Consider the following 115,343-nt stretch of genomic DNA (forward strand, 5'->3'; position numbering starts at 1 on the left):
CTTGTTGCGGATTATCTTCATCGCTTCATAACCATCCATGATAGGCATCATGATGTCCATAAGGATGAGATCAATATCCCGCTCCTCCTCCAACAGCTCCAAGCCTTCCTTACCATTGCTGGCAACCTTTACAGTCATGCCTTCGTTCTCAAGTGCTATCGTGAGAGCAAATACGTTCCGGATATCATCGTCAACGAGCAGTACTTTTTTCCCCTTAAATAGAACAGGCTCAGAGGATGCCTTCAGCTTCTCCGGAATTGAGACCTTCTCATGGAAAGACTCACTTGACGGACTCCATGAAGAGTTTGTGATCGCAATTTCCTTTTCTGCCGACTCTATTGCACCTTTTTTCATAGAAGGCAAATACAAAGTGAAGGTGCTGCCTTTGTTAATTTGGCTCGATAATTCGATAATACCGCCCAAAAGCCTGGAAAACTCACGACATATGGATAAACCAAGCCCTGTTCCACCATAGCGGCGGTTCGTCGTGCCATCAACCTGCTGAAATGCCTCGAAAATCAAGTTTTGTTTATCCTGAGGTATGCCAATGCCTGTATCCTCAACAGAAATAGCAAGCACATAATCACTAGAGCGGGATGGGAATAATCGGTTGACTGTCGCTTGATCAGCCTTTTGAATTTGCAGGGTTACATTGCCCCGTTCCGTAAATTTAAATGCGTTGGACAGCAGATTTTTGAGAATTTGCTGTAAACGCCGGGAATCGGTATGAATCGTATCAGGTACTCCGCTTCCTAAAATAAATTCAAAGCTGATGCCCTTCTTCTCTGCAATTTGTATAAAATTATAGCTAAGCATTTGCGGCAGCTCGGAAATATTCACTTCATCCACTACAATATCAATCTTACCTGCTTCAACCTTGGATAAATCAAGAATATCATCGATCAAAGCCAATAAATCATGACCAGCAGCATAAATAACGCGCGAATACTCTTCTTCTTCGGGACTCAGGGTTCCTCTTTTGTTCTCATAAAGCATCTGGGATAAAATAATCACGCTATTCAGAGGGGTTCTCAGCTCATGCGACATATTAGCCAAAAACTCAGATTTAAAAGCTGAATTTTTTTGCAGCTCCTCTGCAAAAATTTCGAGCTCCTTCTTTGTACCCTCGAGTTCATGCGCCTTTTGCAGCGCATATTGATTTTGCTCCTCCAATTGTTCATTGGATGTCCGCAGCTCTTCCTGCTGAACCTGTAATTCTTCGGCTTGTGCCTGCAATTCCTCGGTTTGAGCTTGCAGCTCTTCCGTTTGAGCCTGCAGCTCCTCGGACTGAGTTTGCAGTTTTTCTGTGAGTTCTTGTGATTCTTTCAGCAGCCTCTCTACTTCCATACGGCTGGTAACATTGTTGATAGCAATACCAAAAGAGTCAATTGTATTTTGCAGCAGCTTACGATGTGCCAGCGTGAACAACTCAAAAGATGCCAGTTCAATAACAGCCTCAACTGTTCCATCATATTGAATGGGTGCAATTACAATGCTTTTAGGTGATGCTTCTCCCAAGCCTGAAGTTATCTTCACATAATCCTGAGGTACTGAGTCTAAATAAATCATCCGTTTCTCCAGCGCAGCTTGTCCTACAAGCCCCTGCCCGATAAGAAAGCTTGAATTGCCTCTAGCTTCCCCATCAGCAGCAAACGATGCCGCCCGAACCAGCTTCTGCTGCTCACCTGTGCCAACACGCAGATAAAATGCACCGTAGCTGCTATTCAGCATGGAGGCAAACTTGGATATAAACAATTGAGCTAACTCTTTGACATCATTAACTCCATGCGAAGTCACAGCCATTTCAGCAATTCGGGATTGCAGCCAAAACTGCTCTTCATGATTATCCAGTAATTCATTGGCAGCATCGGAAAGATCCTTAATTTCATCATTTGAAGTTACCTGGATTCGCTCGGCATTTGCCCCGGATGAAGATGCAATGCCTTTGATGGTTTTAATGACTTGAGAGATGGTTCGAACGATACTTCCCGAAATAAATTGAGCCGCGACGATAGCAAGCAGCGAAATAACCAATAAAATAATAAATAATTGCAGTTTTAAAACATTATTCTTGCTAGCAAGCAGAGCTGCACGGTCATTTGTCAACTGCTTCTCAATGGTACGAAAGGATTCAAACTCAGCACGCATTTGATCCATATTTTCTTTACCAACGTCTGTCTTGAAGTAATTTAAGATTTCTTCTGTTTTGCCGTCTCTTTTCCACTCAATCGTAGGCTCTCCTGCAGTACTGATCCAGCGTTCGATAATGACTTTAATATCACCCAGCTTTTGCAGCTGACTTTGGTTATCTGTTAAAAGACCGACAAGTCTATTAAAGTCCTGCACCCACTCATTTCTTCCACTGTTATACGGTTCTAAGTATTTACTATCCCCAGTTATCAGATAGCCTCGCTGCCCAGTCTCCATATCCAATAGGTGCTTTTCAATTCGGTTGGTCAAATTATGAACTTCCAAATCATGACTCGTAATGAAATCAATTTCCTTTTGCATATCAGAAATTCTCTGTGTTACAAGTAGAACAGAAACTCCTAGACAAATAATGATAATAATATACCCTAGCATAATCTTGGTGCGTATGTTAAATCTCGTATTTTTGAGCATTCTGACAAAACTCCTTTAGTAGAAATGCTTCAGCTTCTGACAATATCTTAAATATTATCACAGTACGAGTGTTTGCTCCAGTCCAATGCCATTTTCCCAAAATTGAAAAAGCTTACCTCCTGGGAAGCGAGCTTTCTAAATCAGGAATGGGCTCTTGGATGAGCCTGATTATACACTTCTTTCATTTTCAATTTGCTAGCTTGTGCATAGATTTGTGTAGCGGCTATATCAGCATGTCCGAGCATTTCCTGCAATGTCCTTAGGTCTGCCCCATTCTCAAGCAAATGCGCTGCGAACGAATGCCTTAAGGTATGCGGGGTAATAGGCTTGTTAATATTTATATCCTGGGCATAACGTTTCAGAATTTTCCAAAATCCCTGCCTGGTCATCCGTGTTCCCAAATGTCCTACAAACAGCGCTTCTAGCGGGTCAGACGTTTTAATAAGCTGTGCTCTAGCATCTTGCATATAAGCTTCCAAGCTGCGAATAGCCATATTGCCAATCGGAATCATTCTTTCCTTACTGCCCGTACCGATGCACCTTATATACCCCATTTGCAAATTTATATCATCCAGATCTAATGAGATAAGTTCAGAAACCCTTATTCCGGTTGCATACAATAGCTCAAGCATCGCCTTGTCGCGAACACCATAGGCATGATTCGTAGCGGGTGCTTCCAAAAGAAGCTCAACCTCTTGAATGGTAATGACGGAGGGCGGTTTTTTCTCCAGCTTTGGATTTGCCATGCCTTGCGAAGGATCTGCCTCCAGAATATGTGTTTGGACCAAATATTGATACAAGGCCCGGATAGATACCATCACTCTGGAAAGGGTAGCAGCTGCACAGCCGCTCTGCTTTTTTTTATTTATAAATAAAGTAATCTGTGATTTACCTGATTCCTTCCACGTAGATATTCCCTGCTGCTTGAGAAAAGCGATATATTGCTCAAGGTCGCGCTCATACGCTTCCGTAGTACTTTGTGCAAGCCCTCGTTCTATAGTTAAAAAGCGGAGGAAGGATTGCAAATTAGTCAGCATCTTGGTTAAGCTCCTTCATTATCAAGTTATTCCTGTTCATGAAGCATTCCACACGTGACTATGAATATCCTTTTTTCAATTATTCCCCATACCAATAGAAGAAGCGTAAACGATCCGCAAGTGTACCAGAATTAGGCTCATAGGCACGCTGATGAAACACCTTTTCCGCTCTGCCTCCAGGTGTTTTGTATTTCTCTACAGGCTGGGTCCATTGCGTCATTAGCAGCAAAAGATGGTAAAGCATAAAGGTTAGAACCATAAACAAAACAATAAACCGAAGCCTGGCCATCCATTTATGATAGGAAAAGATCATAGTCGTCCCTCCATTCTTAAGGACAGAATATGATCCCGGCATTTTTTTTATGACAAGTCGCTATGACAAATTCACCAGATTCGTATAAGGAACTCCCAAAGCTTCTGCAACAGCGGGATGCGTCACCCAGCCTTTAAAGGTATTGATTCCCGGGGAAAGTGTGTTATTCTCGGCTACCGCGCGGGTTAACCCCTTATTCGCAAGCTCAAGCGCATACGAGATCGTAACATTCGTTAGAGCAAGTGTCGAAGTTCTAGGAACAGCACCCGGCATATTGGCCACTGCATAGTGAAGTACATCATGCTTCAAATAAACAGGATCGTCATGAGTAGTAACACGGTCAATCGTTTCAATTGTTCCGCCCTGATCAACCGCCACATCCACAATGACACTTCCCGCCTTCATCTGTTTGACCATTTCTTCGGTAACCAGCTTAGGCGCTCTTGCTCCCGGGATCAGGACAGCACCGATTAATAAATCCGCTTTCTGCACGGCATGGGCGATGTTGTATGGATTAGACATCAGTGTCCGCAAGCGACCTTGAAAAATATCATCTAATTGCCTCATGCGCTCTACGTTTCTTTCAATGATGACGACATCCGCACCTAAACCTAAGGCCATCTTGGCCGCATTCGTTCCTACAATGCCTCCTCCAAGTATAATCACATTCCCAGGAGGCACACCCGGTACGCCCCCAAGCAAAACACCCCTGCCACCAAAAGACTTTTCGAGAAAATGAGCACCGATCTGTACAGACATTCTGCCTGCTACCTCACTCATTGGCGATAGCAGTGGCAAGCTGCCGCTGACCGTTTGAATGGTCTCATAGGCAATGCCTGTAACTTGCTTGTGTATTAAGTGCTGAAGCAAATCACGGGCAGCAGCAAGGTGCAAATAGGTAAATATAATCAGGTTCTCTCGAAAATATTCGTACTCCCCTGGCAGCGGCTCCTTCACTTTCATAATCATTTCACTTCTCTTCCAAACCTCAGCTGCTTCAGGAAGCATGCTTGCTCCAGCTATCCTGTATTCTTCGTCAGTAAACCCGCTGCCTTCTCCAGCACCTGCTTCAATAATTACCGCATGCCCCGCTGCATGAAGCATTCCTACCCCAGCGGGTGTTACTGCAACGCGGTTCTCATTACTTTTAATTTCTTTGGGTATACCAATAATCATAGTATGTCCTCCATGGGAATGATTTCTTCCTTTTTCAGTTAGTGTGCCTTAACAACGTCTGAATATGTGTTCTCAAGTTTGATTCAAAAAACGGCTTTTACGGTTATTCACTTATATAGGTTATACATTTTATATAATCGTACAAATTAGGTAAGGAGTGTTGCCATATGTTAAACCTGCTGATTACGATCATCATGGCAATTGTCATTGGATCAATTGGGCATGCTATTATAGGCAGCAGTATAGCTGGAGGCATTATAGGCTCGATGATAACCGGTTTTGTGGGAGCATGGCTTGGTTATATCTTATTGGGAGCATGGGGGCCTGTTATTTTCGGTTTTGCAGTAGTACCTGCCATCATCGGAGCAGCATTGTTCGTGTTTTTACTTGGGCTTCTTTCGAAGATAATGAGAAAACCCATCACTTAGTGGTATAATGATATTAAACCTATTAAAGGAGTTGTTTTCATGTCGAACGATAATAACAGTGGAGTTTTAATTGCAGCTATTGTAGGAGGTGCCGCGGGGGCTATCGCAGCCCTCCTGTTGGCCCCTAAATCAGGAAGAGAATTAAGAAGCGATGTATACCAGACAGCCTTGGATTTACAAGAAAAAGGAGAAAGGCTGTTTAAAAATGCAATGAAAAAATCAGAGCTTGCCGTTGAAGAGACAGCTGACCTTCTTGACCGGGCGCACGCCTTGTACGGAGAAGCGATGGAATCCTCTGCCCGGCTGATGGAGCAAATTAAAAATTCCAAAACAGCGGACAAGCTTACCACTTCGCTCAGCGAAGACGTACTCTCTGATGATCAGTCCAAAAAGGAAGCTTCCACAGAAGCTCATGATGAGAGCAAAGATGAAAGCAGCAATGAGAAAACCCAATAATTTACTAATTCACTAATTCAAAAGACAGACCTGACCAGCAGATGGTTGGGTCTTTTTTTGCTTCGCATCCTGCAGTCTGCAAAATAGCAAAGAACCGCCAGAATAATTCTTGACGGTTCTTAGATTCTTCTATTTTTATTTTAAAAAGTCTATTTAAAAGTCCGGTGATTGACCCTTTTCGGCAAAATAAGAACGCAGTTTATCCAGTGCTCTCCGCTGCATTCGAGATACACTCATTTGCGATACATTTAACTCATCTGCAATCGCTCTCTGGGAATGGCCCTGAACATAAGCCAGCTCTAATACCTTTCTTTCGTCATCCTTAATAATCGTTAGGGCTTCCTGCAAATCCAGCTTACTATCCACTTTGCGGTACTCATCCAACGATGTAGCTAGAATATCCCCAATCGTTGCGCCATTTTCCTCTTCAGATAACGGTGTATCCAAGGAAACATAATGATAACATTCGCGGCCAGCCAATATTTCTATCGTCTCTTCCTCAGTTAAACCTACTTCTTCAGCTATTTCTTCCACCTTGGGAGAACGTTCCAGTCTGGCGGTCAGGTTATCGATAGCATTTTGAAGTTGAAAGCCTTTTTCCTTGATACGTCTGGGCACTTGAATATACCAGGACTTATCTCGCAAAAAGTTTTTCATATGACCTATAATACTTTTCATCATGTAAGGCTCAAATTGTACACCTAATGTGACATCATATTGTTTAAATAGCCGCAGCAGCGACATATGACCAACTTGAACTAAATCCTCATAAAGATCGGGCCGGCTTCTTGAAATCTTTCCGGCTGCCATTTTGACCATGGGCTCGTATTTCACAAGCAAGGTAGTAGCAATTTCATTACATTCTGTCTGCTGGTATTCCATAATTAATTCATATACAGATGGAACTTCTCGCGGTTCAGAGTTTATACTCATACCATTTCCTCGCTTTTAATTAGCATCTTTGTTAATATGACCTCGGTTCCGCAGTTAGATTTCACCTCCACTTCATCCATGAGTGCCTGCATTAAATATAGACCTAACCCTCCCACTTGCGTGTCGTCTAGGGTTTTATCATGCATGGATGTTGAAGCCTGCAGTTTACCAGTATCAAAGCTGGTACCTTCATCCTTAACAAAGATGCGCAAGCCTTCTGCAGAAGGCTCAAAACGAATGGCAATTAAGCCGGAGCTGCCTGGTTCATACGCATGAATCACAACGTTGTTGCAGGCTTCTGATACAGCCACCTTCATGTCTTCTGTTTCTTCATAAGAGAAACCCAAACGTGTAGCGATCCCATAAAGCGTGAATCGCACTAAATCCAGATATTCCGCTTCTGCGGGCAAAGTCATACTAACGGGTCGGTTAGGGAGTTTCATAAGTGGTCTCTTTCCTTTCTACTCAGGGCGTGTATGTTATCAAGCTGTTAAGAAGGGGCTCAGGCCCGTAATATCGAATAACCGCTGAATTTTAGCAGGAATGGCTTCTACTTGAAAAGGTGCTTTCAGGGCATCTCTTGCTTTCAAGATGGATACGATAACACCAATTCCAGTACTGTCAATATAGCTCAGGTCACGTAAGTTAAGTACAAGCTTTTTTCCGGCTTCCGCAACCAAAGGGTCAATAGCGGAACGCATGTCTGCCGCTTGCGATAAATCCAAATCCCCTTTTAAAAATAAAATATTGCTGCTTTCCGTAACTTCCTTTGTAAGCTGAAATTTAGGTTCAATCATTGTTTATGCCTCCATCTAAATGTTAAGGTGATTTTCTTAGCTTACGAAAAAGCTCTAAAAAAACAGGAATGACTTTAATAATTTCCGCTGTACGATCTACAGCCGTATTTTGCTTTACTGGCTTCTCAAGCCTTTCAGGCTTCTTGGCACGGATAAAATCCGCAACAGCGCTTGAAACCTGTCGTACAGAAGTGGTCACTTCCTTGGCTGCTTCACCAGATTGCTTAAAGGAAGCGAACGCTGAATTCATTGCTTGAAGCTTCCCTTGTACGTCTACCACAATTTCTTTCGTATGCTGCAGCAGTTCACTCGTGTCGGTAGTTAAGGCTCCGACTTGCTTCTCCACATTACTGAGAGTTTGGCTTGTGTTTTGAATCATTGCGCTTAATGAACGCAGCGTTATAATCAAATACACTACCAATACCACAAAAGCAAGAGCGATTACTGCTACACTCCATTCAATAATCATCTGACCACTCCTTTAATGCTTTTTACATACTTACCCCATTGTGCTGGAATTGAATCATGGCGTCAACAAGTTTACGAAAAATAGGGATCCCAACCTGAGAGTCTAAAGATTTGTTCCTTTGAATGGTCTTCACTTTCTTATATATCAAAATAAAAGAAACCTCCCTTCGCTTAATGGATGCTCTTACGCTTCCACTGCATAAGGTTGGTTTCTTTTTTGGCTAAGTATATTTCATAAGAAGCAGGATTCATTATTAATGAACCAAATCTTCATGACAAACAGCAACCACTATTCGACCATTCTCCAGCTCATGCTCATAGTAATGAACAGTCGTAGGAGACCAGCCAAATGACATCAGCTTAGAACGCAGCTCACAGCCTGTAGAACGAAATAAATCAGATTGCATTTGATTCATCGTCATGGTAGCCATCCCGATACGGCTAACACATTGCTGAGCAAGCAGTTCCTTATTTTGTTCATTATCGTAGGCAAGCACATGAATTTGATGCGGCTTGAAACCAGCTTCCTTGAACTGCAGGATTGCCTTTTTTACATCCTTTTCAAAATCTGCCACTACAATAGAATAACTCATTATTTACTCCTCCTATGCGTTTGTTAATGGTTGCTTACCTGTTATTACGAGGGTGAACTGATCCATCTCATCCAATCTGTAGAAAAAAAACGAGCGGCCGGCTTGTCCATTTTGGTCACTATGGTTTCCTTCTCGCCTATTACAGCAATATCATTTCTCCCCGTACCTTGAATGATCACCTCATCTCCCACATAAGTGCCTTCTCCGATAATCGCCTTTTTAATTACCGCGTTCCTTCCGATCGTAACACCCGGCATAATCACACTATCCTCAATCATACTGCCTTCTCCGATCTGCACTCCGAATGAAATCACAGAACGCTCTACCTTGCCCCTGACAGCACATCTGTCACTTACAACAGAACGTTTGACCCTAGGACTCGATTGGATGTATTTAGGAGCCTGGTCGGTGCAAGCGGTGTATACCTTAGCCTGCTGGTCCTGCCAAGGTAATAGCTCTGAATTAAGCAGCATATCCATATTGGCTTGCCATAAGCTTTCAATCGTACCAACATCTCTCCAGTAGCCTTTAAACGAGTATGCATATATGTTAGCTCCTTGCTCAATAATTGCGGGAAGTAAATCCTTACCGAAATCATGACTTGAGTCCGCAGCGTTTTTATCCTTTATCAATAAAGATTCTAGATATTTCCAATTAAAAATATAAATACCCATCGATGCCAAATTACTTTCCGGTTCAGCCGGCTTCTCACAAAAACGGCTTATACGTCCTTCTTCATCCGTACTTAATATTCCAAACCGGGAGGCTTCCTCCCATTTCACAGGGGTAACCGCGACTGTCACATCTGCTTTGTTTCGTTTATGCTGCTCCAGCATCGCTTGATAATCCATCCGATAAATATGGTCAGCCGAAAGGATTAGGACATATTCAGGATCATGCCGGTTAATAAAAGTTCTATTCTGGTAAATAGCATCTGCTGTACCAGCATACACATTATCTTTATCAGCGGGATGCAGCAGCGCCACCTCACCTTTAGAACTGCGATTCACCCAGGAGGAGCCTCTTCCAATATGTTTGTGCAGGGCGTCAGGCTTATACTGTGTTACTACACCAATAGTATGAATACCTGAATTCGAGCAATTACTTAAGGCAAAATCTATCATGCGGTAGGAACCGCCAAAATGAACCGCAGGCTTAGCGGTATGGAGGGTTAACGGATGCAATCGTCGTCCTTCGCCTCCTGCCAGAAGCATGGCCATACATTCCTTTTTACTCATTATTTTCACCCAATTCCTTCCTGTTTTGTTCTTAATTATTCGCTTTTTTCCACCTTTCCGGGGGAGCATCATAAGTAATATTTAAACGCCTATAGTAGATTTGAAACATAAATTAGCTAGAATTGGCAAAAAAATAAAGCCCCTGACTGTTAAGTTCAGTGAGCTTTATAGAGTAATACAGTGAAAATGAAAGAAGTCCCTGGCCCATCATTTCGCTTGACACCAATCGTTCCACTCATTAATTCAACCAAACTTTTACTTATAGCTAATCCCAGGCCCGTTCCGCCAAACTTGCGTGTCGTCGACGAATCTGATTGTGAAAAGGGTTGGAATAACCTATTAATAAAAATTTCATCAATGCCAATCCCCGTATCCCTGACTGTAAATTCTACTTCCAGACTATTTCCCTTGGTCTCTTTCAAACGAACGAAAACATCAATCCGGCCTGACTCGGTAAATTTCACAGCATTTCCTACAAGGTTAAGGAGAATTTGTCTTAAACGAACTACGTCCCCTAACAGATTTTCCGGAATCTTAGGATCAATATTATAAATCAGATCAAGCGATTTTTTACGGCAATCCAGGCTGAACAAATCGAGTGTTTCCCCGATACAATCACTGAGATCGAAAGGTTCCTCAAATAGCTCCATCTTGCCTGACTCCATCTTCGATAAATCCAGAATATCATTAATAATCAGCAATAATGCATTTCCGCTCTTATGAATCGTTTCCGCATAATCCCTTTGGTCCTGGGTAAGCTCCGTTTCCAGCAGCAAATCCGCCATTGCAATAACACCATTCATAGGTGTGCGGATTTCATGGCTCATAATCGCCAGAAATTCAGATTTCGCCTTCGCCGCGGCCTCCGCAGCTTCTTTGGCGACCTGCATTTCTTCGGTCTGCTGATTGAGCAGCTCGGTCTGCAGCTGCAGCTTCTTTTGAATTTTGTGCATCTGCACAAAGCCTTCAATCTTGCTTTTCAAAATGGTAGGCGAGAATGGTTTAACCATAAAATCAATAGCACCGACGGAATAGGCCGTAAACGCAAACTCCTCTTCCCTGGTCGAGGCAGTTATGAAAATAATGGGGATTGCCTTCGTTTTTTCTCTTGATTTAATCCACTGGGCGGTTTCGAATCCATCCATTCCGGGCATCTGAACATCTAGAACGATAACCGCAAAATCCCGCTTCAGTAAACACCGGAGTGCCTCTACTCCTGAATTGGCTTTTACTAGATTGTAACCGCTGCAATCAAGCACGGATTCAAGGGCTAGCAAGTTTTCCGGTTGATCATCTACCAGCAATATGTCGACAGATTCATTCCAAATCAGTTTGAACGCCTCTTTTCTACACATTCTCACTTTCTTAAAGCTTAACGAATTTTGCGATATATTCTAGCGGATGGGTCCAACTGCTCATAGCTGGCTTGATGCTTGGAAAATGAAATGGATTCGTTCTGCCCAAGGATGAGAAAACCGTTTTTGCCTAAGCTGTTATAAAACAGATGATGTACCCGATCCTGCAACTCATTATTAAAATATATTAGCACATTACGGCAAAATATAACATGAAACTCGTTAAATGAGCCGTCCGTAACCAGATTATGTTCAGCAAATATAATATTATCCTTGAGAAAATCATGAAAGGTAACATGATCCTTGCCTGCTTTGTAGTATTGAGAGAATGCATTGATTCCACCGGATTGCTGGTAATTCTTCGTGTAGATCTGCATGTTTTTCAACGGATACGTGGCACTCTCCGCGATTTGAAGCGCTTCTTCATGAATATCCGTGGCGTAAATTCGTGTCTTCTCATACAAGCCTTCTTCATGCAGCAGCATCGCGATCGAATATACTTCTTCACCTGTTGAGCAGCCTGCGTGCCAAATCCGAATAGCAGGAAGTGTCCGCAGCCAGGGAACAAGCTTACTGCGAAATAATGCGAAAACATCCGGATCACGATACATTTCCGTAACCGAAATGACCATATTAGACAATAGTCTTTTCAGACAGTCATGATCGTGAAGTACCTTATTCTGAAGAGCGGAAATCGTATCCAGTTGTTCGGCATTCATACGAAGAAGAATGCGGCGGCGGATAGAAGCGTAATTATAATTGCGGTAATCATATCCATACAAACGATAAATGCCTTCGAGAAGCAGCTTGATTTCAATCATCTCTAATTCATCATTTTTTTCCAAGGCGGAAGCGATCTGATTCCTATCATTAAAATTCGCACACACCGCGTCCACTCTCCCTCCTTTATTTCTTACATAACCATACTTGAACTAAAGACAACAGCTGCTCCGCCTGAACCGGCTTGGTCACATAATCGGATGCCCCGGCCTGTATGCATTTCTCTTTGTCTTCTCTCATTGCCTTGGCAGTTAGCGCAATAATAGGTATCTTCGCCAGTTCAGGCAGGCCACGAATTTGCCGCATCGCTTCATACCCGTCCATTTCTGGCATCATCACATCCATAATAATTAAATCAAGGTTAGGATTCTTCCGCAGCAATTCAATAGCCTGCACACCCGTCTCAGCATGAGTGATGATCATCCCGAAGCTCTCCAGCAAGTTCGTTAGGGAATATAAATTCCGGATGTCATCATCCACCAGCAGCAGTCTTTTTCCGGCCAGATCGAGTGAGTTCTCCATAGAGGATCTCTCCCAACGCATGGGCAAGATCTTTTTATATTCCCTAGTTACTTCAGATTGAAGACTTGCTGCCGACTCCTTCAGACCCGAAGAAGGAAGGCCTAGCTGCTCCTCTGGAAGAAACAGTGTAAAGCGGCTTCCCCGTCCTTCCTCGCTCTCAAGCTGAATCTCCCCGCCCAAGAGCTGCGCGAATTCACGGCTGATCGAAAGACCTAAACCTGTGCCCCCATATTTACGTCCGGTTGTCCCGTCTGCTTGACGGAAGGCTTCGAAAATCATTTCCTGTTTATCCACAGGTATACCGATTCCCGTATCCTCGACACTGAACGTTACCATAGAGGAGTGGCGCCAATCGCGGTAAAAATTGATTTTCACTTCACCTTTATTCGTAAATTTGATCGCATTGGAGAGCAGATTCCTCAGAATTTGCATCAATCTTTGACGGTCTGTCATTAACTGCTCCGGGAAATCCGGACTAACTTGAATCGCAAATTTCAACCCCTTCTGTTCAGCTAATGGCTGAAAGGCTCTAAGAATAGATTGGGCAATTTCCTGGATACTAACGGATTCTTGCTGCAGATCCAACTTGCCCGACTCAATTTTCGATAAATCAAGCACATCATCAATCAATTTTAATAATTCCTGCCCTGAAGTATGAATCGTTTCCGCATATTCAATCTGCTTATCTGTCAAGTTGCCTTCCTTATTGTGTGCTAGCAATTGGGATAAAATTAACAAGCTGTTCAGAGGTGTTCTGAGCTCATGGGACATATTCGCCAGAAACTCCGATTTATATTTGGAAGCCACGGATAGCTCTATGGCTTGATGCTCCAGCTTATCATACGAGCTTTTGAGCTCATCCTTCTGCGACATCAATTCCTCCGATTGCCGTTGGAGTTCTTCGGTCAAAGCCTGAGAAATCCGCAGCAGTTCCTCTACCTTCATCCGTCCACGAATGTTATTGAGAAGAATGCCCAAGCTGTCAGACAGCTGCTCCGACAGTTCAAGCTTGAGGTCTGTAAAGCTCTTCAGCGAAGAAATCTCAAAAACGGCAACAACCTCCTCTTCAAAAAAAACAGGACTAATCAGCAGTGATAAAGGATCGATATCACCGAACGCAGAGCTAATATTTACATAATCGGCCGGAACCTCGTTTAGAAATATAGTTTTCTTATCCAGTGCGCTTTGTCCGATCAGGCCTTGGCCTAGCTGAATTTTTTCAGCAGCTGTTAAGCCCCGGCTTCCGTTACGGGCATATGTAGCATAGAGCTTCAGAAACTTCTTCCCATCCTGTTTTTCAAGAATATAAAAAGCCCCATAGCTGGAACTCGTCATACGGCACACTTCTCCAATAAAGGTTTGGGCGAGCCCATACAAATCCTCAAAACCTTGAAGAAGTGTTGTCATTTGCACAAGATTGGTTTTAAGCAGCGCTTGCTCTCTATTGGATTTACTGAGCAAACGCTCGCTTTCTGCTGTTTCCTCAAGCTCCATCGTCATCTTGTTAAAGATTCTGCCAAGCTCTCCGAACTCGTCGTTAGATACGACTTGGATACGATGTGTGCGATGATTATTAGAGCGTTCCACGTTCATAATCATGCCAGACACCATGTTGAGACCTTTGGTTAAGCTGACTACAATCCAAATCATGACACCTCCGCCTAATAACAAGCTCGTCAGTGTCAGAAGCCCGGTATAGGCAATCGTCTCAGAATTCGTTTGTTTGGCTTCCATAAGAGCGGTATTCATCGCTTCTTCTTGATAGCTCGTCATATTATCTATGGATACCAGAAGGGTTTCTTGCAGCTTCGCTCCCTCATTTGCCCGCAAATCTCGGCCTGTTTCCTGATTCCCGTTTACAACCTGTGTAATAATTTCATCCTTAAGGTCTAAATATTTATTGCCATTTTCGATGATGTTATTAGCGATTTGACGCTCAACCTCACCGTTATATTCGCTACTTACCCGTTTCAGCATTTCCGTTACTTTATCGCTAGAGGTAAAAATCGCCAATTGGTTTTTGGAGAGATCCTCGTTGCTTTCGCTTAGTATTAGATTAGCGATGTTTTTGCCGAGCCGGCTCACATCCACTCGAAGATTAGCCGCAAGCCGCAGCTTCTCATACTGGTTGTCGTACATTTCATCCAAGCTTCGGTCAATACTCGTCATCCGGTTTAGTCCAGTGCCTGCGAGTGCGAACATAAGCAGTAGTAAAATACCAAAGCCGAGAAACAGCTTTGTTCTCATTTTCAATGTAGCTCACCCTCTCAGAAAAGCTCTTTTCCGATGCTGTCAAGGCACTGTAATCCTGACAATACAAATATCGTCAGACTGTATATCTAGCACTTCAGGGGGAAGCAGATTATCGATGATGCACGAAAGGTCCAGGCCTGTACAGCGCGTCAGTTCCTCCGTCAATCTGTGGAGAGGCTCTTGTTCAGGCTCCTCCAAAGCTTCGAGCAGCCCATCGGTATACATAACAATTTCAATGGAATTCTCGAACTTCAATATCGCCTTCTGAATGTCCATTTGCCCAAAAAAACCGACAGCACAAGACCCTTGATTGAGTTCAGCCTTAACGACTCCATTCTCAAGGATCAAACCTGGCGGATGTCCTGCATTGACATATTCGATCGTTCTGTTCTTAACATCAATGAGCAGATAGATAGCCGTGAAGTAATAATTGATCTGTTGATTGCGGCTGTTCAATTGGTTCATATAGCGATTTAATTCAGCAATCACAATCTCCGGGGAGACATACTTCGTTATCGTATCCTGCATGACGGAGGAGATAAACATACAAACGAGTGATGATGAAATGCCATGGCCCATAATGTCCAGCAAAATAACCCCGTATCGATCTTCATCAATTTGATACCAGGCATAATAATCCCCAGCTAGCTCAGAAGACGGGTGGTATACTGCTTTAATTTCAATTTGTTCATTCTGAAGTGGCAGACTGAGCACATTGCTCTGAACCTGCTTCGCCAGTTCTAGCTCATGACGAATTCGCTGCTCATTTTCCTTATGCCAATCTTTCTCATACTTAAGCCTTAAAGCAACCCGGATGCGAGCAATAAGCTCAATTTTATTTATTGGCTTTATCACATAATCAATCGCCCCTGCTTCAAGAGCTTCTGCAAGCTTAAGAGAATCTCCCAATGCGGTAACCATAATGATCGGAATGTCTCTCAAGCGCTCTACGCGTTGAATTTGCCGGCAGGCCTCAATCCCATCCATGATAGGCATCATGATGTCCATGAGGATCAAATCTACAGGATTATAGTTCGTTTCTATGGAATCATTTTTCAAATAGTCAAAAAGCTCCATGGCCGACGTCATCGCTGTATAATCCATGTATCCTGCACTCTTTAATATTTTCTCAATGACAATGAGATTAACCGGATTATCATCTACAATTAGAATATGCATGATTCATTCACCTATTAATTCCTTTGTTTATTTTGTTGAATGCACTATATTCATTTATTGACATTTCTCTTTATAAGTAACCTTTAAACTGACAATTGAATCTTACAAAAAATCTCGTTCCAGATCAAATAAACCCCTTGTTTCACAGCAAACCTTACAGGTTAAATAGTTAGCATAAATAAGAAAACCAGGAGGGACTAACATGGATTACAAAGTGGACATCGTTAATGATGAAGAGCAAGCCTTACGGCACATACTAACGCTTCAGAAAGAAAGCTATCCGCTGAGTCAAATATACGTATTAACTATGGATGCCCAAAAAGCGGAAGAGTTAGCAGAAATATCGGGTACACAGCGAGCGGCTGCAGCAGACGAGGGGTTAAGCGACTCATTAGCCAACTTATATCTCTCACAGGGCGAGCGGCTGCTGGAAGAAATGGAAGCTATCGGTCTTTCAGAGTATGAAGCACAGCAGTATGAACAAGCCCTTGAATTCGGGGGATATATGATAGTAGCAAAATTAAAATTGGAATCGGCTCCATACATGTCCGCAGAGCAAGTCCATCCAAATGAAATTTGGAACCCGCAAAGTGGCTATAATGAGTAGGCGCTTCCTCAGCAAATAATGCCGATATCCGTGCTTGCGGAATATCGGCATTATTTGCTTATTTTATACATATCGCCCCTCAACTATTGAGGGCACCGTGGTTTAAGAAATTAGTCGGTTGACTCTGGCTTGCTTGTCCCCTTGCAGCGGAAGCAAATTCCTTGAAAATCAAGTCGATGATCGAGAACTTCGAAATTAAACTCTTGTTCCAGTCGTTCCTCCAATGGAGTTAGCCAGTCTTCCATAATCTCATCTACAGCACCACATTGTGTACATATCAAATGATGATGGTGATGATGCGTGCTGTCGTCCCGAAGATCGTAACGGGCAACTCCGTCTCCGAAATTCATTTTCTCCAGCACATGGAGCTCGCTTAACAGTTCAAGTGTTCTATATACGGTTGCCAAACCTATCTCCGGAGCTTTATCCTTGACGAGCATATACACGTCTTCAGCACTGAGATGATCGGCCTCATTCTCTAGCAATACCCGCACCGTCGCTTCCCGCTGAGGGGTCAGCTTATACCCTTCGGTTTGCAGCTGCTGTTTAATCTTATCAATTCTTGCTTCCATGCTACTCCCCCTCAAAACGGCTAAAGGCTCTTCATATAAGACGCCACTTTCTTCATTATAGGGGGAGCAAGCCAACAAAGTCAAACATTTGCTAAATGTCTTAAACTCGAGTATATCCCGTTTTTCAATTGATACCTGCGAGCATTGGCGTAACCCACTTGATCACATCCAGGGAGACATATCCTTCCCAGAGAGCAGCAGCAAACAGAAAAACACCCATTAACAGGGTAATCGAGACATACCTCATAAAAGGATGATAAATAGCTCCTCGCCTTTGTATGAAACGATTCTTAATTATATAAATAGAAAAGGCCATGGCCGATACACTGCAAATGAGCAAAGCGGGGATGACAATCAGGTTTTGCGGAGCTACAGATACTAGCGCAAAAAGCATGCCCTTCCAAGAAAATTGAGCCACTAAATAACCGACAGTGAAGCCTATAAGTACACCCTTGAGGAAATCAAGAATTAGAACAAGCGGCAGTCCGATAACAGAAAGTCCGAAGAGCCAGATTAGCAATATCCATTTCATATGCATGCCAAAGGCTTGCTGAAACGATTGCCCTCCCTCAATTTGCATACCACCATTAACCTCTTGAAAAAAACTGCCGAGATAGCGGCTCATCTCCTGCTTTTGCTCCAGCGACAATGCATTCACCATCACAGCTCCAAATACAACACCAATTACAAACAGCACTGAGACAAACACATACAAGGATAGATTCTCTTTCATAAATTGCTTCATCGTCAGCTTCCCGTTCATCATGCCGCCCCTTTCCCGCACTAGACATCCTACAAAGACAAGGATATGCGGCAAAGAGTGAATCTATGAATATGATTCTTCTAATTCTTCCGTAAAATCCTCCCATAGCGCCCGCCGCCGCCTACTTCCAAATCTAGCCTGCCTTCTCTCGCCTGGACAATATAATCAGCCAGCTCAATACCGAGCACTGCAGCCAGCTGCTCAAAGCCGACACTGTGCAAAATATTCATTTCGGTGCCGAACCTAGCGAGAAGCAGATCTATTTTTTTAGGCCCAAGTCCTGGAATAAACTCCAATGGAACCTGAAAATGATAGGGTGGACGGTAGGAAGGAAAAAACGGCTCTTCGCGGTCGGACAGGGACTGGATTCGGTCCATAACGCCTTTGATGATTTTGCTGCTGCCGCAGTACAGACAGCGCTCGATACTCGTCTCACGCTCATCTACTATGGACTCACACTGTCCGCAATAGGTACGATGATATTTGCCCAAACGGGGATTGAGGCCGTAGTTGGCTGAAACCATTCTGCCTTCCTTGCGCTGCAGCGCTTTTACAAGCTCCGCGAAATTAGCCTCCGCCAGTGTCATTATATTGTATTCACGGCCGATTTTACCTAAGGAATGAGCATCTGAGTTCGTCACAAAGGTGTAACGGTCAAGCTCTGAGATTGTTCCGGCCATCTCAGAATCTGAGCTAAGACCGAGCTCTACCGCGGCAATGCCATCCAGGTTCAGCAAATGCTCCATCCGATCCGTGCTGCCGTACACACTTTTGTGCGGGGTAAATATATGCGCTGGGATCAGGATGCCCCCTCTGCCCAGCACTTCCTCCTGCAGAGCACTTGCCGGCACATAGATTCGCTGTGAGCTGAGCTCCACATTTTTCATATGCTTGGTCATCCAGCATGTGAAATCCTGCATCGTTTTGAGATCTGGCATATAGGCTAGTAAATGAGCAGGGCCCATTCCCGGATCTCTCACCTCGATCTCACTGCCCAGCAAAATGGTCGTATTGTGGTAGCGGATTCCCCCTCCCTCCAGCTCGACCATATCTCCCCGATCGAGATAGTGCATAATCTCTTCCTGAACCGACGGAGAATGACAGTCAATGATGCCAATCATCTCAATCCCTTTGCGTTCAGAAGCCTCCTTGGCAATATTGAAAAAGGTGAGATTGCTGGCGGCACTAATTTTCACCGCATTTCCCCGTTCTGTACGGCCAATGTGTATATGAAGATCCACATAATAGGGATTCAGTGGATTTAATGGATTTAATGGATTTAATGGATTTAATGGATTTAACGAATTCAAAGGATTCATCCGATTTGTCCTGTGAGTTGATAAATTTGCCATGCATATACGGCCATTATCGTTTTGGCATCACTGATTCTTTGTTCTTGCATATATTGCTTGGCCTCATCCAGTGTGATTGCCTCACATTCGAGAAATTCATCCTCATCAGGAGCTGCCTCACCCTTTATCAGGTTTTCTGCAAGATACATATGAATAATTTCATCGGCAAATCCGGGTGATGTAGAGAAGGAGGAAATCAATTTCAGGGAACCTGCACGGTAGCCCGTCTCTTCTGCCAATTCACGCAGAGCGGCTTCAAGTGGAGCCTCGCCCGGATCCAGCTTGCCTGCCGGAATTTCCACCTGACTTCTCTCCAGCGGTTTGCGGTATTGCTCAACGACCAGCATTTTATTATCCACAAGTGCTAATACAGCTACAGCACCCGGATGTCTGATAATTTCTCTGGATGCGATTTGCCCATTTGGCAACTGTACCTGGTCTACCTGAAGCGTTATGATCTTCCCTTGAAATACCTCTTGCGTGCTGATTGTAGTTTCTTCGAATTTTTTGCTGGATTTATAATGCATTCCTTTGCCTCCTAGTTAGGTTAGAAAAAAGTTTGGGTAATAAAAAGTACGTATATCTTGTCCTACTTACGCATATCGTTCATTATAACAAATTTGCCGAACAAAATTACAAATCTTCGGATAAATGAGGGATTCATAATGAAAAGCTATGTAGCAGAACAAAACTTTCGTCTAGTAGGAAAAGTATGGGAAATCAAGCAGCACCTCAAAAAAATGGCCCAAGGGGAAGTCAGGGATATGAAGTTGGCGGATTATTTAGTTGTTCAGCAGAAGCCTTCAGCGCCAGTCTATATGCCCAATCCGCGGCGGAAAAGACAGCTAAAAAAAACGACGGGTCCTCACGCCATCCTCTTCCCATCGAAGTAATCAGCTTTGGATAAAGCCGCAGAGCGGCTTCTGCATCAGCAATCTTAACCTCCGAAGTTGAGAAAATACGATGCTTATGCGAGTTGCCTTTTTTCAGCAGCTGCTCTTCAATAAGGCTAGTGAATTCCTCATGGAGCATCGGAAGCGGTACATCAGCTCCAGTCAGAGCTGCAATATGTAAACAGGTTAAGGTATGATGACTGATTCCCCGATGACGCTCTCTCGGATCGGCGAAGCTAATACGGGGAATAATAATGGGTGAACCACCCAATAGATTAACTGCATTTACCAGCTCTCCTACCTCCACGCCTGTGTGCCCATATGGAGTCGCTGTTCCGGTAATGCCTGGTCCCATAGTAACAATGGCTAAATCTGCGGCCGCTGCATGCTTGGCGGCTAATAAGGCGCTAAATTTATTAACCGCTTCAAGCCTGCCTCCATATGCCTGACCATATGTGATGGTCATATCGAGCCAGCCAAGCTTTTCAAGTGCTGCTGCATGCTCGCTAAAAGCCAGAGGAAGCGCCGCCCCATCGGTCATTATATAGGCAATTTTGATTGGTTTATTTCGTTTCGACTGTGAATTTAAATTCACGGCTTTTTCCTGCTCTTGCCGGTACCGAATCCAACATAAGGCGATAGGAAGCATACTATGCAGCTCCCCAATTAATACTGGCATCCCTTCCAATTGAAGAGCCTCTTGAAATTGGGCATGGTAGGGACTGGCTTCCTCTTCCACGGTAAGAACGGATCTTTGCATCGCCGTATATGGCAGCTTCATGATATGCCCGCGGGAACGTGCTTTTTGTTTTTCCGTGAGAGCCTGTGTACCACTTGCTTTATCTCCAGCTTTATCTCCAGCTTTATCTCCATCCTTATCCTCAGCTTCTCCCTCGATCTCGATCTCGATCTCAATCTCATCCTCAACCTCACATTCAATGTTAGAATCCAATAAAGCTACAACGAAATGATACCCGCCTGAACCTAGGCCAAGGTTCTCCGCCGTAGTGTTCAACAGCACTTTATCTCCTGGCTTGAGCAAGTCGCGATTGACTGCCTCATAGATAGCTTTTTCAATTTGATCATTGCGAAGCCTCACACCGACAATTTGCAAGTTGCCGCGGACTTCAAGCTGTCCCGTCACCTTGCCTACTTCCCAATTCATCATTCTCTCTCCCCCTGTGCCGCTATATTTTTGACCAAATGGCCATCAATTCGCTTGGTTCAATGGATTTCCCAACAAAAAAAGAAACCCTTTCTCAAGGATTTCTAATGTACATATGTATGCTGCAATGATGGTATATTATTCGCCTTTAGCCGCTTCTTTAACGATTGCCAGGACCAGCTCCGCTGTTTGTACCAGATCACTTACAGCTATGTGTTCTTGCGTTGTGTGAATTTCCTTGTAGCCAACAGCCAGGTTAACCGTAGGAAGGCCCATTCCGTTGAAAATGTTGGCATCGCTTCCTCCGCCTGAATGGAAGGTTTTCGCGGTGAGGCCCATATTCTGCATCGCCCTTGCCGCTAAAGCAACGACAGGAGCTTCATCCTCATGCATATAGGAGGCATATACGATTTCCGAAATAAAATCGCACGTTGTGCCTGCTTCCAGCGCCGCAGCCTCACAGGCTTGGCGCATCGAATGTACTTGTGCCTCCAGCTTGACCTGGTCAATACTGCGCGCTTCCGCTTCCAGCTTGACACGATCACAGACCACATTCAACGGACCTATCCCGGAAAAACTGCCAATGTTGGCTGTTGTTTCACTATCGATCCGGCCCAGCTTCATTCTGGCAACGGCTTTACTCGCCACTTGAATGGCACTGATGCCATCTTCCGGGTTAACCCCTGCATGAGCGGATTTCCCTTGAAAAATAATGGTGATTTCGGCCCGTCCTGGAGCAGCGGTAGCAATATCGCCAATACTTCCGTTGGAATCGAGCGCATAGCCATAAGCAGCCTTGATCCATTTCGGATCCATAGCCCGTGAGCCTTTCAAGCCAGATTCTTCACCGGCAGTAATAATGAACTGCAAAGGTCCATGAGGGATTCCTTGCTCCTTTAGCACTTTAATCGCCTCTAACATAGCGGCAATACCCGCCTTGTCATCGCTCCCAAGAATGGTTGTTCCATCACTGCGGATAATGCCATCTGTCCCAATCTGTGGCCGAATCCCCTGGCCTGGCGCTACTGTGTCCATATGTGAGGTGAACAGCAGCGTCGGAACTGAGGCTGCTGCAGCGTTATCCAAAGCGGCCGCTTCCAAGGTACAAATTAAATTGCCCGCTCCATGCCCGCTTCGATCTGCCGAGTCATCTTCTTCCACCGTTAGGCCCGCTGCTTTAAATTTTTGCTTAAGCACTTCGGAAATTTGCTGCTCGAACCTTGTTTCGCTGTCCACCTGCACCAAGGAAATAAATTCCTGGATCAAACGATTTTGCTGGATCATGCACTTTCCTCCGATACCACGTTTAGGTTACAATAGAACTTATACAAGCCGTTTCACAAAAAGGAGTGAATATTCATGTATAACAACAAGCTATGGTTTAAAATTGTCATTTATGTGATGTTAATCTCAATTACATTGTCTGGCATTCTTTTAACAGCGAGTGCTTTGTTCTAAGCCTGGCCGATTGCAAGACAGATCTTATTGTTATTAGCTTAGTATAGTTTTGTTTCCAAATTATATCCTTCCATGTTTTCCTTGACGCGCTGCAGAAATCTGCCGCAGATAACACCATCAAGAATCCGGTGATCCAGCGATAGGCATAAATTCACCATGGAACGAACCGCAATCATATCTTGAATGACGACAGGCTTCTTCACAATCGATTCGAAGGTCAATATGGCCGCCTGAGGATAGTTGATAATCGGGTAAGAGAGAATCGATCCGAAGGAGCCTGTATTGTTGATCGTAAAAGTACCGCCCTGCATATCGGAAAGCGTCAATTTGCCTGTTCTTGCTTTTTTGGTCAGCACATCAATTTCTCTGGCCAGTCCGGCAATATTTTTCTGATCAGCCATTTTAATGACAGGTGTTACTACAGAATCTTCAGTTCCGACGGCCAGGGATAAATTAATATCGCGTTTGACGATAATTTTGTCGACGGCCCATACAGAGTTCATGATAGGGTAGTCCTTGATCGCTCCAACAACAGCTTTCAACAGAAAGGCCAGGTAAGTCAAGTTGACCCCTTCCTGACGAGTAAACTCCTCCTTCACCTTATTCCGCAAGGTAACCAGATTCGTAACATCAACCTCAATAGTTGTCCAGGCATGCGGGATTTCCGCTACACTCTGACGCATATGGCTGGCTATAGCATTACGCATTGGCGTTATATCAATAAAATGCTCTCCGCGCGTGTCACTGGCATGGCTTTCAACCTCTATGAAAGGTGTCTGAGGATTAGCCGAAAGATGGATACCCGTGCTTCTAACAGGCTCCTTTGCAGGTTTGATATCTCCATTTGCTTGTATCCCATTGTTAGCGGCGGTTTGCCCATTGGAAGGCTTTGGTGACAAGTTCGCTGCTGCAGTGGACACGCTTTGAGCTGCTGGATGTGAACTAGTGCCTGCAGCTATTGCCAGCTCGATGTCTTTGCGGGTAATTCTTCCGCCTAAGCCAGTTCCTGCTACTTGCTGCAAGTCAATATGGTTATCCAACGCCATCCGGTGCACAGCAGGGGAGAATCTGTTTCTCATGCTAAGATCGGCACTGTTCGTTTCTGCAACCTCTTCAGCTGCCTGATTCCCATTATTGGACCCACTTGCTCCCTGAGCCGCAGAAGCGGGTACCTCGATCAAGCAAATCGCTTCACCAACCGCTGCAGTAACCCCTTCGCGGCATATAATTTCAACCAATTTCCCCTCAATTGGAGAAGGCATCTCTGTGTTCACTTTCTCCGTAAAAAGCTCACAAATTACATCATATTGTTCAATATAATCTCCAGGCTGCTTAAGCCATTTGCCTATTGTTGCAGATACAAGGCTTTCTGCCAGATGAGGAACCGTGACCTCAACTATCCGTTCATTTGCCATGTTCGTGCACCTCCATTCCAAAAATTGAAAAAACCATCGGTCGCACTTGCTGCGAACAGGTTCAAAATATCAGCTTCCTAGTTCCTATTAAAACAGTGCCAATTTGCGCATGGCTTCCTTGAGTTTATCAGTATTAAGCAGAAAAAATTTCTCCATCGGCGGATTGTTGCCAACAGCCGGGGCATCCGGCCCGCAAAGGCGGCTTATCGGAGCATCGAGATCAAAAAGCATCTCCTCAGCAATGATCGCTGAAACTTCCGCACCTACACCACCGGTCTTATTATCCTCATGAACGATCAGTACCTTGCCCGTCTTCGCCGCAGCTTCAAGGATGGCCTCCTCGTCCAGCGGCTGAATGGTGCGAAGGTCTAGCACGTGTGCGCTGATCCCTTCCTTAGCCAGCTCTTCCGCTGCCTGCAGCGCATAATTCACAGTGATCCCATATGAAATCACCGTAATGTCGCTTCCTTGACGCTTTACTTCCGCTTTGCCAATAGGCACGATGTAATCTTCATCAGGTACGTTCCCCGTTATCGAAAGATAGCATTTCTTATGTTCAAAATAAAGGACAGGATCAGCGTCACGAATCGCCGCCTTCATCAAACCTTTGGCATCATAGGGGTTGGATGGTGCAACGATCTTGATGCCTGGTGTACCAAAAAATACGGATTCCGGGCACTGCGAATGGTACAAAGCGCCTGAGCTGGTCGCTCCGTATGGTGCACGAATAACAATCGGACAATTCCAGTCATTATTGGAGCGATAACGGATTTTGGCCGCTTCACTGATGATTTGGTTAGTAGCAGGAAAAATAAAATCGGCAAACTGAATTTCCGCGATCGGCTTCATGCCATACATGGCCGCTCCGATAGCTACACCGACAATGGCCGATTCGGCTAGAGGAGTATCGAGCACGCGGTCTTCACCATAGAGATCACGCAGTCCCTTAGTGGCATTCAGCACTCCGCCTTTACCCACATCTTCTCCAAGCACAAACACATTATCGTCCTGCTGCATTTCCTCCTGCATCGCTGAACGAATCGCTTCTAAATAGTTGATAACAGCCATAATTTATTGTCCATCTCCTTCCGCATACACGTGCAGGAGGGTGTCCTCCGGCTTCGGATAAGGCGCTGCTTCTGCGTACTGAGTCGCTTCATGGACTTCCTTCTTGTGCTTCTCTTGAAGCTCCAGGTCCTGCTCTTCACTCCAAATGCCGCAGTCTTCTAAGTATTGCTTGTATTTTAAGATACCGTCATTCTGGCGGTTAAAAGCAACTTCTTCCTTCGTTCTGTACAGCATGTCATCATCTGAGGTGGAATGTGGTGATATGCGATACGTAACAATCTCGATCAGTGTAGGGCCTTCACCCTCGATAGCCCGGGCTCTGGCTTCCTTCATAAGACGGTATACCTCCAGCGCATCCGTTCCGTCAACTTGATAGCCTGGAAAGCCATATCCGATAGCTCTGTCCGCAATCTTGCCTGATATTTGCTTGTGCAAAGGCACGGAAATCGCATATTGATTATTCTCACAAACAAAAATAACAGGCAGCTTATGCACACCAGCAAAATTACAACCCTCGTGAAAATCCCCCTGATTACTGGAGCCTTCCCCAAAAGTAGCTATGCTTACAAATTCCTGCTTTTTCATCTTCGCTGCGAGAGCAAAGCCTACTGCATGAGGAACTTGGGTTGTTACAGGCGACGAGCCAGTAACGATGTTAAGCTTCTTATCTCCGAAGTGGCCCGGCATTTGCCGTCCGCCGCTGCTCGGATCCTCCGCTTTGGAAAAGAGGGCAAGCATAAGATCCCTCACAGTCACACCAATCGAGAGCACAAAAGCATAATCGCGATAATAAGGAAGAAAATAGTCCTTGCGGGGCTGCATGGCAAAAGCCATGCCTACCTGTCCTGCTTCCTGTCCAATACCGGAAACATGAAATGGCACCTTGCCCGCTCGCTGCAGCATAAATGCACGTTCGTCATATTTTCGCGCCAAATTCATATATGTGTACATCTGGATAGCCTGTTCATCCGACAAACCTAAGCTTTGATGCTTTGATAATTGGCCGATTGACATAGATTCCGCCTCCTTGTGGTATAATCACTCATTTTAACAGACAAACGAAAGCCCTTCATTTTTATAGAACAGCCTGTTTCCTGATTTTTTGATACCTGGTCCTAAGACTTGGCTCTACATCATTATAAACGCAATTTGCACCGAATACAATTCCTTTGTTTCGCCTAGCTGCCAATAGCCCGACCATCAACAGCCAGCATGGCTTCGCCAATCGCCTCCGATAACGTAGGGTGTGGATGGATGGTTTGTCCAACTTCCCAAGGCGTTGCATTTAGCACTTGGGCCAGAGCTGCCTCACTAATATAATCAGTTACATGCGGACCAATCATATGGACTCCCAGAATGTCGTTCGTATCCGCATCTGCCACTACTTTGACAAAGCCGTCCGACTCACCGTACACTAGCGCCTTGCCAATGGCTTTGAAGCTAAACTTGCCAACCTTAACCTTACGGCCTTGTTCCACAGCCTGTTTCTCCGTCCATCCTACATTTGCAATTTCAGGACGTGTGTATGTACACTTTGGAACCATATGGTCTTCCATCGGATGAGGTTCAAGCCCGCAGATATGCTCAACCGCTGCGATACCTTCATGACCAGCTACATGCGCAAGCTGCAGCCCTCCAATCACATCACCAATGGCATAAATATGTGACTCTGCCGTTTGCAAATGGCGATTTACCCTTATAACGCCCTTCTCAGTCTTGATATCAGTGCTTTCAAGGCCTATTCCCGTCACATTCGCTTCCCGTCCTACGGACAGCAGTATTTTATCTGCTTTAAGCTCAATAATTTCTCCCTGCTTGTCCGCTTGAATAGTTACTTGATTATCCACGATCTGCATCGTATCCGTCATAACCTTAGCACTGGTAATCAGGTTAATACGGCGCTTTTTGAAAAGACGCTCAAGCTCTCTGGATATATCCTGATCCTCCAGGCTGGCAATTCGCTGCTCAGCCTCAACGATCGTAACCTCAACACCGAAATCACTTAACATAGATGCCCATTCAACTCCGATAACACCTCCGCCTATAATCAGGATAGACTTGGGCAGCTCCTCCATGTTTAAGGCTTCCTCGCTCGTCATCACATAGTGGCCGTCAACCTCAAGTCCAGGCAAGCTCCTCGGCTTCGATCCGCTGGCAATGATCAAATTTTGCGATAAGAGCACGTCAATCTCGCCATCTGCCTTTTCTACAGAGACAGCCCCACTGCGCGGTGAAAAAATGGAAGGTCCCACAATACGGCCATTCCCATAATATACATCGACTTTATTTTTCTTCATCAGAAACTGCACACCTTGGTGCAGTTGGTCAACGATCCGCTGCTTCCGGCTCATAACTCCTGCTACATTCAATTCTATGGATGATGCCGTAATTCCGTAATCCTCACTATGCTTCATAGTCGAATACACTTCGGCGCTTCTTAATAATGCTTTACTCGGGATACATCCGCGATGCAGACAGGTTCCTCCCAGCTTGTCCTTCTCCACAACTGCAACCGTTTTCCCCAGCTGGGCAGCACGTATGGCCGCGATATACCCACCCGTTCCTCCGCCAAGTACAACGATATCATATCTGTTTTCACTCATATCCTCATTCCTCCCAAAAAGCTTCGCTATGGCTGAGCTTTTTTATTTATAGCATAGGCCCTATTGTCTCTTACTATATTACCCTTTTTTGCAAGAGTAAATATAGTCTAAATTATGAATTAGACACGAAAAGCGATTCGCGGTATGATGGATTTAATATGATCAAGCAAGGAGCTAGTATGAAATCACCCTTTTACCGCTTTGTTGCCATTCTCCTTTTAGTCATACCCGGAATCATGGCCACATATGGATTTTTGGCTATGAAAGATGCTATATTTGCGCAGTTTGCAGAAGAAAATGGGCACGTGCTTTGGGGCAAATTTTCACTCGGCTTCGTACTGTTTGGACTTGGCGTCGCCTTTATTGGCGGATGGACCTTCTTCCGGGACCGTAAACGGAACTATGTGGCTACCCGCTTTAAAGCCAAAAGAAAAAAACAGTAGAACAGGTCTCCTCTGAAGGCATGCTGGTTTGAAAGATGACTTTGACAATAAAAACCGCGACCCCGAATAAACGGTCCGCGGTTTTTATTATTCTATACACTCCTGCATCCAACTTGCTGGCATGTGTTCCACTTATGCCCTTCCCCACCTGTCGATCCAGTGAAGCACCCTGTTCCGCTCAATCAGCCTGCTAACCGAGCTTACTTCAGCAAGCACATGCAAAATGAGCAGGAGCAGGAGCACGACTAGCTCAAGCCATATGGGTGCTCCCATAATGAGCCAGCAGCCAAGTGAGAAGCCAAGCAAATTTGCGCCTGTATCCCCAAGCATATGTTTGCCTTGAATGTCTCCTGGAAATATCAGCACCACACCTATTAGAACCGGAAGCATGACAGGCAGAAGAAAGTGCAGCACCTCACTCGGAAGCCCTTTTAACCCGATAAACAAAACAATAGCAAGCAGGATATAAGCTTTTAAGGCTCTTCCCGGCCGGACATCGAGCAAATTGTAGCCATTGGTTATCAGGATAAGCAAAGCAGTTTTGATGATGAAATGCCATAAAGGAATTACGTTAAAAAAAGGGATCTGAAGCACAAACCATACAGAAACGGCTCCCACTCCAAAAACTTTAACAAGTCCCGTCGTCACAGTCCCTTCCTCGCTCCATTTTCGCCAATGCCCGCGGAATCCCTTCACAGCTTTGTAGCCCAAAATATCATCAGTCCAACCAATTATAAAAATGATTGTAATAGCTGTAGTATAGATTACATGAAACGATATTTGCTGCATAACACCCTGTATTTCAGGAACAGGAAGTCGGGCAACGACCGTGTAAAGCATCTCCTGGAATGCTGCCAGGAGCCAAATAAATACCCCCGTTCCGGTTGGAATGAAGGCTTTAAGATAATTGCTTTCCAGCCGGTTGTGAGCAACCAGAAACCGCAAGCAAACAGGGAGCAGCCATCGGCCCGCGGCGAAAAGTATAACCAGGTTCAACAACAAACCTATTTCCAGCATGCCAGCTCAGTACTCCCTCCATTTTCGGAATAGCGTTGACCCCACAGAAGCAAGCTGGTACCCGCGGTGATACAACCCCTGCCAATCCTGGCCGCTTTCGCGGTGACGGAAAGGTACATCGATTTCTGCTATACGGCAGCCTAGCCTGGCCACATCAATCGTAAGCCCGACCTCGAAGCCAAAGCCTCTAGCCAGCTTCCCCACTTGATCCAGCAGACTTGCCCTTATCGCCCTTTGTCCCGATAGCGGAGCAGACGGTTTGTAGCCACTGAGCCTGTAAATGCCCTTACTTGCCAATCTTTTGACGAACCCGAAGCCCGCGGGCTTCCAAGGAGCAGGCAGCTTCGCAATAACCATATCAGCATCCTGATTAAGAAGCGGGTTTAGCAGTAAAGGGGCATACCTGGCCGTATCCTGCAGATCGGCATCCAGAAATATGAGAAACTCACCCTTAGCCTCTGCAATACCTGTGGATAAAGCTGCCCCCTTGCCTCGCCTTTTTGTGTGTCTGATTATCCTGTCAGCCCATGGCCACGCTTCCTGGTAAGTTTGATCACCGCTTCCGTCGTCCACCACAATAATTTCATGCCGGGATATGCCTTCATGAGCAGGTATACAATGCTGCAGTGCTCTAAGGGTGTCGGATATTCTTAACTCCTCATTCCAGGCAGGTATAATGATCGTTACAAAAGGGGTCAAAGGGGTCAAGCTTGCCGCCTCCTTATTGTCTTCTACAAACGTGTCTTATAAAATAAATTCAAGCCTTTAATATCTATAAGCTTTGCCCCGATCTTCATTCGAACCAGCAGTGTGCTACCCATTCCTTTTCTGCCCTTTTCCAAAAAATCAATCATATGGGCATGTGCACCTACGGCCACAATCAGCTCACTGCGTTTCTCAAAAGCCATAAGCAGCGCAACATCCTCGCTTGTTCCCGGGCATGGCAGCAAATGCGCCTCAAGTCCCAGCTTGCTTATCCGATTCCATCCTGGTGCGTAGCCATCTTTATAAGCATGAACGACCAGCTCGCTGCCGCCAAGCAGCGCACTATCTGTTACACTATCCATATCCCCAATGATTAAATCTGGCTTATATCCAAGGTCTAATAAAGCATCGGCGCCTCCATCTACTGCAATCAGAACCGGAGAGTAGTCGCAAATATAAGCTTTTGCCGCTGCCAAATCTCGTTTATAGCAGCCCCCCCTGGATACGACCAGTACGTGCCGGCCTTCCATTTCCGTCCTTAATGGCAAGTTCGGAAACGGCTCAATAACGAAGCTCTTCTCCAGCTGTGCATGATACAAAGTATTTTCAATGAAGCTCTCCAGCATATATCCGCTGCATAGCTGAGCAAGCTGAAATTGCGTTAGCCACTCTTTTTTGGAGAAAGCTTTCAAAGGTATTATGCTGCCTTCTGTTACAGCGATGTTCTCATAAATACTTACCGTGGATTCATCCTGAAACAAAGCAAAGCAGCCCGGTTCCGCCTCCCAAATAGGTATATCATGCTGCAGCAGCAGCAGCGGACCTTGGGCAGGATAGCTTCCTGTCATCGTGGAGGCGCAGTTCAGGACCGCTTTCACTTCACGGTCAATTAGTTCCTGGGCGACAACCTCATCTAAATCCTGATGCTTCAGAACGACAATTTGATTCGGGGACAACTGGGTCAGCAGCTGTTTAGTAATGCTTCCTGTCCGCACGGTTCCTTTACAGAGCGGTGAAGACTTTGGCGATACGAGTGAGAAAGAAAAACCCTTCATAAAGGCCACCCGCTTCCGGCTTTGATGCTTTATTTTGTCCCCTTCCTTATTATTCTATGTATGAAAAAACCGATTAGGATGAAAACCCAATCGGTGTTTGTTGCATGATTCTATTGCTCCTCCATAACTTCCCACTCAATTTGCAAATTTTTATCAACCCAGGTGCGGATATTAACTTCAATGGCCCTCTCAATTTCCTCATCGCTTAAATCTCCTAGCTTTTGTTCTTTAATTTCAAGAATCTCCTCCTTAACGGTCTGTCCGCCAAAAGACAGCTGCACTTTGTATTTCATGCCTATCACCTCAAACTTTCTCTTGTCAGATGTCATATATTAGTCTTACAATATAGAAGCAGGATACAATACTGAAGGAGGAACTACCCATGTCCATGACCTCAGCCAAAAAGAAACGGAGCAAGCTGGCCCGAGAAGGCAAACGCAACCCTGAGCAGCAGCGCCTGACCTGGAACGGCCTGAACCCGGTAGCTAAGACAACGCCAACTCTTAAGGAAAGAGTGATCCGCGAAACGCGCAAGCATAAGCATAAATGGAATCCGAACCGAATTCACGGGGACGATTCCATTTCTATTTTTACAGACTTTCGTGGATCTGAATATCGTCCTCTGCCAAGCTTAGCTGCAGTGCCTGCTTCTCTTCAGGCTTGAAAGTGTACTTGCAGTCAACTCCGTTATACAGCAGTTTCCACTCCTTCACTGTTCCGTCATCTCCTGCCGTAATGCTTACAACATATAAGGAATCTGGCTCATCCTCGAACTGAATACCTATATAAATGAGCAGCTCATCGCCGTTTCGCTCCACTTCATGATAATCAATAATCACTTCATTGACACCTCCTATTGAATAACGCGGACTTTATTTATATAATATACTAATGCATGGTTGATAATAAAGATACGCTCATTCTAGCTTGTGCTTATGCTTCCAAAGAAAACTTTCTTAGAGAAAGCCAAGCAGCGCTACGAGGAAAGCTTTCTTACAGAAAGCTCTAGGAGGAATTCATATGGCTTACGATCCGCAAGTTGTAGATGCCAAGATTGTTAGTGACAACAAGAAAAACGGTTTATTCGAGGTAGTGGTCTCCTTGAAAGATCGCAATCAGTGTCGTCTGATTTTTGAAAGAGATCCGCAAACAGGTGTTGGTGCTGTCACAAATATCAATAGATTAATGAAGGAGCCTTGCCCTATTTGCCGAAAGGATTACCTTTGCGACTGTCTGGACAGCTACATGGAAGGAATTGCTGATCAATCCTTGAAGTTCATCAAGCCCTAGGTACAAGCTTCTTCATCCGAGCCTTCCCATATTTATATGGGGAGGTTTTTTTTGGCCAAATGCAGGAACCCCCTTTGACTGTTCAAATGTATGGACAGATCTTTAGTTCGGAGGAGCTTTGTATTATAATAGATGTATAGCAAGCGCTTGCAAATTATTTTGAATACTTACCACTTCGATTATCCAGGTTCTTATCCAGATGCTTAAGCAGATACTTAACCAGAGGAGGAATTCAGTATGGACGGTTCAATGGAAGCAGGGGTAGTCTTCGTGTTTACAGGCACTAGCGGCTCTGGGCGCAAGACAATTGCTCAGCAAATTTCCAAGGAATTAGGTATCACTTCCATAGTTTCCTACACCACAAGAGCCCCAAGACCGCAAGAAACTGATGGCAGCGATTATCATTTTATAGCAAGAAGTGATTTTATCGAAGCTGATATACGTGGTGAATTTTTTCAAACAGCCGAGATTGACGGAAATTTTTATGGCCTCAAACGTGAAGATATAAATGCTGCTTTAAGACAGCACGGGCATGTTTATGTTGTTGTAAACCGCTATGCGGCCAACAAATTCAAGTATGAATTCAGGGATCGGGCGGTGCGTTTATTCATTTATGCTAATAAACAAACGATCCAGGAACGGCTCGAAGCACGAAAGGTCCCCGGCCATATCATTAGCGATTACATGAATCATTACATCGAGGAAGTTTCTTATCGCAAAGATTGCGAGCATGTTTTCGAAAACCTCGATTTGCAACATACGATCGATCAAGTCAAGCAGACGATACTTGCTTACATACCTGCGCCAACAAGCTAAGTGCACTTTCAAAGAACTATCGGGGCTTTATCCTGATGGTTCTTTTTTATTTGGGTTAGTTGTTTTTTACTAAACTTAACGATGTTTTTCATCGTTAAAGTAACGATACGCAGACGACCTGGTACTTTTAGCGATGAAAAACATCGTTAAAGTACCTGGAGGGCCGCTTGGGCAGACTCTTCATCTCCAGCGCATGCGCCAGTTAGAAAAATCTCCTCCCATTCAAGAGAAAACCCTTGCTGGCTGTCCGTTTGAGCTTGGTGTTCGTGGGAGTGTAGCTAATAGAGGTAAGGGGTATGGGAGGAAGAGCGGTAGCGTCCGCATTTAAAGATTTGTTCCAACCCCTACATCCATTCCATTCAAGGGAACAAATCTTTAACAGCGGCTGGAGCCCATACCCCTTACCTCTCTCAAGCACTAGCGTCACGAACACGCTCCTCAAGGGAAGCCAAAGGCATCTTTCTCAAGATATCTTCATGCATTCTTAACTATTTTTTAAGCTTTTATTTCGTTCTTCTTTAAGATTTGGCTTTATATTAATCAAACAAGCTATTTCATATACGAGGAGAGACATAAATGAAAACAAATCTGTACGTCTTGTATGGAGGAAAATCTGCTGAACACGAAGTGTCACTGCTAACTGCACTGACCGTTATTAATATGACCGACAAAACGAAATACCAGGTTTATCCGATTTATGTAAATCCCCGCGGCGTCTGGGGAAGCATTGGCAAAGTGGAGCATCCGCTTGCCAGCACTGAGGACTTGAGATGCGACCTTGCCGATTGCAGCGTTGCAGCATCCATAGGAGAAGTTCTAACGCGTTTTTTCCGTCCGGACGAGACCAACATCGTATTCCCGGTCATTCACGGCACACACGGTGAGGACGGCACGCTGCAAGGGATGCTGGAGATGCTGAATGTGCCTTATGTAGGAAACGGAGTCCTCTCCTCTGCCGTCGGCATGGATAAGGTCATGATGCGCGACCTCTTTGCAGCCACAGAGATTCCACAGATGGACTATATCTCCTTTATACGTCATGAATGGGATGAGGATGCCCAGGCGATCCTTAACCGCATCGAACAGACTATCGGATACCCTTGCTACGTGAAACCGGCTAACTTAGGCTCAAGCGTGGGTATTAACCGCTGCACCGACCCCATAACTCTAGATGAAGCGATCAAAGAAGCTTTTCAATATGATCGTAAGTTGCTTGTAGAAAAAGAAATAACAGGCCGGGAAATCCAGCTTGCCGTTATCGGGAATGATCACCCCATTATTTCTGTAGCAGGTGAGTTTATCCGGGATCCGGGATTTTTCGATTATGCCAAAAAATACAAGAACGGTATGCTCGTACAACGTATTCCTGCTGATATTTCTTCAAACGTGTATGCCGAGATGAGTAAAATTACCCGAATCGCTTACCGCACCCTGGATGGCAGTGGGCTGATGCGTGTTGATTTCTTCGTCACAGATAACGAGGAAATTTATTTAGGAGAAGTCAACACACTTCCGGGATTTACTAAAATCAGTATGTTTCCTACGCTTTGGGAACAAACCGATGGTACTACCTATCAGCAATTAATTGAAAGGTTGATAGATTACGCCTTGAAGCGCCACAAGCAAAAGCAAAGCATTACCTACGGGAGGGACCAGGCATGATTACACGAACCTTGGGAGAAATATCTGTAATGATTGGGGCCACAGACCTGTCTGACAAGCATGCCACAATAAAGATTGAAGGGGTTTCCATCGATTCCCGCAGCGTTAAGCTGCATAATCTATATATACCAATCAAAGGTGAACGCTTTAATGGTCATGAGTTTTGCCAGGCTGCGGCGGCTAATGGTGCGGTTGCTGCACTGTGGAATAAGAGCGAACCAAATCCTCCTCAGGATATGCCACTGCTTTTCGTAGACGATACGCTAGCAGCCATTCAGCGATTAGCCCAAGCTTATCGCAGTCAATTGGACGTAAAAGTTATAGGTATTACAGGCAGCAACGGCAAAACATCGGTGAAGGACATATTGGCCGGACTGCTCGCAACTACCTTCAAAACACAAAAAACAAGCGGCAATTTAAACAACCATCTGGGTGTTCCCCTCACCCTGCTGCGTCTGCAAGAAGACACTGAAATGGCGGTTGTAGAAATGGGGATGTCAGGTTTAGGTGAAATTAACCAATTAGCAGCAATATCGCAGTTGGATGCTGCCATTATTACTAGTGTCAGTGAGGTTCATTTAGGGGATTTGCATTCGAGGGAACGCATAGCGGAAGCCAAGCTGGAAATCATTCACGGCTTAAAATCAAATGGGCTGCTCATCTATAATGGCGACAATCCCATCTTTATGGAGCAATTTAATAAGCAGTCTCCGGTGTGCAGGTCTCTATCCTTTGGATACTCGCCAGCCCATGCTCTCCATCCTCTGACCTCGTTTATGAATGAGAATGGCATTTTTTTCAGTATTTCGGATGCGGATTGTCCTGAACTGTTTTTGCCTATGTTAGGTAAACATCAAATGATCAATGCGCTTAGCGCCATAGCTGCTGCCCGTCATTTCGGAATTTCTTATGAGCAAATCAAACAAGGATTGTTACAGGTGGAAGCCACTGGTATGCGCTGTGAGCTTGTGTCAATCGGTAACTGTACCGTGATCAATGACGCATACAAGTCAAATCCTACAAGTCTGCGTGCGGCCTTGGAGGCCTTGTATGCTTGGAAAGGGAAAGGCAGCAAGCGAAAAATTGCTGTTATAGGGGACATGGTCGAATTGGGCCAAGAGGCTGAAGACCTCCATAAAGAGATTGGGGAAGAATTGGATGCAACCCAGCTTGATGCTGTTTTTACTATAGGCTCTATGGCCAAGCATATCGCCCTATCCGCCATGAGTAAATTCCCTTATGGAAAAGTCACTACCTGCATGGATAAGCAGGAAGTCATAGATCAATTAAAGCAAATCATTCAGGAGGATTGCATCATTTTGATTAAAGGCTCCAGAGGCCTGAGGCTGGAAGACATCATCACGGCGCTGCAAAAAGAGGTGGCTTTCATATGAATAAGAGTATGAACAATGATCAGAACTATTCACAAAAGCTATTTGAACCACTTACACCACTCATACCAAATGCATCAAATGTATCACATGCATCGTATACATCAAATAAATCATATTTACCAAGAACATGGGCTGAAGTTCATTTGGATCGAATCGAACATAATATTAGGGAAATTCGCAAGCGCCTCCCAGTCTCATGCTCGTTTATGGCTGCCGTCAAAGCTAACGCATACGGGCATGGGGATGTGCAGGTCGCAAGAGCAGCTCGAAATGCTGGTGCTGATGCATTGGCTGTAGGAACAATTCACGAGGCGCTTCATCTGCGAAAAAATGACATAATGCTGCCCATTCTGGTGCTCTCGGCAACTCCACCTGAAGAAGCCGATGCTGCCGCAAAGCATCATATTTCCTTAACCGTATTTCAAGCATCTTGTTTAGATAAGATGTTGAAGTACAAATCTTCCCCGGAACCGCTTCGTATTCATATCAAAATGGATACGGGCATGGGCCGGATCGGAATTCGCGAAAAAGCTGAGCTTGAAGCTATGATACCTTTATTACAAAATGATGCTATTATCGTTGAAGGCATATACACTCATTTCGCAACAGCAAATCAAGCCGATTCGGCCTACTATGAAGAACAAAGAAATCGGTTTAACGAAATGCAGCAATGGATGAGCGATGCTGGCTTCAGCAATTTGATCGTGCATTGCGCGAACAGTGCGGCAGCACTCCAATATCCACAGAATACCATGGATATGGCCAGAGTCGGAGCAGCGATCTACGGGATTCATACATGTGATGAGGATGTAAAGCGCACAATGCCTAACTTCTTACAACCCACCTTATCCTTGCATACTGAAATTATCCATGTTAAACAAATGAAGCCGGGCAGTGCTATCAGCTATGATTCAACTTATTGGACAACCGGTGATGAGTGGATTGCGACTGTCCCGCTTGGATATGCAGATGGCTGCTTCCGTGGTTTTCAAGGCTCTTATCTACTCGTAGACGGACATGAAGCCCCTATCACTGGTAAAATCTGTATGGATCAGCTCATGATCAGACTTCCCCGCTATTACCCTCTTGGCACCAAGGTGACATGGATCGGCAGACAGCGGGATAAAGAAATTACTCTTGATGATTTAGCCTCACATATCGGCAGCATTCCCCAGCAAATTCTTTCATTAATTACTGATCGTGTGCCTAGAGTATACACTTATAACGATGAGTCAGAGAGAACCTTGAATTAAAGGTTCTCTTTTTGATACAGACTTTGATTTCGCTTGATCATATAATGCCTTCTACAATAGCCTTTGGCAAGCTCAAGCTCCTTGCAGCCTTTCCAGGAACATTGCTGTTTGGCTAGCTTTTTTCTTTCATACAATGGGTCCCCTGTTCTAAGCCAACGTTGATGATGCATAGAACAGAGCTTTTTTGCTTTTACGGGTTTATAGCATCCCTCGATTGTGCATGTGTGCAGCATTGGGATTTGACAGCTCCCTTCTATTCCTGAAGCAATACTTCATTCATTTTTAAAATTCCAACAAGATTACCCTCTCTGATTCCAATCCCTAAAAAGTAAGCACCATGGATGCCCCCTACTTGCTCTGGGGGAGCTTGGATCTCTGCATAAGAAGTAACTTTACTCACATGGTCTACAATGATTCCAACCGATTCCTCTTTATGCTTAATGACTACGATTCGCGTGGATTTCGTTCCCTCTATATCAGACATGCCGAACAGATTCCGCAAGCTAACTACAGGAACCACCTTCCCACGCAAATTAATGACTCCTCGTACATAGGAATTACAATTTGGAATATCTGTGATTGGCTGGAGCCTAATGATTTCATGGATGTCTTGAATATTTATGGCATAGCTTTCTTTTCCCACAACCATTTCTATGTATAGCTCCTGCAAGAACGTGGTCACCCATTATCACATCCACATAATTTTATTAAATCTTAAATACAGAGATAGAGGTATTTAAATCATCGGCTAAATTAGCCAGCGATTGGCATGTAGCAGCCGTTTCTTGCGAGGCAGCAGCAGCCTCTTCACTAGCGGCAGCTATTAGCTCTACAGATCGCATAACCTCAGATGCTTGAGCGGCTTCTTCCTCGCAGGCTGCAGCAATCTCATTTACTTTATTTGAAGAAGTGGACACCATCTCAACTATTTTCTTAAAAGCATCTCCGGTTTCAACGGATTGGGTTACACTATCCAAGACAGCCGCAACGCTCAGCTTCGTATTTTGCTGCATCACTTTGATAATGGAGGAAATTTCCTTCGTAGCTGCGCTGCTTCTTTCGGCCAGTTTTCTGACCTCATCTGCCACTACGGCAAACCCTCTGCCTTGATCACCTGCTCTTGCTGCTTCGATTGCTGCATTCAAAGCAAGCAAATTCGTTTGATCGGCAATATCGTCAATGACTTCGATGATATCTCCAATTTTATTTGAATCATCCTCTAGACGTGACATCGTTTGGTTGACCAACTGCATGCCTTCAATTGATTTGTCCACAACCTTGCCGCCTTCACCCGCTGTTTGAACCGTATAATTGGATAATTCGGCAGCTTGTTCCGCACTATTGGCCACGAAATTAATGGCTGTAGAAAGCTCGGTGAACAGCTCGGAAATGGTTTGGGCTGATTGAGCCTGGTTGGCATTTCCACTGGCAATTTCTTCAGAGCTTGCAGATATTTGCTCCGAGGCAGACGCCACACTATGTGAAGATTGGATGATTCCTCCAATTAGTCCTCTCAAGTTATCTATCATTTGATTGACGGAGCCTGAGAGAATGCCGATTTCATCTTTCGTGTGAATGTCGGACTTATCTCTTAAATCTCCTTCCGATACTTTCGAAACCAAACCGACGAGCTTATTAAGAGGGCGGGAAATCGAAGAAGCTATGGCGTATCCGAGTAAAATACTAATGATAAAAGATAAAATGATGACAATAACCGTTGCCATACGAGCTGTAGAATAGGCTTCCTGCGATTCCTCATTGCCCTCTGTTGCAAGCTGGACGTTAATGGCAATCAGCCTCTCCAGACTTGTTCTAAGCTTAGAGCCCTGTACATTCAATGTTTCTTCCTTATATTTGATATAATCCGTTTGATCGGTTTGATGGGCGAGTTCAATGGCTGTGTTATAAATTGAAACATAAGCAGCCCACTCGTTATCGAATACTTCCAGCTCATCCTGCTCTTGCTTCGTCTTGGCTACGATTCTATAGGAAGCTATTTTCTCTTCAATTCCCTTTTTAAATACAGGAATACCTGCAGCAACCTTATCCTTGGCTTCCTTTGTAATTGCTCCACTGATATCTCGTGAAGCGACTCTCATCTCCTGATAATTAATCATTGCCGCCGATACATCCCTGACAGAGATCAAATTGTTGTTATACATTTCTTTCATATTTCCATTAATCGTATTCATATTGAATAAAGCGTATACACCAACAGCCGCTAAAATCAGGGATACAAAAATAAATGCACAAATAAGCTTAACTGATGTTTTTAAGTTGAAAAACCACGACATTAATTACACCTCTTTTATATAGTTGGTAATGAACAGGGGCTCCCCTTATTAGCTTCTCTCAAGTAGAAGGATGAATTCTTGTACATAGAAAGGATCAAACTGCGTCCCGCTATGCAGTACAAGCTGTTCTTTTGCTTCGCTCTTGGATAAACCTTTATGATAAGGGCGTTCTGATATCATACAGTCGTATGCATCAATAATCGCACAAATCCTGGCGAAAACCGGAATTTCGTTGCCCCTTAAGCCTTTTGGATACCCACCTCCACTCCATCGCTCATGATGAAATTCAACAATGTTGATGATTTCTTTATCCACATGCTTGTTCTTCATCAGCATTTCGACACCTATTGTTGGATGCTGCTTCATAACTTCCCATTCTTGCACAGTGAGTGATGAGGATTTGCCTAAAATTTCATCAGGTATACCTGTTTTTCCAAGGTCATGCAGCAGGCATCCTGCAACCAACTTCTCTCTTTGAACATTATCGAACTTTAGATGTGAACCCAAAGCATCTGCAATACTTGCCAGCCTAAGACTGTGCTTATATGTCCCCTTATCCTTAGCTAAAAGCAAGCCCATTTCCATCTCCATCAATCCGCTGTGCATTGGCGCCTTCCCACCACCATCGTTCAAATTTGCAAAAATACTTGACAAACACATAAAATTGTTTTTCAAAAGATAAGTTTACGAGCTGCTGAAGGATGTCGTACAATATCTGTTGTACGACATAAGGAGGGAAGAAACATTGATTGAACAGGAAAAATCCATACAACTCTCAGATTATATAGAACAATCGGAGGCCTATACGGATGAACAGATTATTGCTATGTTCCTATCTGTTTGCATTCGTTCAAAGTATACAATGCGTAATTACAGGCGGGCGATCGATTTGTTTCGGCAATCTATTTCTTATAAACCGCTCAATGAGGTTACTTGGCAAGAAATGGAGGTCTATAAAATTGGATTGACGAACGGATTTTACAGCTTCAAGAAGAAACCTCTGGCTCCCGCTACTGTTGCAGGTCTGATGGCTCCTTTGCAATCCTTATATAAGTGGGGAAGTGATCCCAACATCCAAATTTTTAAGAGAAACCCGATGTCAAGCATGAGAATGCCAAAAATAAAAATTACGAGCAAAAACCATTTTTTGACGAAACAAGAAGTAGGACGTCTTTTGGAGCAATTGAAGAGACAAAGCAATCGTAATTATTTGATTGGATTATCATTTGTTTTACTGGGTTTACGCGTTTCCGAATTGATTTCAATCGAATGGAGTCATTTTAACAAGGACCCCCTTGAAAGCTCTGTGTGGTTATCAGTCATGGACGGGAAAGGAGGAAAGCAGCGTGACATTAAAGTGCCTCAGAACCTCTGGGTATTGTTTTTAGAATATTCCATTACGCAATTGAAGCATGCAGATCCGGCACTAAGAAATGATCGTTTATTTCCATTATCCGTAAGGCAGGTCGAGAGAATAATAGGTCTGGCCTGTGAACAATGCAAGTTGGGGAAAAAGTCTACACCACACTGGCTGCGCCATACCAACGCAACATTGGCCTTGCTTCATGGGGCAACTTTACAGCAAGTACAAGAGAACCTTGGGCACTCGCATATTAATACAACGCAGCGTTATTTGCATACGGTAGAACAAATTAAAAAGTCGGCACCTGATTTTGTGGAAGATTGCTTGAGAGAGTTTTTGTAAAGAAGAAGAAAACCTGTTATAAAAATGTTGCTTGAATATTACAAATGGACTATACTACCTTTAGCGCGAAAATTGTCACCTTTTGTAAAAAGGTGTCGTAAAACAGATATTGTACGACATTTTTTTCATTCTATACAGCATTATGATTGAAATCCAGATTTCATTAAAGAAATCACCTAAATTATTCAAGAAGTTTTTTCCGAATAAGCTAACTGCCCTCATACGATCACAACCTCTGAGCTTGTTAAATTGTCCTTTTTATAAGAGTTCTCCTACTCCTTCTCTAACCGTTACTGTTCCCTCCCCTTCTTTTATTTGAGTTCTGAGATAAATACAACTAAAATAAGAAAGAGGCTGAATAACAGATTCGTTACAGCAAGGTGGGACTTACATGGAATTTTCCTGGAAAAGAAATCTGATTATTTTGTGGATCGGCGTTTTCTTTTGTGGTATGGCTTATACAATTTCTGTACCTTTTTTGCCTATTTTTCTACATACTGAATTAGGTGTTAACGAGGGCTTAGAAGCTTGGGCCGGGGTTACGTTCGGTATTACCTTTCTTGCTAGCGCTTTAGTTGCGCCATTCTGGGGATCTCTGGCCGATAAATATGGCCGCAAGCCGATGTTGATTCGCTCCGGATTCAGTTTAAGTGTGTTGTATTTCATCACCTATTTTGTTCATGATCCCTATATATTTTTAATTGTCCGTGTATTTCAAGGTCTGCTCGCCGGTTTTGTTCCCGCAGCCATCGCTTTAATTGCTACTAATACGCCTGAGAAAGAAGTCGGCTACGCACTCGGTGTTATGTCAACGGCTACAGCTGCAGGTGGTGTTATAGGCCCTTTAGTAGGTGGACTAGTCAGTCACTGGACAGGTAATCGGGAAGCTTTTGTAGTGTCAGGTTTGGTTGTACTTGTAGCTGCCTTTATCGGATTGATCGGAGCCAAAGAGGTGAATTTCAACCGGTCTGCTGCTCGCTCCAGCGTAATTAACGATTTAAAGCTTGCCCTTAATAACCGCAAATTGATGACAGTACTTGGAATAACCATGCTGGTAGCGACCTCTGTCATGATCTTAGAACCGCTGCTGACGATCTATGTGCTGCAAATTGGTGGAGCTAATAGTAGTGCATCGCTCAATTCCGGTATCATTTTTTCCGCAGTTGGCATTGCGACTGTCATTATGGCGCCTCGTTGGGGCAAAATTGGACAAAAGATCAGTTATAGTAAAATACTCTTTATCGGGCTGCTCGGGGGCGGCATAGGGAATTTACTGCAAGTTGGCACGCATAATTTACTCGGGTTTGGACTATTGCGATTCAGCTATGGACTATTTTTCGCAGCTGTCTATCCCGCACTCAATTCGTTGATCGTTAAATTTACCGATTCGAGCTTCCGTGGCAGGGCATTCAGCCTGAATCAATCGGCTAACCAACTGGGCACTATGTCTGGTCCCATTATCGGAGGATTTCTAGGCGGATGGATTGGAATTCCTGCGATTTTTATTATTAATGGGCTTGCCTTGATAGGTGTGGCTTTCATCTATAAGCTTCGTGGTCCACAAGAAAATACGCTTAAGCCTGGCTCCCAAGTTTAGCTTATGATCGAGAGTTCCCGTTAGAGAAATTCAAGCTGTTCGGCAGCCTCGAAACAAAGATCGCAAAGAAGGACGCCCCTAAATGGAGCGTCCTTTTTTATATCTGTAGAAAATTCCACATTCACTTTATATCCACTATCCCTTTCGCTCAGAAAATAGACCTCTGCTGCTTCGGCCGAGTAAGCCCATTGTGTGCGGTTTTTCGCTACATTCTGTTGCTTCGGGTTGGGCCTTGCCTCTAACTGCATTGGACGCCTACAGGGCGCCTAAGGCGTCTCAAGATCTATAGGCTTCTTAAACGAATAGCAAAATTTCTTATAATTCATCTTTTTTTCATAGAACCTATGCGCATCGACTCGATGTAATCCTGATTCTAAAGCAACAGTTTCACAATCGTTGTCCTTTGCGAATTGGTGAATATAGCTCAAGAGAGCTTTACCGCAGCCTTGCGAGCGGCTCTGACTCTTAGTCACCAGGTCATAGACAAATACATGCCGCTGATAATAAAAGTTAGTCTTGATAGCGATGCCTGCTAATGATTGAATTTGCTCATTATTTATTAAAGCAAATAAGCGGTACCCTTCCTGAACCATCGTTCTCATCAATGGCAAAAAGGTAGCTTCTGTAAGATCAGGACGCAATTCATTTAGAACAGGCAAAGCATCGAGCCATTCCTGTTCCGTTGTTAATTCCGTTATCATTGGCGCCTCCATCAAGGCTTGAGCTTAATTACGATAAGCTTAAGCTCTGTCATTTCTTCTACCGCGTATTTAATCCCCTCGCGGCCGAAACCACTTTCTTTTAACCCGCCATAGGGCATATTATCGACTCTGAACGTTGGGAAATCATTAATCATGACCCCGCCTACTTCCAGCTCTTCCGCAGCACGCATGGCCGCATGGATATCGTTCGTATAAATGCCAGCCTGCAGCCCATAGCGGGAGTTATTTACTTCACGGATGGCTTCATCCAATGTTCCAAAAGAAGATACTGTACCGATCGGTCCGAATACCTCTTGACAAGATACAGGCTCATCGCTAGGCACATCGGTCAAAATAGTCGGGGCGAATACGCGTGAGGACACTGCCTTTCCACCACTTACAACCTTAGCGCCCCTAGAAACAGCAGCTGATACCCACTGCTCCATCCGAGTCACTTCTTTTTCCGCTATCATCGCTGACATATCTGTGGCTTCATCCAGTGGATCTCCAACCACTAGCTTATCCACAGCTGCCTTGAACTTCGTAATAAACTCCTCGTAGCTGTTCTCATGAACCAATATACGCTGGATCGAAATACAGACTTGTCCGCTAAAGGAGAACGTCCCCAGCACACAGCGGTCGATCAGCTCTTTCGTTAGTTCTACTGTTTGGTCAATGATGAGCGCAGAATTGGATCCCAATTCGAGTGTGACCCGCTTCAAACCGGCTTTATTTTTCAAAGCAATCCCCACTTCGGGACTACCGGTAAATGTAATTGCAGCTATACGCGGATCACGAACAAGCTTCTCGCCAACGACCGAACCTTTTCCCGGGACGATATTAAGCGCACCCGCAGGAAGACCGGCTTCCTCGAATATTTCTCCCAATACAAGTGAGGATAACGGAGTTTGACTCGCAGGCTTTAAAATAACAGTGTTCCCCGCTGCAATGGCAGGCCCCACCTTGTGGGCTACCAGATTAAACGGAAAATTAAAGGGGGTAATGGCTCCCACAACACCAATCGGTTTGCGCATTGTGAAAGCAAGACGTCCTTCTCCCCCTGGTGCCGCATCAACGGGTACGGTCTCGCCATGAATTCTTCTTGCTTCCATCGCTGCAAATTTATACGTCTGGATCGTACGGGCGATTTCGCCTCTGGCTGTTTTAACCGGCTTCGCGGCTTCTAATGCAAGAAGACGGACCAGCTCTTCCTTACGTCTTTCCATAATGATAGTCACGTTATCCAGTATTGCAGCTCGCTCGTGCGCAGGCATCTTAGCCATTTGACTTGAAGCTGCCGCTGCCGCTTGAATAGCTTCTTCGGTTTCAGACTCATTGGCCTGTGCAACCTCAGCTATGGCCTCTCCAGTGTAAGGAGAGGTCAACACCAGATATTCAGCCGCTTCTTTCCACACACCATTAATGAATAAATGCTTTTTCATCGGGCATCCCCTCCATTTTATAATGAAGCTGCATATTGACTCGCGAGTGCTTCACCAATAATATCCAATCCTTCTTGCAATTCCTCATCCGAAATAATCAAGGGAGTCAGAAAACGAATAACGTTCCCGTGGACTCCTGCACTCAGCAGAATAACACCAGCCTCTAAGCTCGCTTTAATCAGCTTTGCGACAAATTCTTTCATGGGCTGTTTAGTAACCGGATCGATAAATTCAACCGCACACATGGAACCCAGTCCACGTACTTCAGCAATTTGAGGCACAGTGGATTGTAAGGATGTGAAATAACTGCGAATGGTTTCTCCAATGACTCTTGATCTTTCTACCAGGCTTTCACGTTCCATTTTTTCCAGCACAGCCAGTGCCGCGGCACAGCCTAGTGGGCTTCCCCCGTAAGTTCCGCCAATTTCTCCTGGATTCGGAGCATCCATAATTTCAGCCCTTCCGGTGACAGCACTTAACGGCAGCCCGGCTGCAATTGATTTGGACATGGTGATCAGATCCGGTTCAATGCCAAAGTGGGTAGAAGCAAACATCTCGCCTGTCCGGCCAAAGCCTGTCTGAATTTCATCGGCTATAAATAAAATATTGTGCTTCTTGCAAATATCGTATACCCCTTTGACGAAGGCTTGCGGAGGCACTATAAACCCGCCTTCCCCCTGCACAGGCTCCATAATTACAGCGGCAAGCTCCTCAGGAGCTGCTTCAGTATAGAGGAAATCCTCGAATTGCCGTACACAATAATCCGCATACTGCTCTTCAGTCAGGCCATCAGGACGATGGAGCGGATAAGGGAACTGTGCTTTATAAATAGCTGGGGCAAAAGGCCCCATCTGAAATTTATATGGCTTCACTTTGCTTGTCAAGGACATACCGAGCAAGGTTCTTCCATGAAAGCCTCTTGTAAACGAAACGATCCCTGGCTTCCCAGTAAATTTACGAGCAATTTTCACTGCATTTTCCACAGCCTCAGCACCACTGTTTAAGAATATGGTTTTCTTTGCAAAATTCCCCGGCGTAAGCTTTGCAAGCTTTTCCGCCAATTCTACATAAGGCTCATACATCGCCACATGAAAACAAGAATGAATGTATTGCGCAGCTTGCTTCTGAACCGCTTCTACGACCTCTGGCGGACAATGACCGACATTTAACGTACCAATGGCACCAGCAAAATCCAGGAACACATTTCCGTCAACATCGTGGACGAGGGCCCCCTGTGCCTTTTCGACAAAAATGGGCGTATTGTTCCCAACTCCTCTTGGCACATATTGATTTCTTCTTTCTATAAGTTCACTGGATTGAGTTCCCGGGAAATTTGAAGCTACGGATACATACTTGCGTTTATTTGTCATGTCACTCTCTCCTCTTTATTTTATCACTAACGAAAATCTTTAGGTATTCTTCTTGCCTCGCCTGTCTCTATAGCTGCACGAATAACTTCATTTCGCACTAATTGAACCACTTTATCGTTGAAAATACTTGGAATGATATATTGCTCATTTAATTCTTCTTCTGTGACAACCGATGCGATGGCTCTCGCCGCGGCAAGCTTCATCTCTTCAGTAATGATTTTCGCTTGACAATCCAGAGCACCACGGAAAATGCCAGGAAAAACAAGCACATTATTAATTTGATTCGGAAAATCACTCCGGCCAGTTGCAAGTACCCGTACGTATGGCTCAGCGACTTCAGGATCAATCTCCGGCTCCGGATTGGCCATGGCAAACACGATCGGATCGGCAGCCATCTTCTGCACATCCTCTACCTTAAGTAAGCCTGGACCGGATACTCCCACGAAGACATCAGCTCCTGCGATCACATCGCTTAACGTGCCAACCATTCGGTTAGGGTTGGAGTGCTCGGCCAGCCAGTTCCACATGGGATTGGCATAAGGCCCGCCACCAGAAACAATGGCACCCTGACGGTCCACAGCTACCAAATCCTGAACGCCTGCTGCTAACAGTATTTTACAGCAAGCTACCCCTGCTGCTCCGATCCCCATAACAACGACCCGGATTGAGCTTATGTTTTTGCCGACCACCTTCAACGAGTTCAGCAGTCCTGCCAGCACAACAACCGCAGTTCCATGCTGATCGTCATGAAAAACAGGAATATCCAATTCTTCCTGTAAACGCTTCTCTATCTCAAAGCAGCGGGGAGAGCTAATATCCTCCAGATTAATACCGCCAAACGCCGGGGCTATAGCTTTAATTGTACGAATAATTTCTTCTACATCCTTAGTCTCCAGACAAATCGGGAAAGCATCTACACCTGCTAGCTGCTTGAACAGCATCGCTTTTCCTTCCATAACCGGCATCGCTGCTTCAGGACCAATATCACCTAAGCCCAATACTGCCGTTCCATCCGAAATGACAGCTACTGTGTTCCTTTTTATTGTCAACGAGTACGCCTTGCTTTTATCCTCATGAATCGCCATACATACGCGTGCAACTCCTGGTGTATACACCTTGGACAAATCGTCGCGGTTTTTAATCGGCAGCTTCGGTTGAATCTCGATTTTGCCGCCCAAATGAACGAGAAACGTGCTGTCGGAAATATTCACGACCCGCAATCCCGGCACTTGTTCCAATTCCTGACGAATCCGGTCTGAGCCAAATTCGGAAAGATTCACCGTGATGTCACGGGTCGTCATGATTTGGCCGGCATGAATCACATCAATCGCGACTACATCGCCTCTTGCCTTACTTATCGCGTTCACCACTTCACCAAAGCTTACCTTAGTCTTATCAATTTCCAGTCGTATGATAATGCTTGTGTTCACTGCCAAATGGATTCAACCCTTTCCGTTTTTCATAGATAAGCTTTGCTGGTGTGAAGTAATCTCTTCAGCTTCAATACTTCCTTATCTTTAACCTTATTGTAAGGCTATTACACTGTAGATTTCTACGGCAGCAAGTGATGATATTTTCATGATTTATTATCCCTAAAGGATAACAAATCATCCTTGGATACTATTAAACAGTCACAAAGCCTCTATCCGATTATCATTGGATGCTCAATGATAACCGGATAGAGGCTTTGTTTGGAAGCATAGCAGCTTGTTAAAGGCATTGGATGTGTTTGAGATCCCTTACTCCTCCAAAGATAACAGACGAATAGCCAGCTGAAGATTAAACTGGGTTTCAGCATCATGAAGGTCGTATGCTCCCAGCTTGACCAGCCGATCCATCCGATAGCGCAAGGTTTTAGGGTGGATGCATAATTCTTCTGCCGTTCTTTTGAGATGAAAACCTGTGCGAGCCAGCATCAATAAGGTTTGAATCAGCACCTCACCGTTTTTAGCTGCTTTCAGGGGAGCAAACAATTTTTCAAGAAAGGAGGCCCGGGCCTCTTTATCTCCCGTGAGTACAAGGGGCACCAAAAGCTCATCATAATCATGATATTGGCCTGGAATTAAATGGGGCAGTATAGCTCGGACATCGTTATAAGCTTGTTGGACAGCTGCGAAACCGCGATGAGCCCGGCTGACAGCCAATGAAATAGTGGACGCTTTTAAAGGCTCCCATATTTGCTCAGCTTTATAAGGCTCGGGAAGAAGGAAAATAATTTGATTTTGAGTAAGTGAAAGCAAGGGCGGAGTTCCGAACTCTTGGAACTGTCTTCTCAGCAGCTCGGCCAAATGCTCTCTTTCAGCTATAGCTTCACGCGATAATGGAACCTGTGCGTTTAAAACAAGTATCCCTACACGGTAAATGCCATTTGGATCAAACCCAAAAATTTGTGCCCGCTTTAATGCTTGTGACGTCGGGTTGAAATGACCTTCAAGTAGAGAATCCAAAAATGAATAACCCAGCTGCGCTTCAAGCGATGCTAGCGCCCTCTGCTGGGAAATATGCAGTGCCATAATGATTGCCGCATATTGTACTGTACGAATATCAAGTTCATTTAATGGATTCTCTTCCTCAAAGACCCATAAAAGCCCAACCATTTCACGGTTAATATGAATAGGGCATACGAATCGCTCAGGCAATCCAAGCTCTGGAGCAGCCGGAATATGAAGATGCTGTCCACCAGCACGGAGTGTTTTCAAATATCTCTGCTGTTCGATTGAGGCATTCGCTTCATGACGTTTAGCTGCTTGATACGGGATTTGTTGTTCCTTGTGATCCTGTTGCTCCGGTTGATCCTGATGTCCCAATTGTTCCCCTAAATAATAAGCAGCCAATAGAGAACCTTCTGGAAGCTCAATTGTCACTGTCCGGCCGAGCAGCTTGCCTAGTGTTGTTACAATATCTTGCAAGCCTTCCGCTTCAAGAGCTGTGCGCATCAATTCACGGTGAATGGCTTCTGATTGTTCCTGCAGCTTGTAGTGAATCGTCAGGATTGAATTATGAATTTCTTCCGTGATCGAAGTAAAGGGAACCTCCCATGGAATTTCAAACAGCGGAAAGCCAATTTCATCAGCGGCTGCACAAGCTGGCGCCGGCATCTTAGGCAGGAACTGGGGTACCGCCAATCCGACACCAGCCAGACCACGCTCGGCCAAAGCGTAGATGAGCTTTCGCTGCTGCTCTGCTTCAGTCGGCCAGGCATAACCGGTCGTAAGTAGTAAATCTCCCGCTCTGACCCAGGGGAGCGGGTCCGGCAGATCTACAACATGCACCCACCGGATAGCGCGTTCGAGACCGTTGGCACCAGCAACTAGAGAAGCATGCTGAAAGGAGCTGAGCTGAAGCGCATCAATCAGCTTCACTATGCCACCCCACCTTTTCTAGAGAACATGGATGAGATGACGAACAGCTCCTCTGCAAGCAAGTCAATACGTTCAGAGATCACGGGGTCTGACAGCTGGAATTGATCATCAGTCTGATGCTTGTCCACCACGACCTGATCGGGTAAAACCAGGGCATACAACCCGCGCATTACGAGCCGCAAATTGTTCAGTGCGTTGATCCCGCCTTTACCCCCGCCGGCCATCGCAGCGATAGCAACAGGCTTACGCTTGAAGTGCACGCCACCCAGATGATCCAGTGCGTTTTTGAGCGCTCCACTCATGCCATTATGATAATCCGGGGTCGTTATGAAAAAACCGTCCGCCTGATTAGCCGCTTCCTTCCACATCACTACTGCCGGAACCTCATTTTGTTCAGCAGTCCCATCATATAGAGGAAGCCGGAGATCGGAAAGTTCCAGGTGATGGACCGATGCTCCAAGCTCATTTAATTTAGTTGAAGCATGTTTGGATATAGCCTGCGTTCGACCATACAACCGGGGACTTCCGCCAATCACTAAGATGGATACTTGCTCTTTCATTATTCCATTCACTCTTATCCCTCCCATCCCTAAAGTATAGGAGATTTAACCGTAATGGTCAAAACAAAAGGACCTAATCAGACCATCATCTTCTTAAGCGTGTTTACGTAACGCAATCTGGCGATGATAAAGTAAATCGTTTGGGCTGCCAGAAAAGCTAGAGCAACGATAAAGGTCGACTGATTCACATAGGAAACTTTCATATATGACAAAATAGGGCTTAGCACAACAAGCGTTTGAACCGTAGAAATAACAATCGGCACAAAAAATAGAAAGGCAATTTGCTTGGTGGCTGAGGCGCTCATCTCACGGGTGCTTAGTCCGATCTTGGAAAGCGCATGATACATCCTGCTGTCAGCAGCAAGTTCAGTATGGAGTTTGAAATACAGAAAGCTGGCCGTAGAAATGGAAAATATCAAAGCGACAAAAATACCGATAAAACTGAATAAAGAGGTTGCTTGCTTCGTATTCCAATAATCGTCTGCACGAATTCTCAAGTAGTTTTCAGATTGATGATCATTTAATTGGTTCCGATTCCACTCATATAAGCTGCTCCCGATTAAAGATTGGGCTTCATCCTTCGCAGGCAAGTGATCCCATGCTGGCACCGTATAAAGATAATGGATACTGGGCCTTGTTTCATTGCTGATTAAGCTTTCCTTCATTTGCTCGAATACGGTATCGTTTACGACGAGCAATGCTTCCTTATAGCTTAGAGATGCAAGGGTTTCAACTTTTCGCTTATCTGTTACAATGACTGCTCCCGGAGCATGTTCAAGCTTAATCTCAGAACCAGTCGCAATTTCCTTCCCTGTATAAAGCACTACTGCTGAATCTTTGGCCAGCTCCTGCACAGGACGCGTGTCCAGAGCCTCTGACAGTTCATTAAAAGTGCTCATTGAGAAGACAGAGATGTACCGGATATCGGCATTGCCAGGAATGCTATTCTCTACGCGGCTATAAGATATTTCTGCTTTAAAACGCTTATAGTCAACTCCAGCAGCTTTGATTTCGCTCTCAATATGATCCAGCTCCGCTGGCAGAAATTGATCATTATACACGGTGTAGTTCAAAGCAAAAGGATTTTTCAAAAATGCCTGTTTGCTCGTTTGATCAATCGCCAGCACGAACCCGGCGCTCATACAGGCGACTGAGGTTACAACCGTGACCAGGAACAGCATTCTTGCATTGTCTTTAATCTTGTAGCTCATCTCGGAAATCCACAGCAAATTGGTTCCGCGCCAAGTTCGTTTACGATTTCGCTGCAGCAGGCGGATGAGCAATACCGACAGCTGTGAATAGAAGAAATAGGTTCCAGCGATCCCTGAGCCCGCCGCGACAAAGATCACCATTGGCGACAGTTCTCCGAGTCGAAGGGTAACAAAACCGACTGAAAGCAGCGCTGCTCCAAATAAGGATAGCAGTATAGAGGCTTTTGGCTCTTTTTTCGGCTTGCTGTTTCCCTTTAAGAGCTCCAAAATGCGGTTTTTACGAATAAATAATAAGGTAAATAATGATATAAACAGAAATAAAGCGATGAAGCAGGCGGAAGTCAGCATGATAGCCTTGATCGGCCAATAAAAAGGAAGATTGTCCATGCTTATGATTTTCGTGCTGAGCAGCAGGAAAAGCTTTGATAACAATAACCCGCTTGCTATGCCAGTCACAATAGAAATAGCACCAATCAGCATGTTTTCCAGAAAGATCAAGCGATTAATTTGCCCGGCCTTGGCACCCAGGATCATTAGGATCCCAAACTCCTTGTTGCGGGATTTCAAAAAGACGCTGATCGAATACAAGACGAAAAAAATCGCAAAGATATACACCACATAAGCTGCAACCTGCATCCCGGCCTGCGTCATTGGCCCCATAGGATTGCGTTTGATTTCAGGATGGTAAATAAATACTGCATAGGTGAAAAAGATCATGACCATAAAAGAGCTGCTTAATAAATAGGCGATATAGGCACGCCCATTGCGCTTAACGTTGTTAAACGCGAACTGAGGAAAATTCATTCATATTCCCTCCCCAGAATGACAAAGTGTCGATTATTTTTTGAAAAAAAGTCTGCCTGCTGTCTCCACGATGGATTTCAGCTGCCAGCTTCCCATCCTTGATAAAGACGATGCGATGACAATAGCTGGCCGCTAAAGGATCATGAGTGACCAGCATCAAGGTTGTTCCTTCCTTCTCATTAATGCTCTCCAGCGACTCCATAACTACTTTAGATGCGTTGGAGTCAAGTGAACCTGTAGGTTCGTCAGCAAGCAGAAGTGAGGGCGATGTAATAATCGCTCTGGCAATTGCTGTCCGCTGGCGCTGGCCGCCAGAAATTTCATAAGTACGTTTGTTAAGAATATCTTTAATATTCAATCGTTCAGCGACCTGTTTTAGCTTCATCTCCATTTCGCTCAGACTTTTCCTATCCAGCGTCAGAGGGAGTACGATATTTTCTGCAACGGTCAAAGTATCGAGCAGATTAAAATCTTGAAATACGAAGCCGAGTTGTCTGCGGCGAAATAATGCCAGCTCGTTCTTCTTCATCCGATATGGATTGCTGCCATTAATGCTGACCTCTCCTGAACTCGGTTCATCTATCGTTGATACCATATTTAGAAGCGTTGTTTTACCGCTGCCGGATGGCCCCATAATTCCCACGAACTCCCCTTTTTGAATCGTCAAATGAATGTCAGTAAGCGCATGGGTCGCTACCTTTCCGGGATAAACTTTATTTAATGCCTTCACTTGTAAAATGTCCATATACTCAATCCTCTCCAACTGCTATAAACTCGTCTTGCTATTAATGTACCGGTTTGGCTTCGCTGGTGCTATCGATTTATCTTAACTAATGCTTACATTTACCATAAGATTATGTTCGCCTATTAATGAGAACAACGCCTTGTGGCGTCCTTTGATGTGCGTGTTCGTGACGTGGGAGCGTTACGGAGGTAAGGGGTGTGGGCTCCAGCCGCTGTTAAAGATTTGTTCCCTTGAATGAAATGGATGCGGGGGGAGGAACAAATCTTTAAAGGCGGACGCTTCCGCTCATCCGCCCACACCCCTTACCTCTTCGAAGCTACAAACGTACGAATCGCACGAACACCTAGCTTAAACGGACAGCCAGCAAGGGTTTTGCTCTGGATTGGAGGGGCTTGGCCCGCGGGTCAAGCCCGCTGGGACTGAAGAAAGCGCGCAGCTGAGAAGGAACTGCTGCTTTAACGATGTTTTTCATCGTTAAGTGGTAAACTTTCTTACTTGTGCAAAAAAACGCCTTACGGCGTCGGATGAGCTAGCTATTTTGCTGGAAAATGAATTTCACGATTGTCCCTTCTCCAGGCTCCGACTGCAAACTCACCTCATGATCAAGGCGGGTGCAGATTTCCTTTACCAAATACAGCCCCATTCCTGTGGATTCGTGATACTGCCGGCCTCGATCACCTGTATAATACGGATTGAACACCCGGTTCAAATCTTCCTTCACAATGCCAATGCCTTGATCACGTATTTCCAAAATCGTTTTTTGGCCCAATGTATAAGCGGATATACGAATTGTTTTGCCTTCTCCAGTGGAATAGTTCAAGGCATTGATCACAATTTGATCCAGCATAAACCGCAGCCATTTCGGATCCGTGTATACGGACAGACTTTCATTCACTTGCAGATCAGGGGAAATTCCTTTGCGGATAAACAGCTTTCGATTGGCCGCGACCACTTGATTCACCGCATGACGCAGCGGAGTAGGTTCAACCGTAAAATCTTGCTCAAACCGGTCCAGCCGGGCCGTATAAATAACCATCTCCAATCCTTTTCTTAAGCGGTCCAGCTCTTCCTGAATGCTATCCGCTGCCTGATCCTCAAGCTCCTGAAGCATAAGCTGTATGACAGAAATCGGAGTTTTCATCTGATGCACCCAACGGTTAATGAAAACAATATGCTGCTCCGTCCGGCTCATATGATGGTGCAGCTTTTCCTGATAATGCCGGTCATAATTGCGCAGCAGCTCGCCCACCGCCTCCGCCAAAGGCGCCTCCCCTATAGATTGCAGCAATTCATCTATTTCTGCGCGGGGCTCATCTAATCTTTGGTACAACGCACGATAGTTAAAGTAACGGTAGCCCAAGTATATGGCCAGTACTACTGAGCTTAAAATAACCCCGTATAAGACAATATGGAACGGTCTGCCTTCCCCCGAAAGCCAATATAGCAATGGTACCAGTGCCATTTGAAGCGAATAAAACAGCAGCAGCGGTATGTGCTCTTTCCAAAAAAGTCTCATACCGAGTCCACCAGACTCGTATTCAGCCTGTAACCCGCGCCCCTTACCGTCTCCACGAAATCCCCGGCTCCCAGCTCTTTCAGCTTTTTGCGCAAGCGTGTAATATACACATTCAAAGTATTATCATCGATAAAATGATGATCCTCCCACATTAAATCGAGCAGCCGCTCCCGGCTGACAACTCGTCCATTCTTAAGCAGAAGGGCTTCCAGCAAAAGGCTTTCTTTCATGGACAGCTCAGCAGTATGACCTGCATAGCTCACAAAGTAGCGCTCTGGGTACAGTATCAATTCACCTGATTCGAGCTTCTTCTCTTCTTGCGATATCGAATAAGAGCCATAAGCTCTTCGTAAATGACTACGGATTTTCGCCATAACTACTTCATAATGAAATGGCTTTGTTATATAATCGTCAGCCCCATTTTCCAATGCCATCACCTGATCCATTTCACTATCGCGGGCAGAGATGAACAAAATAGGACAAATCGAATGTGTACGAATTTGCCTGCACCAGTAAAAGCCATCATATTTGGGCAGGTTGATATCGAGCAATACCAAATCGGCCTCAAACTCCTGGAAGGCTTCCAGTACAAGATTGAAATCAGTAACTTCCTTAGCTTCAAAGCCATACTTTGAAATATAAGAAAGCAGCAAATTTGAGATTTTGGCGTCATCCTCTACGATAAGTATTTTGTACATATTCACTCACCTCTTTCAAAACAGAATAACATGATGAAAAAAGCGAAGCAACACGCTTTCTCCGCTTTGTCGGCGCTTCTCCGCCTAAACAACTTATTTTGTAGTATAATTGCTCGTATATAATGAAAGCATGCAACAAATCCAACATGAATAACGTTTTAGGTGCAGAAGGAGTGAAGAAAATTGAAGAAGCCCATGCGTATTTTATCCAGTAGTTTTTTATCTGTTTTCCTTATGAGTGCTACTGTTTCCATCAGCCCAGCTATTCACGCTGCAGCTCCAGCCCTCTCCGATTCTACTGAAATTACTGCTGTCACAAAGGAAAAGAGCGCTATAGTTACTTTTGGCGATCGTATTTTAGAATCTAAAATTCAAACGATATTGGGGAAAGTAAATGAAAAGATAACCCAAGATGATTTATTAAAGCTTACTACATTATCAGCTGGTTATAAAATTACTAGTATTAAGGGACTGGAATTTGCAACAAATCTAGAAGATATTCATCTGCCAAACAGCTATATTAGCGATATATCCCCCTTGTCTGGCTTAAAAAAATTAAAAATGATCTCATTGCCTGATAATAATATTATAGATATCAGCCCATTAAAAGGCTTAACGAATCTTACAAATCTCAATCTGGAAAGAAATATGATTAAGGATCTTACGCCATTAGCGGGATTGACCTCCTTAACACGCCTTGCTTTGAATGAAAACAACATTTCAGATATTAGTCCGCTGCATGCTTTAACCAATCTGGAATTTTTGAATGTAAACGACAATTATATTGAAAAGCTAGGAGACTTAGTAGATCTGCACAAGCTCTATGGATTAGAATTGCATAATAATTTAGTTACGGATGTATCGCCTCTTGCCTCCATTCGTTCATTGAAATCTATTAACATTGGCTACAACCAAGTAACAGATATTTCCCCTTTAAAAGAACTAGATTTAAATGCCATTCAAATCAATAATACAGATATATCTGATCTAAGTGTTTTACGTAACATGCCTTCATTTAATTATTTATATTGGAAAGATAACCCTTTAACGGAACAATCCTTATCGTTTTTAGAGGAGCTTAAGAAGAGGGAAGGCGCGGATGTGTACAACTATCCACATTATGCGTCACCGAAGGTTTTTCTGAATGGGCAAGTACAATCATTAGGTACTCAGCCGAGATTGGATTTGTTCAACGGTGTCACCATGATGCCTCTGAGAGAGCTGTTCGAAATGTTTGGCGCTGCCGTTCATTGGGACAACGCAACTAGAACGGTTACAGCCACATCAGGAGAAAACAAAATTGTTATCCCGCTTGGTTCAAAAATAGCCCAGATCAATAATCGTAAAGTAGAAATGGAAACGGCATCGGTGCTGTTCAAAGAGCACACTATGATTCCACTTCGATTCGTTACAGAGGCGTTCGGTTATGATATCCAATGGAATGCCAAAAAAAGATGGATCATCATTGAAACGGACTGAGCCGATTACTGTATAAAGCTCCTCTCTCCCACTTTAGTGTGAGAGAGGATACCTCGTTATTAACCCTTAATAGCGCCAATCAGCATGCCTTTCATAAAATATTTTTGCAAGAATGGATAGACCACTAGTATCGGTAAAATAGCAACAACGACCGTGGCCATCTTCACCGTTTCCGGAGGTAATTGAGCCAGCTCCAACGTATTGGTTGTCATCAGTTCCTGGCTTACGTTCGGTGATTGAATCATATTACGTAGCACAACCTGGATCGGAGCAAGTGATGAATCGGTCACATACATAATACCCTTGAAATATTCGTTCCAATGCGTCACTCCGTAGAATAATCCTAGTGTAGCTATAATCGGCATCGACAATGGGAGAATAATTCTGAATAAGGTAGATATATCCCCACAGCCGTCCATCTTGGCCGCCTCTTCCAGTTCGCCAGGGAGATTCTGAAAATATGTTTTCATGATCAGCAAATTAAAGGTTGAAACCATACCTGGGATAATCATTGCCCAGATCGTATTGTACAATCCTATGGAACGTACGACTAAGTAGGTAGGGATGAGTCCCCCATTAAATAACATCGTAAAAACGATAGCAAATAAAATAAAGTTCCGGCCTGGAATGAAATTTTTGGTTAACGGATAAGCTAGCAGCATGGTCACTAATAAATTGAGAAAAGTCCCCAGCACCGTAATGGTAGCCGTAATTCGCAAAGCATCTGGAATGCGCCGGCCAGCAAATATTTCCTTATAGGCCCCAAACGTTATTTCACTGGGGAATATGATGAATCCCCCATTTCGCAGCACCTCGACAAAAGGCGTCACAGACATAATAAACACATAATAAAGCGGAAAAAGTGTCGCCAGTGAAAACACGGCTAATATCGTATACAGACAAGCGTCTACAACCTTATCGGTTTTTGTTTTGTGCAGTACAATGGACATCTCGGGCTCCCTCCTTCTCTCAAGCTACCAGATGCCTGCTCCGTTTATTTTTTTCGCTATTTTGTTTGCGCCGAGTACGAGAACAAGTCCTATGATTGATTTGAAAAAGCCGGTCGCTGCAGCCACACTGAAATCAAGATTCTCAAGTCCTCGTCGGAAAACCCATGTGTCGATAATATCTCCGGTTTCATAGACACGAGCATTCAGGAAAATATACACTTGATCAAAGCCAGCGTCCAAAATATGGCCAATCCGCAAAATAAGCAGCAAAATGAACACATCGCGAATTCCAGGCAGCGTAATATGCATAAGCTGTCTCCAGCGGCCTGCGCCGTCCACGACCGCCGCTTCATACAGTTCTTGATTGATCGTGGCAAGTGCAGCCAAATATATGATCGCGCCGTAGCCCGTGCTTTTCCAGATATCGGTTACAATCAGGAGCGGTCGGAAAAATTCCTTCTGTGTCAATAAATCCAATGTTCCCCAGCCCATATTCTGGTACCAGGTACTAATTAAGCCCGCCTCAGGGGCCAGAAATGAAAAGGTTAACCCATACACAATAACCCATGACAGGAAGTAAGGACCGTAAGTGATGGTCTGTACGGTGCGTTTAAACCATTGAACACGAATTTCGTTCAGGATCAGCGCCAAGCCGACATCCGTCAGCATGCCGAAAACTACGCGGTAAACACTAATAATTAAAGTATTTTTCATAATGATCATAAAATCTGGAGAGCTGAAAATAGTACGGAAGTTATCAAATCCGACCCAGGTACTTCCCCAAATCCCTTTAAGCAGGTTGTAATCCTGAAAGGCAATCAGTAAGCCGCCCATTGGTAAATAGTTAAAGATGAGATAGTACAAGAGGCCGGGTATCATCATCAGATAAAACCAGCGGCTGCGGTACATACTGCGAAGCGTTGCCCGGTATTTCGTAGTCCGCTGGGCTGTAACGCCTGCTATTTCACTTGGTGCTGCCTGCTGCATGGTCCTTCACTCCTTATTTCAATCAACCCCCCAGATGAAGGGGCATTGCCGCCCCTTTTCCCCGGTTGATTGCTTGTTCCTTAGCTCCAATCTACAATGTCTCGAATTACGCTTACTTGATTGCACCTGCAGCACGCAGTATTTCAGTATAAGCTCCGAACAAGTCATTTCCTTTATACTTCGTCATTAATTCCTCACGGTATTGCGGCCAGTTTTTACCCGACTTATCTTCAAGGATAGCTTTGACCTGTAGCTCGCTTTGACGCTTACGGAAGCCAGCCAAATCAAACCCTTGAGGTGGTATAAAGGAAACGCCTTCGTTTTCATTCAGCTTAGTCTTTAAGAAAAATTGTAAAATATCACGGTCTCTATCCGTCTGTCTCGGATCCAATACGCTTAGGTTAAAGATCTGCGGCGCTTCAAAAGGGGTAAAGAACTGCCAAATTTGCAAAAAGTCACCCTGCTTGATCACATCCGTTGTAAAGGCATCCACATTTAGCTTGATTGTGCTGCCTTCTCTTGTGTAATGCTGTCCTTCAACCCCATAATGAGTCAGGAGATAGCCTTCTTCACTTGCCAGCCAATCCAGAATTTCAATGGAGCGCTTAACCTTCTCGGGATCCTTCTCAGCAACCTGCTTGGCGAACAAGAACGGACCTGCAGGACTTGGCTTCACAGCCATCGGAGAATCCGGGAATATATTCATCGGAACCCAGTTGGCATTCGGATACAGCTGCTTGGTACGAACTTCAATCCCTTGTGGATTACTGTCCAGGGCAAAATTTGCCGTACTTCCCAGAATGACCCCTGCCTTACCTTGAATCGCTTTCTCGATATGCTGCGGCGCTTTGTTCAGGAACCAGTCCGGATCAATCAAGTCCTCGGCGATCCGCTTGGTAATATCATCGATCACCTGCTCGACTCTGGCGTCCGTCTGCATATCCACATATTGGTTATTTTCGATTTTTCTCGGAAATGTCAGCCCCTGATGAATGTACTCCGGCCAATCGAGGCCTATCGTTGCGCCGCCACCTGCCGTTGTGAATCCGTACGTATCTTTTTTCTTATTGCCATCTGGATCATCGTTGCGGAATTTCCGCAGCACATCCACATACTCATCGTAGCTTGTCGGAACTTCGAGCTTCAGGTTATCCAGCCAATCCTTACGGATATAGTAGGTTCGATAAATATTGCGGTCGAAAGGAACCGGTGCCCGGAAAAATTTATTTTGCACCTGGTAGGCTTTAAGCTCCTTCTCAGTGGTCCAATACTTATAATAATTTGGCATCGTCTCAGGTGTAACGAATGGTGTCAAATCTGCCAACAGCCCATCCAATGCGTACTGATTCCCCCCGTCAGGGGTTCCATCCCGCCACATATCCGGAGGCGTCGAAGCGAGCAGCAAATTCGTTTTATTGATGAAATCCTGACCTGCAATCATATAGTCCAGCTTCAGTTCAACATTGAATTTCTCTTCGATCATTTTCTTGACAAAGTCTTTATTCGGATCTGGCAGGTTCGTATTCGGCTGGGAAGGGACTAACCAATTTAATTTGATTTTCTCTCCCTTAGGGGTGTCTCCTTTCCCCTCTCCGGTTTGTTCCGGTTTTGTTGTACTGTCACTTGGTTGCGGCGTACTGCCCGATTCCTTATTGGATGAACAGGCGGCTAGTAAAAATGTTAAAGCAAGAAAGATAAGCATTCCGGTTTTAAATCCATTTTTTAATCCTTTTTTTAATCCTTTCAACTTTTTCCCCTCCATGTTTCATTTTGTCACCCTTGGATGTGAAGTCTGGCTGTCTGGTGCTTTCATGTTCACATATGACTCTCTACAGCACAATTGTCTTTTTTTAACTTTTGCTCTGCTGCAGCATTTCCGCTAATCATTCGGAGCCATTCAAACAAAGATTAATCTAATCAAAAAAAGAACCATGCTTAGTATTTGAACCTATTATACACACACATAGTCTTTCCAGGCTTTTATCATTTCTTGAATTGGCTGCGAAAGACGCATTGCTGTGTCCTTTGAAGTGGATGTTCGTGACTTTGGTGCGTTACGGGAGGGAAGGGCTGTGGGCTCCAGCCGCTGTTAAAGATTTGTTCCCTTGAATGGAATGGATATAGGGGGAGGAACAAATCTTTAAAGGCGGACGCTATCGCTCTTCCACCCACAGCCCTTCCCTCCCTCAACTACAATCGCACTAACACCAAGCTCAAACGGACAGCCAGCATGGGTTTTTCTCTTGGCTTGAAAAAAAAACCGCCTAAGCCGTGAGTTTCGACTTAAGCGGTTAGCTAACCACATGTTTGTGAGAAGGAAAAAATCAAGCTTTCCCATCATATTTATCACGGTGCATTTTACGGAAGTTGCCTGGAGGAAACCCGGTAATCTGCTTGAAAATCCGTGTGAAATTTTGTACGGAGGTGTAGCGCAAACGATCCGTAATTTCTTTAATCGATAGCTCTGTATGAATGAGCCACTCCTTCGCCTTGTCCATCCGGAACTGGATAATATAATCCATATAATTGCCGTTCGTTTCTTCTTTAAACATTCGGCTAAGCATGCTTGGCGAAACGTCAAAATGGTCTGCGAGCATCTGGAGGGACAGATCGGTCTCATAATGCTCCTGGATGTAAAGCAGCACTTGCGGGATAATCTTCTTTTGCTTGGACAGGTTATGATGGTGTAAATGATTCTGAACCTTGGCGAGGACCGTATCGGTCATCCATTGGCGAACTTCATCCAGTGAGGAAGCTTGATATAAATAGGCCAGCACGTCGTACTCGAACATATCATTTAATTCATAGCCTAATTCGTTTAAATAATTGTCAATCTCTCCTATCAGGTTAGCGAACAAGCCAAGAATCGTTTCTGAGTTTTGCAGTGAACGCGGGATAGCCCCGATCATTTCCGACAGTTGCTCACCTGCCTTTTCGAAATTCCCCTGCACGATACTGCTAACTACAGCCGTTTTCCAATTGACCATTTCTCTGCTCGATTGCTTTAAGGAAGGCTCTACTTTGTCTGCCCTAATATTCTGATTCGGTCCAATCACCCATCGGTATTCCAGAAATCCCAACGTTTCCTGATAAGACTCGTATATACTCGCATATTCCTCACGGGCATTGCTAATGACAACCGAAACCGTGAATTCAAAATATTTTCGCACATTCTCTCTGATGTCATGGCTGATTTGTACAATCACTTGTACCGAGGCTTCCGCCGCTTCTTCAAGACCAACGATCAAGACCACTTGCCCCGGCTTTGGAGTTACCGAAACATAAGAAGTAAGCGGCTCGCTTAGCTCCTCAATCATATTGCGCAGCGCATACATCATCAAGGATCGATCCTTTTCTTTATACATTTTCTGAAAAGTTTCGTAATGATCAATATCAACTACACACACGTAGAACCAGTTGCCACTCAGCGGCAGTCCATATTCCTCGGTAAATTTACGAATATCTCTATTCGAGATTTCCCCACTCAAAAGCTGCTGCAGGATACTCTCCTTCAAATAAGGTTTATGCTCCTTCAACTGCGACTGCAGATGCTCATTCGTTTCCCGCATGCGTCCCATATACGTTTCGATAACCTGCAATCCGTCCCGTTCATCCCTGCCCTCAGGTGAGAACTTGCCAATCAGGCCTTGAATCGGAAAATAAAGCCTTCTTGTGCCAATAATGGCAATCATCAGCCAGACAAGACATAAACAGAGCATAATGGACCACATGATATAACGAATTTTATCAGACTTCTGCGTCAGCTCTTTGGCAGGTGTCATCGCAATGTAAGTCCAATTGTTGAAGGTCGATTTAATCGTGGAAACATTGAACTTTTCGTTTTCAAGTGAAATAAAACCACGTTTATTCGGATCCTCCCAGAACGGATACAGCTCAGAGCTTGATGTCAGCTGCGTACCCATGTCCCTGTAATCCTTGCTCGTCACTACATTTTTTTCATTATCAATAATAAGTACTTTGCGGTTGCCGCCTAAATCCAATTGATTGATAAAACGTGTTAAATTGTGAATATCAAGATGCAGCATCAAATATCCTTGCGGGTTCTTTGAATTTAAGGGAATGGCCCGGGTGAGTATTAATTCAGGCACATTTTCGTAAGTATTCGGTGGGATGACGATGGAGCCATTGAACCGGCTCTTGAGCAGCTGGACGATCTCGTTGTAAGGATAAGATAATTCACGGATAATACCATAACTCGACGAATACAATTCATTGATAGAAGTATAGTACAAGCTGACCTGAAAATTCACATCCGAATCACTGATCGATTTATGAACCACATCCATCATATTTAAAGTTGACTCCAGGTTTTCCATGGAAACGTTAGTTGCCAGCGAATTTAATACAAATTTATCGTTGGCGAGCTGCAGCGAAGATCTGTCCAGCCCACTCATAAAGGAATCTACCTGAGCGGCCAGCTGCTTCAGAATGATCCGATGGTTTTGCTCCACCTCATCAAGAATGCTAGAAGTCGTCATGTACGAAGAAACCGTTCCCATAATAAATACTGGCACGAGACTCAGCAAAACAGAATAGACGAGCAGCTTTCTTTTGAACGATAAGTTTTTACCGAGTCCCATCCATGTTCTCATACCGATCCCTTTCGCAAACAAAATAATAATACTCATCATAATGCAGCTTGCGCTAAAAGACAACCAAAAAGACGCCCTTCTTGGGCGTCCTTTGATGAGCGTACTCGTGACGTGGAAGCGTTGCGGAGGGAATGGCTGTGGGCTCCAGCCGCTGTTAAAGATTTGTTCCCTGGAATGGAATGGATGAGGAGGTTGGAACAAATCTTTAAAGGCGGACGCTTCCGCTCTTCCTCCCACAGCCACTCCCCCTCTTTAGCTACAATCGCACGAATCACACGAACACCAAGCTCAAACGGACTGCAATCAGGGGTTTTTCTCTTGATTAGAGAAGATTTCTTAGCGGCTGCAGGCGCTGGGGATGAAGAGCGCGAGATGAACTGCACTTTAGCGATGTTTTTCATCGCTAAAGGCACGGGGGCATGTCCACATAGGTACTTTAACGATGAAAAACATCGTTAAAGTACCTTTTATACACCCAAGAAGGGTAGCCGTCCTCTTTTAACGATGAAAATCATCGTTAACGTGACTGATTGACTGGAAATCCTTCCTTTATCGATGAAAAACATCGTTAAGTCAAGCACACGCTCCATTCGGGGGAGGCGGGCTGCTACATTTGCTACATCTGCTACGAGATTGCTCTTTCAACCTGCCTAAAGCCCGACTCATCGTCCAAATCTGGCCCATCTTGCGGCGTCCTTTGATGTGTGTGTTCATGGCGTTGGTGCATAACGGAAGGAATGGCTATGGGCTCCAGTCGCTGTTAAAGATCTGTTCCCTGGATAGCGCATATATAAGTTTCACAAGAATTTCAATGCAAGCCTCTTCCTATATAGCTGGCAGATACAACCGGTTTATCCAACTCTTTGGCCCATATGGATAATTGTCCAATGTGATGAATTTCGTGGGTCAAGATATGCCGCAGAATTTCTCCACAAGAAAGCTTGCTATCGTTTAACCATGAAATAGTTACGATTTCTTGATCCATCTCTGAAGACCAGTTTCCTATAAATTCTGCTACCTCTTCGTGGTAAAGATCGGATAGCTTGCGAACTTGCTCCAAGCTCATATAGTCATGGTAATTAGGAGCCAAATCAGGCTCTCCCTTCATCTCACGAATATAGCTGCTTTCTACATCTACGATATGGAATAAAGTTTGAAGAAAGCTGCCAACCCCGCCCTTACGGTTCTGCAGCAGATGTTCAACAGATAACGAATTGCACCAATCGAACCATTCATTCCTTACTTGCCAATTATATTGAAAAAGTTGCAGCACAACGATCAACTCCATGTTACATAATTTACCACTGAATCAAAATTTGTACAACCATATTTTTATGCCTTTTCTATAACAAAAAACCGCTATGTATTGGATGATTTCAAAATCCAATCATAGCGGTTTTATTGTTTGTTGTTGATGTTATTGAAGAGTCGGTTCGATCATATCAGTACTTTCCGAGTAGAATCCGATGGGCTGCCTTGGCGGTTCATCCACCGTCTTCAGATTAGCAATCAGTACAAGGCTGAAATTACTTACATTTTGTATGAGTTCAATATGTTTACCGTCCATGTTACCACCAACCCGCACGAACGAGGGCGCCAGCCAAGTCACACGCTCAAGTGTAACCATCATCCCGTTAATAAGAATTAGAGTTTCATAGTTCTCAGCCAAGCTATTGTCAAAATCATTAATCGCGGCAGCCAGATTTTGAAAATTAATGTAGGAGGCATCCTGCTGAAGGCGTCCCACTATTGTCGGAGACTGGGCAAATTCCACGAAAGAGTCCAGATTTTTTAGAGGGTTATTTAACACTCTCCTCATCATCTTTTCCTGCGTATTTCCCGACTCCAAATGCTGATCCATATTATTCATATAGTTGTACACCTCAGAAAAGTTTGATCTTTAGGGACCTTTAGAGGTATTATGCTCTATTCGCTAAAATTTACACTTATTCTTAAAAGTCGTTAATTACAAATTAAAAAATTAAGCCAAAAAGCGCCATTCACGAAAAATCTCTCCGAGGAAATGGCGCTGCGAATATGAGTTTGCATTTTTAAAACTTCGATTATTGCTACATTATCAGTTTCTTCTACACGGCTCGGTACCGCTCTATACCTACGTTCAAGAAACCTTATGCTCAATCCTAAGCTTGTCTGCGACCATCGCGATAAACTCCGAATTCGTCGGTTTCGACTTGCTGATGTTGATCGTATAGCCGAAAATAAAGCTGATGCTGTCGATGTTGCCGCGAGTCCAGGCGACTTCAATGGCGTGCCGGATAGCGCGCTCGACACGGCTTGGTGTGGTTTTGTATTTATCGGCAATAGCCGGGTATAAAGTTTTTGTGATTGCACCAAGGATCTCAATGTTGTTGTATACCATTGTAATTGCTTCGCGAAGATATTGATATCCTTTAATATGCGCAGGAACTCCGATTTCATGTATGATGCTCGTTATGTTGGCGTCCAAATTTTTACTTTTTGGCATCTGTACGATATTGGCTTTCGATGCTCCTACCGTTACGGAAACCTGATTGTTCACGAGCTGGCGAATGCGATTTGTAAGCACTTCCATGTCGAAAGGCTTGAGTATGTAGTAGGATGCACCCAATTGAACAGCTTTTTGGGTAATATTTTCTTGACCGAAGGCGGTCAGCATTATGATTTTGGTTTGTGGAGTCAGATTCATTTCTCTGAGCCTTTCAAGCACGCCCAGACCGTCTAAATGAGGCATAATAATATCTAGGATTAATACGTCCGGGGCCTCTTCCTGCTCCTCCATAAAGCGAAGCACTTCATTGCCGTTGTAAGCCACGCCTATTACTTCCATATCCGCTTGTTCACCGATATATTCCGATAATAAATGGGTAAACTCACGATTATCATCTGCCAGTAAAACTTGAATTTTTTGCAACTTTGAATCCTCCTTTGATTACATTACAAGTTTGGTAGTTACTTTTTATCTAAAACTAAATATTCGACATCACCCTTTAAAATCCTTCTGTCGAAAATTATTTTTCTTTCCTTTTTGTAATTTTTAATTTATAATTATAAATTAACCTTTTTTGCGACCTCATTCGACAATTTCTTAGCATATACGACCAAAAAAAAGAATCAAAGGTTAGCTAGCCTTTGATCCTTCTGCATTTTGTCTGAGCAATATTCCGGAATCCTGCAGCATCCATTCAATGAAACATCCATATCCGCTGGTTGGATCATTGACGAAAACATGAGTGACAGCTCCGATAATTTTGCCGTTTTGTACAATTGGGCTTCCGCTCATTCCTTGTACAATACCACCTGTTTTTTCCAACAGTCTGGGATCCGTTATTTTGATTACCATCCCTTTTGTTGCCGGAAAATCCTGACGAGATACATGTACAACCTGAATATCGAATTTTTCAACCTTTTGCCCTTCGATCACCGTGTAGATTTGAGCTGGCCCTTGCTTCACTTCCTCGGAAAATGCAACAGGAATCGCTTCTTTATCCAGACTGTGCTCCGGCGCTGTATGCATTTTCCCAAAAATGCCAAATGGCGTGTTTCTCTCTATATTTCCAATAACTTTACTGTCTTTGTAAAACTGCGCTCTTTTCTCACCGGGTTCGCCGTTATGGCTTTTCGATATCGAGGTGACATTTGAATGCACGATCTCTCCATCACCAACGGTAATTGGGGTCTGCGTGTCCATATCTGTAATCACATGTCCAAGTGCCCCGTAAACTCCTTGATTGGGTGCGTAGAAAGTCAATGTCCCTACACCTGCGGCAGAATCTCGAATGTACAAGCCGAGACGGTACGACTTATCTACAATGTCATATACAGGCTGCAGTTTAATTTGAAATTCTTCATTATTTCTTCGGATTGTCAGATCCAAAGGCGTTTTATTCGTTCCTGCTTTAGTAACCAAATCTGTAACTTTGCTGACATCTCTGATTTCCTTGCCATTAATCCGGGTGATTAAATCACCAAGTTGGATTTTCGCTTCCTCACCAGGGGAGGTTTTTTGCGTTTCAGCAACCGTTACAAGATGATGACCAACAACCATAATACCTGCCGACTTGATTTTTACACCAATCGTTTGCCCGCCAGGTATCACTTTCAAATCGGGAATGACCTGAACCTTAACGGTTTTAATGGGAATCGCACCGAAAAGCTTCAGCTTCATCTCGGTTTCTCCGGAATGCATGGATTCTAACGAGATCGGTTCTTTCAAACTTACCTGGAATGAGTGCTTCGCAGAGCCGTTAACCTTCACGATATTAGGATCTTTTACAGTTACCTGGGCACTAACGGGCATCGATAATTGAAGCTGCCTTCCTTGGCCGCTAAAGAGCCGTAATTCTTCGGGGAATGAGGCAAAACTCTGGAAAGGTGAAGAGAAGCTTCCCAAACAGATGAAGAAGACGAGCAGTAATCCAAACAATCTTTTTCTTTTGCAGGACTTCAACTTTTTTCACGCTCCTTCTACTTCCTAAGCCCTGACGAAAAGCATCGTCAAATGCGTACCCTTAAGGTAACCTCACTCCCCCTGTTTTATAACAGAAAATGCTGCCTTATCATGCTTTCATATCCTTGTCTTCTTTTCATTTGCCAAAGCAATCATTTCCCGCGCATGACCCAGCGTCGTTTCCGTAACCTCAACTCCACCAAGCATTCTGGCAAGCTCTTGAATTCTTGCCTCACCTTGGAGATCATACACTTTTGTATAAGTCCGTTCATGATCGACTTCCTTGTGAATCGCAAAATGGGCATCGGCCATACAAGCAACCTGAGGAAGATGAGTGATCGAACAAACCTGGCAGCTGCGTGAAAGCACTGACATTTTCTCTGCGATGGCTTGGGCCGCTCTGCCGCTCACACCCGTATCCACTTCATCAAAAATAAGTACAGGGATTAGGTCGATTCTGGCAAAAATCGCTTTCATCGCCAGCATGATACGCGATAGCTCCCCTCCTGAGGCAATTTTGCTTAAGCCGCGTAAAGGCTCACCGGGATTAGGTGCCATTAGAAACTCGACCTGGTCAATGCCCTCTCTTCCGAAACGGACTTTAGCTCCATCAACTTCAATTCCTTTATCGTCCTTGGCTCGTCCAAGATGAACAACGAATTGAGTTCGTTCCATTTGCAGATCGCGAAGCTCGACTTCAATATCAGAGGCTAATCGTTTGGCAATTCGCTCGCGGCCAGCAGAAAGCTTTACTGCGGCATCAATCAGCTTCGCCTCTTCCTTCTTTAATGCATCCTCAAGCTTTTGAATATTTTCATCCTTGTTCTCAATTATGTCCATTTCTTTCGTAATTATTTCCAAATAATGCAGTATTTCTGGAATGCTTTCCCCATATTTGCGGCGCAGCGAAGAGAGCATATCCAATCGATGCTCGATTTCATCCAATCTTTGCGGATTAAATTCAACTTCATCCTTGTAATCACGCAGTTGATAAGCCGCATCCTCAAGCTGATAAAAGCCGGATTGCATTTGCTCCAGCAAAGTCTGAAGTCCTACCGGGTCCAGGTTCACGATATCCTGCAGACGCTGAATCGCCTTCCCCGCAGCATCCAGACCTTGATTGGCACTGTACAGCATATCATAGGCTTCAGACGAGTTTTGATATAGCTTCTCAGCATTGCTTAGCTTTCGTTTTTCTTCGAATATGGCTTCATCTTCCCCTGCTACTAATTTTGCAGAAGAGATTTCCTCAATTTGAAAACGGTAAAGATCCAGCATCTGCAGGGCTTGCTTACTTGTTTCCTTAAGCTCACGAAGCTCCTTCTGCAGCTTTGTATACGTATCGTAAGAGGCCTGGTATGTTTTCTTAATACTAATCACATCAGCTTCTCCAAACAAGTCAAGCCAGCGAATATGGGCTTCCACCTTCAGGAGTGACTGATGCTCATGCTGACCGTGAATATTAACAAGCCAATCTCCGGCAGATCGCAGCATACTTAAGTTAACAAGCTGTCCGTTAATTCGGCTCGAGCTTTTGCCATTAGATGTGATTTCTCTGCGAATTAGCAAATGCTCATCATGCGCTGAATCAATACCAAGTGCATGCAAGGCCGCCCATACAGGATGGTCCGCTTTTAGCTCAAACATCCCTTCAATCTCTGCCTTTTCACAGCCATAACGTATAAGCTCCGAAGAGCCCCGGCCTCCAATAAGCAAGCTTAAAGCATCAATAATGATAGATTTACCAGCGCCGGTTTCCCCTGTAAGAACATGAAAGCCCGACTTAAACTGAATATGAACCTGCTCGATAACAGCCAAATTGCGTATAGATAGCTCTGTAAGCATTAGCTCCTCCTAAATTAGGATAATAAAGTCATCATTTGGCTCACAAAAGAGCCGCTTTGTTCTTTGGAACGACAAATGACCAAAATCGTATCATCGCCGCCGATCGTTCCCATAATCTCGCTCCACTCCAAATTATCGAGCAATGCGCAGATCGTATTTGCAGTTCCTGGCAGACATTTCAGCACTACCAAATTATCAGCATGATCAATGCTAACGAAATGGTCGCTAAGCGCTCTCCGCAGCTTCTGCAGCGGATTAAACCGTTGATCTGCCGGCATGGAGTATTTGTATCGGCCATCGTCCAGAGGAACTTTAATTAAATGAAGCTCCTTGATATCACGGGAAACTGTTGCCTGAGTTACATGAAACCCTCCGAGCCTCAGTGATTCCACGAGCTCATCCTGAGTTTCGATTTCATGACTCGTAATAATTTCCCTGATCTTTATATGCCGTTGTCCTTTCATGCTACACCTCTATATGAAACGTGATTTTTTTTATTTTAAGCATCTCCATGTCTACATAAAGCACCCCTGCTGCCTCCGGATAAAGAAGGCTGTAGGAAAGCAAATGGTCACGAATGGAGCTGCCCGTCATTTCAAGCGGCTTGCGTTCCCTGGCTACTTTCACAAGAAATAGTTCCTCGTTCTTTTGGGCAAAATAATCAATATACAACCTTGTTTGAAATTCCTCGGAGTCATTTAGCATCATGGTGATGGGAACTTTCGTTTTGCCGGACAGAACATCAAAGCCTGCGCCTTCCAGTAGCCTAACGGTATCATCATCGTCGGGGACTTCGCTGCCACTATAAATCGACAAGCGTTTCTTAGGGGGCGTTGCCAGCCAATGCCGGAACCGCAGCGTAATGAAGCCCACAAAGACGATCAGAATCAACAGAATAACTGTCACATCGCCTTTTTCCATCACCAATCACCTCGCCATAGTATTCGCGAATTTGATGGGAAAATCCTCTTTTTATATGGAGAAAAACTCACCTTATTTACCGGATTAGGGCGGTATGTAAGGCGAGCTTTATGACGCTCTATGTGGGCATGACACTACAAATACCATACTTGGGCTTGCCCTATTTGGAATGAAGCCGCTGTGCTTCCTGTACAGTTCTGGCAATGATTTCACTCTGACTTTCGGTTATACCGCCTGATTCTGATGGTGTGCAGCCCCAATAAGCCAAAAACTCGATGTTTCCTTCCCCACCCGTGATAGGAGAATACGTCAGGCCTCTTAAATACAATCCAATTTCTTCAGCAAAGGTAAGTACTGTCGTGAGCACTTCTTGATGGATCGCAGGATCTCTGATTACACCCGTTTTGCCCACCTTTTCCCGGCCAGCTTCAAATTGCGGTTTAATTAAAGCAACAATGCTGCCCTGCTCCCCAAAAATAGCTTTAAGCGGCGGCAAAATAATTCGCAAAGAAATAAAAGACACGTCTATCGTGGCAAAATCAGGCGTTGGACCTGTCAAATCCTCACATTTCGTAAAGCGAAAATTGGTGCGTTCCATCACATTGACTCTGTCATCATTCCGAAGAGACCAATCCAGCTGGTTGTAACCCACATCAACAGCATAAACATAAGCAGCCCCATGCTGAAGTGCGCAGTCCGTAAATCCTCCTGTTGACGAGCCAATGTCCAGCATAACAGCTTCTTGCAAGTCGATCTCGAATAGCTTGAGCGCCTTTTCCAGCTTCAAGCCTCCACGGCTGACATAAGGATGCACAGCCCCCTTCACCTTGAGGATTGAGGCTCTGCTGATCTTCGTTCCCGCTTTATCAACGGTCTCTTCATTCGCAAAAACAAGGCCTGCCATAATGGCGGCCTTGGCTTTCTCCCTGCTTTCAAAATAACCTTGTTCTACAAGCAATATATCCAGTCTTTCCTTATCTGATGACATGCATACGTCTCCTATCTCTATGCTCGTTGACGTTTGCGGGGCGTTAAAGCCAGCACCTCTGCAACCAAATGCTGTGCAGTGAGTCCAACCTCTTGACGCTGTTCCTTCACCGAGCCATGCTCCACAAAATAATCCGCAATGCCAAGATTTCTGATCGTTAATGCAGAAATGCCTCGCTCCGCAAAAAACTCTAGCACAGCACTGCCAAACCCGCCTTGAATGGACCCTTCTTCCATGGTAATCAACGGAATTTGCTCATTAGCGAGCTGCAGCAGATACGCTTCATCCAGCGGTTTAATGAAACGCGCATTCACAACCCGAAGCTGTATGCCCTCTTTGCTCAGCTGCTCAGCTGCTTCTTCAGCAACCTGCACCATGGGACCAACTGCAAGCACGGCCGCGCGGTCTCCTTCTTTGATAACTTCCCATGTCCCAATGGCAATGGACTTAGGCGCTTCATCAATCTTAACGCCAGTACCGTTGATTCTTGGATAACGGTAAGCAATAGGACCGTCATCATAGTCATTGGCTGTCTTCATCATATCGCGAAGCTCTTTCTCATCCTTAGGCATCATCAATACCATGTTGGGCAAGGTCCTCAGAAAGGCAATATCATAAACGCCTTGATGGGTCTCGCCATCCGGTCCAACAAATCCTGCCCGGTCTATGGCAAAGGTAACATTCAGATTCGGACGGCAAATGTCGTGAACGACCTGATCATAAGCTCTTTGCAGAAATGTGGAGTACACGGCAAAGATCGGCTTCATGCCTTCCGAAGCCATTCCTGCACACATAGTAGCCCCATGCTGTTCAGCTATGCCTACGTCAATCATCCGGTTCGGGAAATGGCTCGCGAATTTCAGAAGTCCGGAACCGCTTGGCATTGCCGGTGTGACAGCAACAATCCTTGGATCCTGTTCGGCCAGCTCAATCAAAGTATTGCCGAATACTTCCGTATACATCGGCGGTCCGACTGCCTTCAACACTTGGCCGGACTCAATCTTATAATGACCAACACCGTGCCAAGTATGTGAATCCTTCTCTGCAGGCGTGTATCCTTTGCCCTTAATTGTCACAACATGCACGAGCACAGGTCCGTTTACCTTCTCTGCCTGTTTGAGTGTATCCATCAGCAGCGGCAGATTATGGCCGTCAACAGGGCCCATATAAGTAAAGCCCAGCTCTTCAAACCAAACCCCGGAAACGACGAGATACTTCAGGCTGTCCTTCAGCTTCTCAGCTGTTTTGGCCAAGGTTTCGCCGATTGCCGGTATTTTTTTCAGCAAAGTTTCGACTTCTTCCTTCGCTTTCAAATAATGCCGGTCTGAGCGTATCTTGCTTAAGTAATTATGAATAGCCCCGACATTAGGGGCTATGGACATCTCATTGTCATTTAGAATCACCATCAAATTTTTCTTTTCATGGCCTATATGATTCATAGCTTCCAATGCCATCCCGCCGGTCATAGCTCCGTCCCCGATAATGGCTACTACTTTATAGTTCTCACCTTTAAGGTCGCGGGCAATCGACATTCCCATTGCAGCTGACAGTGAGGTACTGCTGTGCCCTGCTTCCCAAACGTCATGCACACTTTCCGAACGTTTGACGAAGCCGCACAGCCCCTTGTATTTGCGGAGCGTATCGAATTTATCCATGCGTCCAGTCAGTATTTTGTGAACATATGCCTGATGGCCCACATCAAAAATAAATTTATCTTCAGGGCTGTTAAACAGAGTGTGCAAGGCAATGGTAAGCTCAACCACTCCAAGATTTGGGGCGAGGTGCCCTCCTGTGACGGATAGCTTTTCAATCAGAAACTGGCGGATTTCCTCAGCCAATAACTCCAGCTCCGCCATCGAAAGACGCTTCAAATCCTCTGGCTGTTTGATTTGTTCGAGCAGCACGCTTGTTTCCTCACTTTCCATAATGGAAGTCTTAAATCAGAAATATTGAAATATGTGAAACCCCAAAGCTTATGGGTTCTATAGGCAAATTATACTTGCAATTCCACTCATTATAGCACAAAAATAAGGAGCAGCGTAATGCTGCTGCTTTAAATATTAATGATCTCTGCGCATTAAAAAGTCAGCAAGCTGCAAAAGCCGCTCCGGACGCGGAAAATCTGCAGCAAGCAGCACCTGCTTGCCTTCCAAAGTAAGCTCCCTGACCCTCGCCTCTGAAGCCTCGAGGCCGATGAAGAAAGGATAAGTCACCTTCTGCTGCTTTTCGTCGCTATTCGTGGGCTTACCGAGCTTCTGCTCGTCCCCTGTAACATCGAGAATATCATCCTGTATTTGAAAAGCAAGACCAATCGCATAGCCGAAGCTTTCTAGCGCTTGAAGCTGCTTCTCGTTGGCACCGGCGATGCGGCCGCCTGCAAGAAGTGAAAACACGATTAGATCACTTGTTTTGTGAGTATGGATGTACTGCAAATCCTCAAGCCTGGTTAAACCCTGCTCGCCAAGCATATCTGCTGCCTGTCCACCCACCATGCCGCAGGCCCCCGCATACACAGCTAAATCATCCATGATGTTTAAAACCTGCTCTGCTGGTACCCCATGGATACGATAAGCTTGCGCAGCTGCATGAAAAGCATGGGTAAGCAGCGCATCACCAGCCAATATAGCTAACGCTTCTCCATATACCTTGTGGTTCGTCAGCTTGCCTCTGCGGTAATCGTCATTATCCATTGCGGGCAAGTCGTCATGGATCAGTGAATACGTGTGAACCATCTCGATGGCACAAGCCACGGGCAAAGCAGCTTCCTTGGAGCCTCTCAAAGCCTCTGCGGCCGCCAGCACCAGAAGAGGGCGCAGTCGTTTGCCTCCGGCCATGAGCGAATAGCCCATAGCCGCACGAAGCTCCTCTGGCACATCCCAGCCTGCGGGAAGTATTCTGGCCAGTGCGGCCTCAACCTTGGCTGTCTCCGCAGCCATATAGGATTCAAAAGTCAGCTCTTCGTTATTCAACAGAATTCCCCTTATCCTCCAGCGATGGCTGGAAAGGCTTGCGGGTTATTCCCGCTTCCCCCTCCACCAGCAGCTCTATTTTTTTCTCTACCTGCTCCAGCTTTTGTCCGCATAGATGGGAGAGTCGGACTCCCTCCTGATAAAGCTCAATCGCTTTTTCGAGCGGGACGTCTCCATTCTCCAACTGGGCAACGATCGTTTCCAGCTGTTCAATGGCCTGTTCAAAGTTTACTTCCGGTTCACTCTTTGTCATTGTTGTTCTCCTCCATCCCCATTACATGACAATCCAGCCTGCCGTCCACAAGCCGGATTTTGACCACATCACCAAGCTGGGCCTGATGGACCGAACGGATCAAGGTCTGTTCATTCTCATCATAGGCCAGGCTGTAGCCCCGCTGCATAACCTTAAGCGGGCTCAGCGCGTCCAGATGGCGCAGCTTAGAGAGCCATTCCTGCTTCTTGCTGCGCAGCAGACCCTGCATTGTCGTCAGCATCTGACGATTCGAAACCTCAAGCCGCCGCTTGGCGTAAACGATCTGCTCTTTAGGATTAAAGGCAGACAGGCTGCGGTCCAGCCTGATATGCCGCTGGGCAGCCTGGGCAAGCCGCTGCCGCATTTTGTACCCGAGCTGCTCCGCCAGCCGGTCCAGACGCTGCGCAGGCTGTGTCAGCAGCTGCCTGCGCGGGTTGACAAGCACCGGTGACCGCCTGAGGCGTGTCAGCCGCTCTTGCTTGCGCTGAAGCTGCTGGAGCAGCCCCATATGCAGCCTCTGCATATGGATGGCCAGCTGCTGCTTCAGCTCCAGATGATGCGGCACCGCCAGCTCCGCCGCGGCTGTGGGCGTCGCAGCCCGCAGATCGGCGACGAAGTCGGCGATCGTGAAGTCCGTCTCGTGGCCGACGGCCGAGATGACGGGAATCGCGGAGGCATAGATGCTCCGCGCCACGGTTTCCTCGTTGAACGCCCACAGCTCCTCGAGCGAGCCGCCGCCGCGGCCAACGATCAGCACATCGGCTTCACCGAGCCTGTTCATCGCTTCGATGGCCTTGACGATCGAAGGCGCTGCCTGCGCTCCCTGCACAAGCACAGGATAAAGCAGAATCGATACCGAAGGGAATCGCCGCTTGAGGGTAATCAGCACATCTTTGATTGCCGCTCCGGTTGGCGAGGTTATAATGCCGATAGTCTTGGGAAAGCGAGGGATCGGCTTTTTTACAGCAGCGGCAAAAAGCCCTTCTGCCTCCAGCTTCTTCTTAAGCTGCTCGAAAGCCAGAAACAAGCTTCCCAGACCGTCCGGCTGCATCGTCGTCACATAGAATTGATACGCGCCATCTCTTTCATATACGGAAATATTGCCGCGAGCGATCACTTTAGTTCCTTCTCGGGGTATAAAACCGAGCCTCTGATTGTGAGAGGCGAACATAATGCTCTTGAGCCGGCCATCCGGATCCTTGAGGGTGAAATACATATGCCCACTGGAATGATGGGTGAAGTTAGAAATCTCGCCGCGCACCCAAACGTCCTGGAGCCGCCCGTCACCCTCCAGCTTCATCTTAATATAACGGTTTAAGTCCTTGACGGACAGGATGCTTGCTTCATTCCTCGCCATAAGCCCGCTACACGCTCACATTCGTCTTGGCGGAACGGCTGGCCGCATTCAATGTATTGCGAAGCAGCATCGTGATCGTCATAGGTCCCACCGTGCCTGGTACTGGTGTAATGGCTCCTGCAACTTCTTTGACCGCTTCAAAATCCACATCTCCGGTCAGCTTTCCATCCACAGGACGGTTCATCCCCACATCAATAACTACAGCACCTGGTTTCACATGCTCTGCTTTTATGAGGTTCGCTTTCCCTACGGCGACAACAAGTATATCCGCTTGTTTTGTAATCTCCTCCATATTCGGAGTACGCGAATGGCAGATAGTTACCGTTGCATGCTCACGAAGCAGCAGCAGCGCCATGGGCTTGCCTACGATGTTGCTTCTCCCAACCACAACGGCATGCTTGCCGGCTATAGAGACATCAATTTTTTTCAAAATTTCAATAACACCACCGGGTGTGCAAGGCAGCATGCCCGGCTTGCCGATCATCAAATTCCCCACGTTAACCGGATGAAAGCAGTCCACATCCTTGGCCGGATCTATTTCATCCACAACTTCTTCTTCATTCATGTGCTTCGGAAGCGGTGATTGCACCAGGATGCCATGAATACGCTTGTCCTGATTGAACAGATGGATCAGAGCAATCAATTCTTTCTGCGTAGTGTTCTCTGGTAGTCGGTGAACTTCCGAGTATACACCTACCTGCTCGCAGGCCTTCGCTTTACTATTGACATATACCTTGGAAGCAGGGTCCTCACCAACGATTATAACAACTAGTCCAGGCTGTGTGCCCTGAGCTGTTAACTCAGCTGCTTCAGCCTTGATTTCCTCGCGTAAAGCGCTCACGATTTCTTTGCCATTAATAATTTGAGCAGTCATAAAGACGCCCCCCTCAGCTGATAAATTAAGTTGTATATTGAAATTTTAAATTTAATTGTACTTTTAGTTGCAAATTAAAAAGCAACTTAAGTTTCATTTTGAAGCGACTTTTTATTTTTCAAGCTGTCCAATTCCTTGATCATTTTGCCTAGTACGCCATTTACGAATTTGCCTGACTCTTCTGTCCCGAAATGCTTGGAGAGCTCAATAGCTTCATTGACTACAACCTTGGGAGGAACATCGTCGCGGTAGACCATCTCATAGACGGCAAGACGGAGCACTTCACGGTCAACGCGGGAAAGCCTGTCCATTTGCCAACCCTTCAAATATTCCTCAAGCATCTCGTCGATCTGCTTCTTATACTCATAGATGCCATCTACCAGCTCCGTAATGTAATCCGGTGATAGCTTGTCGTCGGAGAAATCCAGTTCTCCTTCATTGTCATTCTCCGCTTCAGCAATAGCTCCTTCAACGGCCTCCTTGGTTGAAACTTCATTCATTTCTATCTGGTACAAGCTTTGTATCGCCAGCTCTCTAGCTACTCTGCGTTTCATGAGTTTCCTGCTTTCCTTTTAATTTATTTCTTTTAAGTTAGTATGCTTCCAAACAAAAAAATCCATGGATGCACCAGGGATTTATCGGAACATTCTCCATTTCTGTGTCAAGTAGCGCCAAATGTCCTCGAACGGAAGTATACTTTCCTTACGGTCAAGCTTGCCGCCAATATAAACCCCTACGGCCACTATAAATGCAAAAATCAGCATATCCCAAAAGCCCCATATCAAGTAGATAAAGCCCAAAAACACGCCTGCCGCAGCACCTATACATTTGCCCCTATGCTGCTCCCACAACTCATTTCTCATGAGTGGCTCACCTCTATTCGACCCGGCTTTTAAACGTAGGGGAAGATTGTACAATATTGGCTACGAATACAGTAACAGATGCAACCGGAATGCCCGTTATTTCCTCAATATAGCCCTTCACAGTGCCCTGCATTTCCTCGGTAAGCTCCGGTATCGAGCTTTCTCCGTCTACTACAGTGCGGATAACGATTTCAAGCCCTGACTGATTGACCTTCACTCTTGCCCGCAAATCTTTAACTCCGCGAGAACGGGCTGCCACCTTCAAGCATAGGTTTTCCACCGTTTCCAAAGAAATCCGTATATCTCCAAATTCCGTCCGCTGATCGATGGAAGGCGCTTGAGAGCGGTCACGACGAAGGGATATGTATAGAAAACGAAGACTAATAAGCAGTACGGCCAGCATCACAGCAATCGTCGTATAAGCTGGGACTTTCTCATGATACAGAATATCGATCGCATCCATGGAAGTATTCATTGGAATCCAGTTCCAAGCAGCAAACAGCAGCGCACACGAAGCTAGGAAAACAAATAAGCTGTACAGAAACAACAAAAGCTTGTCCACAAGTTTAACCAAGAAAAGCTCGTCCCCTTCCTCTATCGGAGGAAACCCCCTGCTTACCTGTAGGGGGTTTCAATGATTGTGTATGCATAGCCGTTCATCTTACTCGGGTTATAGCTGTGTCTTCTTCATTTATTTTCTCTGAGCCCTTGAAATGCACATCATGAATATGCACATTCACTTCTACCACATGCAGACCTGTCATGGATTCGATAGCGCTCTTCACATTTTGCTGGATGCCTTTGGCCACTTCGGGAATCCGATTGCCATATTCGATAATAATCGATACATCAATGGCCGCCTCACGCTCACCAACCTCTACCTTAACACCTTTGGAAAGGTTCTTGCGTCCCAACAGCTCCGCAATACCTCCAGCGAACCCACCGCTCATTCCCGCTACTCCATCTACCTCTACAGTTGCAAGTCCGGCAATGATTTCAATCACTTCAGGTGCAATTTGGATTCTTCCCATATCCGTTTTGACATAATCCGGTGCGATTGTGCTCATTTCGGTTCCTCCTAAAAGTTTTGCTTTAGCAAAACTTGATTGCTTCGTAGGCACAGGCTAAGCGTTTTGCAGGCAGCACTTGCCTCGTAAGCAATAAGCTTTGCGTTTGCTCAACAATCTTGTCTCATAAGCCAGTTACTAATAACTATACCATCCTGTATAAAATATGACAAATAACTTATCTAAGAATCTGGATCGTTGACATCATGCTCTTCAAGGAACTTAATATCATGATCACCAGAAATAAATTTCTTATGCTGAAGTAGTTTAAGATGGAATGGAATCGTCGTATGAACGCCCTCTACAGCAAATTCATCCAGGGCTCTTTTCATTCTAGCAATAGCATCTTCCCTGCTTGTTCCCCAAACGATAAGCTTAGCGATCATAGAGTCATAATATGGCGGAATCGTATAGCCTGTATATGCAGCGCTATCCACACGAACTCCAAAGCCGCCTGGAGGCAAATAAAACTTGATTTGTCCAGCGGAAGGCATAAAGTTCTTGTTCGAGTCCTCCGCGTTTACACGGCATTCGATCGCCCAACCATTAATCTTTACATCCTCCTGACTGAAGGAAAGCGGGTTCCCCTCGGCAACACGAATCATCTCTTTAATAATATCGATTCCGGTAATCATCTCGGTGACGGGATGTTCAACCTGGATCCTTGTGTTCATTTCCATAAAATAAAAATTACCGTCTGGACCAAGTAGAAATTCTAATGTACCTGCACCAGAGTAATTAACGGCTTTGGCTGCTCTGACAGCAGCTTCACCCATCGCTTTGCGCGTCTCTGGCTTGAGTATCGGACAAGGCGCTTCTTCCAAAAGCTTCTGCCTGCGCCGCTGAACAGAGCAATCACGCTCTCCCAGATGCACGACATTGCCATGCTTATCTGCTAGAATCTGAATTTCAACATGCTTCATACCTGTCAAATACTTCTCCAGGTAGACACCCGAATTGCCAAACGCATTTTGCGCTTCCTGCTGGGCAGCTGTGATTTGCGCAATGAGCGTTTCTTCATTGTCTGCGATACGAATCCCTTTGCCGCCGCCGCCTGCTGTCGCTTTGATGATGACCGGATACCCGATATCTCTGGCGATGCTGATCGCATCGTCCACGCTCTCCACTAAACCGTCAGAGCCTGGGATAATGGGCACCTTGGCTTCCTTCATCGTTTGCTTGGCCATTGACTTATCGCCCATACGGCTTATCGCATCGGGTGATGGGCCAATGAAAGTAATGTTGCAGCTCTCACAAATCTCGGCAAAATCAGCATTTTCAGCAAGAAAGCCATAGCCTGGATGAATCGCATCCGAATCCGTAAGCGTCGCAACACTCATTAAATTCGTAAAATTTAAGTAACTGTCTTTGGAAGCTGTTGGTCCAATACAATAGGCTTCATCAGCGAGACGCACATGCAGTGCATCGCGGTCTGCTTCCGAATATACAGCCACCGTATAAATATCGAGCTCTTTGCAGGCCCGTATAATGCGAACGGCAATCTCGCCTCTATTCGCAATAAGCACTTTTTGAAATTTCATACTTTTCTCCTCCCAAGGGTAAACGGCTTCGCCGTCCTGTGTATGCACAGGAGCGTTTGTCCAGATTATCAGAAAAGAGTGAATGGGCGAATGTCTGGCATCCAGCACTTTCTGATAATTGGATTCACGCGCTTACTCCGGCTTCACCAGGAACAAAGGCTGTCCGTATTCGACAAGCTGGCCATTCTCAACCAGGATCTCGACGATTTCCCCTTTGATCTCGGCTTCAATTTCATTCATCAGCTTCATGGCTTCCACGATACAGACGGCTGTTTTATCGCTGACTTTGCTGCCGAGGCTCACGAAGGGAGCCGCACCAGGGGAGGCTGCCTGATAGAAAGTACCTACCATTGGCGAAACGATCTTATGTAAGTTAGAATCTGCTTCCGACTTAACACTCTGGGCAGCAGCGCCTGACTCTGCATTCAAGGCTGGAACCTGCTCAGGAGCGGTCGTAGAGACCGGAAAGTAAGAATGCTGTGTTGGGGCAGAGCTCACGATCACCGACTCTGTCTTATTGGGCTTGCGAATCAGCAAGCGAAAGCCTTCGTTCTCGATTTCAAGCTCTTGCAAGGAAGACTGATCGATCAGCTTGACCAGTTCTTTAATTTCACTTAATTTGTACATCCAAGTCACTCCTCTAAAGTTGGTGAACCCGAAAGCGGTTAACACACCTGTAACGTTAGTATTATAACCATAAACGCCAGAAATGGAAAGAGTCCAGTTTGTCCGGACTCTTTCATCTCCTTAAGCTGCGAACCTGCGGGTTCAACTTTATGACTAAGGTTTGACATATTGGATCTTAATATTTTCTGGAGAAGCTTCCAATTCCTTGATTACCATGTCGACAATTGTCACACCTTGGCTTTTTTCCAGCTTTTCACTCTGTACAGTTACTTTCCATTTCTTACCTTCCTGAGACACGATAGCTTGCGGGAAATCCTTCAAAAGCACTTCCTCCAGCCTATCGATTTTTTCCTGTTCACCTGACATTTTTTCCAGCTCATTATTAGCTAGCGCTACAGCTTCCGGCTTTTGTTTCGGATCTGTAATGGTGGACAGCAGTTCATCAGCTTTTTGCCGCAATGCTTCATGGTTTTTCATTTGCTCCATTGTGAAGTAGTCACTGCTCGATGTAGTCTGAGATTGCTCTGACTCTAGCTTTTTTAAAATTTCTTCATCTGTAGGCTCATTCTTGGCAGTAGCATTTTCACCTGTGCTTGAAGCGGTATTTGTGTCTGGCTCCGTTTGAGCAGTAGTTTCTCCGGCAGCAGCAGTTGTTTCAGCAGCTTTCCCATCCCCAGTTACAGCAGCGCTTTGCTCTGTCTGGCTCATATCGATTTTAATTTCTTGCGGAGCGTTAGCTACTGTCTCGCCTACCGCCAGATCAATCTTGCTGACATCTTCAGTGAACAAATAGTAAGCGGATAACACCACCATCAAGGTCAACATGGAAACCAGCCAAATCGTTTGTCTTTTTGCATTCATTTTCAATCTTCCTCCTCATAGTATGGAATCTGAATTCAACCTGTTTTTCTTGGCAGTACAGAAATCCGGTGGGTCGCTACATCCAATCCGCGTTGTACGGCTTCCGTAATCATCTTTTTCACGGTTGGATTCTCTGCTCCTCTGGCTACAACGATGACTCCCCTTATTTTAGGTTTAATTACTTTAAGAACTAACGGCTGTCCGTCCCCGGAAACCTGGTATATCACCACATCACCGCTGCGTGATACTTCGGATATGTTGCGCGTTGCCCCTTTTTCATCTTTTTCTGTCGTTATTTGCTGTGTGTCTTTATAATTTTTGTCGACAGTGAGCTCTTCCGTAGATTCAATCGTAAGCAGCACTTCAACATCGCCAACTCCAACAATTTTTTGCAAAATTTCCTTCAGCTCAGTTTCATAAACCACTTCATAATCATGGAAGCTTGATTTATCCTTCCCCCCTGTGCCAAGAAACGTCTCCGTGCTGAGCGGATTTGGAGAAGCTCGTGCCGAGTTGATCGGATCCACATCTTTAACAGTCAGAAACGAATTAATAACCATTAAGGCGGCTCCCAGCAGGGCAATTAACAGTATCCACAAAAAAGTATTTGTTCGCTTGGCTCCACCTGATCCCTTGCTGAACCTTTGCTCCATCCATTGTATGAATTTCCCCATCCGCTCACCTCGTTTCCCCTTGCTTCCATAGACAGTGGTTTACTCTTTCAAGCCTGCTTGAATTTGCACCTCGATCTGGCCGGCATGCACCTGCCAATCACGCGATATGCGCTGGACCAGCCTTTGCCTTTCTTGCTCCAGCGGAAGAGATAGCTTGCCCGGTGCCCCCCCTGACTCCCCACGCTTTCCCGCCGAGACCAACTCATCACTATCACGACGGATCCGAATGGGTTCTATGGGCCGAATGGAAGCTATTGCTGCAATATCCTCCGCTTCCTCCGGCTTCTGCGCTGCGCTTTCCCGATCTATTTCATGAAGGGTCACCCACACATCTGTTACGATGGGTTTCCCGTTATTGTCAAGCTTTGCAGCGACCTGGGCTTTGTCTACCACCAGATCCGTTTGCTGCTGTAAATCCTGCATCATCACGGTCTCAATCTGTTTTTGCAGCAGCTCCAGCGACTGTTTTTCACCGATTGCCTTTAAACGCTCCGCATCCTGGATAATAGCTTCGAGCGATTTCATACCGCCCTTTCGCCCGTTTGAAGCCTGATTTGCTGCATTGTATTGCTTTTGCTCGGCTGCAGTCATCATTTGTTCCACATCCCAATTTTTTTGGAATAATTCCAGAACCGGCGATAGCAGCGTAAGAAGGATAAACAAGCTCATCACCGTCTTTACATATCTATGCATGGTATTGCTGGGTAGTAGAAGATCCACGAAGGTGGCTAGTAAAATAACCATAATGATTGTTCTCAGCCATCCCGCTAACCAATCCATGCTTCTGATCTCCTCCTTAGCAAAGTGTTACCTCATCATGACTGAAACATTGCTGACCGTAATCATAATTGTTATCGCCAGGAAGAACATAAGCCCGACCGCTGCAAGTGCAGCAAATACGTAAATCATATTCTTTCCTATTGTCTGCAGGCAGGCAATCATCGGGTTGTCACCGAGAGGCTGCATAATGGCTGCCGATAAGTGGTAGATAGCAGCAAGCGCCAATATTTTGATCGCCGGGAAGGCGCATATTAGAATGAGGATCACGACTCCTGTTAAGCCGATTGCATTTTTGACCAGCAATGAGGCTCCTATGACCGTTTCCGAGGCATCTGAGAACAAGCGTCCGACTACCGGGACGAAATTCCCCGTAATGTATTTAGCGGTTCGGATCGTCACCCCGTCCCTGACTGCACCTGTCCCGCCTTGCACAGAAATCACACCGAGAAATACAGTAACGAAAACACCAAGGAGTCCTAGACTGACAGTTCGCAGCATATTAGCAAGCTGTGTCACCTTATACTTCTCGCTAAGGGAGCTGACGATATGCAGAACGGTTGAGAAGAACAGCAGCGGAAAAACAAAAATGTAAATGGCCGTCCCCACAGAGTGAATCATAAACACGATAAGCGGGTGGAGAATCGCTACAGAGGTTACATTTCCCATGGAAGCCAGCAAGGTCAAGAGCAGCGGAACGACGGCCAGCATGAATTCAATCATCGATGAAATGGCATTTCTGGCATAGCCAATCGCTACGCTGAAGCTGTTGATTGCAATAATAATCAGTATCATGTAAGCAATGGTGTATCCCAGCTGGCTGACTGTTTTCTTTTCAAAGGAGCTTTGCAGTGTTTCCAGAATCATGCTGAACACCGTGAGAATTACGATGGAAACCAACAACTTGCCATTGACCAGTACCTCGTGGAAAAAGTAGCTAATTATGCCTTTGAAGATCCCGGACAAGCTGATGCTTTTGGTCCCCAGGAGCAGTTCCATGAAACTTGGAGTCGTATTTCCCGGGAAGTACCCCCCGTAGTCATTCATTAACTTATTCCAGTACTGTTCTACCTGGTCCGTATTCAAATGTTCGGCCTGCCCCTGAATAATCGTATCGGCAGGTGTTTGTGCATAACTCGTACCTTCCATGCACAGCCAAAGACTAATGGCAAGCAGCAGAACCGGCAGCAGTTTTCTGATTGAGGAGTGCAAATATAGATGGATCATAGCTTCAGCTCCTTAAGCCGGCAGCAGCTTGACAACAGTCTCGATAATAACGCTGATAATAGGGATAGCCATGACCATTATGAGAATTTTGCCTGACATCTCAATCTTGGAGGCTATAGATTCCTGCCCTGCGTCACGCACGATTTGGGCACCGAATTCGGCGATATAAGCGATGCCTATAATTTTGAGGATGGTCTTCAGAAAGACCATTTGAATGCCCGATTTCATAGCCAGTTCTTCGAGTACACGAATGACCGCAGATATTTTACCCATCAAAAACAGGAAGATCACAATTCCCGTAAACGTAGCGAGCAGAAAAGCAAACATAGGCTTCTGTTCTTTGATGATCAATGACAGGATCGTGACAATGAGCCCTAAACCGACGATCTGAATGATTTCCATACTATCCACCTATCAAGAAAAAATCATTGAAAAAGAAAGATCGTCTTGATTTCCTTAAATAAATCATCGAGCATACTGACGACCATAAAGAGCACGACCACAAAGCCGATGACCGTTACCCAGTGCGCCATATCCTCTTTTCCCATCTGTTTAAGCACCGAATGGATCATCGCGATGATGATGCCGATGCCGGCAATCTGGAAAATGGCGTTCACATCAACGTTCATTACGGGCACCTCACTTAATACATCAAAATCACGATTAATGCGCCAATGAGCAAGCCAAGGCTTTTCCACATTTTCTCGTACCTTTGCTGCTCATCCCGGGAATCCGCCTCCTCGGCCTGCAGTTGACTGACAGCGAGCCGCAGGTGCTTCACCTGATCGTTTCGGTCACTCATCCCCAGAACATGCCCAAGCTGCAGGACAATTTCTTGCTCTGACTGCTTCATCGAGGACCTTTGCCAGGTTTCCTTAACAGCAAGCTGCCATACATCCCGGGTAGAATGTCCAGCACTGCTTTGCAAGCCCTCAGATGTCGCTTTGAATAGCGTAGAGAGAGGCTCGGCCGTCTGGCGGCCAAGCGTAGCGAACGCCTCAGGGAGTGGAGTTAGCGCATATATAATCTCCGTCTCCATTCGCTGCAGAGCGCCTATCATTTGGCGTATTTGCTTCGGTCTGCGCGCATAATGCAAGGCTTGAACAAATCCGAGCATGGCTGCCGCTCCAAGAATACATATTGCACCGATAAATTTAAGCATACTGTTCAGCTTCTTTCTATCCGCACCGCCGGAGGGGACTACAGCTGCTGTCCCTTCCCATCAAACACCTGGAAGGAAGCAGCTTCGCCGCGGCGTCTGCCGAGAGTCACGTAGCGCATAAATACGCCTTCGCGGATAAGATCCTGCAGCACCGGCCTTTGCCGAATATCACTAAGACCCGCACCATGGGCAGAAGCAATTACACGAATACCTGCGTGCATCGCTTCGTAGATGGCTGTAGCATCCTCAGCACGTCCAATCTCGTCAACAATCAGCACTTCCGGGGATAAAGAACGAATCATCATCATCATGCCCTCCGCCTTCGGACAACCGTCCATCACATCTGTCCGTGGACCCAGATCAAATCGCGGAACGCCCTTCACACAGGCCGCCAGCTCCGACCGCTCATCAATGATGCCAACCTTTCTGCCAACCATGCTTCCCCAGGCTCCTCTGCTGATTAGTCGGGCCAAATCGCGGATTAAAGTTGTTTTACCTTGCTGGGGCGGCGATATGACCAAGGTATGATGAACGCTGCGGAATTCCGGATCGTACAAGTAAGGGATAATTGGCTTGCCAACTCCTTGAACATCCCTGGCAATCCGAATGTTGAAAGAGCTCACATCACGGATTTGCTTGACTTCTCCATGCTCCAGCACCGTTCGTCCGGCTAGTCCAACCCGATGGCCTCCGGCTATCGTTATGAAGCCTTTCTTTAACTGCTCCTCGAAGGTGTAGAGGGAATGATTCGTCAGCAGTTCCAGCAGTGCGCTGCAATCCTCGTATCCTGGCAAGTACGCCTGATGTTCATCCTGAACAAGCTTTCCTTGTCCGCTTACGAAGCTGTACCGATTGCCGAAGCAAATTTCCAGAGGTCTTCTTTCGCGAATGCGAATCTCTTCCAAATCTGCTTGTACTTCTCTCGAAAGCTGCGAGACGAGAAATCTGAGAGAGGGGGGGAGAATGGCTACAATAGATTCCAGCATGGGCAAGCCTCCAGCAAAGTCCGTTTCTTCTCTAATATATGTATGCCTGCTAGTACCAAATATGACCGATTACTTTTTTAAAATACCAACAAAAATACAGCTAACCCCAACCAGCACCCAAATCATTTTTCCAAATGATAGTTTCTCTGCAATGCCTACTAGACCAATAGTAGTTGTAGTTAGTAGAACTAGGGGACCTACTAGAGCCAAGCCAGAGTTCACCAGCAATGCCTTCTCAATCTGGTTAAAACGAATCATCAGCAGTGCCGCAATAATTTCCAGGCAGCCTGAGAACATCCTCAGCGAGGCCATGCTTAGCACAATTTTGTTGATCACCTGCTTGCTATCCCTCCTTGACAATCCTCTTTTAAACCTACCTTATGCAAGCTCGTCTGATTTTAGGCATGGTGGGCACCGTCTCTTATAAAAATGCATATGATGAACACAGAAATCACATATTTAGCGATAGTGAGGAGATCTTACCAATGAAATTGGCATCTCATGTACAATGGAATCCCGTGCTGGTCGACCCCACAGGGTGTAGGCAGAACAAGCCAAGAACGCTAGGCAAAACGATGGTCATTGATAAAGGGCTCGGGCTGAATGCCTTCGAAGATTTGCTCAGCACTTCAGGCGCACATGTGGACATGATCAAAATTGGGTTCGGCACTGCCCCCTTGTATCCTGAACCGCTACTAAGAACCAAAATCGAAATGGCACAAGCCTATGATATTTGTATATATCCTGGTGGCACATTTTTGGAGGTAGCTGTCGTACAAGATGCTCTCTCTTCTTTTTTTGACATGATCAAGAGTCTTGGCTTTACTGGCTTGGAAGTTTCCGATGGAACCATTGATATGAATCGCGGGCTGCGCAATGAGTTAATTGAAAGAGGACTCGGCGAGGGCTTGGAAGTTATTACGGAATACGGAAAAAAGGGTTGGGGTTCTTCTATTGAAATTGAGGAGCTCATCGAAACGGTCTTGCTTGATGTGGAATTCGGTGCGGGTCTTGTAACCATTGAAGCACGAGAATCGGGGCTTGGTGTAGGTATTTTCGATGCTCAGGGAAATTGCAAGGATGAAGAGCTAAGCAGGGTGCTTACGGCTATACCGAAACAAGAAATTCTGCTCTGGGAAGCTCCTCTCAAGAGTCAACAGGTTCACTTGCTGCAGCAGTTGGGCTCTGGTGTGCACCTCGGCAATATTTCTCCTCATGAAATTATATCATTAGAAGCTCTCCGCAGAGGTCTGCGTTCCGATACGCTTGCCTTGGAAAGCGACAAAAGCTAGACCAGAAGCTAGATCAGAAGCTGGCAGGAGGGGGGGCTCAGATGCAGATCGATGTCATTGGCACGATAGGGGAAGCGAGATCAGATGCATTCATCCAAAGAACAGTTATCGTAATCGATGTTCTTCGCGCTACCAGCACCATGATAACAGCATTAGATGAAGGCATTAGAGGTATTATTCCGGTAGAAACGGTACTCCAGGCCAAGGAGCTTCAAAAGCCGGGTGACATTCTTGGCGGTGAGCGGATGTGCAGGAAAATCCCCGGATTTGATTATGGAAACTCCCCTTTGGAGTACAAGAATGAAGCTATTCGGGGTAAACGTCTCATTATGACGACAACAAATGGAACAAGAGGTTTTCACAAGGCCGAAAGAGCCGAATTTGTGCTGGCAGGGGCTTTATTGAACGGAAAATCCTGTGCCTTGGCTGCTGCTGAAATAAAGCGTGACATTGTTATCATCTGCGCTGGTACGCAGGATGTATTCGCTTTGGAAGATGGTCTTTGTGCCGGACAGATCGTTGATGCATTAGTCCTTCTGCTCGGTGAAGCTAACGCCAGCTTAAATGACTTGGCCACAGCTATGCGTAGCACTTTTCTGCAGCTGCAAGCCAATATTCCGGATGTTCTGCTCCGCTGCTCGAACGGCAAACGGCTCAGCAAGCTCGGTTTTCGCGGCGATGTCGAGTACTGCGCCCAATTAAACATGACTGAAACCGTACCTCTATGGCGGTATGGGATGATGACTTCTTATCGGAAATGATTGCTGTTCGGATACGAATTTCTGTTTTCAACTAGTTCTAAGACTTCTCCAAACGTTCTAAAACCCTTGTCCTCTCATAAAATAAGACGAGACAGACGTAGACTATCGAGTTAGGGGTTTTGTTATGAATGGTGATTTGTTACTGGTTATTCTTATTATTATCGGGTTAATTGGGCGCTCTCCAATTATTACTACAGCAGCCTGCGTGCTGCTTGTCGTCAAACTCATCAACCTGGACCGGTACCTTCCCACGCTAGAACGCAGAGGTCTTGAACTTGGACTCTTGTTCCTTACCATAGGTGTGCTTGTTCCTTTTGCGAGCGAAAGGATTTCCTATAAAGACGTTTTGTCTGTATTCACTACCTGGCCCGGTATCATCGCTCTGACTGGAGGAGCAATTGCTACCTATATGAATGGAAAAGGGCTCGAACTACTCAAAGTAGACCCACAATTAATTGTGGGTCTGGTCATTGGCTCTATATTTGGAATTGTATTTATGCGCGGCATTCCGGTTGGCCCCTTGATGGCTGCCGGAATCACCGCTTTTTTATTGAAGCTTGCCTATTTCGTTGCTGGTAAGTTCAACTGACTTAAGAAAGAACATAATACATCTTGGTGCGGCGTTAGTTACCTTCTTTCTGAAGGACCGCCAACAACAGCTTGCTCTTCTGTATCCAATCCAAAAGCTGTATGAAGTCCGCGAACTACTTCAGTAAGATGGGTCTGATCGATTACACAGGACATCTTGATTTCCGATGTGCTGACCAGACTAATGCTTATGCCTAAATTGGAAATCACTTCGAACATAGTAGCCGCCACTCCCGGGGTACTCACCATACCTGCGCCAACTATCGATACCTTTACCAAATTTACTTCTGAAGTAATTTCACGGAATCCTACTTCTCCGCGAAGCTGCTCCAGAACATTTAATGCTTTCTCACGATCGGACAGGTTGGTTGTGAAAGAGAAATCAGCTGAGCCTGAGATCACACCACTTTGCACAATAATGTCCACATCAATTTGCTGCTTGGCAAGCGATGTGAACACCTTCGCCAGTTGACCGGGTTTCTCCGGAACTCCCAGAATACTGACTCTTGCTACATTTTTGTCAAAAGCGATGCCTCGTACGACAATCCCTTGCTCCATGACTGCTTCCTCCTTGACATTGGTTCCTTCGTTATTCGTGAAGCTTGAACGTACCACTAGGGCCACGTTATAATTTTTGGCATATTCCACTGCTCTTGGATGCAGGACAGCTGCTCCTAAATTAGCAAGCTCCAGCATCTCATCATAGGAAATTTCCTTTAACTTTCTAGCTACCTTGACAACCCTAGGATCTGTTGAATAAATACCATCAACATCCGTGTATATTTCACAAAGGTCCGCAGGAATAGCAGCTGCTAGCGCAACCGCTGTCGTATCCGAACCGCCGCGGCCTAGTGTCGTAATTTCCCCATCAATGGACATACCTTGGAAGCCTGCTACTATTACGATATTCCCCTGCGCCACTGAATCAAGCACACGCTGAGGCTGAATATCTGTAATGCGTGCCTTGCCATGTACAGCTTCTGTATAAATCCCGCTTTGCCATCCTGTATAGGAAATAGCCTTTTCCCCTAAACTATGTATCGCCATAGATAGAAGGGCCACCGAAACCTGTTCACCCGTCGAAAGCAGCATATCCATTTCTCGGGCTGGAGGACTTCCCTCACAAATTTGCTTCGTAATATCAATCAGATCATCAGTCGTATCGCCCATGGCAGAGACTACCACAACACAACCATGACCCGCTTTCTTTCGTTCTATAACCCTTTTTGCAACACGCTTTATCCGCTCCGCATCACCGACAGAGCTACCGCCGAATTTCATCACTATAAGAGACAAAGCCGCTCCACTCCCAATGTATACTTTTACATAACAATTAAACATTATAGCACACATCGGGGAATTGTGGTACGATCTCTTTTACAGAACTCTTTACAGAACTCTTTTACAATGATTGATTCTGAAAGCTGCTCCTACTGCAATAACTCTAAACTAGCTTATAATCAAAAGTCATCCCTTCAAGTAGCTATCTCATTATCCACTATTTATCGCCTACCTATGTGTGTGTGCATGACCTTTCCAGCTTTTCCAGTCCTATTCATTTCCACCTAATCAAGCTATTCAAATACACTCTTGACCAGATTCATATGGAGAGCTACAATAAAAGCAATAATCATACGGTTAGTGAAGAACACGCCGCTTTTCCGATCAGCATCTACTGCTGTTTGGGAGGCGGTTTTATTTTTTTACTGGGAGGTTCTTGTTCATGAGCTTTGATACAGCGTACAGTGAATTTATGGTTGAACATCAAAAAATGCGGCGGGGAGAATCGTTAAGAAGATTACAACAGGGGCATGGCTATGCGGAAAAATTATTTTTGGAGCATGTATGGTGGCCAGCTTTTGGGCATTTTGATGGTGTGCATCCCGAATATGAGGTTTATGATTTCAAAGACGGAACCCGATACCTCGATTTTTGCCATACTTCAGGGACACCTCAGGCTAGCAATTGAGATCGATGGATTTGGGCCACATCAGCAGCAGATCAGCCGTTCACCATTCTCAGATCAATTATTGCGGCAAAATCATTTAGTCATTGATGGCTGGAAAATTCTACGCTTCTCTTTCGATGATGTGAGAGATCGGCCGCGAATGTGTGAGCAGCTCGTCCAGCAATTTATGGGAAGATGGCACAGCCACAGCAGTCATCAAAGCGATCTGGAGAAGCTTTCATCTGAAGAAAAAGATATATTGCGTCTTGGAATAAAGCTCAAGCGTGACCTCACTCCAAAAGATATTTGCCTAAAGCTCAATATTGAACAACAAAAAGCAAGAAAACTTCTTCGCCAGTTGGTCGATAAAGGATTTTTGCACTCCGCTGGCAAGGGAAGTAGCCGTTCGCGTTTTTACAAGTTAACCAGCTCGGCTTCTTCTGATTTTTTGGGTATGTAGAATAAAAAAACGTCTGTGGCGTCCTTTGAAGACCGTATAGTGACGTTGGTGCGTGGAGGGACGGAATGGCTGTGGGCTCCAGCCGCTGTTAAAGATTTGTTCCCTTGAACGGAATCGATGAATAGGTAGGAACAAATCTTTAAAGGCGGGCGCTTACGCTCTTCCACCCACAGCCATTCCCTCTCTTTAGCTATAATCGCACGAATCACACGAACACCAAGCTCAAACGGACAGCCAGCAAGGGTTTTTCTCTTAGTAAAAGGAGATTTCCTAGCGGGTGCAGGAGCTGTAGATGAAGAGCCCGCGCAGCTAGGAGAAGCTGATGCTTTAACGATGTTTTTCATCTTTAAAAGCATCAGGTCCTCTCCACATCCTTGCTTTAACGATGAAAAACATCGTTAAAATCCCTTTTTTCCACCTAGAGAGGCCGTCCGTCCTCATTTAGAGATGAAAATCATCGTTAACTGACGGACTTACCTGGAAACACTTCATTTAACGATGAAAAACATCGTTAAATGAAGCACATGCTCCATTCGGGGGAGCCGGGCTACTACAGGGATGCCTCAGGATTAATTCAGGGCTACTTACACGAATGTAAAAAAAAAATTCTCCCCGCGCTAAGAAAGCGCAAGGAGAATCCAATTTGTAAATAGCTAACCTAGCTATTCAATCGCTCAAGCTATCACTAAGCCCGTGAGATGTATTTGCCCTCACGAGTATCAACGAGCAGTACATCGCCTTCATTGATGAAGAGTGGCACTTGAACAGTCAGGCCGGTTTCGACTTTTGCACCTTTGCTCGCGCCAGTTGCTGTATTGCCTTTGATGCCTGGCTCCGTTTCTACTACCTTCAGCTCAACGCTGTTTGGCAAGCTGATTCCAAGAATTTCTCCTTGATAGCTCATGATGTTGATCATCATGTTTTCTTTCAGAAAGTTAAGCTCCCATTTGAGCTGCTCCACAGGCAAGCTGAATTGATCGTAGGTTTCAGTATCCATGAAAGTATGCTCAGAACCGCTGGCATAAAGGTATTGCATCTCACGATTCTCAATGTGAGCGCGGGACACGTTTTCTCCTGCACGGAATGTGCGTTCTACGGTATTGCCGTTACGAATGTTTTTTAACTTGGAGCGCACGAAAGCTGCACCTTTACCTGGCTTAACGTGTTGGAAATCGATCACTGTAAATAAGTCATGCTCTACTTCAATGGTAAGACCTGTTTTAAAATCGTTAACTGAAATCACTTGTTTTCCCTCCGCTAATCAAGAATAAGAAACTCTTTGGTTGAATGGGTCAATATTTTAATCCCGGTCTCCGTTAGCACCACATCATCCTCAATTCGCACTCCCCCAAAACCAGGGAGGTAAATTCCAGGCTCTACAGTAACTACCATTCCGGTCGTTAAAATCGTATCGTCATGCTTGGAAAGCCGCGGCGATTCATGAATTTCCATGCCCAAGGCATGTCCGGTGCCATGGCCGAAAAATTCTCCATAGCCCTTCATGGCAATAACATCCCTGGCCAGCGCATCGCCTTCTGCTCCTGACATGCCAGGCTTCAGGTTTTCCAGACAGTGCATTTGAGCTTCCAGCACGATATGATAAATTTCCTTATGCTTGTCCGTCGGCTTGCCGAGCATGATGGTACGTGTAATATCTGAGCAGTATCCTTTATAATACGCTCCAAAGTCCATTTTGACAAATTCATTTGTTCCCAGTATACGCTCGCTTGCTCTGCCATGTGGAAGGGCCGAGCGCTCGCCTGAGGCAACAATCGTATCGAAGGAAGTAGAAGTCCCCCCGTTACGTCTAATGAACATCTCAATTTCTAGTGCAATCTCGATCTCAGATACACCTGGTCTAAGCTTTGTGAGCACGTAAGAGAAAGTCTCATCTGCTAAGTCTGCAGCCTCCTGCATAATTTGCAGCTCGCCAGCATCCTTGATCATACGCAGCTTCTCTACAAGCTGATTCGTCGGCACCAGCTCAATACCCGTCAAATCCTTTGTGTAATTAAGGAACGCCCCGTAAGAAACATCCGTCTGCTCAAAGCCCAGCCTGTCAATTCCCGAATGAACCAAAAGCTCTTTAATGGTTGTCGCGGCTTTAGGCTGATGCTCAACAATTTCAAAGCCTGAAGTTTGTTGCGCAGCTTGCTCAGTATAGCGAAAATCAGCGAGGAAAATGGCGCGCTCCTGAGTAATAAGCAAATAACCGGCCGAGCCATTAAAGCCCGACATGTAGTGACGGTTAAATGAGTTCGTTATGAGCAGGGCAGGTAATTCTGCTTCCTGCATGACCTGTCGAAGCCGTTCAATTCGTTGTTCCTGCATACGTCTCCACCTAGCTTTCTTGTAGATGCTGTTGCAAAGCCCGCAGTCCCAATTCATAGCCAAAAGCGCCAAATCCGCATATTTGCCCAACAGCTATGGGCGCTATAACAGAATGATGGCGGAAGGCTTCCCTTTTGTGAATATTAGAAATATGTACTTCCACAACCGGCAGCGAAACCGTAGCTAGTGCATCCCGGATCGCATAGCTGTAATGGGTAAACGCTCCTGGATTGATCAAAATGCCGTCCATTTGGCCATAAGCCTCATGAATTTTGTCAATAATAGCACCCTCATGATTGGATTGAAAAAATGACAATGTTATGGAAAGCTCTGGTGCAAGCTTATTAAGCTGCTCCTCAATACCCTGCAGCGTTAAGCTTCCGTATACTGCAGGCTCACGAACGCCAAGCATATTTAAATTCGGACCATTAATAACCTGAATCTTTGTCACGGATCACCCCTCCTTACAGAAGCCCATTTTACCATAACTTTCTTGTCTTGTGTATATAATCTCCATGCCTTTTCCTTAGCTTTTACCTTCTGCGCATATTCTACACCCAATCGGTAGCATTCAACCTGTGAATCCGTTACAATATATTAGGTACACAAGGATCGAACACAATAGATAAAGAAGGTGGATTACTTTGTCAACAAATAATAGTATATACGGTGGACAAGCAGTTCTCGAGGGTGTCATGTTTGCTGGTGGAAATGTACAGGTCACGGCAGTACGCAAAAAAGATGGTACTTTGGATTATCTCGAGGTGCCCAAGAAGGAAATCAAGTGGATTCAAATGCTCAAAAAAATTCCACTCATCCGCGGCATTGTCGGTATTGTCGAATCAAGCGCCAAAGGAGCGCAGCATCTTAACTTCTCCGCGGAAGCAATGGTTGAAGACGAGGATGACAAGCAGGAGGAAAGCAAGAAGCAAGAAAAAGGCGGAATGTTCTCTAATTTATCGATGGTGCTTGGAGTTGCCGTTATTGGCGTGATCTCCTTTCTGTTCGGGAAATTCGTTTTCACGTTAGTCCCTGTCTTTATTGAACAATTATTGTTTCAAAATGTATTTAGCAATCAAATCGGTCATAATCTGTTAGAGGGCCTTATCAAAACCATCCTGCTCGTCGGATACATTTATTTTATTTCGCTGACGCCGATGATGAAAAGACTGTTTCAATACCACGGTGCAGAGCATAAGGTCATTAGTGCTTATGAAGCAGGTGTAGACTTAACTGTAAAAAACGTACAGAAATTCAGTACGCTGCATTACCGCTGTGGCAGCAGCTTCATGGTTTTCACCGTTATAGTCGGTGTAGTCGTGTATTCCTTCCTTCCTTACGACAGCCTGCTTGAACGTGTTTTACAGCGATTGATTATGCTACCTCTTGTCATTGGCATCTCCTACGAGCTGCTGCGCTTTACAAATTCCTTACGAACGGTTCCTGTACTGCGTTATCTTGGATATCCAGGGCTGTGGCTGCAAATGCTAACCACTAAACAACCCTTCGATGATCAGGTAGAGGTTTCAATTGCTTCTTTCAACCGCATGCGTGAAGCGGAGCAAAGAATAAAGGAGGAGAGGCTGTATGAGAAGACGCTTCACAACTAGCGGATACATCATCCTTGGACTGCTGGCCATTGGCCTGATTATGAGTTTGAGGATGCTGATCGTTCCGATTTGTGTGTTCGGCATTATCTTTTTGCTGTATAAATTCCCGCCTTCCAAATGGGGGATGAATCGCTCCACTTCGGGCAAGCCTGGAAGAAAGAAAAGCAAAAATGCTACCTTCCGTGTCATTCAGGGTAACAAAGGCAATGATTCTGAGGATCGTCCCAAATATCATTAACCTTCTCATCTCACTACCTGCCTTGGGACCATTCATCTTTACTTGCGAATCACGAATTTTTCATAGTTGTCTTCGTACATTTGAACCGTCCATCTTTTAAAATAAATTTCAGAAGCCTTGTAGCCCTGATCGTAGAGCTCAAGGCTTTTTTCTTTGGACAAATTAAACTCAGTATTGCTCACACCTATCGCTGGAATTTTGACGGTACGGAAAATGTTGCGCTTTTCGATATACCGTTCATCATGAGCATTCAGCATCGTGCCAAATAAAGCTTCCAGCATGGAAAAAGGACCTTTAATGTGGTGTGTCTTAGTCTCAACTTTACCTACTAATTGGAAGCCGATAGCGGGAGTCCCGCAACGTTCATGGTCCTCGTCAAATACCCATAGCGGAAAATTGCTCAGCAGCCCGCCATCAACAATATATACAAATTCATCTCGAAAGGAATCACGGGAATCAGTGGCCTGAGGTGCTTTACGAATCATGACCGGGTCGAAAAAATAAGGAATGCTCGTGCTCATTCTAACCGCTTTGGCTACTGAAAATTTGAGCGGATCAATGCCATATTGCGCGATATCATCCGGCAGCACTAGCAGCTTACCTTGAGAAATATCAGAAGCTATGATTTTAATAGGTACATGCTTTAAATCTCCAAAAGTTCGTATCCCTTTGGCCAGCAGCTTCTGATAGACCCAATTTTCCAGCGCTTCACCGGAATACAAGCCCTTTTTAAACAATAAGCGGACGATTGGACCAACTGTCTTCGTGTCAAATATCCAGGAACGCTGTAAAAACATCGAAAATGGGGTTTGCAGGATCATATTGCGCATTTCTTCCCCTTTGTAGCCTGCAGCCAAAAAAGCGGCCACAATCGAACCTGAGCTCGTTCCTGCTACCTTATCAAATTCATACCCCTGATCCATTGCCGCGCTAACCGCACCCGCCAAAGCGATGCCTTTCACTCCTCCACCTTCGAATACTCCGTTGATTTTCATCGTACCATCGCCCGCTCCCTGGAGCTTAGTATCATTAGTAGGGCTCCACTTTTTATTTATGCGGAAACAGATTGTTCGTATGAATGAAAAAAAGTACGATGTCCTTCTTGAGAAGGGCATCGTACTTTTCTTACCTATCGCCTGGCATTAACCTAACTCTATTATGCTTCGGAATCCAACTCTTTCCGTATTTGCTGCAGCTCTTCCTGCCTTGAAGGCTCTCTGCGGAAATATTCGACCAGTGTCTCGATACAAGTTATCGAATCCCAGCTTAAGTGGTGCTCAATGCCCTCTACATCTTTATAGATATTGTCCTCTAGGACACCAATTGTTGTCAGGAATTCTTCAAGCAGCACATGTCTGTCGACAAGACGCTTGCCCATCTTTTTCCCTTTAGATGTTAATATTAGGCCGCGATATTTTTCGTATACGAGATATTTGTCTTTGTCCAGCTTCTGGATCATTTTGGTAACGGAGGATGGATGCACTTCAAGCCCTTCAGCGATATCGGAGACCCGAGCATAGCCTTTTTCCTCAAACAGCTTGTAGATTTTCTCTAAATAGTCCTCCATACTTGGTGTGGGCATCAGTTCGTTCCCCCTGAAATTCTATAAATGACTCTTTAGTATGATAACTTGTTCATTTAAATAAAGCAAGTTATGGCCAGTGCTGCTGATAAGGGTTCAAGTCCAGACCATCCATCCTATGTGTATGATTCCCATGATTTAAAGCTACTTTGTGGTGGCACTCTAACCATTAGAATGGCTATAAGGAAGGATGATCGTTATGACAACCAAACTGTCGCCGCCCCCTGCTTCCGTGCCTCATTCATCCATATTCGTGCCTGAGCTTGTTTATTTTGAGCCTGATGCTTTAAATTATCCCAAGGGCCGGCAAATCCATGAATGGGCCAAGCAACAAGGACTGGACATTCATATGACAACCTCTCACAACCAAATTAGAGATTTACCAGGCGAGACCGAGCTGGAGAAGTACCGGATTGCCAAAAGAACGCTTGTTGTAGGGATTAGAAAAACGCTAAAATTCGATACTTCCAAGCCTTCTGCTGAATATGCTATCCCTATTGCCACTGGCTGTATGGGACATTGCCATTACTGCTACCTGCAAACAACGCTGGGAGCAAAGCCTTATATAAGAATTTATGTAAATATGGAAGATATTCTGGGAGCAGCTAAAGCTTATATCGAAGAAAGAGCTCCGGAAATCACCCGCTTCGAAGCGGCCTGTACTTCCGATCCTGTAGGATTGGAGCATATTTCCGGTTCACTTAAAGAGCTTATTGAGTTCATGGGACAAGAGCCTCTGGGAAGACTCCGGTTTGTGACCAAATATCACCACGTTGAGCCGCTGCTTGATGCTAAGCATAACAAACATACACGTTTTCGTTTCAGCGTAAATGCTGATTATGTCATCAAAAATTTCGAGCCAGGCACTTCCAGGTTTGCTGAACGGATAGATGCTGCTGGCAAGGTAGCGAATGCCGGTTATCCGCTGGGTTTTATTATCGCGCCGATTATTTGGCATGAAGGCTGGGAGAAAGGCTACGAGGAATTGCTTGAAAAGCTGCATGCTTCATTGCCAACAGATACAACCAGGGATTTGACCTTTGAGCTCATCCAGCATCGTTACACCAAAACAGCCAAAAATGTGATTCAAAGAAGATATCCGAAAACCAAGCTGGAGATGGACGAGGAAAAACGCAAATACAAATGGGGACGCTGGGGCCAAGGCAAATATGTGTATCCGGACGAACAGGCGAATGCACTGCGAGAATTTATTACGGAACAGATCTTCGATAAGTTTCCCCATGCAAAGATTGAATATTTCACTTGATCCAAAACAAAAGGACTGTCCCAATGTCATTGTGGCGAGCATTGGGTCAGCCCCGTCAAACCAAAGTATTAATTATTGGCAGCGTACCACTCATTCACTTCTTTGGTCATTTGCTCCCCGCCTGATTTTTTCCATTGTTCAACAAAACTATCAAATTCATCAATATGCGCTTCACCCATAATAATTTTGGTGAAAATATCGGTTTGCAAATCTCTCAATATTTTATTGTTAGATATCATCGTTGGTGTTGGAGGACCCCCATACGCATTGAGTAGGAGCAAATCATTCTTATCATAATAATTGGCAACATTGTAACTGCCATATTCATCGCCATACAAGCGATACGTTAACCATGCCTTACGATCCTGGGGAAATTTAAGTGCTAAATCGTAGCTTCCTTTCAATCCTTTATCCAGCTTGCTCGGATCCTTAGCTTTCAAAGCTTCTGAAAGAAGAGTCGCTGTTTTTACACTGCTATCTGGGTTAAAGGCTTGCACAAGCGCCAAACCGACCAAGGATATAGTTCCGTCGGTTCCGTCGCCCTTCTTATCTGTGATCAGTTTACTGTTCGGAATATTATAAAGATTTTCAATAAACAAGTTGGCCATTTTCACAATAGCTTCGGGATTCGAGTAGCCTTTTTTCACTACATAGTAGTCGCCGGTCGGCGATCCGCCCCTAACCTTCGCAGGCTTATCGTCAGCTGAAACGATGGGAAAAGCCTTCCAATCCGCTTCAGGATCTGCCTCAATATTAAGGTTCAATGGCTGTGCCGGCGTCCAAATTACCCCATAACTCATACCCAGCTTTCCATTAATGGCCGCATCCCACTCCGACTCAACCGTGTTGACAGCCATATCTGTACTGAGTATGCCTTTGCTGAACATGTTTTGCAGCTCCTGCAGCGCAGTTTTCATCTCGGGTTGAATAACTCCGTGAACCAAATTGCCGCTAGCATCCTTCAACCAGATATTTGGATCCGCGTGATAGCCGTTAAAGAATCCGGATAAGTCTCCAAAATCTGCAAAAAGGAATGATTTAGCGACAGCCAGTCCGTAGGTATCCTGGACATTGTTGCCATCCGGATCCAACGTTGCAAACGCTTCCGCAATTTTAATCACGTCTTGTATCGTTTTCGGTTCGGGCAGGTTTAACTTATCCAGCCAATCAGCCCGCACGAACAGCATTCTTGCCTTCTCTGCAACAGTCTGTGCGGTCTCAGGAATACCGTACAGCTTGCCTGAGCGGCTGGCCATCTCTAGGGCTGCTTTCCCTGTTGAAGTCTCGCTAAGTGCAGCTTTCGTTGTCTTGGAGGCATACTTGTCATAGACCTCTGTCAAATCCTCAAGCATATCATTGTCCAGCAGCGACTGGAAAGTAGTGGCGTCAACTACCATCGCATCAGGAATATCGTTGGATGCAATGGCTACACTCAGCTTTTCCGAATATTCGGCTCCAGTTGTCATGAATTTCCATTTTAATTCAATCCCTAGTGTCGACCGGTAGGCATCAAGCCATCTGTTGTTATCTAAAGACTCACCCTGCGGATATTCTTGGTCGTTAGAATATCTCGCCCCCACCATCTTGATGGGAGGATCAAACTTGCCCAGAGGATCAATGGCTTCCTGTGAGGTTTCCTTCGGAGCTGCTGACTGCTCATTGCTTGCTGTTTCCTTGGGAGGCTGTGATTCGGTTGCCGGAGCTTTTTTTGACTGACAGGCAGTGAGTAAGACAATGGAAAGAACGAGCATAACAGATACGATCATTCGTATTTTTCCAAATGACATGTGACATACCCCCGACTCATTTTATTTGTACAACAGGTTTAAATTAAAAAGCACATCAACCAATGAGAGCCCCATGCTCATCCCTCGCTGGCTCAAATGCAGGCGGCCATACGCCCTCTTGCAGCATCCGGCGAATATGTGCGTAGCTGGACCATTTCCCGCCGAACCTGAGGATGCCATGCGCAGCTGCCTCCCGCATAAATTGTTCTACCCGTTCAGTTCTGTCCGCTTCCGGCTCGAACTGGAAAAACCGGGGGAATCTAATACTAAGGCGTTCCTTCGAGACTCTGGCGTATTCGAGGGGCATATTTCTGACCAGCTCTTCCGCTTCGCCGAAAAGCACATCGGCCTTGTCGAGAATATCGGGACTAAGATTTGGAGTTACCGGCGAGTCAAATATGCCAATATGAAAATGAAGACTCTCAGTGACATCATGCATCAGATCTATATACTCGCCAATCGGTTCCGCCGCAGGACCAAACCAGGCTTCCAGAAACTCGCGTTTCCCTGCTTCCACATCAAACTCCGGATCCCATAGGACTTTCGCGTTCAGCCAAGCGCGAAGCTCTGCCATTTCCCCGCCGTTGCCTAACTCGGAGTAATCAATCGCTTCCGAAAAAACGCCTACTACGCTGTTAGCAGCCATAAAGCGCGCATTCGGAGCGAGCACACGCAAGTTGGGCAAGGGCAGCGTGCACAATTCGAAATTGCTGATATAGTTCCAAATATAAAGCTTGTCAGTCAGCTTCGACCAAGCTTCTACATCCCCAGCAAAATCGTTGAAAGACGGCTCATGAAACCGTCTCTTGCCGTCGCACATTAAGCGGCAATCATCGAATGCATGCGTAAAGCAGCACTCAAAGGAACAAAGCCGGATCGCCACGTTATGACGAGGTTTAACATGCAGGGGTGGTTTGCGGGAATACGAATAGGCCAGCGTATCGACGATCACGTCGGGAAATTCAGTCTCGATCGCCTCGGCGACTGCATTGACGAAACGCAGCAGAACACCGGACTCCTCCCCCTCCTCAGCGACAACCGCCTTACATTCGGGACATTCGCAAGGGAGCGTCCCATCGCTTTGCGATACAGAGATAATGGTAGATGTGGGATCCTTGCTAAGTGCTCTCAAGACACTGTCAATCGAAATGGCCAGTACATCAGGGTTCGTCAAACATAGCTGTGGATACGGGTGCTTGCTCAGCCTGACGCCGTCGTTCATGGCGAAATATTCCGGATGCTCAGCGCCATACACGCTCGTCGGCACCATATTCATGCATGTATGCACAAACCAGCCATCCGTATAACGAATCCCTCCCCCTTGATGCTCCTGCAGCTTGCTTTTTTCACCACGCATAGATGCACTATTGCTTTTATTGCGGACAAGCCAATTGCTGTCGAACGAGTCTGCATCCGTGTAGAAAGTATCCCGGTATGCGAAGCCCGGTTTCTTGTACACGGCAAGGCCCGTGGGAACTTCAATAGACTCGGCCTTCGGAATGCGGCTGCACTTGGCAGAAAACCAGCGGCAGCCGCAATAATCTTCCAGAAATGTATATACGCCATATAAAGTGCCCCGCGGCTCTCCGCCAGCGATCAACAAGTTGCCCCCGCTTTCCCGTATAACGAAGTCTTCCTGGGCAAAATCGGGCAACTCACCAAATGCCGGCGAGCCCGCCTCTTTGCCAATGGCAATAAATGGCGATTCAGAAAATGAAACAATACACGGCGATATGCCGGTTATTTTCTGAATGAAGCTCTGCAGCTCATTTGCCGCATGCCGCACTGGAGCTGAAGCTTCGCTGGCCATCACGATGTTTATTACCTGCTTATCGCGGCCAATAATAAGCGTATGCATGGTATACACTCCTTTAGGAAGATTTTCGGTTTAGGCGCCTATTCCTGATTTCATTATAGAGAACCATAGCGTGCCTGTATCTATCGTTATCTTTACTTCCTATCTGGATATATACTTAATTTAATGATTAAGAGATCCTCTGAATTCCAGAGGTGTCTGACCTGTATATTTTTTGAAAAGCTGGGTGAAGTAAGAAGGTGATTCAAAGCCTAAAGCAGTTGAAATATCCTGTATTCTGTATTTTGGGTTTCTCAGCATTTCCTTGGCTCGGCTCACTTTCACACCTGTAATAAAGTCGGAAATATTCATTCCTGTAACTTGCTTGTACAGACGGGAAAGATAGGATGGATTTAAGTACACAACCTCTGCCAATGAAATCAGCGTGAGATTCTGATTAATATGGTCGTTAATATATTCCTGAATGCGTGAAATCAGCCTATCTGTGCGGTCAATCTGTTCCTCTCTGTTATCCATCTTTTTCATTTGCGCGGCCATTTTCCAATCCGATTTGTTATCATCCGGCTGGGGAACAGACTTTTCGGTCAGAAGGCATTCTTCACCAGAGCCAAGGCGGTAGGACGACAATTCATTCAATTTAGTGAATTTGCTGGATGCTTGGTGCCATGCACAATATTCACTGGACATAATAAAGGATATTTTCATTTCCAATATCTCACTGCATATACGCTGTATGGACTCGAATGTTTCGTGAATATACTCCACATTGCAGTTCAAATCTGACGGCTGAATCATCCACGCCAGTTTTGAATGTTCATAAGCAACAGAAATACACGAGGCTGTATGAGACAAATATTCTTCGGCAATGTTCCGGACCGCATAAAGCATCAAGGATCTGTCAGAAAAGTTGTACTTCGGGAGCCAATGGTCGATCTGTCCAATAATCAGCATGAAGGGCCGCTCAGCGCAAAGAGGGAAATCGATATCAGTCAAGCGCTTGTTAACCAAGTCCGCTGATATTTCTTCCTTGTGCAATAAATCCAGTACATAATCCTGCCATACGGAATGCTTCATTTGCTCTTTCGCTTTCTCCAGATACTGCTTGCTTCTAACTTCACTCTCAATTTCCTGAATGGTCCTTTGAACAACCTCCAGAATTTTCTCATACCCTTCCGTTTTCATAATATAATCGACGGCTCCGTTGCGGAGGGCAGTGTGAATATAAGTAAATTCATTGTAGCCTGTAAGGAATATGACCTTGCTTCGGGGCCAATAGTTCAGCACCTGCTCCTGCAGCTCAATTCCTGTCATCCCGGGCATACGGATATCGGTCAGCACGACATCCATTCTGTATTTGCGCATCAGGCTGATCGCCTCGAAAGCATTATCGGATTTGTAAATGTCCAAATCGAGCGTATTGTGCGTGCTTAAATAATCACAGACGCCGTTTACGATGATTTCCTCATCATCCACCACCATGACCTTATACACTCCGTTCACCCCCTGGCACTATGATGATTTTGACCGCTAATCCGCCATATTGGCTTTTAGTAAGTTCGATACCTGATGCATCTCCGAACATAAGCTGCAGCCTCCTATGCACATTGAATATTCCGGTACTTTCCATTTCATCATTGTAACTGAGAACCTGACTTTGCAGAAGAATCAATTGATCATCGTCTATGACATCACCATTGTCCTCAACAATAATTTCAACCTCTTCCCCTTTGTCAACGAATTGGATATACAAATGCCCGTTCTTCACTTTTTGATCCAAGCTGTGTTGGAACGCGTTTTCTACAATGGGCTGCAGAATCATCCGGGGCACCAGGATTGCCTTAAACGAATCGGGCATCTCCCCAAAGTGCACCTGCACACGTTTGGAAAATCGGATACCCTGAATAGACGTATAAGCCCGAACATGCTCTACTTCCGTTTCCAGCGTCACATGATCCATCGCATTTCTGGTAATATACTGAAAATACTTGCCGAGCTGTCCAGTGAACATATCCAGTTGTTCGTCGTTATGCTTACGTACCATTTCATTCAAAATAAAAAAACTATTATACAAAAAGTGCGGATTGATCTGCGATTGCAGCAGCTTTAACTTGGCGCGCTGAGCTAGAATCCTTTGTTCATATACTTCTCGCAAAGTAAACTTCAACTGACGGACCATCGCATTAAATTGCATAAATAAATAATGGAATTCATCCTTCCTGCTGTCATCGATCGAAACATCCAGCTCCCCTTTCTCCACCCGGCGAAAAGCACGGACCAAGACAATCAGCGGACTATGGACCATCCGGTAAATCCCGAAGGAGAAAAAAATAATGATGCACGCAGATAAACCGCATAACATCCAGAACCAGTTTCTACGCATGACAAGCGGACCGAATACTTCTTGCTCCGGAACGAAAACGGCCATTACGGCACCCAATATATTGGATTTTTGACTAACGAAAATAAACTTATTATCCCAGGATGTTACATGCTCAAGATCGCCGCCCTTCTCTACTGACTGAATCATCAGCGGCAAATTTTGCGGATCCATGTTTTTTAACTTGGCGATATGCCAATCCGGATGGACAATCAGCGCTCCGCCTTGATCGTAATTCATAAACTGCAGAAGCGACTGCTCCACATTACTGAAAGAATAGTTCACACTGATGAGATATTGCGGCAGTTTATGTCCCGGCAGCAGAGGGCTGGGATTGACCACCGTGGATAATACGCCTTTTTTCCATTGAATGACCGGAGAGGGTGATGCGGCAGATGACTGGAACAACACGACAAAATCTTCTTCAGACAAGGGGACAAGCGGGAGTCCTGTCGTCAAGGTACGCTTGATAAGGGGGATGTAAATATTAATGCTGTCAATATAAACTCCGGTTCGTTGAATCATGTTCATCTGATCCAGAATTCTTAGGATCGCCTGACTTTTTTCATAGGGGGTCATCTGATTGCCTAATGCACTAAGCTTGATTAAATCCTTGTTTACAAGCAGCTCCTGCTGCAGTACTCTGGTTCGTGATATTTCTGTTTCAAAAGCATTTAAATAAAAATGAATCGAAGCCGTAACGGATTTGGATATTTCGTCTCTTACACTTTTAGTCCCTTCTTTATTCATCATAAGACTAAGCACATACAAAGGGGTCATCACCAGTAAAAAAGCAAAGATGACTTTGTTCAAAATTGAGATTCTACAAATTTTGCAGATTTTTTTAATGATCAAATGAACACCCCCCTGCTGCCTTTTCTGTGCCATCACGATCTAAAACATTAGCCACGCAGGTTAATTCTAGCATATTTACACAGCATTATGCGATAACAGCTTGTGCTATTCTCCGCTAATTCCGGTTCGTTCAATTCCTTGCATGAATTTTCGCTGCAGAAATGCAAAGCTGATAAGTACAGGCAGGATCACAAGCAGTGTTGCTGCCATAAGGACTGCATTGTTCAGAACTTCTTCAGGGTGCTCCAATCTCTTCTTAATCTGCGCCGCGGTCGTAATCGGTGCCTTCACGATATCAGCCATTGAGCTGAGTTTGACGGGCAGCATGGACAGGTTCGGACGGGAAGCGTAGATTCCCGGTTCATAGAAGTCATTCCAATGCCACACAATAGACAGCACGATGGCTACCAGAAATACAGACCTGGCGATTGGAAACACGATTAACCAGTAGGTGCGCAGAAATCCGCAGCCATCAATTTTCGCAGCATTCTCCAGCTCTCTCGGGATACCCAGATAAAACTGCCGGAATATGAAGATGAACAGAGCTCCCTTAAATCCAAGGCCAAAAAACGTAGGTACTAAAATCGGCAAATAGCTGTTCAGCCACTTCAAATTGGCAAACACCATATACATAGGCACAATAATCGTCTGAATCGGTACAATAAATGCGATAATTACAATCATGAAAAGTGTTTTCTTAAACGGAAAATTATAGCGGGCAAATCCGTAACCAACGAAGGAACACGACAACAGATGCCCCACAGTTGCCACTGCAGTGACAAATGCCGAATTTTTGAAAAAGTCCCAGTAGTGAAGCTGTTTAAAAGCCAATGTAAAATTCGCGAACCTCAGCGTTCTCGGCACCCAATTGACTGTAAAATCATATAGGTCAGTACTGGATTTGAATGAAGTCACCAGCATGTACAGGAAAGGAAATATAAATACAAATGCCAGATCAAATAAAAGAATGTAGATGGCCAGCCTCGCTATTTTTTCATTGATTCTCCGAGGATTCTTCATCCAGTCGAATAAAGCTAATCCTGTACGGTTGCTCCACTGAACCCTATCCGCTGCAGATGGACCTGCTGTTTTACCGCGCATCATTACCACCCTTTCTCTCAATCAGCCTATATTTGAATCTTTTTGGAGAAAACCGCCATAACAAGCAGCACCATTAAAATGATAAAGGCAAAATAGATCCAGCCCATTGCCGCAGCATACTCAAAATCAAGGTTGATAAAAGCCATCTCTTTGATATAACTAAGAATGGGATTGACCATCCCCGTGAATGAATCCACCAAGGTGTAGATAATAACAAGTACCAAGACCGGAGAAAGCATAGGGAGTGTAATTTTCCAGAACATCTCCCAACCTGTGGCGCCATCTATTTTGGCCGATTCGTACAAGGACACCGGAATATTTTGCAAGCCAGAGAGCACGAGCAGAATTTGCACACCTGAGCTCCAAAGCACGGCGACAATAATACCAAAAAAGGTGTCAATTCCAGATACTGCAGTAGGTCCCAGATACATCAGCAGCTCGCGGGGAATCAATCCGCCATCCGCTATTGAAATCAGTGCTTTATCCACTCTCAGATCCAGTAGCTGCTGCATAACCCCTCCTGTACCCAGTAGAAAAGGGATAAAGAACACCGTTCTGAAAAAACCTCTGAAACGAATGCTTTTGTTCACCAGAATAGCCAAAATTACGGAGAAAATAATGATCAGCGGCGCTTTTAGCAGCGTTTGGTTAATGACCCTAAGAAACATAGGCAAAAACTCGATATCCACGAGAAATGCCCTTTTGAAATTATCCAATCCCGTCCACTGAATTTCAAAGCCAACCATTCGGACCAGCTCGCCGAAGCTCAGCTTGATAGAAACATATAGCGGGAAGAGAAAAAATGCGATAATGCCTACCACAAATGGCAAAACGAAAACATAGCCTTCCAGTATGTGTCTTCTTTCCATGCTAAGTCTGAATTTACGCATCGTCCCCAGCCTCCACTACCAAATAATCCAGCGCTCCTACCAGGTGACCTTCAATTTCACGAGCTGTATCATTGTAATTGATGTAAATAAGAGCACCATTACCGTATTTTACCTTTATCAGCTTGTCGGCAGCTTGTTCATGCAAAACCATGGGCTGACTCCAGACCGGATGAAGCCGCTGATTGAACTCTAGGACTATATCAGCAGCCTGCTTGACCCAATCTTCATAGTAAGATGTAAACAAGGTATTATAAGTCGTCTTATTCAGCTTGGATGATGGCTGCCAGGTCAGTTCAAACAGCGGCATGCTGCCATACTCTACCCATTTCAACTTCTGGAACTGCAAATCGTAGGACAGGTTGCCCGGATCAGACGAATAAGGAATTTGGCCATGAACAACCATTTGGTAAAAAGGGATGTCCTCGTCGCTTATCAGGCTTTTAGAGGAGTTCAGCGGAATATTGTAAAGACGTGATGCGTACGGAAGCACATATTGATTGCCGCCGTCTACAGCAATCCAGTGCCGCTGACTGACAGCCTCTCGCATGACTTCCTGCCATGTCTGCAGCGTTTGCGCTCTGTCCATTTGATTCACCTTATTGTAATCATGATAAATGGACTGACCCATACCATCCAAAGCAACCGAACTGCTTTCATACTTGTTTAACTGCTTGAGGAATTGGGTTGAACGTGCTTGCGCTTTTGCCGGATTTATCAGTACAAGCGAGTTAGAAAGATTAGTGACCGGTAAATTACTTCCCTGTTTGGCAACATCTTTTTTGCTCGATAGGCCCCAGCTTTTGGAAGCAGCCAGCATAAAATCCTGACCCAGGAACATTCTGGAACCGTTAGATTGCACATATTCCGCCAGGCCTTTCAAGCCGCTCTGTCCGCCCAGCTTGGATTCCGGCACCCCGTTTTTCACCGGATGTTTGCCATATCCTCCCTTGGTCCATCCCTTGAGCATTAGGTCGATTTGTCCTACGCCAGCGCCTTTTAAGGAAGAAGTGATTTCTTCAGCCTCTTTGAATGTAGTCATCGGAATGAATTTATCCCACAGAATGCGTTTTTCGTAAATCCCCATAAAAAGGTCCAAGCCCAAAGGGATTTCATCCTGATCCTGGATAACCTTGTTTAGTTGACCTTGCTGAGTCAGATAGCCCCGGTATACGTTCGCCATTCCACTGTAGTTGGCCTCGTCGCCAGAAAGAAAAAACAGCCGCACCTCCCTGTCGCTGTGAATCAATTCTTTATCCGCTCTGGAAATTTGCGATTTGTCACTGCCTTCTCCCCGTACAGTAATGTTCGACATACTGACCGAATAGAGGTGACGGTAATTGAATTCGAAACCAATCCTGTTCAAGCCGATCATATATCCGTCCGGATTAACATTGATCCAAGTATCCTCTGCTCCCTTGGTGCTGGCAGCCAGAACAGCGTTGTCCCCATTTTTGATGCCAAATACAGGAAGCATGGCCTGGTAGCTGCTCTCGCCATCAATGGGCACTTCATCGATGCTGACTTTGTCTTCGCTGTAGATTGACAATTTCATCCCCTTCACATCCCGGGGACGCTGCTCCTTCATATTGTAGCGGGTCAAAGCCCCGCTGCCGTCAGGATACATCATATAGCCTTCCACCCGCGCTCCTTCCGCTCCGAAGAAGGGCATTAGCTCCAGGCTGACAATGCCAACATTTTCTTTTTGTCTGATCTTGTCTGCAGGAACCCGGACAATTAAGGCACCTTGCTCCAACGTGATATCAAGCACAACCCCCACACCTATCTTGGCAAAATCATAGTTCAGCGATATCCCGTTCTTCATCCTGTCAGCACCCACTAACTTAGCATCGGAGAAGGAATAAAGCTTGCTCAATACCTGTTCCCGGGTTGATAACAGACTTGTATAGGTCAAACTAACCATGGAGGACATGTAATTTTGCCATAGTGCTTTTTCTTTATCCAAGTCATAGTCTTTGCGATCCACAACAGATTTCCATACATATCCGGTGCGCGAGTCTTTTACTGCGATTGCTCCGGTTGTCAGATTGCTGTAAAGGACAAGATGTCCGGATTCCGCTATCTGCTCATACTTCTCAGGGACATGCTGTGTTAACTGCGAGTTTGCCTGTTGGGTTTCCTGTGTGGTTTCCTGTGTGGTTTCCTGCTTAGTTTCCAGCTTAGATTCCTGCTTCATTTCCTGCTCGGTTGCCTGCACAACAGTGTCCCGTTGAAAATACGTTGAGGAAAGCACCACGGATAAAATCACGATGGCAATTATCGGCTTCCTCCCATACAGTCGCTTCTTCATGTGTGCTCCCTCCCTACATCCATGACATCTGAACTTCCCGAACGACCCCGCTGATAAACATATATAACCGGCCCGATAATACATACCACAGCAGCCCAATCGACCAAAGCAATAAGATCGAAGCTCCAGACGCGGCATAAGCTATCGTTGACTTTAGCATTGTGTAATCATTAAGCATCTTGATGCTGATAAAAAACAAAATCAAAATCCACACCCACATCCCGCTATACAACAGATCAAACAATACCGACTCCTGCAGCGACAATATATTGGAAAGAAGCGCCAGCGGTACCATCATTAACAAATAAGGGACCATGCAGTAGCTCGAAGCTGTGAAAATTTCTCCAATCTTCGACTCGCCATCCGAGATGGAGGTAATAAAGAAGCTGGCAACGATCCAGGTAAGTGGCGGCAGCAGCAGCTTGACGCTCTCCAGCAGCAGATTGGATTCGATGATGTTCATAGATTCAAGCGGGTAGTGGATGACTGCCAGATAAATCATTCTGACAAGAAATACAGCCAGCAAAATAAGGATCCCCGCCCCATAATTCAACCTTCCGCGTGCCGTAATAATGAGTTCGAATGTTTGCCTCGGTTGAAAAATAACACCTAAAGACAAGTTGATCCCGGTAATCACATTCATTCTGCCCTTCCCTCGCTCCGCCTCTTGTGCAGCCTCGACTGATAAACGCTTTAACCATTTAACACACTGGAACAGTAGGAATACGCCCAGAATGATCAGCAAGACAACAAGGAAGAAGTAGTGCCGCAGCATGACATAGCGAAATTCGGAAAATGCATTGGAATAACCGCTCCTATCGTTTGCCATCTGGTAATTATCCATAGATTCGTTCCATTGTTCCTGCTTATACAAAGTATCAGCCAGTCCGCTATACACAAGCTGGTAGTTTTCATTGATGCTGGCAACCTCTTCCCAGGCCTCGTAAGCTTTCAAATACTCGCCTTGGCTGTAAAGATCAACTGCCTGATGCACCCGTTGAATGAAACGGGTTGGTGCGAAGACATAAATGCCTCCCTGCGCGCCGTCCAATACATACAAGTTTCCATCGCTGTCATTGACAATAGATGTCGGAGCAGAGAACTTGCCTTTCTTCGTTCCTTTGCCGCCGAAGACCGTGAGTAGATTACCGTCCTGATCGTATTGGTACAGCTTTCCGGATAACTCCTCCAGAGCAGTAATTATTCCTTGTGAGCTTACTGCAATATCAATAAATCTGGGAGTTAGCGGTTCACCTGTTTCGATATTTCTTCTTTCGCCAAGCGGCTGCTTGTTCTTTCTGTGCTTGAACAAGTCAAATCCGAGTGAGTTGAGCTTCTTGATCTCGCCTCCGGGGTCAAGGCTAGTTGCATAAATAAATCCCTTCGTATCCATCGTAATGTTCAGATAGTAGGGCGCATTCCTCTTGGCTATATTGTTCCGCTGTTCCTGCGATGCGAACATACGAATGAAGGCATCCACAAAGCGGAAACCGATTTCGGTCTGGCCGAGAAAGCCGCGAAAACGGTTGTATGCATCCATGGCCATAATGTTTTGTCCTTTGACCGTGTAAATGTATCCCGTCGGACTGACCAGCAGCTTCGATGGTGCCAAAGCGAACGTGTCCCGCAGCAGCTCGGAACTTGGTGTTACGAATTCCTCTATGAACCGGCCGTCTGCTGCGAGATGAACGATACGGTTGTTCTGGGTATCCGCAATATACATCTCTCCTACTTCATCTGCATAAATGCCTGCAGGCGAGCGGAGAGGGCTATCAGGATCGCCGCTGTATATGCCGACAACTGTTCCATCGGTGGTAAGCTTGACGATCCTGTTGTTGCCAGTATCAGCGACAAACAAGTACCCCTGTTCATTTATGAACAGATCCTGCGGCTTATCGAAGTAACTTGTCATTCCTTCCGGCGCGCCAATACTGTATATGGTCTTGGAAATAAGATACGATTCCGGAATGGGAACGCGCTTATCCCCTGACAGTATGTAGTCCTGGCTCGCTGCCAGCAGCGGAGTAGACAAGCTCACTTGAATCATGATCAAAGCTGCGAAGAAGAGACACAGTTTCTTAATCATATTAGTCGTCTCCTTATCCCTTGATTCCAGAGTGAGTCATTGTCTCCATCACTCTGGCCTGCATGGTCATGAATACAATAATTGTGGGAATGACCATCAGGAAGGTCGCTGCCGCTACCGCCCCGGCACGCCCAATATTCATCGTCGCCGGTCCGCCTGCTATCGTTTGCAGGGCGAGCGGGATCGTTTTCATCGTCTGGCTGGTAAGAAAGATGAGCGCGGAGAAATAGTCGTTCCAATTCGTTACGAAAGAGAACACCACCAAAGTCGACCAGGCGGGAGTTAATGCAGGCATAACCACTTTCCAGAAAATGCGCCATTCCCTTGCTCCATCAATACGTGCCGACTCAAGAAGCTCGTTCGGAAACTGTTCTGTAAATTGCTTCATTAAGAAAAAGTTGTAGGCCACAGCAATATTCGGAAGAATAAGTGCCCAATAAGTATTTATCAAGCCAAGCTCATTAACGACCATATATCTGGATATCTGCGTTACATGCGGTGAGAACATCAGCGCGGCGATTATCAGACTGAACAACGTCTTGGACCCTGGAGGACTGTGCTTGACCATGCCATATGCGCCCATTGAGCAGACAAGAACGGTACAGCACACCGTGACTGAAGTGACCAACACACTATTGAAAACGTATCGTGCGAATGGAATCGTAGAGCTGCCGAGTGAAATGACGAGATTTCTGAAATTATCGAGTGTAGGCTTCATGACAAAATATCTCGGCGGAAAAAGAAACAGTTCATCGAACGGCTTAAATGCCGTACTCACAACAAAGATAAGCGGTAATGCACAGAAAACAACAAGCGCCAGCATAATAATGTACAACAGTATCCAGCCGGGGCTGATCCTGAAATACCGCCGAGGAAATTTGGTAATTAAAGCTGCTTTCATCTTGATAGCCCCCTTTTGATTGTACTGACAATCCGACTAGATCTCCTTTGAACCCAATAAGCGAAAAACAATGCGTCCGAGCAAAAATGTCATCACGAACAGGACCATTGCGATTGCCGAAGCATAACCCATCTGAAAACGAATGAACGCGTAATCATACAGATGCGCCACAATCGTATGTCCTGCATAATTAGGACTGGGCAAACCGGCGAATGAAACAGCGATGTCAAATACGCCAAAAGACACGACAATCGAGTTTATGGCACCAAACAGCAGCTGCGGCTTCATCAGCGGCAGCGTCAAATAGATCAGCTGCTGAAACTTGTTTCTAATACCGTCCAAAGCGCCAGCTTCATAATAATCCTTGTTAATATTTTGCAGTCCTGCAAGGAAGACAAGAAATCCTGTACCCATGCTCATCCAGACGGAAATCAGCATAATGACGCCAAGAATATAATCGGGATCGATATTCCAACCGATGGGGCTGTCAATAAAGCCAAATTTAATCAACAAATTGTTGACATAGCCGTACCGGTCAGAAGAGAAGAAGATCAGCCATACCGAACCCATCGCAACGCCTGCGGTAATCGAAGGTGCATAGAAGGCCAGGGCGAACGCATTCCTCATCTTCAGCTGATCGATGACCCAGGCAGCGACAAAGGACATAATGTACCCGATAGGACCGGTAATAAAAGCAAAAATCATCGTAGTACTAAGCGCTTTCAGAAAGATCCTGTCATCCATAAATAACAGCTTGTAATTCGTAATCCCGATCCATTGCGGCGACTGCAGCATATTGTAATTGGTGAAGCTGGTGCCGAACGCAACCAAAACAGGGATGATAATAAACAAGGTAAACAGCAGTACGAAAGGCAGCAGAAACAAATAGCCGGCCCTGTGTTTGCGCAAAAACAACCCTACTTGATTCCCCATACTTTCGTCCCCTTACTTGGCATCATGGTAATTGCCATATTCTTCCTGCTTCATTCGGAGCTCCCGATTAATCTCTTTTACCGATTTTTCTAGCGAATCGCGCACATTAGCATTATCAACAACAACCGAGTTCCACGCATTGTAGACGTATCTTCCCGTGTAATAGCCTCCCAATACAATCGGTGTCTCCTTTGCCCATTTCCATTGTTCCCGAATTACCGCAAGATCTTGTCTGCGCCATGAAAGGTTGGAGAAAGCCTCCACATTAGCGGTGTTCCATCTCGCTTCAACTCCAATCAGCGCCTCCAGTTCGCGGGCAAATGAACTTTGAACCGATGTGCTCATCCACCACTTAAGAAATTCCCATGATTCCTGCGGATGCTTGCTTTGCTTCATAATGATCGCGCTTTGGCCGGCAAGTGCGCCCGTTGCCCGGTCAACAGCACCATCGCTCAGCCGCGTTCCCGGAATCGGAGCGATGCCCCAGCGTCCGGCAAGCTCTGGTGCAGCAACAGAAAGCTGCAAATAGGTGGCAAAGTTGCCGACTCCAAGTGGCATTTCGCCTGTACGCATCCGGTTGTAGAAATCTGCTGCCAAAGGCACTCCGTAATTGGTGAATAAATCTGTATATTCCTGGAACGCCCTGAACGCCTCTGGGGTGTCAAGACCAGAAAGCTTGCCATCGTCAGTGTAGAACGCTCCGCCATGCTGGAACAGGAACGGGGTAAAGTCATTCGGGTAATAGAACTGCAAACCGTTCTGATGCAAAGCCGGAAGTGCATAGCCGTAAAGCTCTTCCCGCGTATCCGGGAGCCTGATTCCCAGCTCCTCTACAATGTCCTTGCGATAGAACATGACGGAGAAATCCATCGTTTCGGGTAGAGCGTAAACCCCTCCCCGGTACTTATAAGGAATCATAATATTCGGAATAAATTGCTTGATTGTTTCATCAAAATCGTCGAATGACGATAAGTCATATACGGCATCACGAATAGCAAATTCCACTGGCGAGGATGAATCTACGCCGAGTCCGACATCTGGCGCTTTGCCTGAAGCAA

113 protein-coding genes and 1 pseudogene (2 of these 114 cut by a window edge) are annotated in these 115,343 nt (G+C 45.3%); 23 read left to right on the forward strand and 91 right to left on the reverse strand.

The annotated features are described in order from the left end of the window. The 4 genes from J2Z66_RS02675 to ald all read right to left on the reverse strand — a co-directional run. Positions 1-2,622, reverse strand: the 5' portion of a protein-coding gene (locus tag J2Z66_RS02675; RefSeq protein ID WP_209969722.1) for a CHASE3 domain-containing protein. It extends 156 nt beyond the left edge of the window; only the first 2,622 of its 2,778 coding nucleotides appear in the window; its start codon is at positions 2,620-2,622; its stop codon lies beyond the left edge, outside the window. A 140-nt stretch (positions 2,623-2,762) separates the two neighbouring features. Then, positions 2,763-3,659, reverse strand: a complete 897-nt coding sequence (xerD, locus tag J2Z66_RS02680; protein ID WP_209969724.1) for a site-specific tyrosine recombinase XerD — start codon at positions 3,657-3,659, stop codon at positions 2,763-2,765. Between the two features lie 79 nt (positions 3,660-3,738). Beyond that, on the reverse strand, positions 3,739-3,972 hold the full coding sequence (locus J2Z66_RS02685; protein ID WP_209969726.1) for a DUF4227 family protein: 234 nt from the start codon (positions 3,970-3,972) through the stop codon (positions 3,739-3,741). Positions 3,973-4,032: 60 nt separating this feature from the next. Further along, positions 4,033-5,148 carry an alanine dehydrogenase gene (gene ald, locus J2Z66_RS02690; protein WP_209969728.1) on the reverse strand — a complete coding sequence of 372 codons (1,116 nt, stop codon included), beginning with the start codon at positions 5,146-5,148 and terminating at the stop codon, positions 4,033-4,035. 167 nt (positions 5,149-5,315) lie between these two features. On the opposite strand from ald, the gene J2Z66_RS02695 reads away from it, so the two are divergent. Both J2Z66_RS02695 and J2Z66_RS02700 read left to right on the forward strand, forming a co-directional pair. Beyond that, positions 5,316-5,576 (forward strand): GlsB/YeaQ/YmgE family stress response membrane protein, encoded by a 261-nt coding sequence (locus J2Z66_RS02695; protein WP_209969730.1) that lies wholly within the window; start codon positions 5,316-5,318, stop codon positions 5,574-5,576. A 39-nt stretch (positions 5,577-5,615) separates the two neighbouring features. After that, positions 5,616-6,032, forward strand: a complete 417-nt coding sequence (locus tag J2Z66_RS02700) for a YtxH domain-containing protein (RefSeq protein ID WP_209969731.1) — start codon at positions 5,616-5,618, stop codon at positions 6,030-6,032. A gap of 153 nt (positions 6,033-6,185) precedes the next feature. Here J2Z66_RS02700 and J2Z66_RS02705 read toward each other — a convergent pair whose 3' ends face one another. From J2Z66_RS02705 to J2Z66_RS02750, 10 genes are all read right to left on the reverse strand, one after another. Continuing rightward, positions 6,186-6,965 (reverse strand): sigma-70 family RNA polymerase sigma factor, encoded by a 780-nt coding sequence (locus tag J2Z66_RS02705; protein WP_209969733.1) that lies wholly within the window; start codon positions 6,963-6,965, stop codon positions 6,186-6,188. Further along, positions 6,962-7,408, reverse strand: a complete 447-nt coding sequence (gene rsbW, locus J2Z66_RS02710; RefSeq protein WP_209969735.1) for an anti-sigma B factor RsbW — start codon at positions 7,406-7,408, stop codon at positions 6,962-6,964. The genes J2Z66_RS02705 and rsbW overlap by 4 nt, the downstream gene beginning before the upstream one ends. Before the next feature lie 39 nt (positions 7,409-7,447). After that, complete coding sequence (locus J2Z66_RS02715; protein ID WP_209969737.1) at positions 7,448-7,762, reverse strand: STAS domain-containing protein; 315 nt, start codon at positions 7,760-7,762, stop codon at positions 7,448-7,450. 22 nt (positions 7,763-7,784) lie between these two features. Next, positions 7,785-8,231, reverse strand: a complete 447-nt coding sequence (locus J2Z66_RS02720) for a DUF948 domain-containing protein (RefSeq protein WP_209969739.1) — start codon at positions 8,229-8,231, stop codon at positions 7,785-7,787. 253 nt (positions 8,232-8,484) lie between these two features. Beyond that, the gene (locus J2Z66_RS02725; protein WP_209969740.1) at positions 8,485-8,823 is read right to left on the reverse strand and encodes a general stress protein; all 339 of its coding nucleotides are present in this window, start codon (positions 8,821-8,823) and stop codon (positions 8,485-8,487) included. A gap of 44 nt (positions 8,824-8,867) precedes the next feature. Next, a complete protein-coding gene (locus J2Z66_RS02730) occupies positions 8,868-10,061 on the reverse strand; it encodes a glucose-1-phosphate adenylyltransferase (RefSeq protein WP_209970299.1) in 1,194 nt (397 codons plus the stop codon). 155 nt (positions 10,062-10,216) lie between these two features. After that, positions 10,217-11,416: a hybrid sensor histidine kinase/response regulator gene (locus J2Z66_RS02735; RefSeq protein ID WP_245375241.1), complete on the reverse strand. Its 1,200-nt coding sequence runs from the start codon at positions 11,414-11,416 to the stop codon at positions 10,217-10,219. 17 nt (positions 11,417-11,433) lie between these two features. Next, on the reverse strand, positions 11,434-12,237 hold the full coding sequence (locus tag J2Z66_RS02740; RefSeq protein WP_209970301.1) for a CheR family methyltransferase: 804 nt from the start codon (positions 12,235-12,237) through the stop codon (positions 11,434-11,436). An 85-nt stretch (positions 12,238-12,322) separates the two neighbouring features. Continuing rightward, the gene (locus tag J2Z66_RS02745) at positions 12,323-14,965 is read right to left on the reverse strand and encodes an ATP-binding protein (protein WP_245375272.1); all 2,643 of its coding nucleotides are present in this window, start codon (positions 14,963-14,965) and stop codon (positions 12,323-12,325) included. 45 nt (positions 14,966-15,010) lie between these two features. Continuing rightward, positions 15,011-16,150: a SpoIIE family protein phosphatase gene (locus J2Z66_RS02750; RefSeq protein ID WP_209969744.1), complete on the reverse strand. Its 1,140-nt coding sequence runs from the start codon at positions 16,148-16,150 to the stop codon at positions 15,011-15,013. 202 nt (positions 16,151-16,352) lie between these two features. Here J2Z66_RS02750 and J2Z66_RS02755 point away from each other — a divergent pair, with 202 nt between their 5' ends. Continuing rightward, a complete protein-coding gene (locus J2Z66_RS02755) occupies positions 16,353-16,757 on the forward strand; it encodes a YflT domain-containing protein (RefSeq protein WP_209969746.1) in 405 nt (134 codons plus the stop codon). A gap of 110 nt (positions 16,758-16,867) precedes the next feature. Here J2Z66_RS02755 and fur read toward each other — a convergent pair whose 3' ends face one another. The 4 genes from fur to J2Z66_RS02775 form a co-directional block, all read right to left on the reverse strand. Continuing rightward, entirely contained in the window at positions 16,868-17,329 is a 462-nt protein-coding gene (gene fur / locus J2Z66_RS02760) for a ferric iron uptake transcriptional regulator (protein WP_209969748.1), read from the reverse strand. A gap of 124 nt (positions 17,330-17,453) precedes the next feature. Further along, positions 17,454-18,092: a stage II sporulation protein M gene (spoIIM, locus tag J2Z66_RS02765; protein ID WP_376774357.1), complete on the reverse strand. Its 639-nt coding sequence runs from the start codon at positions 18,090-18,092 to the stop codon at positions 17,454-17,456. A gap of 80 nt (positions 18,093-18,172) precedes the next feature. Then, positions 18,173-19,411, reverse strand: a complete 1,239-nt coding sequence (locus J2Z66_RS02770) for an endonuclease Q family protein (protein WP_209969750.1) — start codon at positions 19,409-19,411, stop codon at positions 18,173-18,175. Then, the gene (locus J2Z66_RS02775; protein WP_209969752.1) at positions 19,408-19,971 is read right to left on the reverse strand and encodes an NUDIX hydrolase; all 564 of its coding nucleotides are present in this window, start codon (positions 19,969-19,971) and stop codon (positions 19,408-19,410) included. The genes J2Z66_RS02770 and J2Z66_RS02775 overlap by 4 nt, the downstream gene beginning before the upstream one ends. A gap of 138 nt (positions 19,972-20,109) precedes the next feature. On the opposite strand from J2Z66_RS02775, the pseudogene mciZ reads away from it, so the two are divergent. Then, positions 20,110-20,178: pseudogene (gene mciZ / locus J2Z66_RS43975) on the forward strand (Z-ring formation inhibitor MciZ); the annotation flags it as partial. A gap of 22 nt (positions 20,179-20,200) precedes the next feature. On the opposite strand, the gene J2Z66_RS02780 reads toward mciZ, so the two are convergent. After that, positions 20,201-21,505: a DUF3866 family protein gene (locus J2Z66_RS02780; protein WP_209969753.1), complete on the reverse strand. Its 1,305-nt coding sequence runs from the start codon at positions 21,503-21,505 to the stop codon at positions 20,201-20,203. Positions 21,506-21,640: 135 nt separating this feature from the next. Continuing rightward, positions 21,641-22,786 (reverse strand): M20/M25/M40 family metallo-hydrolase, encoded by a 1,146-nt coding sequence (locus J2Z66_RS02785; protein ID WP_209969754.1) that lies wholly within the window; start codon positions 22,784-22,786, stop codon positions 21,641-21,643. Positions 22,787-22,861: 75 nt separating this feature from the next. On the opposite strand from J2Z66_RS02785, the gene prli42 reads away from it, so the two are divergent. Further along, positions 22,862-22,960, forward strand: a complete 99-nt coding sequence (gene prli42 / locus J2Z66_RS43320; protein ID WP_209969756.1) for a stressosome-associated protein Prli42 — start codon at positions 22,862-22,864, stop codon at positions 22,958-22,960. Positions 22,961-22,998: 38 nt separating this feature from the next. On the opposite strand, the gene J2Z66_RS02795 is transcribed toward prli42, so the two are convergent. The 4 genes from J2Z66_RS02795 to lpdA all read right to left on the reverse strand — a co-directional run bounded on the left by J2Z66_RS02795 (position 22,999) and on the right by lpdA (position 28,046). Then, on the reverse strand, positions 22,999-24,375 hold the full coding sequence (locus J2Z66_RS02795) for a dihydrolipoamide acetyltransferase family protein (protein WP_209969758.1): 1,377 nt from the start codon (positions 24,373-24,375) through the stop codon (positions 22,999-23,001). A gap of 87 nt (positions 24,376-24,462) precedes the next feature. Then, positions 24,463-25,443 (reverse strand): alpha-ketoacid dehydrogenase subunit beta, encoded by a 981-nt coding sequence (locus J2Z66_RS02800; protein WP_209969761.1) that lies wholly within the window; start codon positions 25,441-25,443, stop codon positions 24,463-24,465. A gap of 3 nt (positions 25,444-25,446) precedes the next feature. After that, positions 25,447-26,457, reverse strand: a complete 1,011-nt coding sequence (locus J2Z66_RS02805; protein ID WP_209969763.1) for a thiamine pyrophosphate-dependent dehydrogenase E1 component subunit alpha — start codon at positions 26,455-26,457, stop codon at positions 25,447-25,449. Between the two features lie 164 nt (positions 26,458-26,621). Then, positions 26,622-28,046, reverse strand: a complete 1,425-nt coding sequence (lpdA, locus tag J2Z66_RS02810; protein WP_209969765.1) for a dihydrolipoyl dehydrogenase — start codon at positions 28,044-28,046, stop codon at positions 26,622-26,624. 179 nt (positions 28,047-28,225) lie between these two features. On the opposite strand from lpdA, the gene J2Z66_RS02815 reads away from it, so the two are divergent. After that, the gene (locus J2Z66_RS02815; protein WP_209969767.1) at positions 28,226-28,489 is read left to right on the forward strand and encodes a DUF2627 domain-containing protein; all 264 of its coding nucleotides are present in this window, start codon (positions 28,226-28,228) and stop codon (positions 28,487-28,489) included. A gap of 132 nt (positions 28,490-28,621) precedes the next feature. Here J2Z66_RS02815 and J2Z66_RS02820 read toward each other — a convergent pair whose 3' ends face one another. The 4 genes from J2Z66_RS02820 to J2Z66_RS02835 form a co-directional block, all read right to left on the reverse strand. Next, a complete protein-coding gene (locus tag J2Z66_RS02820) occupies positions 28,622-29,506 on the reverse strand; it encodes a hypothetical protein (protein ID WP_209969768.1) in 885 nt (294 codons plus the stop codon). Between the two features lie 6 nt (positions 29,507-29,512). Further along, positions 29,513-30,214, reverse strand: a complete 702-nt coding sequence (locus J2Z66_RS02825) for a glycosyltransferase family 2 protein (RefSeq protein ID WP_245375242.1) — start codon at positions 30,212-30,214, stop codon at positions 29,513-29,515. Positions 30,215-30,237: 23 nt separating this feature from the next. Then, positions 30,238-31,266, reverse strand: coding sequence for a putative cytokinetic ring protein SteA (gene steA, locus J2Z66_RS02830; RefSeq protein WP_209969770.1), 1,029 nt, complete (start codon positions 31,264-31,266; stop codon positions 30,238-30,240). 110 nt (positions 31,267-31,376) lie between these two features. After that, entirely contained in the window at positions 31,377-31,559 is a 183-nt protein-coding gene (locus J2Z66_RS02835; RefSeq protein WP_209969771.1) for a hypothetical protein, read from the reverse strand. An 89-nt stretch (positions 31,560-31,648) separates the two neighbouring features. On the opposite strand from J2Z66_RS02835, the gene brfA reads away from it, so the two are divergent. Further along, a complete protein-coding gene (brfA, locus tag J2Z66_RS02840; protein WP_209969773.1) occupies positions 31,649-31,930 on the forward strand; it encodes a ribosome rescue factor BrfA in 282 nt (93 codons plus the stop codon). On the opposite strand, the gene J2Z66_RS02845 is transcribed toward brfA, so the two are convergent. Beyond that, positions 31,857-32,105 (reverse strand): hypothetical protein, encoded by a 249-nt coding sequence (locus J2Z66_RS02845; protein WP_209969775.1) that lies wholly within the window; start codon positions 32,103-32,105, stop codon positions 31,857-31,859. The two genes, brfA and J2Z66_RS02845, sit on opposite strands and share 74 nt — an antisense overlap. 181 nt (positions 32,106-32,286) lie before the next feature. On the opposite strand from J2Z66_RS02845, the gene J2Z66_RS02850 reads away from it, so the two are divergent. The 5 genes from J2Z66_RS02850 (at position 32,287) to alr (ending at position 37,681) form a co-directional block, all read left to right on the forward strand. Then, complete coding sequence (locus J2Z66_RS02850; RefSeq protein WP_209969776.1) at positions 32,287-32,556, forward strand: hypothetical protein; 270 nt, start codon at positions 32,287-32,289, stop codon at positions 32,554-32,556. A gap of 237 nt (positions 32,557-32,793) precedes the next feature. Beyond that, positions 32,794-33,372, forward strand: coding sequence for a guanylate kinase (locus J2Z66_RS02855; RefSeq protein ID WP_209969778.1), 579 nt, complete (start codon positions 32,794-32,796; stop codon positions 33,370-33,372). A gap of 576 nt (positions 33,373-33,948) precedes the next feature. Beyond that, positions 33,949-35,034 carry a D-alanine--D-alanine ligase gene (locus J2Z66_RS02860; RefSeq protein WP_209969779.1) on the forward strand — a complete coding sequence of 362 codons (1,086 nt, stop codon included), beginning with the start codon at positions 33,949-33,951 and terminating at the stop codon, positions 35,032-35,034. Beyond that, on the forward strand, positions 35,031-36,428 hold the full coding sequence (locus J2Z66_RS02865; protein ID WP_209969781.1) for a UDP-N-acetylmuramoyl-tripeptide--D-alanyl-D-alanine ligase: 1,398 nt from the start codon (positions 35,031-35,033) through the stop codon (positions 36,426-36,428). The genes J2Z66_RS02860 and J2Z66_RS02865 overlap by 4 nt, the downstream gene beginning before the upstream one ends. Continuing rightward, on the forward strand, positions 36,425-37,681 hold the full coding sequence (gene alr / locus J2Z66_RS02870) for an alanine racemase (protein ID WP_245375243.1): 1,257 nt from the start codon (positions 36,425-36,427) through the stop codon (positions 37,679-37,681). The genes J2Z66_RS02865 and alr overlap by 4 nt, the downstream gene beginning before the upstream one ends. Positions 37,682-37,934: 253 nt before the next feature. Here alr and J2Z66_RS02875 read toward each other — a convergent pair whose 3' ends face one another. From J2Z66_RS02875 to J2Z66_RS02885, 3 genes are read right to left on the reverse strand one after another with little or no spacing between them, the layout of a single operon-like run. After that, positions 37,935-38,330: a chemotaxis protein CheW gene (locus J2Z66_RS02875; RefSeq protein WP_209969783.1), complete on the reverse strand. Its 396-nt coding sequence runs from the start codon at positions 38,328-38,330 to the stop codon at positions 37,935-37,937. 58 nt (positions 38,331-38,388) lie between these two features. Further along, a complete protein-coding gene (locus tag J2Z66_RS02880) occupies positions 38,389-39,975 on the reverse strand; it encodes a methyl-accepting chemotaxis protein (protein ID WP_209969785.1) in 1,587 nt (528 codons plus the stop codon). A 48-nt stretch (positions 39,976-40,023) separates the two neighbouring features. After that, a complete protein-coding gene (locus tag J2Z66_RS02885) occupies positions 40,024-40,650 on the reverse strand; it encodes an HD-GYP domain-containing protein (RefSeq protein WP_245375244.1) in 627 nt (208 codons plus the stop codon). A gap of 70 nt (positions 40,651-40,720) precedes the next feature. On the opposite strand from J2Z66_RS02885, the gene J2Z66_RS02890 reads away from it, so the two are divergent. Both J2Z66_RS02890 and J2Z66_RS02895 read left to right on the forward strand, forming a co-directional pair. Continuing rightward, positions 40,721-41,680: a tyrosine-type recombinase/integrase gene (locus J2Z66_RS02890; protein WP_245375245.1), complete on the forward strand. Its 960-nt coding sequence runs from the start codon at positions 40,721-40,723 to the stop codon at positions 41,678-41,680. A gap of 391 nt (positions 41,681-42,071) precedes the next feature. Next, positions 42,072-43,277 carry an MFS transporter gene (locus J2Z66_RS02895; RefSeq protein WP_209969787.1) on the forward strand — a complete coding sequence of 402 codons (1,206 nt, stop codon included), beginning with the start codon at positions 42,072-42,074 and terminating at the stop codon, positions 43,275-43,277. 266 nt (positions 43,278-43,543) lie between these two features. Here J2Z66_RS02895 and J2Z66_RS02900 read toward each other — a convergent pair whose 3' ends face one another. The 10 genes from J2Z66_RS02900 to J2Z66_RS02945 form a co-directional block, all read right to left on the reverse strand. Then, a complete protein-coding gene (locus J2Z66_RS02900; protein WP_245375246.1) occupies positions 43,544-43,978 on the reverse strand; it encodes a GNAT family N-acetyltransferase in 435 nt (144 codons plus the stop codon). 11 nt (positions 43,979-43,989) lie between these two features. Next, positions 43,990-45,420, reverse strand: coding sequence for an aldehyde dehydrogenase family protein (locus J2Z66_RS02905; RefSeq protein ID WP_209969791.1), 1,431 nt, complete (start codon positions 45,418-45,420; stop codon positions 43,990-43,992). Positions 45,421-45,437: 17 nt separating this feature from the next. Continuing rightward, positions 45,438-46,790, reverse strand: a complete 1,353-nt coding sequence (gene gabT, locus J2Z66_RS02910) for a 4-aminobutyrate--2-oxoglutarate transaminase (protein WP_209969793.1) — start codon at positions 46,788-46,790, stop codon at positions 45,438-45,440. Positions 46,791-46,816: 26 nt separating this feature from the next. Next, on the reverse strand, positions 46,817-48,226 hold the full coding sequence (locus tag J2Z66_RS02915; RefSeq protein WP_209969794.1) for an NAD-dependent malic enzyme: 1,410 nt from the start codon (positions 48,224-48,226) through the stop codon (positions 46,817-46,819). A 303-nt stretch (positions 48,227-48,529) separates the two neighbouring features. Further along, positions 48,530-50,152 carry a PucR family transcriptional regulator gene (locus J2Z66_RS02920; RefSeq protein ID WP_209969796.1) on the reverse strand — a complete coding sequence of 541 codons (1,623 nt, stop codon included), beginning with the start codon at positions 50,150-50,152 and terminating at the stop codon, positions 48,530-48,532. Then, on the reverse strand, positions 50,152-50,724 hold the full coding sequence (locus J2Z66_RS02925) for an NADPH-dependent FMN reductase (RefSeq protein WP_312894357.1): 573 nt from the start codon (positions 50,722-50,724) through the stop codon (positions 50,152-50,154). Before J2Z66_RS02925 ends, J2Z66_RS02920 begins: the two co-directional genes overlap by 1 nt. A gap of 65 nt (positions 50,725-50,789) precedes the next feature. After that, positions 50,790-52,727: an FtsX-like permease family protein gene (locus J2Z66_RS02930; protein WP_209969798.1), complete on the reverse strand. Its 1,938-nt coding sequence runs from the start codon at positions 52,725-52,727 to the stop codon at positions 50,790-50,792. Next, positions 52,702-53,472 (reverse strand): ABC transporter ATP-binding protein, encoded by a 771-nt coding sequence (locus J2Z66_RS02935; protein WP_209969800.1) that lies wholly within the window; start codon positions 53,470-53,472, stop codon positions 52,702-52,704. The genes J2Z66_RS02930 and J2Z66_RS02935 overlap by 26 nt, the downstream gene beginning before the upstream one ends. A 529-nt stretch (positions 53,473-54,001) precedes the next feature. Further along, positions 54,002-54,988, reverse strand: coding sequence for a sensor histidine kinase (locus tag J2Z66_RS02940; protein ID WP_209969801.1), 987 nt, complete (start codon positions 54,986-54,988; stop codon positions 54,002-54,004). Continuing rightward, positions 54,985-55,686 (reverse strand): response regulator transcription factor, encoded by a 702-nt coding sequence (locus J2Z66_RS02945; protein WP_209969803.1) that lies wholly within the window; start codon positions 55,684-55,686, stop codon positions 54,985-54,987. Before J2Z66_RS02945 ends, J2Z66_RS02940 begins: the two co-directional genes overlap by 4 nt. Before the next feature lie 183 nt (positions 55,687-55,869). Here J2Z66_RS02945 and J2Z66_RS02950 point away from each other — a divergent pair, with 183 nt between their 5' ends. Continuing rightward, entirely contained in the window at positions 55,870-57,165 is a 1,296-nt protein-coding gene (locus tag J2Z66_RS02950; protein ID WP_209969805.1) for a stalk domain-containing protein, read from the forward strand. A 59-nt stretch (positions 57,166-57,224) separates the two neighbouring features. On the opposite strand, the gene J2Z66_RS02955 is transcribed toward J2Z66_RS02950, so the two are convergent. From J2Z66_RS02955 to J2Z66_RS02970, 4 genes are all read right to left on the reverse strand, one after another. Continuing rightward, positions 57,225-58,115: a carbohydrate ABC transporter permease gene (locus J2Z66_RS02955; RefSeq protein ID WP_209969807.1), complete on the reverse strand. Its 891-nt coding sequence runs from the start codon at positions 58,113-58,115 to the stop codon at positions 57,225-57,227. A gap of 24 nt (positions 58,116-58,139) precedes the next feature. Then, positions 58,140-59,102, reverse strand: a complete 963-nt coding sequence (locus tag J2Z66_RS02960) for an ABC transporter permease (RefSeq protein WP_209969809.1) — start codon at positions 59,100-59,102, stop codon at positions 58,140-58,142. 112 nt (positions 59,103-59,214) lie between these two features. Further along, positions 59,215-60,849, reverse strand: a complete 1,635-nt coding sequence (locus J2Z66_RS02965) for a type 2 periplasmic-binding domain-containing protein (protein ID WP_209969811.1) — start codon at positions 60,847-60,849, stop codon at positions 59,215-59,217. Between the two features lie 577 nt (positions 60,850-61,426). Further along, on the reverse strand, positions 61,427-63,952 hold the full coding sequence (locus J2Z66_RS02970) for a helix-turn-helix domain-containing protein (protein WP_209969813.1): 2,526 nt from the start codon (positions 63,950-63,952) through the stop codon (positions 61,427-61,429). Between the two features lie 81 nt (positions 63,953-64,033). Here J2Z66_RS02970 and J2Z66_RS02975 point away from each other — a divergent pair, with 81 nt between their 5' ends. Next, on the forward strand, positions 64,034-64,174 hold the full coding sequence (locus J2Z66_RS02975) for a hypothetical protein (RefSeq protein ID WP_209969814.1): 141 nt from the start codon (positions 64,034-64,036) through the stop codon (positions 64,172-64,174). A 349-nt stretch (positions 64,175-64,523) separates the two neighbouring features. Here J2Z66_RS02975 and J2Z66_RS02980 read toward each other — a convergent pair whose 3' ends face one another. The 28 genes from J2Z66_RS02980 to J2Z66_RS03115 form a co-directional block, all read right to left on the reverse strand. Beyond that, positions 64,524-64,988, reverse strand: coding sequence for a DinB family protein (locus J2Z66_RS02980; protein ID WP_209969816.1), 465 nt, complete (start codon positions 64,986-64,988; stop codon positions 64,524-64,526). 144 nt (positions 64,989-65,132) lie between these two features. Continuing rightward, positions 65,133-65,585, reverse strand: coding sequence for a hypothetical protein (locus tag J2Z66_RS02985; protein WP_209969817.1), 453 nt, complete (start codon positions 65,583-65,585; stop codon positions 65,133-65,135). A gap of 249 nt (positions 65,586-65,834) precedes the next feature. Further along, positions 65,835-66,626: a sporulation transcription factor Spo0A gene (spo0A, locus tag J2Z66_RS02990; RefSeq protein ID WP_209969819.1), complete on the reverse strand. Its 792-nt coding sequence runs from the start codon at positions 66,624-66,626 to the stop codon at positions 65,835-65,837. Positions 66,627-66,833: 207 nt separating this feature from the next. After that, positions 66,834-68,162 (reverse strand): SpoIVB peptidase, encoded by a 1,329-nt coding sequence (gene spoIVB / locus J2Z66_RS02995; RefSeq protein ID WP_209969820.1) that lies wholly within the window; start codon positions 68,160-68,162, stop codon positions 66,834-66,836. Between the two features lie 117 nt (positions 68,163-68,279). Next, on the reverse strand, positions 68,280-70,007 hold the full coding sequence (gene recN, locus J2Z66_RS03000; protein WP_209969822.1) for a DNA repair protein RecN: 1,728 nt from the start codon (positions 70,005-70,007) through the stop codon (positions 68,280-68,282). A 14-nt stretch (positions 70,008-70,021) separates the two neighbouring features. Further along, positions 70,022-70,471 (reverse strand): transcriptional regulator AhrC/ArgR, encoded by a 450-nt coding sequence (ahrC, locus tag J2Z66_RS03005; RefSeq protein WP_209969824.1) that lies wholly within the window; start codon positions 70,469-70,471, stop codon positions 70,022-70,024. Between the two features lies 1 nt (position 70,472). Further along, positions 70,473-70,928, reverse strand: a complete 456-nt coding sequence (locus tag J2Z66_RS03010) for a hypothetical protein (protein WP_209969826.1) — start codon at positions 70,926-70,928, stop codon at positions 70,473-70,475. Positions 70,929-71,088: 160 nt separating this feature from the next. After that, positions 71,089-71,916 carry a TlyA family RNA methyltransferase gene (locus J2Z66_RS03015; RefSeq protein WP_209969828.1) on the reverse strand — a complete coding sequence of 276 codons (828 nt, stop codon included), beginning with the start codon at positions 71,914-71,916 and terminating at the stop codon, positions 71,089-71,091. Positions 71,917-71,933: 17 nt separating this feature from the next. After that, a complete protein-coding gene (gene dxs / locus J2Z66_RS03020) occupies positions 71,934-73,820 on the reverse strand; it encodes a 1-deoxy-D-xylulose-5-phosphate synthase (protein ID WP_312894358.1) in 1,887 nt (628 codons plus the stop codon). 156 nt (positions 73,821-73,976) lie between these two features. After that, positions 73,977-74,852, reverse strand: a complete 876-nt coding sequence (locus tag J2Z66_RS03025; RefSeq protein ID WP_209970308.1) for a polyprenyl synthetase family protein — start codon at positions 74,850-74,852, stop codon at positions 73,977-73,979. Between the two features lie 25 nt (positions 74,853-74,877). Further along, positions 74,878-75,138 carry an exodeoxyribonuclease VII small subunit gene (gene xseB / locus J2Z66_RS03030; protein ID WP_209969832.1) on the reverse strand — a complete coding sequence of 87 codons (261 nt, stop codon included), beginning with the start codon at positions 75,136-75,138 and terminating at the stop codon, positions 74,878-74,880. Beyond that, on the reverse strand, positions 75,125-76,495 hold the full coding sequence (xseA, locus tag J2Z66_RS03035; RefSeq protein ID WP_209969834.1) for an exodeoxyribonuclease VII large subunit: 1,371 nt from the start codon (positions 76,493-76,495) through the stop codon (positions 75,125-75,127). The genes xseB and xseA overlap by 14 nt, the downstream gene beginning before the upstream one ends. Positions 76,496-76,502: 7 nt before the next feature. Beyond that, positions 76,503-77,369 (reverse strand): bifunctional methylenetetrahydrofolate dehydrogenase/methenyltetrahydrofolate cyclohydrolase FolD, encoded by an 867-nt coding sequence (gene folD, locus J2Z66_RS03040; RefSeq protein ID WP_209969836.1) that lies wholly within the window; start codon positions 77,367-77,369, stop codon positions 76,503-76,505. Positions 77,370-77,455: 86 nt separating this feature from the next. Further along, on the reverse strand, positions 77,456-77,923 hold the full coding sequence (nusB, locus tag J2Z66_RS03045; protein WP_209969837.1) for a transcription antitermination factor NusB: 468 nt from the start codon (positions 77,921-77,923) through the stop codon (positions 77,456-77,458). Positions 77,924-78,004: 81 nt separating this feature from the next. Beyond that, positions 78,005-78,232, reverse strand: coding sequence for a DUF2273 domain-containing protein (locus J2Z66_RS03050; protein WP_209969839.1), 228 nt, complete (start codon positions 78,230-78,232; stop codon positions 78,005-78,007). Positions 78,233-78,245: 13 nt separating this feature from the next. Then, positions 78,246-78,806 carry an alkaline shock response membrane anchor protein AmaP gene (gene amaP, locus J2Z66_RS03055; protein WP_209969840.1) on the reverse strand — a complete coding sequence of 187 codons (561 nt, stop codon included), beginning with the start codon at positions 78,804-78,806 and terminating at the stop codon, positions 78,246-78,248. 82 nt (positions 78,807-78,888) lie between these two features. Next, the gene (locus J2Z66_RS03060; RefSeq protein ID WP_209969842.1) at positions 78,889-79,299 is read right to left on the reverse strand and encodes an Asp23/Gls24 family envelope stress response protein; all 411 of its coding nucleotides are present in this window, start codon (positions 79,297-79,299) and stop codon (positions 78,889-78,891) included. Between the two features lie 182 nt (positions 79,300-79,481). Continuing rightward, positions 79,482-80,840 (reverse strand): acetyl-CoA carboxylase biotin carboxylase subunit, encoded by a 1,359-nt coding sequence (gene accC, locus J2Z66_RS03065; RefSeq protein WP_209969844.1) that lies wholly within the window; start codon positions 80,838-80,840, stop codon positions 79,482-79,484. 132 nt (positions 80,841-80,972) lie between these two features. Beyond that, positions 80,973-81,467, reverse strand: coding sequence for an acetyl-CoA carboxylase biotin carboxyl carrier protein (gene accB, locus J2Z66_RS03070; RefSeq protein ID WP_209969845.1), 495 nt, complete (start codon positions 81,465-81,467; stop codon positions 80,973-80,975). Positions 81,468-81,620: 153 nt separating this feature from the next. Continuing rightward, a complete protein-coding gene (locus tag J2Z66_RS03075; RefSeq protein WP_209969847.1) occupies positions 81,621-82,328 on the reverse strand; it encodes a SpoIIIAH-like family protein in 708 nt (235 codons plus the stop codon). 35 nt (positions 82,329-82,363) lie between these two features. After that, on the reverse strand, positions 82,364-83,002 hold the full coding sequence (gene spoIIIAG / locus J2Z66_RS03080) for a stage III sporulation protein AG (protein WP_209969848.1): 639 nt from the start codon (positions 83,000-83,002) through the stop codon (positions 82,364-82,366). A 39-nt stretch (positions 83,003-83,041) separates the two neighbouring features. Further along, entirely contained in the window at positions 83,042-83,782 is a 741-nt protein-coding gene (spoIIIAF, locus tag J2Z66_RS03085; RefSeq protein ID WP_209969850.1) for a stage III sporulation protein AF, read from the reverse strand. A 27-nt stretch (positions 83,783-83,809) separates the two neighbouring features. Then, positions 83,810-85,006 carry a stage III sporulation protein AE gene (gene spoIIIAE, locus J2Z66_RS03090; protein ID WP_209969851.1) on the reverse strand — a complete coding sequence of 399 codons (1,197 nt, stop codon included), beginning with the start codon at positions 85,004-85,006 and terminating at the stop codon, positions 83,810-83,812. Between the two features lie 12 nt (positions 85,007-85,018). After that, positions 85,019-85,408: a stage III sporulation protein AD gene (gene spoIIIAD, locus J2Z66_RS03095; RefSeq protein ID WP_209969853.1), complete on the reverse strand. Its 390-nt coding sequence runs from the start codon at positions 85,406-85,408 to the stop codon at positions 85,019-85,021. Positions 85,409-85,431: 23 nt separating this feature from the next. Then, on the reverse strand, positions 85,432-85,635 hold the full coding sequence (gene spoIIIAC, locus J2Z66_RS03100; protein ID WP_209969855.1) for a stage III sporulation protein AC: 204 nt from the start codon (positions 85,633-85,635) through the stop codon (positions 85,432-85,434). 14 nt (positions 85,636-85,649) lie between these two features. Next, positions 85,650-86,168 carry a stage III sporulation protein SpoIIIAB gene (gene spoIIIAB, locus J2Z66_RS03105; RefSeq protein ID WP_209969856.1) on the reverse strand — a complete coding sequence of 173 codons (519 nt, stop codon included), beginning with the start codon at positions 86,166-86,168 and terminating at the stop codon, positions 85,650-85,652. 38 nt (positions 86,169-86,206) lie between these two features. After that, positions 86,207-87,154, reverse strand: a complete 948-nt coding sequence (gene spoIIIAA, locus J2Z66_RS03110; protein WP_209969858.1) for a stage III sporulation protein AA — start codon at positions 87,152-87,154, stop codon at positions 86,207-86,209. Positions 87,155-87,223: 69 nt separating this feature from the next. After that, a complete protein-coding gene (locus tag J2Z66_RS03115; protein ID WP_209969859.1) occupies positions 87,224-87,490 on the reverse strand; it encodes a YqhV family protein in 267 nt (88 codons plus the stop codon). A 149-nt stretch (positions 87,491-87,639) separates the two neighbouring features. Between J2Z66_RS03115 and comA the strand changes: the two genes are divergently transcribed. The 3 genes from comA (at position 87,640) to J2Z66_RS03130 (ending at position 89,796) form a co-directional block, all read left to right on the forward strand. Then, on the forward strand, positions 87,640-88,446 hold the full coding sequence (comA, locus tag J2Z66_RS03120; protein ID WP_209969861.1) for a phosphosulfolactate synthase: 807 nt from the start codon (positions 87,640-87,642) through the stop codon (positions 88,444-88,446). A gap of 41 nt (positions 88,447-88,487) precedes the next feature. Then, the gene (locus J2Z66_RS03125; protein ID WP_209969863.1) at positions 88,488-89,207 is read left to right on the forward strand and encodes a 2-phosphosulfolactate phosphatase; all 720 of its coding nucleotides are present in this window, start codon (positions 88,488-88,490) and stop codon (positions 89,205-89,207) included. Positions 89,208-89,331: 124 nt separating this feature from the next. Further along, positions 89,332-89,796: a DUF441 domain-containing protein gene (locus J2Z66_RS03130; protein ID WP_209969865.1), complete on the forward strand. Its 465-nt coding sequence runs from the start codon at positions 89,332-89,334 to the stop codon at positions 89,794-89,796. Between the two features lie 38 nt (positions 89,797-89,834). Here J2Z66_RS03130 and J2Z66_RS03135 read toward each other — a convergent pair whose 3' ends face one another. Continuing rightward, a complete protein-coding gene (locus J2Z66_RS03135) occupies positions 89,835-91,091 on the reverse strand; it encodes an aspartate kinase (protein WP_209969867.1) in 1,257 nt (418 codons plus the stop codon). A gap of 521 nt (positions 91,092-91,612) precedes the next feature. Between J2Z66_RS03135 and J2Z66_RS03140 the strand changes: the two genes are divergently transcribed. After that, the gene (locus J2Z66_RS03140; RefSeq protein ID WP_245375248.1) at positions 91,613-92,203 is read left to right on the forward strand and encodes a winged helix DNA-binding protein; all 591 of its coding nucleotides are present in this window, start codon (positions 91,613-91,615) and stop codon (positions 92,201-92,203) included. A gap of 685 nt (positions 92,204-92,888) precedes the next feature. Here the strand turns inward: J2Z66_RS03140 and efp are convergent. Genes efp through aroQ form a run of 3 tightly spaced genes read right to left on the reverse strand, consistent with a single transcriptional unit; the run spans position 92,889 to position 94,985 of the window. After that, positions 92,889-93,446 (reverse strand): elongation factor P, encoded by a 558-nt coding sequence (gene efp, locus J2Z66_RS03145; RefSeq protein WP_209969868.1) that lies wholly within the window; start codon positions 93,444-93,446, stop codon positions 92,889-92,891. 14 nt (positions 93,447-93,460) lie between these two features. After that, the gene (locus J2Z66_RS03150; RefSeq protein WP_209969869.1) at positions 93,461-94,534 is read right to left on the reverse strand and encodes a M24 family metallopeptidase; all 1,074 of its coding nucleotides are present in this window, start codon (positions 94,532-94,534) and stop codon (positions 93,461-93,463) included. A 10-nt stretch (positions 94,535-94,544) separates the two neighbouring features. Continuing rightward, positions 94,545-94,985: a type II 3-dehydroquinate dehydratase gene (gene aroQ, locus J2Z66_RS03155; protein ID WP_209969871.1), complete on the reverse strand. Its 441-nt coding sequence runs from the start codon at positions 94,983-94,985 to the stop codon at positions 94,545-94,547. A 244-nt stretch (positions 94,986-95,229) separates the two neighbouring features. Here aroQ and J2Z66_RS03160 point away from each other — a divergent pair, with 244 nt between their 5' ends. Continuing rightward, on the forward strand, positions 95,230-96,144 hold the full coding sequence (locus J2Z66_RS03160; RefSeq protein WP_209970309.1) for a DUF1385 domain-containing protein: 915 nt from the start codon (positions 95,230-95,232) through the stop codon (positions 96,142-96,144). Then, positions 96,122-96,382: a hypothetical protein gene (locus tag J2Z66_RS03165; RefSeq protein ID WP_209969872.1), complete on the forward strand. Its 261-nt coding sequence runs from the start codon at positions 96,122-96,124 to the stop codon at positions 96,380-96,382. The genes J2Z66_RS03160 and J2Z66_RS03165 overlap by 23 nt, the downstream gene beginning before the upstream one ends. A gap of 38 nt (positions 96,383-96,420) precedes the next feature. Here the strand turns inward: J2Z66_RS03165 and J2Z66_RS03170 are convergent, their stop codons facing one another. Together J2Z66_RS03170 and mntR are read right to left on the reverse strand one after the other, a co-directional pair. After that, positions 96,421-97,377 carry a patatin-like phospholipase family protein gene (locus J2Z66_RS03170; RefSeq protein ID WP_209969874.1) on the reverse strand — a complete coding sequence of 319 codons (957 nt, stop codon included), beginning with the start codon at positions 97,375-97,377 and terminating at the stop codon, positions 96,421-96,423. 161 nt (positions 97,378-97,538) lie between these two features. Beyond that, complete coding sequence (mntR, locus tag J2Z66_RS03175) at positions 97,539-97,964, reverse strand: transcriptional regulator MntR (RefSeq protein WP_209969875.1); 426 nt, start codon at positions 97,962-97,964, stop codon at positions 97,539-97,541. A 199-nt stretch (positions 97,965-98,163) separates the two neighbouring features. Here mntR and splB point away from each other — a divergent pair, with 199 nt between their 5' ends. Then, a complete protein-coding gene (gene splB / locus J2Z66_RS03180) occupies positions 98,164-99,231 on the forward strand; it encodes a spore photoproduct lyase (RefSeq protein WP_209969877.1) in 1,068 nt (355 codons plus the stop codon). Positions 99,232-99,299: 68 nt separating this feature from the next. On the opposite strand, the gene J2Z66_RS03185 is transcribed toward splB, so the two are convergent. The 11 genes from J2Z66_RS03185 to J2Z66_RS03235 all read right to left on the reverse strand — a co-directional run. Continuing rightward, the gene (locus J2Z66_RS03185) at positions 99,300-101,018 is read right to left on the reverse strand and encodes an extracellular solute-binding protein (protein WP_209969878.1); all 1,719 of its coding nucleotides are present in this window, start codon (positions 101,016-101,018) and stop codon (positions 99,300-99,302) included. A gap of 55 nt (positions 101,019-101,073) precedes the next feature. After that, complete coding sequence (locus J2Z66_RS03190) at positions 101,074-102,876, reverse strand: glycoside hydrolase family 20 protein (RefSeq protein WP_209969880.1); 1,803 nt, start codon at positions 102,874-102,876, stop codon at positions 101,074-101,076. 120 nt (positions 102,877-102,996) lie between these two features. Next, positions 102,997-104,325 carry a response regulator transcription factor gene (locus J2Z66_RS03195; protein WP_209969882.1) on the reverse strand — a complete coding sequence of 443 codons (1,329 nt, stop codon included), beginning with the start codon at positions 104,323-104,325 and terminating at the stop codon, positions 102,997-102,999. Beyond that, positions 104,318-106,066, reverse strand: coding sequence for a sensor histidine kinase (locus tag J2Z66_RS03200; RefSeq protein WP_209969884.1), 1,749 nt, complete (start codon positions 106,064-106,066; stop codon positions 104,318-104,320). The genes J2Z66_RS03195 and J2Z66_RS03200 overlap by 8 nt, the downstream gene beginning before the upstream one ends. 105 nt (positions 106,067-106,171) lie before the next feature. After that, positions 106,172-107,170 carry a carbohydrate ABC transporter permease gene (locus J2Z66_RS03205; protein ID WP_209969886.1) on the reverse strand — a complete coding sequence of 333 codons (999 nt, stop codon included), beginning with the start codon at positions 107,168-107,170 and terminating at the stop codon, positions 106,172-106,174. Between the two features lie 23 nt (positions 107,171-107,193). Beyond that, on the reverse strand, positions 107,194-108,057 hold the full coding sequence (locus tag J2Z66_RS03210; protein ID WP_209969887.1) for a carbohydrate ABC transporter permease: 864 nt from the start codon (positions 108,055-108,057) through the stop codon (positions 107,194-107,196). Next, positions 108,050-110,365, reverse strand: coding sequence for a DUF5696 domain-containing protein (locus J2Z66_RS42420; RefSeq protein WP_245375249.1), 2,316 nt, complete (start codon positions 110,363-110,365; stop codon positions 108,050-108,052). Before J2Z66_RS42420 ends, J2Z66_RS03210 begins: the two co-directional genes overlap by 8 nt. A 13-nt stretch (positions 110,366-110,378) precedes the next feature. Then, positions 110,379-112,451 carry a YIP1 family protein gene (locus J2Z66_RS03220; protein ID WP_209969888.1) on the reverse strand — a complete coding sequence of 691 codons (2,073 nt, stop codon included), beginning with the start codon at positions 112,449-112,451 and terminating at the stop codon, positions 110,379-110,381. A 13-nt stretch (positions 112,452-112,464) separates the two neighbouring features. After that, a complete protein-coding gene (locus J2Z66_RS03225; protein WP_209969890.1) occupies positions 112,465-113,352 on the reverse strand; it encodes a carbohydrate ABC transporter permease in 888 nt (295 codons plus the stop codon). Between the two features lie 36 nt (positions 113,353-113,388). Then, positions 113,389-114,285 carry a carbohydrate ABC transporter permease gene (locus J2Z66_RS03230; RefSeq protein WP_209969892.1) on the reverse strand — a complete coding sequence of 299 codons (897 nt, stop codon included), beginning with the start codon at positions 114,283-114,285 and terminating at the stop codon, positions 113,389-113,391. Between the two features lie 12 nt (positions 114,286-114,297). Continuing rightward, positions 114,298-115,343, reverse strand: the final stretch of a protein-coding gene (locus tag J2Z66_RS03235; RefSeq protein WP_209969893.1) for an extracellular solute-binding protein. The gene runs 1,918 nt beyond the window's last position; the window shows 1,046 of its 2,964 coding nt (coding positions 1,919-2,964); its start codon lies beyond the right edge, outside the window; it ends in the stop codon at positions 114,298-114,300.

It is taken from the genome of Paenibacillus eucommiae, from assembly GCF_017874215.1.
Lineage (GTDB): Bacteria > Bacillota > Bacilli > Paenibacillales > NBRC-103111 > Paenibacillus_AI > Paenibacillus_AI eucommiae.

Excerpts from the sequence above, each read along its gene's own strand:
- spoIIIAC (WP_209969855.1), bottom strand. The coding sequence starts at position 85,635 with ATGAACGTTGATGTGAACGCCATTTTCCAGATTGCCGGCATCGGCATC.
- accB (WP_209969845.1), bottom strand. The coding sequence starts at position 81,467 with ATGTACAAATTAAGTGAAATTAAAGAACTGGTCAAGCTGATCGATCAG.
- J2Z66_RS02770 (WP_209969750.1), bottom strand. The coding sequence starts at position 19,411 with ATGAATCCTTTGAATTCGTTAAATCCATTAAATCCATTAAATCCATTA.
- J2Z66_RS02865 (WP_209969781.1), top strand. The coding sequence starts at position 35,031 with ATGATTACACGAACCTTGGGAGAAATATCTGTAATGATTGGGGCCACA.
- J2Z66_RS02740 (WP_209970301.1), bottom strand. The coding sequence starts at position 12,237 with ATGATTGAAATCAAGCTGCTTCTCGAAGGCATTTATCGTTTGTATGGA.
- J2Z66_RS02750 (WP_209969744.1), bottom strand. The coding sequence starts at position 16,150 with ATGCATATTCTAATTGTAGATGATAATCCGGTTAATCTCATTGTCATT.
- J2Z66_RS02985 (WP_209969817.1), bottom strand. The coding sequence starts at position 65,585 with ATGAATAATATGGATCAGCATTTGGAGTCGGGAAATACGCAGGAAAAG.
- lpdA (WP_209969765.1), bottom strand. The coding sequence starts at position 28,046 with ATGAGTGAAAACAGATATGATATCGTTGTACTTGGCGGAGGAACGGGT.
- J2Z66_RS02795 (WP_209969758.1), bottom strand. The coding sequence starts at position 24,375 with ATGGCAAATGAACGGATAGTTGAGGTCACGGTTCCTCATCTGGCAGAA.
- xseA (WP_209969834.1), bottom strand. The coding sequence starts at position 76,495 with ATGGCGAGGAATGAAGCAAGCATCCTGTCCGTCAAGGACTTAAACCGT.
- J2Z66_RS03025 (WP_209970308.1), bottom strand. The coding sequence starts at position 74,852 with ATGGCTGCGGAGACAGCCAAGGTTGAGGCCGCACTGGCCAGAATACTT.
- J2Z66_RS02955 (WP_209969807.1), bottom strand. The coding sequence starts at position 58,115 with ATGTCCATTGTACTGCACAAAACAAAAACCGATAAGGTTGTAGACGCT.
- J2Z66_RS02745 (WP_245375272.1), bottom strand. The coding sequence starts at position 14,965 with ATGAGAACAAAGCTGTTTCTCGGCTTTGGTATTTTACTACTGCTTATG.
- spoIIIAG (WP_209969848.1), bottom strand. The coding sequence starts at position 83,002 with ATGGGGAAATTCATACAATGGATGGAGCAAAGGTTCAGCAAGGGATCA.
- J2Z66_RS03225 (WP_209969890.1), bottom strand. The coding sequence starts at position 113,352 with ATGAAAGCAGCTTTAATTACCAAATTTCCTCGGCGGTATTTCAGGATC.
- splB (WP_209969877.1), top strand. The coding sequence starts at position 98,164 with ATGACAACCAAACTGTCGCCGCCCCCTGCTTCCGTGCCTCATTCATCC.
- rsbW (WP_209969735.1), bottom strand. The coding sequence starts at position 7,408 with ATGAAACTCCCTAACCGACCCGTTAGTATGACTTTGCCCGCAGAAGCG.
- J2Z66_RS03150 (WP_209969869.1), bottom strand. The coding sequence starts at position 94,534 with ATGCAGGAACAACGAATTGAACGGCTTCGACAGGTCATGCAGGAAGCA.
- J2Z66_RS02780 (WP_209969753.1), bottom strand. The coding sequence starts at position 21,505 with ATGATGAATTGGGAAGTAGGCAAGGTGACGGGACAGCTTGAAGTCCGC.
- J2Z66_RS02755 (WP_209969746.1), top strand. The coding sequence starts at position 16,353 with ATGGATTACAAAGTGGACATCGTTAATGATGAAGAGCAAGCCTTACGG.
- J2Z66_RS02715 (WP_209969737.1), bottom strand. The coding sequence starts at position 7,762 with ATGATTGAACCTAAATTTCAGCTTACAAAGGAAGTTACGGAAAGCAGC.
- J2Z66_RS03190 (WP_209969880.1), bottom strand. The coding sequence starts at position 102,876 with ATGCATACGCTTATTATTGGCCGCGATAAGCAGGTAATAAACATCGTG.
- nusB (WP_209969837.1), bottom strand. The coding sequence starts at position 77,923 with ATGAAACGCAGAGTAGCTAGAGAGCTGGCGATACAAAGCTTGTACCAG.
- J2Z66_RS02960 (WP_209969809.1), bottom strand. The coding sequence starts at position 59,102 with ATGCAGCAGGCAGCACCAAGTGAAATAGCAGGCGTTACAGCCCAGCGG.
- J2Z66_RS02875 (WP_209969783.1), bottom strand. The coding sequence starts at position 38,330 with ATGGTTGTGGGAAAAGAAAGCTATGCCATAAATATTCAAGACATCCAT.
- J2Z66_RS03210 (WP_209969887.1), bottom strand. The coding sequence starts at position 108,057 with ATGCGTAAATTCAGACTTAGCATGGAAAGAAGACACATACTGGAAGGC.
- J2Z66_RS02695 (WP_209969730.1), top strand. The coding sequence starts at position 5,316 with ATGTTAAACCTGCTGATTACGATCATCATGGCAATTGTCATTGGATCA.
- J2Z66_RS02800 (WP_209969761.1), bottom strand. The coding sequence starts at position 25,443 with ATGGCTGTTATCAACTATTTAGAAGCGATTCGTTCAGCGATGCAGGAG.
- spoIIIAD (WP_209969853.1), bottom strand. The coding sequence starts at position 85,408 with ATGGAAATCATTCAGATCGTCGGTTTAGGGCTCATTGTCACGATCCTG.
- J2Z66_RS03015 (WP_209969828.1), bottom strand. The coding sequence starts at position 71,916 with ATGTCATCAGATAAGGAAAGACTGGATATATTGCTTGTAGAACAAGGT.
- J2Z66_RS03165 (WP_209969872.1), top strand. The coding sequence starts at position 96,122 with ATGAGAAGACGCTTCACAACTAGCGGATACATCATCCTTGGACTGCTG.
- J2Z66_RS02935 (WP_209969800.1), bottom strand. The coding sequence starts at position 53,472 with ATGGACATTTTACAAGTGAAGGCATTAAATAAAGTTTATCCCGGAAAG.
- J2Z66_RS03170 (WP_209969874.1), bottom strand. The coding sequence starts at position 97,377 with ATGAAAATCAACGGAGTATTCGAAGGTGGAGGAGTGAAAGGCATCGCT.
- J2Z66_RS02725 (WP_209969740.1), bottom strand. The coding sequence starts at position 8,823 with ATGAGTTATTCTATTGTAGTGGCAGATTTTGAAAAGGATGTAAAAAAG.
- J2Z66_RS02700 (WP_209969731.1), top strand. The coding sequence starts at position 5,616 with ATGTCGAACGATAATAACAGTGGAGTTTTAATTGCAGCTATTGTAGGA.
- J2Z66_RS03010 (WP_209969826.1), bottom strand. The coding sequence starts at position 70,928 with ATGGAAAAAGGCGATGTGACAGTTATTCTGTTGATTCTGATCGTCTTT.
- J2Z66_RS02805 (WP_209969763.1), bottom strand. The coding sequence starts at position 26,457 with ATGTCAATCGGCCAATTATCAAAGCATCAAAGCTTAGGTTTGTCGGAT.
- J2Z66_RS02705 (WP_209969733.1), bottom strand. The coding sequence starts at position 6,965 with ATGAGTATAAACTCTGAACCGCGAGAAGTTCCATCTGTATATGAATTA.
- J2Z66_RS02900 (WP_245375246.1), bottom strand. The coding sequence starts at position 43,978 with ATGATAACGGAATTAACAACGGAACAGGAATGGCTCGATGCTTTGCCT.
- fur (WP_209969748.1), bottom strand. The coding sequence starts at position 17,329 with ATGGAAGCAAGAATTGATAAGATTAAACAGCAGCTGCAAACCGAAGGG.
- accC (WP_209969844.1), bottom strand. The coding sequence starts at position 80,840 with ATGAAATTTCAAAAAGTGCTTATTGCGAATAGAGGCGAGATTGCCGTT.
- J2Z66_RS03125 (WP_209969863.1), top strand. The coding sequence starts at position 88,488 with ATGCAGATCGATGTCATTGGCACGATAGGGGAAGCGAGATCAGATGCA.
- J2Z66_RS03205 (WP_209969886.1), bottom strand. The coding sequence starts at position 107,170 with ATGATGCGCGGTAAAACAGCAGGTCCATCTGCAGCGGATAGGGTTCAG.
- J2Z66_RS03160 (WP_209970309.1), top strand. The coding sequence starts at position 95,230 with ATGTTTGCTGGTGGAAATGTACAGGTCACGGCAGTACGCAAAAAAGAT.
- J2Z66_RS02945 (WP_209969803.1), bottom strand. The coding sequence starts at position 55,686 with ATGTACAAAATACTTATCGTAGAGGATGACGCCAAAATCTCAAATTTG.
- J2Z66_RS03140 (WP_245375248.1), top strand. The coding sequence starts at position 91,613 with ATGCGGAAAAATTATTTTTGGAGCATGTATGGTGGCCAGCTTTTGGGC.
- J2Z66_RS02820 (WP_209969768.1), bottom strand. The coding sequence starts at position 29,506 with ATGCTGGAAATAGGTTTGTTGTTGAACCTGGTTATACTTTTCGCCGCG.
- J2Z66_RS02735 (WP_245375241.1), bottom strand. The coding sequence starts at position 11,416 with ATGTGTAGAAAAGAGGCGTTCAAACTGATTTGGAATGAATCTGTCGAC.
- J2Z66_RS03220 (WP_209969888.1), bottom strand. The coding sequence starts at position 112,451 with ATGATTAAGAAACTGTGTCTCTTCTTCGCAGCTTTGATCATGATTCAA.
- J2Z66_RS03060 (WP_209969842.1), bottom strand. The coding sequence starts at position 79,299 with ATGAGCACAATCGCACCGGATTATGTCAAAACGGATATGGGAAGAATC.
- spoIIIAE (WP_209969851.1), bottom strand. The coding sequence starts at position 85,006 with ATGATCCATCTATATTTGCACTCCTCAATCAGAAAACTGCTGCCGGTT.
- J2Z66_RS42420 (WP_245375249.1), bottom strand. The coding sequence starts at position 110,365 with ATGAAGAAGCGACTGTATGGGAGGAAGCCGATAATTGCCATCGTGATT.
- J2Z66_RS03185 (WP_209969878.1), bottom strand. The coding sequence starts at position 101,018 with ATGTCATTTGGAAAAATACGAATGATCGTATCTGTTATGCTCGTTCTT.
- spoIIIAA (WP_209969858.1), bottom strand. The coding sequence starts at position 87,154 with ATGCTGGAATCTATTGTAGCCATTCTCCCCCCCTCTCTCAGATTTCTC.
- J2Z66_RS02850 (WP_209969776.1), top strand. The coding sequence starts at position 32,287 with ATGGCTTACGATCCGCAAGTTGTAGATGCCAAGATTGTTAGTGACAAC.
- J2Z66_RS02775 (WP_209969752.1), bottom strand. The coding sequence starts at position 19,971 with ATGCATTATAAATCCAGCAAAAAATTCGAAGAAACTACAATCAGCACG.
- comA (WP_209969861.1), top strand. The coding sequence starts at position 87,640 with ATGAAATTGGCATCTCATGTACAATGGAATCCCGTGCTGGTCGACCCC.
- steA (WP_209969770.1), bottom strand. The coding sequence starts at position 31,266 with ATGAAGGGTTTTTCTTTCTCACTCGTATCGCCAAAGTCTTCACCGCTC.
- prli42 (WP_209969756.1), top strand. The coding sequence starts at position 22,862 with ATGTATAACAACAAGCTATGGTTTAAAATTGTCATTTATGTGATGTTA.
- recN (WP_209969822.1), bottom strand. The coding sequence starts at position 70,007 with ATGCTTACAGAGCTATCTATACGCAATTTGGCTGTTATCGAGCAGGTT.
- J2Z66_RS02860 (WP_209969779.1), top strand. The coding sequence starts at position 33,949 with ATGAAAACAAATCTGTACGTCTTGTATGGAGGAAAATCTGCTGAACAC.
- ahrC (WP_209969824.1), bottom strand. The coding sequence starts at position 70,471 with ATGAAAGGACAACGGCATATAAAGATCAGGGAAATTATTACGAGTCAT.
- J2Z66_RS02835 (WP_209969771.1), bottom strand. The coding sequence starts at position 31,559 with ATGAAATACAAAGTGCAGCTGTCTTTTGGCGGACAGACCGTTAAGGAG.
- mntR (WP_209969875.1), bottom strand. The coding sequence starts at position 97,964 with ATGCCCACACCAAGTATGGAGGACTATTTAGAGAAAATCTACAAGCTG.
- J2Z66_RS02895 (WP_209969787.1), top strand. The coding sequence starts at position 42,072 with ATGGAATTTTCCTGGAAAAGAAATCTGATTATTTTGTGGATCGGCGTT.
- J2Z66_RS02930 (WP_209969798.1), bottom strand. The coding sequence starts at position 52,727 with ATGAATTTTCCTCAGTTCGCGTTTAACAACGTTAAGCGCAATGGGCGT.
- spoIIM (WP_376774357.1), bottom strand. The coding sequence starts at position 18,092 with ATGAACGGGAAGCTGACGATGAAGCAATTTATGAAAGAGAATCTATCC.
- J2Z66_RS03075 (WP_209969847.1), bottom strand. The coding sequence starts at position 82,328 with ATGAATGCAAAAAGACAAACGATTTGGCTGGTTTCCATGTTGACCTTG.
- J2Z66_RS03050 (WP_209969839.1), bottom strand. The coding sequence starts at position 78,232 with ATGAGAAATGAGTTGTGGGAGCAGCATAGGGGCAAATGTATAGGTGCT.
- J2Z66_RS02880 (WP_209969785.1), bottom strand. The coding sequence starts at position 39,975 with ATGTCGTGGTTTTTCAACTTAAAAACATCAGTTAAGCTTATTTGTGCA.
- spoIIIAF (WP_209969850.1), bottom strand. The coding sequence starts at position 83,782 with ATGGATTGGTTAGCGGGATGGCTGAGAACAATCATTATGGTTATTTTA.
- J2Z66_RS02815 (WP_209969767.1), top strand. The coding sequence starts at position 28,226 with ATGAAATCACCCTTTTACCGCTTTGTTGCCATTCTCCTTTTAGTCATA.
- J2Z66_RS02855 (WP_209969778.1), top strand. The coding sequence starts at position 32,794 with ATGGACGGTTCAATGGAAGCAGGGGTAGTCTTCGTGTTTACAGGCACT.
- J2Z66_RS02685 (WP_209969726.1), bottom strand. The coding sequence starts at position 3,972 with ATGATCTTTTCCTATCATAAATGGATGGCCAGGCTTCGGTTTATTGTT.
- xerD (WP_209969724.1), bottom strand. The coding sequence starts at position 3,659 with ATGCTGACTAATTTGCAATCCTTCCTCCGCTTTTTAACTATAGAACGA.
- folD (WP_209969836.1), bottom strand. The coding sequence starts at position 77,369 with ATGACTGCTCAAATTATTAATGGCAAAGAAATCGTGAGCGCTTTACGC.
- J2Z66_RS02730 (WP_209970299.1), bottom strand. The coding sequence starts at position 10,061 with ATGAGTAAAAAGGAATGTATGGCCATGCTTCTGGCAGGAGGCGAAGGA.
- J2Z66_RS03230 (WP_209969892.1), bottom strand. The coding sequence starts at position 114,285 with ATGGGGAATCAAGTAGGGTTGTTTTTGCGCAAACACAGGGCCGGCTAT.
- brfA (WP_209969773.1), top strand. The coding sequence starts at position 31,649 with ATGTCCATGACCTCAGCCAAAAAGAAACGGAGCAAGCTGGCCCGAGAA.
- ald (WP_209969728.1), bottom strand. The coding sequence starts at position 5,148 with ATGATTATTGGTATACCCAAAGAAATTAAAAGTAATGAGAACCGCGTT.
- J2Z66_RS02940 (WP_209969801.1), bottom strand. The coding sequence starts at position 54,988 with ATGAGACTTTTTTGGAAAGAGCACATACCGCTGCTGCTGTTTTATTCG.
- spoIIIAB (WP_209969856.1), bottom strand. The coding sequence starts at position 86,168 with ATGCTTAAATTTATCGGTGCAATATGTATTCTTGGAGCGGCAGCCATG.
- xseB (WP_209969832.1), bottom strand. The coding sequence starts at position 75,138 with ATGACAAAGAGTGAACCGGAAGTAAACTTTGAACAGGCCATTGAACAG.
- J2Z66_RS02905 (WP_209969791.1), bottom strand. The coding sequence starts at position 45,420 with ATGAAAAAGCATTTATTCATTAATGGTGTGTGGAAAGAAGCGGCTGAA.
- J2Z66_RS02720 (WP_209969739.1), bottom strand. The coding sequence starts at position 8,231 with ATGATTATTGAATGGAGTGTAGCAGTAATCGCTCTTGCTTTTGTGGTA.
- gabT (WP_209969793.1), bottom strand. The coding sequence starts at position 46,790 with ATGACAAATAAACGCAAGTATGTATCCGTAGCTTCAAATTTCCCGGGA.
- J2Z66_RS03130 (WP_209969865.1), top strand. The coding sequence starts at position 89,332 with ATGAATGGTGATTTGTTACTGGTTATTCTTATTATTATCGGGTTAATT.
- J2Z66_RS02785 (WP_209969754.1), bottom strand. The coding sequence starts at position 22,786 with ATGATCCAGCAAAATCGTTTGATCCAGGAATTTATTTCCTTGGTGCAG.
- alr (WP_245375243.1), top strand. The coding sequence starts at position 36,425 with ATGAATAAGAGTATGAACAATGATCAGAACTATTCACAAAAGCTATTT.